The following is an 85,414-nucleotide window of genomic DNA, read 5'->3' on the forward strand; positions in this document are numbered from 1 at the left end:
ATCTACCCGACAGAACAATTCGGTGATAAACTCTATGGTAGTCATGCAGGTTACCTCCAAATGAGTGAAAAAGAGTTTTTGTTGATAATATTGGAGAACCTGCATGGCTCTTTCAATTTAAAAAACTAGCACCAATAGTTAATAAGTACCTTTGACCTCCTAGACCGTCTCGACCTTCGGAATATAAAAAGGCGGTATAGGCTGATAGGTAATACTGCAATCTTTTCCCAGTGTATTTTCCGCTTCCTGGATGGCCTCTTCTATGGAGGTAATGGGCTCAAATCCCAATCGTTGTGCAGCTTCGGAATCTGTAGCTCCGGCTAAAAAAACCCGACTTACATACCGAAGCGCGAAAGCTCCCTGCCCCCATAAAATCAAAGGATGCGCCCCATGATAGGCATAGGCATAGCGATATTTATGGGTAAACTCCGGGCGGTGCGCGTAATCTTCCGAGTAAATATCCCAAACTTCATAAGGATCTTGCAGGTGAGGAAGAACCTCTTCAAATAACTCCTTGTAGGAAGGTTGATGGAGGGGATGAAAAACCCAGGGACACGGATGTGCCAGAATCAAGATACCTCCTTCTCGAACGATCGGTTTATTATGATAAAGCCCAAAGCTATAAGATAAACCTAAATTTCTGACTAAAATGGGGTTAATGGTCGAAAGTTTGGAGTAGTGATCCATCTGATTAGAGAGACCGTAAACTACAACATCGCTTTGGCCTTGAACCGATATAACCTGCTGTTTATCCACTATTTTTAGGGTCTCCTCATGGGTTTTCACAGGATGGCCGGCAAACACGGCTATCAATTCCGAGGGCCTGGCAGTATTAAGTACAGACTCTAGAGTCAGAATCCGTCTTCCTCTTCTGTCCAGCTCCGCATCTACCAGTTTTCCCATCTCCCCTAAAAGCTTCTGGAAAGAAGAACGTTTATGATCCATTACCGACTTACCTGAGGCTCCGGGAAAAGGACGGTGATGGTGGCGAATACTTCGAAAGGAGCTCAGACCCACTACAATAGATTTCCAGCCTCCATTCATAGCCGAATTGGTTATATTTACATAAATAAAAAGATCAGATTCGATGACGGCTCGATTCACTTCCACCTCAAAACCTCGATCGGTTTCACCTAAATAGAGTAAACTTCCCGGATCTTCTGCATCGTGACAGTATAAATGGCTGGGTCCAAAGGCCTGAACAATCTTAGTTCCCAGAATTGTAGCCAATTCCTTCCGTGTCCATTTTCGATGAAGAGCATTGGCACAAATAAGCCGAATATTGTGTTTAGAAACACCTAATTTCTCCAACTCTTCCAGTAGAATCGTGATGGCCATTTCACGGAAATCAGGGGGCTTCATGGGAATCATGGGCATACAGGGGTCATCAAAGGCGATGGTAACCTTAGATCGAGGCCCTACACTCTTGGATAGAGGTTCATGATCGATGGGGGAGGCCAGAGCCTCTCGGATAGCCTGCTCGGGATTCTCCAACGGCGGCAATGGTTCCGGAGGTTGTAAAATTCGGGTACGTTCTGGAAATTCGGCCTCTATCGTGGTATCTCCAAAGGAGACTTCTTTAAGAATTGTACGGGGCATAAAAAACTCCTTTAGTAATTAAATTTGATCTCAAGAAAATTAAGATAGGCTTCCCATGATAAGTAGAGAAACTTTATCCTTTTGTCAAGGATATTAAAAGTGCTCTGTTATTTTAAAATCACTTTCCTCCCCAGATCTCTGTCGAAGAATTTTACAACAGTTCTTTTTTTAAATACTTTTTTAAGTCATGGTTTTTTTAGTGTTTCTCAATCCAACCTATGGGTCCAAGACCGGAATCACTTTCCTATCGTCAAAATTTTTTACGAAATAACTGCCACCCCCCCCTTCATCTTCAGTAACCCTTTAAAGTGTTAAAACCGGTTTCCTACAGATAAGACGGGGTACCAGGAGGTAAATATCTTCCCTGGTATCTTTTTTGCTGGATGTGAGAGATATCATGTGGGAATGGACTCTGTGAGGAGCAGTTCTTAATAGTTACATAACCGGCAGATAGCAGAAACACTCATGGGAAGGAGGAAGTACGATGAGAAAAGTAAATCTTAAAAAGATTGGGATTCTTGCATTATTATGGACGATTTATCTCGGTTTATTTATCGAAAATAGTTGGGCATTAAGTTGGACTTATAGTTATGATCCTTATAACGATGCAACGGGAGGAAATACCTGGGAAGTGTACCGGATAGGATATGCCTTTGATGACCAATGGTTGTATTTCAATATGTGGACTGGTTATCCAACCCCTGCAGGTTACCCAAATTCGCAGCCAACGCCAACGGGTCTTGTAACCTACGGGAATACCACCCTGGAACCCGGTGATTTGTATATTAACGTTAATGGGCAGCATAATACCTCTACGGGAACGGTATATGGACTGGGGCTCACCAATCATAGTGGGGATATGACCAATGACCCAAACGATGATATTTATCTCTGGTTACCTGTTCAACAAGGTCATCTATATAGTAATGCAATTTTTGCCACCGGAACTTATGAAGCTTATCCAAATGCAGGTATCACCGGTACGCCGTACGATGGAGGGCTTGATCCTTTTGGGCATGGGAACAATTATCCTACTTTTATTGCTGGCTATGGAACCGACCTTGGCTCACAGACCCAGAATGGAGTCACCTGGATTCCCTTGGGTACTCGAGATGTAGATTCTTCGGTCAATACAGTTAATAGAACGGTATATGAAGTTAATACCGCTATTAGTTTGGCCAGTTTGGGATTACAAGGCGGTGGATCATTTGAATTCTGGTGGGCACCGGAATGTGGAAATGATGCAGCCCTGATAGCAGGCCAAATCCCAACCCCCGAACCAGCCACCCTGGGCTTATTGACGATCGGCCTTATCGGACTTGGAAGATATGCCGTCCGTCATAAACAGGCCTGATAACTCTTTACCTTCTCCCTTCCTGGGGAGCAGATAAGAAAAGTCTGCTCCCCATTTTATTTGGATCCCCTGGTAAAAGATAGAAAGTTCAAGATTTTCTCCCTTGACAAACTTTGAAAAGCCCATTACTGATGAACATACAGGCAAAAAAACCATGGAGTAGGAAAGATAAAACTTAGTATCTCGGGAGGTAACACGTTATGGATCTTCGCTCTCTTCAAAAACCGCTTAAGGAAAAATATCGCAATGACCCTACTGCCTCGCGAATAACCCTTCGGGCTCAGGGCAGCCAGACCATCACCCCTATTACTTGCTCGGTAGATATCGGAAGAGCTATTTATCAAGCTGAGGCCCACAGCGGAGTTGGAGGCCCCGGTACGGGAGCTTGTTCTGGAGACCTCCTGCTGGGAGCGTTGGCAGCCTGCGCACAGATTACCTGTCAGATGGTTGCTACAGCCATGAGAATACCAACCCGGTGTATCCAGGTTACCGTAGAAGGAGACCTGGATCTTCGGGGTACCTTGGGCATCGCACAGGATGTTCCTGTGGGCTTTGAAAGTATTCGGGTTCGGTTTGATATCGATGCGCCGGAAGCAACGCCAGAGCAACTGAGTAAGTTGCAAGAGAAAACAGAACAATACTGCGTGGTTATGCAAACTTTAACCCGGCCACCAAAGATACAAACGGATTGGATCCCATTGAGATAAGCTTTTTCTGTCCCTATTTTAGTAGAAAAGGAGTCTTACTATGGAAATCAAACCGATCAAAAATGTTTGCATCATAGGCGCGGGATTCATGGGAACACAAATCGGACTTCAATGTGCCATCTACGGTTATCCTGTCTGGTTTGTAGACACTTCTCAGGCAGCCCTTGAACAAGCTTCCCGAAACCATATCCAGGAACTGGAAAACCGGATTGAAAATCAACAGCTTACCCCGGATGAAAAAATGACCATCCTTCGTCGAATCCATTTTACAACCCATATCCAGGAAGGGACTTCCGATGCAGATTTGGTTATCGAAGCAGTCCCAGAACGTTTAGAGATCAAACGGGAAGTATTCAGGCAGCTAGATGAGATCTGCCCCAGCCATACTATTTTAGCAACGAACAGTTCATCTATCCGTATCTCTCTTATCGAAGAGGTTACCCATCGGCAAGATCGCGTACTCAATGCCCATTTCTACCCCCCGGTATGGCAACGTTCAATGGTAGAATTGATGCGGGGTACCTCTACCTCCGATGAGACCATCGAACGGGTACGCCGGTTTGCCTATACTATTCACGTAACGCCCCTTTTGGTCCTCAAAGAGAGTACCGGCTTTCTTTTCAATCGGGTCTGGCGTGCCATTAAAAAAGAAGTTCTGCACCTGGTTGATGAAGGAGTTGCCTCCTATGAAGATGTCGATCGTGCCTGGAGAATCTTTTGGGGAACCCCGCTGGGTCCCTTTGGGATGATGGATATTGTGGGACTTGATGTGGTTCGAGATATCGAAAACATTTACTACAAAGAATCCGGTGATCCTTCCGATGCCCCTCCTAAACTCCTGTTGGACAAAATCGAAAAAGGTGAGTTAGGCGTTAAAACGGGGCGGGGTTTCTATACGTATCCCAACCCGGCCTACCAGGACCCCGCCTGGTTGAAAAACCCGAAAAAACAGCCTGATATCTGACCTTTCCTTTTACATAAATATCTGAAGACCGGAGCGTGAGTATCCCCGTCATACCTGCAAGCCAGACGCTTGTGTTCCGGGAATGCAGACTTGCTTCAGGTTATTACCCATTTGAAATTAGCCCTAAGCTAGGCCCCCCTCGTGCTGAGTCCTTCCCTCAAGCTAAACCCCGTTATGAAGCAATCTGTGCTGGAAGGAATTACCTTGTTTCCCTTGCAATAATATATTTGTTGTAATCCATCTACCCTAAAAAAGAGGTTGTAGAATAAACAGGCGACCTCCGGGTCGCCTTTAAACTTTTTAAGAATGGCTTTTTTACGACATCCTGCTTAAGGGAAAGGCAGATGGAAAGGAAAGTTGAACAAAAATTAAACAATCCTAAAAGGACTTTAATGAGATAGGAGGGCAAAAAAGGCCGTTCTGATCGGGCTGATCCCGGAGTTCTCTCTTAAGCGGAAGGTGGTACGGTCTTTGCTCTCTGAACCTCTACGAGTTCAAAAAATACCCTAGATCAGCATGCGGTGTGAAAAGGATGACAACATTTCTCCCTCAGGAGCGCGGGTATCTTGCCCCCTCACCTTCTCATTTCCTCTCTCCTGAAGCCTCAGAAGAGGAGAGAGCAGGGGCTTCCTGGGGTATACTATAAGTTAACATATAAGCTTATCTAACCCCCTCCAACTCCTCTTCCCTATGAGGGAAGGGGAGAGTGGGGGCCTAGACAATCCTCGAGTTCTCCCTTCCCGACATGGGAAAAGGGTTAGGGAATTAGATGAGAGAAAACCCGCCTCAGAAGGGGAGAGTAGGGATAGGAGTGAGACTCCGTTATACTCCCTGGAGTTGACTTTTAACAGGGTAGCCTCATAGGGGAGATTTACCGATCCGGTTATCCTTCAACAGGGAAATGGCATCGGGTATTAAGTTTTAGGAATCCTGACATATTCTAGATATGGGGCAGGGTCTTATCGTATTTCGATGGGCGAGTCGGATGTATAACAACCCTTGCAACAAAGAAGGCAGCATAGAAAATGAAAGGAGCCGTATCCATGAGAATTGGGAAGAAGCAGTATGGAATCTTGGTGGTTTTACTTCTCTTAATTCCTTTTCCGGCTCTGGCCGGTCCCCCTTTGAAAATCGGGGTAAGCGACTGGCCGGGCTGGGTTGCCTGGTATGTAGCTCAGGAAAAGGGATTCTTTAAAAAATATGGAGTGGACGTCGAGTTGGTCTGGTTTCCTGTCTACAGCGACTCCATCTCTGCACTTTCAGCAGCCAAGTTAGACGCTAATTCCCAAACATGGAACGATACCATGGCTCCTATTGCCCAGGGGGTTGACCTTAAGATCATTCTGGTTAATGATAATTCGGCCGGAAATGATGCTGTTGTGGCCAGGCCCACGATTGGAAGTTTGAAGGAGTTAAAGGGAAAGACCGTTGCACTGGAGCAGTTTACCGTGAGCCATTTGTTACTGTTATATGCGCTCTCTCAAAATGGGATAAACCCCAACGGGGTTCATCTGGTGAATATGACGGTGGGAGATGCGGCTGCAGCCTTCCTGGCCGGGAAGGTAGATGCGGCAACCCTTTGGAATCCCTGGATTATTAAGGTTCAACAGTCAGGAAAGGGGAAAGTTCTATTTACTTCCCAGGAGGCTCCGGGTCTGATTCCCGATTGTCTGGTCGTGCGAACTTCTGTGTTGAAGGAACGGCGGGAAGATTTCATCAAAGTCGTTCGAGCCTGGGGGGATACAGTGGATTTTATTAACCAGGATCCTGCCAAAGCATCAGAGATCATGGCCCCAAAGGTGGATATGAAGCCAGGGGATTATACCCCCTTTCTTAAAGGAACTCGATTCTTCAATCTTCAGGACAACTTGGAGGCCTTCACGGTTTCCTCTTCCATGAAGTCGCTTTATACGAGTGGGGCGTTCATTCAGGATTTCCTTTTAAAGCATAAACTTCTACCCAAGCCCTTTGAAATCCAACAGGCCCTGGATGACTCCCTTATAAAGGAGGTTACCCAAAAGTGAGGATATCCTTAGCTTTCCGAGAGGAGCTTCCCCAGAGGTCTTTTACCGTTATTGCAGGGAGTGTTTTTTTCCTTCTCTTTGCTTTGTGGTGTGGACTTTCCTATGGAAAATGGGTTTCAGAAGTCTTTCTCCCGACCCCCACAGCAGTACTTCGAGCCCTCATCGAGCTTGCTCGCGAGCAGGTCCTTCTTCAAGACATAGGGATCAGTAATTTCCGCATTCTGGTTGGATTTCTACTCGCCGTCGTTATTTCCATTCCTTTGGGAATGTTGGTAGGGAATCTGAAGGTCTTTGAAGCGGCCCTGGAGCCTTTGATCGGCTTTATCAGGTATATGCCGGTTCCGGCTTTCATCCCTTTGATCATGCTCTACGTGGGGATTGGAGAAGAGGCCAAGGTTCTGGTGATCTTCATCGGGGTTGTGGTCCAGATGATCATCATGGTGGCGGATGTGACCAAACAGGTCTCTGCAGATCTCCTCAAAGCAGCTCTCAGCCTGGGAGCGAAACCGGATGAAATTTTTATGAAGGTAATCTGGAAGGCCTCACTTCCTGGAATATTCGATGTCTTGCGGGTGAACCTGGGTTGGGCCTGGACCTATCTGGTGGTTGCAGAGCTGGTGGCGGCCAATGAGGGTTTAGGATTCAGGATCCTCAAAGCCCAGCGGTTTTTAAAGACGGATATTATCTTTCTGTACATTTTCGTTATTGGTCTATTAGGCGTTATCTTTGATATTCTCTTTAAAATGCTCCACAAAAGGCTCTTTCCTTGGGCCCAGGAAAGGCTAAGAGGATAATGGGAGAAGAAATTCTTAAAATTGACAAGGTTACCAAGGTCTTTCGCGCTCATGTGGGAGAAATCGTTGCGCTGGAGGAAGTAAGCTTTTCTGTCCTGGAAGGTGAGTTTGTTTGTCTGGTAGGACCCTCAGGGTGTGGAAAAAGCACACTGTTATCCATTGTGGCAGGGTTAGAATTTCCTACCGGTGGGGAAATTCTCCTCGGCGGGCAACGGATCACAGGACCCGGCATAGACCGGGGGATGGTTTTCCAGAAGGATTGCCTGTTTCCGTGGTTATCGGTTTCTGACAACGTTCGTTTTGGGTTGAACCTTCGGGCTAACCGGAACAGCTTATCTTTCTGTCGCATGCAAAGCCTGTTGGATCGTTGCGATTATTTGTTGGAGGTAGTCGGGTTGTCCCGATTTAAAGATGCTTATCCCAAAGAGCTATCGGGTGGAATGCGGCAGCGGGCAGCCCTTGCCCGGGCCCTGGCCAATCAACCTAAGGTACTTCTCATGGATGAACCTTTTGGAGCCCTCGACGCCCAGACCCGAGAGGAGATGCAGGAGCTCTTACTAAAGGTCTGTGAACGACAGGGGACTACGGTCCTCTTCGTCACCCATGATGTTGAAGAAGCGGTATTTCTGGCCGATCGGGTTTTGGTCATGCAGGCCCATCCGGGCAAGATCGTCGGGGAGATTCCCGTTCCCCTCCCCAGACCACGGAATCTGGAAATGACGTTGGAAGCTTCCTTTCATGCCATCCGGGGAGAAGTCCTCAGGCTCCTTTATCATCGCACCCGTAGAGTGTTATCGGAGGAGTTACTCTATAAAATTGCTTAATGTTACTTCTTCGGTGCCTTCTATAAGACGAACCTGGAAAATTTGCTGGAAGAACGGAGGATCACTCACCTGATTTTTACCGGGGTAACTACGGAAGTCTGTGTTCACTCCACGCTACGCGAGGCAGTGGATCGTAGATTTTATTGTCTTCTTTTGGAAGATTGTTGGGTAGCCTATGACATGGCGTTACACCAGGCTGCAGCACATCTGATAGAAAGCGAAGGGGGAATCTTTGGATGGGTCAGTACGGCCAGAGAATTCCTTAAAGCCATAACTTTGTTAGAAAAATAAGATTTTTGCATTTTCATTATCTCAGGAGGAGGACAAGCATGAAAAATAACCGTTCCAATGAGAAGTCCCATTCAACCGGATTTCAGGGAAAGAAGGCCGCAGAGAAGGAAAAACAACTCTCAACAAGGCGATATCAGGAATGGATTGATCAGGCTCTTGCCTTTGGACTTCCAGCAGCAGAGAGTGTTCAGGATAGAACCATATCCTGCTTTGCCAGAAGAGATCTTCCTCCCTTTGCAGGGATTAATACCTTTCTTAAGGCCCCCTATCTGGAGGATGTCCGAAAAGTTTCAGGTCATGATGTCGGGATTATCGGGGTCCCTCTAGATACGGGAACGACCTACCGAAGTGGAACCCGGTTTGGCCCTCAAGCCATCCGTCGCATCTCGGCACTCTATCTCACATACAGTTTTGAACTTGGCGTAGACCTTCGAGAACAACTCGACCTGGTGGATTTAGGTGACGTTTTTGTTATCCCCGGAAACCTGGAAAAAAGCTTTGATCAAATCACCAAGGCAGTTTCCTTTGTCTCCGGAAATGGGGTTTTCCCGGTTGTATTGGGAGGAGATCATTCCATCGGATTTGCTACAGTTCGAGGGATTGCCCAGCATGTGGAGGGTAATGTAGGAATCATCCATTTTGACCGTCATATCGACACGGAAGAAAAGGACATGGATGAACGGATGCACACCTGTCCCTGGTTCCACGCTACCCAGCTCCCCAATGTCAAACCCCAAAATCTGGTCCAGATCGGAATCGGAGGCTGGCAGGTGAGGCGGGGAGGAATCCAGGTGGCCCGAGAGCGGGGTACTACCATCCTTACAGTCCAGGATGTAGAAGAGCTTGGGATTGAAAGGGCAGCCGAGATCGCCCTGGAGATAGCCTGGAAAGGCGCTAAGGCGGTTTATCTGAGCTTCGATATCGACTCCATTGATCCGGCCTATGCTCCAGGAACCGGCTGGCCGGAGCCGGGCGGATTTACTCCCCGGGAAGCCTCAAAACTCTTAACCCTCATTGCCCAAGAGGGACTATGCGGTATGGAAGTCGTGGAGGTCTCTCCTCCTTATGATGTCTCCGATTTGACAGCCCTAATGGCCCTTCGGGTCATCTGTGATACCCTGGGAACCCTGGTTGATAAAGGTTATCTCCCCAAAAGACGTGGAAGCTGAAAAGAAAAACGGGAGGAAGAAGAGAACGCATCGCTTTTTTTGAATCATCTCTCGGGCTTGCCTTCAAGTTTTTCCCAGGGTGGTCTCAGGGCTATCTCTGTCCAGACCTCCCTGGAAAACTCGACTTTGGCGGATGTCGGCGGCATCAATTCGCATCAGCTCTTCCTTTGAAATACAACCCCCTTGCTGGATAATGCGGTTTGCATGGCGCAGCTTGATCCGGTCAATGGCATTGCGCACACTGCGGGCATTGGCAAAGTGCGGCTGTTGAATACGTAATTGTAAATATTCGGCAAAGGCTTGTCGGGATTCCTCATCAAAGGTATACATCTGCTGGCGCAGCATCAACTCTGCAATGGCCATTAATTCCTCCAAAGAGTAATCAGGGAAGTCTATATGATGGGCAATACGTGAGTGAAAGCCTGGATTAGACTGGAAAAACGTGGCCATTCGCTCCTTGTAACCTGCCAGAATAACCACTAACTCATTGCGTTGATTCTCCATGACCTGCAACAGCATTTCGATGGCCTCTTGACCGTAGTCCCGCTCATTTTCGGGACGATATAAGTAATACGCTTCATCGATGAACAATACACCCCCCATGGCCCTCTTGAGCACTTCCTTGGTCTTAGGGGCTGTATGACCCACATATTGCCCTACCAAATCATCTCGAGTAGCTACGACCAGATGGCCCCTGGGTACGTAACCCAGATGGTGTAAAATCTTCGCCATTCGAAGGGCCACCGTGGTTTTGCCGGTGCCCGGACGTCCGGTGAAGGACATGTGTAGAGTGGGACGTTCTGTGGACAGGCCTTGCTGTTCCCGTAATCGGGCTACCAAGAGCAAAGCCGCAATCTCCCGAATACGGGTCTTAACCGGCTTTAACCCAATCAACTCCCGATCCAGATCATCGAGGATTTGTTGAATAGAAGACTTCTGATAAGCAGCATCGATATCCACCCAGCTTATTTCCGCTCCCTTAGGCTGGTCTTGCCTGGAAGTTACTGTTAAAGGGGTTTGTTCCATAAATTTGAAAGATACAAAACTATAGAGGCCCAGAACCCAGGCGGGATTTAAAGAAACAATTTTTGGCTTAAGAATCCGGTGATTTCTGCGTCTCTATCCTTAACCTTCTCTCTATCCATTCGCCATGAAAAAGGCGTATATATTTTGACTCATTGGCTATAAAAACATGGCAAAAGTTCATAGAAGTGACCTTTTATTTTACCCCTGTCTCCCCATACGGGCCAGATTAAGGGGCCCCCTAGCTGGTCCTTCCCCTGGGAAACAGGGGAGGGAACTTCGCTTCCAAGTTCCTTCCCCTGCAAAGCGGGGGAAGGTTGGTAGTATCCTGTTACCTTAATTTTGGCCTCATAGTACTGCTTTCACTCCCCGACTCCCCTCTCCCGCAGCGTGGGAGAGGGGCCGGGGGTGAGGGCCACTTAAACATTAAGCAAAATTAAAGTAACAAAGTAGTAGGTTAAACGTCTCATTTGACATTAAGGGGGCCCTCTCAGGTCTCTCACTCTTATCCTGGCGCGTAGACTCCGTCCCCCTCCTTTCTGGAGCAGGTTTTTTCTTACCTAACCCCTTACTCCTCTACGCGGGACGGGGTGGGAGGTGGCGAAAGGAGCAGGCATTACAAATACCGCTGACCTGCAGGTTTGTCCGTAGCATATGCCCGAAGGGTATATTTAATCTGACGATCGGCATATTCCATCCGTTCCACGTGGAAACCCGGTTCCTTTTCAGGTCGGTTAACGAGGAAACTTAAAGCAATCGTCTGCCGTCCCAGGGTGCGATCGTAGCCGTTTACGCGGATGTAATAGTTTGGGAAAGCGTTACGGCACGCCTTGATTTCCTCCATAACCCCTGCAGCATCCTTCAAATCAAACATGGGCAATCCCCACATCTCCCAATAAATGTTACGAGGATGCGGATCGTCGGTATATTCTATGGAAACAGGCCAGTCATGATCCAGACAGTACTGGACCTGGGCCCTGATTTCTTCATCGGTTAAATCGGGTAGATAAGAAAAAGTCCCCTGGGTTAAACGCATAATTTACCTCCTTATATCAATTCCCGACGAAAATTAGCCATTAACTCTCCCCCTTCACCCTTCGACTTTCTTCAAAGTGGAACAGAGAAAGGTCATTCAGGGCATGGTATACTTCAATGGCTATCCATCCATCAGGATAAATAGGTTCTTTTCACTAAACGGTAAAAGTGGGAAGGACGTCCGGGGTATCCGTCGAGTCAAAGTTAAAGGTGACATCCTTCCAGATCTCCAGGGCCTTGCGCAAGGCCGGGGACCAGCGAGCGGCCTTGGCCAGTATTTCCGGTCCTTCCCGAAGGTAATCCCGTCCCTCATTCCGGGCCTGGATCATTGCCTCCAGGGCGACGCGATTGGCCGTAGCTCCCTGGGCAATACCATCGGGATGACCGATGGTTCCTCCTCCAAATTGTAAGACCACATCTTCCCCCAGATAGTGTAAGAGTTGATGCATCTGACCGGCATGGATACCACCGGAGGCTACCGGCATTACACCGGGCAGGGAAGCCCAATCCTGCTCAAAATACAGTCCGCGTAAAGGATTGGCTTCTAATTTGTTCCCACGTAAGGTATCGTAATAACCCTGCACAGCGTGGGGATCTCCTTCCAGCTTGCCCACCACAGTCCCCGCATGGAGGTGATCTACTCCTGCCAGGCGCATCCATTTGGCAATTACACGAAAGCTGACCCCATGGGTTTTCTGGCGGGTATAGGTGCTATGGCCGGCACGGTGCAAGTGTAAAAGTATCCCATTTTTACGTGCCCATCGGGACATGGACTGGATAGCTGTATAGCCAACAACCAGGTCAATCATAATGATGATACTGCCTAATTCTTTAGCAAACTCGGCCCGTTCATACATGTCTTCCATGGTTCCGGCCGTGACATTAAGGTAGTGTCCTTTAATCTCCCCGGTGGCTGCTGAAGCACGATTTACTGCCTCCATACAAAACAGAAAACGATCCCTCCAGCGCATGAAGGGCTGACTGTTGATGTTTTCATCATCCTTGGTGAAATCCAATCCCCCCCGTAGTGCCTCATACACCACACGGCCATAGTTGCGAGCCGAGAGTCCTAGCTTGGGCTTTACCGTCGCACCCAATAATGGACGGCCATATTTATTTAAATATTCCCGCTCCATCACAATACCATGAGGTGGACCCTGGAAGGTCTTGGTATAATGGGGGGGAATACGCATATCTTCCAGGCGTAGCGATTTGAGGGCTTTAAAACCAAATACGTTGCCGATGATGGAGGCAGCCAGGTTGGCAATGGAACCCTCTTCGAATAAATCCAGATCGTAAGCAATATAGGCAATATACTGAGGGGTACCGGGTACAGGATCAACCCGATAGCATTTCGCCTGATAATGCTCGTAGGTGGTCAGGCGATCGGTCCAGACCACCGTCCAGGTAGCAGTTGAGGACTCACCGGCAACTGACGCCGCCGCTTCAATGGGGTCAACACCGTCTTGTGGGACCACGCGAAAAGCACATAAAATATCGGTATCTTTAGGTATATAATGGGGATCATAGTAACCCATCTCTGCATAGGGTGTAACCCCGGCGGACCATCGATCTTTTTCCTTCACATCATCCTTTGTCAAAATCATGGGAATCCTCCTTAGATTACCAACAGGGAGGCACGGTGAATTTTTCCGGTTTCCGTGTCCCGAAATTTTTCTGTCGGAGTGCCTGGGGGGTCGAGGGGTTCATGTTTTTACCCCCTTTTTCCTCCCCTTTCCCCATACGCGCCAGGATAAAGCTTAACCGAACCTCCTGTGGGAAGCTGGCTTGGAGATCTACCGATTCCCTTCTCCCATAGCGTGGGAGAGGAATCAGGGACGAGGGAAAGAAGAATCTGTTATCCGTATAAGAGTAAAAGCTATCCACAGGCCGCCCCGTCGCGGCTAACCTTCTTACCCTGGTACCTATGCTCCCTCTCCCCCCCCCTCCTTTCAAGGGTATCTTTTCCTGACCTAACCCCCTTCCCGTGTCGGGAAGGGGGAAACTTGGGATAGCTTATGTCCCAACTCTCCCCTTCCTTTGCAGAGAAGGGAAATCGGAAGGATTAGATCCAAAAAATACCCTTGAAAGCCTTCCCCTCTCCTGAAGCCTCAGGAGAGGAGGAAGAGGGTGAGGTACGGTCAAGATGTCTGCACTCCAGATTTATTTTTCGCATTGACACTAAAATAAGTCAGTTTTATTTTAAAATAAATTTAATTATTTTTAACTTTTCAATAAGAAATTATTATGAATTTGACCTTTCGCCAATTAGAAACTTTCCAGGCCGTTGCCAGGCATCTGAGCTTTACCCGAGCTGCGCAGGAACTTTTCTTGACCCAACCCGCAGTGTCCATTCAAATAAAGCAGTTAGAGGAACAGCTTGGATTACCTCTGTTTGATCACATTGGAAAGCGGATTTATCTTACCCAGGCAGGACAGGAATTATATGCCTACAATCGGAAGATTTTAGACCTGTTGAAGGAGATGGAGATGGTAATGGGCGAGCTAAAAGGTCTGAAAAGGGGAAAGTTGGCGCTTTCCGGTGTCACCACCACCGAGTACTTACTCCCTTCCCTGTTGGGTATTTTTCGTCAGATCTATCCTGACATCCAGGTGTCCCTGGAAGTTACCAATCGGGCCCGTGTGCTTCAGCGATTTGCAAATAACGAGATAGATCTGGCCGTTATGGGCCAACCTCCTGAAGAATTGAACTTGACAGGAGAACCCTTCCTCCCTAATCAATTACTCCTGGTAGCCTCTCCTTCCCATCCTTTAACAAGGGAAAAACAGATACCCTTATCTCGATTGGCTTCAGAAACCTTTTTAGTAAGGGAACCAGGCTCAGGAACCCGAATGGCACTGGAAAGGCTTTTCAAAGAGGCCGGGTTATCCCTTCGTATCGGATTAGAACTTGGGAGTAACGAAGCCATCAAACAGGCTATTCAAGCAGGTCTGGGGTTGGGAGTTCTCTCGGTTTATGCCTTGTCTTTGGAATTGATGGGAGGAAAATTAGTCGCCTTGAATGCAGAAGGGTTTCCCCTTCAACGCTACTGGTACCTGGTTTATCTGGCCGAAAAACGACTATCTCCGGCAGCCCGTGCTTTTAAAGAATTTCTACAAACCCAGGCTGCCCGGGAATTATTACAAAGTCGGGCAAGACTATACCGGGCCTACCTGGAACCAAGGTCGGTAAAAAAATCCCTTCCTCTGAGTCGGCGGGAACAGGAGGTTGTTCAGGGGATCGCCGAAGGCTATACAGAACGGGAAATCGCAAAACGGTTAAGAATTAGCCCAAAGACCGTAACTACCTATCGCGCCCGGGTAATGAAGAAGCTTCATCTTTCCCACCGCTCCCAACTGGTCCAATATGCCCTTCAAACCGGACTGCTGGCCCCATCGTGGCAACCAAACGTTCTGGAACCTCCGGAACTCTCCCGAGGATAAGAGAAATCAGATTTATCCTCCTCCTGCCTTTAGAAGGAAACCGACCAGTTTATCCATCATTGCTTTTAAAGAATTGGGACATTATGGTCTCACTCCCTCCAAATTCGATAAGTTTAAAGAAAAGAAAGATTTAAAACAGTCCAGGATTTTAAACCTAAGACCTATCTGTCCCACTTCTCTCTAAGTTTTGAGACACTTTTATCCCATATCCCTTCGTCTGATACGTTCCTCAATCCTCTCCCTTCAAGGATATAAACTATTTATTTTCTTATAGTTAAGGTATTTTTAACAAAAATGACTTCTTCCCGGAAACCCTTGGAATGAAACTTGCCCCTGGCATATTTCATCGTGGCTCAGTTTCTTAGGGAATTCCTAACAACCTTTTTAAGGGGGGTGAATCCTATGGAAGGCAGGCGTATTATCATGGTGGGAATTGCTGGGGACAGTGCCTCTGGCAAGGCCACTTTCGGAGATGGAATTCAACAAATTCTGGGAAGTGAAAATGTCACCACCATTAGTTTAGATAATTACCATTCTATGGATCGGCTGGAGCGAAGGAAAAAGGGAGTGACCCCTTTAGATCCCCGTTGTAATCACATGCGCCTTATTGCAGAACATGCCAAGAAACTCAAACAAGGTGAATCCATTCAGCGGCCTACCTATAATCATCGTAATGGAACTTTTGGTCCACCTAAGGAGGTGATACCTAAATGTGTAGTTGTGATGACGGGGTTGCTTCCTTTCATGGAGGAAGAGATGCGATCCTTATTCGATTTCAAGGTCTTTTTGGACCCCCATGAAGAACTGAAGTTGAAATGGAAAATGGACCGGGATACGGCGAAACGAGGATACACAGCCCATCAACTTAATGCAGAAGTTCAGGCTCGAAAACGGGATTTTGAACGGTTTGTGAAGCCTCAAAAAAGCTATGCCGATTTAGTTATTCGATTTTATCCGGCCATGTCCCTTCTGGAACAGAGACCGGTCACCAATGCCATGGTGATTCAAAAACGAACCGTGCAGGGAGGTTCTGCTCAGAACCTGGCCTGGCTTTGTAATGAGATAAAAGGAATCGAGGTACATAACGATGTGGATCCCCTGGTTCTGGAAGTCTCTGAACAGGTAGAGGGGAGAGGAGTCCAGATGATCCAGGAACAGATCATCAACGGAACCGTCCTTCTGGATCATCCCCATGAATCAGACTGGTGGACTCAGGGAGAGGAGAAGACAGGGTTGCAAATGTGTCAGTTACTGGTTAGCTGGTTGATTCTGTCCCAGATTCCCGATTTTGATGAAGTAGCTTTGGACAGGTCCAAAAAATGGATTCCCAAAGAGCTGGTAGAAGTCAATTCTTAATAATCGGTTAATTCCTTACACTTCCTTGTCCGTTGTTTTTGAGCCATCCTCTCCGGCCATTAACCAGGGACAATGAAGGATTCAAGGGGGGTTGAAGATGGAAATTTATCTGGACACCGCAAACTTAAAAGAAATCCAGGAAGTTGCTGCCCTGGGAATTATCTCGGGAATTACTACCAATCCCACCCTGGTAGCCAAAGAAGGCAAAGGAGTGAATTTTGAGACCCGCATTAAAGAGATTGCCGAGATCATCCCGGGACCTATCAGTGCTGAGGTAGTGTCCACCGAAGCAACCGGGATGCTTCGGGAAGCTTATGCCATGGCCAAATGGTCTTCCCAGGTAGTTATTAAGATCCCCATGATTCCCGAGGGCCTTAAAGCAGTTAAAATTCTCTCCCAGGATGGGATTAAAACCAATATGACGTTGATTTTTTCCACCAATCAGGCGCTACTTGCTGCCCGAGCCGGTGCAACCTATGTCAGCTCTTTCATTGGTCGGATGGATGATATCTCCCATGATGGGATGAGGGTGATTCGAGAAATCCGGGAAGTCTGGAATCGTCACTCTATCCAGGCCCGGATTATTGCTGCCAGCATCCGCCATCCCATCCACCTGGTGGAAGCTGCCAGGGCCGGAGCCCATATTGCTACGGTACCTTATAAAATCCTTATGCAGGCCCTGAAACATCCTCTAACAGACATAGGGTTAGAGCGGTTTCTGGCCGACTGGAAATCGTTAACTTCCTAGAGGAATTTAAAAAGCAGGAATCAATTGAATATCTGGTCAAGCAAGGGGGTTTTGGGTTTACAGAAGAGATTACAGATCTTACACTTGCACTCCCCACTAAAAGTAGGGGTACGCAACGCCGTGCCCCTCTATAGAATTTAACCCAAGTTTATGGGTTTGTTTCCAGGATTAGGTTCTGCAACATTTTACTCAATTCCTCGATTTGATAGGGTTTAGTGATAACTCCTCTAAACCCATAGTGTTGGTATTCGGACATGACGGGATCGTTGGAATATCCGCTGGATACAATGGCTTTAATCCCGGGATCCAAATCGGTTAATCTTTTCATGGTTTCCTTACCTCCCATGCCCCCCGGTATTGTCAGATCCAGAATTACCACATGAAAGGGTCGGTCGGAGTCCTTAGCACGCCGATAAAGCTCTATGGCTTCAACGCCATCTCTGGCGGCTTCTACCTCATAACCCATCTGTTTTAACATTTGGCCGACTGCTTCTCGGATCATCTCTTCATCATCCATAATGAGAACCCTTCCTTTGCTTACTTTTATTTGATCCTTTAGGTCTTGTTTAATCTGATCTTCCTGGGTCAGGGTTTCTTTTTTAGATGCCGGGAGGTAAATATAAAAGGTAGTTCCTACACCTACTTTAGATTCTACCCCGATATAACCTGCATGTTTTTTGATAATGGAATAGGTAGTTGCAAGTCCCAATCCACTTCCTTTGGGTTTGGTTGTAAAGTAGGGATCAAAAATTTTAGGCAGGTGTTCCTCAGGAATACCTATCCCCTTATCTATTATGGATAACTTGATATACCTTCCGACTGGAAGGGGAAGGTCTTTACCCCTTTCTGAATCGATGATCTTATTTTCCGCCCGTATCTGAATCGTTCCGCCTCCTGGCATGGCTTGTTGAGCGTTGAGGACCAGGTTATGGATAACCTGGCTCATCTGACCTTCATCAACCTCGACGGGCCAGAGGTCTTCTGTTATGGAAAATTCACATCGGACATTAGATCCTCTTAAAGCAAAGTTAGCCGAGTCCTTTATCAATTCTACGATAGAAGCCGTTTTCTTAATGGGTGCCCCACCTTTGGAAAAGGTCAGTAATTGCTGGGTCAGGTCTTTCGCCCGTAAGGAAGCTTTTTCTGCTTCGATCAATCTTCTAAACAGGTCACTCTCCGGTTTTGTTTCCATCTTGGCCAGGGAAATATTCAACAAAATGGCCGTTAGAATGTTATTAAAATCATGGGCGATCCCTCCGGCAAGGATCCCGATCGATTCCAATTTTTGTGTCTTGAGGAGTTCTCCTTCCAATTTTCGTCGTTCGGTAATATCCCGAAAGACCAGCACTACGCCAATAATCTTACCATCTTTACCCCGGATCGGAGCCCCACTACTGGAAATAACTCTTTCCATTCCTCCCCGGGTGATAAGAGCGGTATGACTGGCAAGCCCAACAATCCCATTTGTTTTTAGCACCTTCGCCACGATATTCTCACAGCGTTCCCGGGTCCTTTCATAGACGATGTGGAAGACTTCATCCAGAGGCTTGCCTAAAGCTTCTTCTTGGGTCCAGCCGGTAAGCGCTTCTGCAACTTGATTGAGTAAAACTATTTTCCCTTCCGTATCGGTGGTAATGACGCCATCTCCAATGGAACGTAGGGTTACGGTCAGACGCTCTTTTTCTGCAGCCAGGACTTCTTCGGTCTTTTTGCGCTGGGTAATATCCCGAACCACCACGCATAAAACTTCCCTTTTATTATAGGAGATAAGATCGGCACTGGACTCTACATATACCAGGGATCCATCCTTACGACGGTAAAGCCGCTCTCCGGCGAAATAGTGTTTTTCAGCCAAAATATGCTGGATATTACGATCAATGCTTTCCCGGTCGTGCGCAATAAAATCATAAAGGGTAAGGTCAAGCATTTCCGCAGCGGTATATCCCAACAAATTTTGAAAGGCGGCATTAGATTCCAAAACGCGTTTAGTTTGAACGTCACAGAGCACGATCCCCTCTGTGATTTGTTCAACTACTGCACGATAGCGCTCTTCACTTTGACCGAGGGCCTCTTCAGCTCGCTTGCGTTCCATCAATTCCTGCTGCACGGCTGCATATAATCGAGCATTATCCACGGCAATGGAAGCTAACTCAGCGAATCGGCTCAAGATCATAATTTCATTATCTCCGAATTTCCGGCCCTCTTCCAGATAGGCAAGCCCTATGACCCCTATAACCTGGGAGCCAGATTTAAGGGGTATTCCCACCATGGCATGGAAAACATCAAGACGGGGATCCGGCAAGCGATGGGGCCAGGTTTGATAGTCCTCAACCATCACTATCTGGCCGGTTTGGAGAACTTTCCCGCCTAATCCTTCATCGGATTTCCGTCGCTGTCCGATGAACGGGCTAAAAGCTCCTATTCCTACCTTTCCCACCGTCTCGGTCTCTCCCGGCTCGATCAAACGGATAAATCCGTGGGAAGTACCAACCAAGGCCCCGGCCCGTACAACAATGGCCTGGAGTAAATCATCCAATTCCAGACGATTCATCAATGCCAGAGTCGTTTCGTGGAGCGCCGTCAAATATTCATTCTGCTGGCGGAGTTTCTCTTCTACCTGCTTACGTTCCGTGATATCCCTGGCAAAAACAATGACACCGACGATATCGCCTTTTTCATCCCGGTAGGGAATTTTATCGGTTTGAAGCCATCGCTTCTCTCCAGAGGCGGTTTGCAGTTGCTCGATGATTCCGAATTTCGGTCTTCCAGAATTTAGCACTTCTAAATCGTCTTTATAATATTGAGTGGCTTCCTCCGGGTAGAGTTCATAGGCAGACTTTCCTTCTATCTCCTTTACAGGTAAGCCTGTGGATTCGGCAGCCGGTTTATTGATCCGTAAGATTCGATTTTCTTTATCCTTATACCAAATCATCGCAGGTACCGAATCGAATATAATCTGTTGTTCTTCCTGTTGCTTTCTTAACGTCTCCTCTACACGCTTGCGCTCGGCCAGTTCTTGTTGAACGGCCGTATAAAGTCGGGCATTATCCAGGGCAATGGAAGCCAGCTCGGCAAACCGACCTAATAAGGTAATTTCGTCCTCCCCAAATTGCCGCCCCTCTTCCAGATGACCCAAACCGATTACCCCTACCACTTGTGAGCCGGATTTGAGAGGTACTCCAAGAGCGGCGCGGAAAATATTGAATTTAGGCTCGGATAGACGATCCGGCCAGTTACGGTAATCATTAACGGCTAAAGGTTGACCGGTTTGCCAAACTTTTCCAATCACACCTTCCCCCGGCTTTAGTTGATAACCCAGGAACTTGCTGTGATCAACCCCCACACTGACCTGGATCGTTATTTTATCCTCTCCAGGCCTGGCCAGAGCAATAAATCCTTGGGGTGTACCTATTAAGGCTGCTGCTCGCGCGATAATAGACTCAAGTAAATCGTTTAACTCCAGCCGATTCATTAACGCCAGGGTGGTCTCGTGAAGGGCTGTTAAGTATTCATTCTGCTGGCGTAACTTCTCCTCAGCCCTTTTACGTTCGGCAATCTGTTCCTTCAGGATGGCATTGGCTCTTGAAAGCTCGGCAGTTCGCTCTTCAACCCGAAGTTCCAACTCGTCATAGGCTTTTCTTAATGCCTCCTCGACATGCTTACGTTGGGTGATGTCCTTCATAAAGCAATAATGACCCTTAAACTGTCCATTCCGATCCATGTTGCTGATCAGGGTAAGTTCTTTATAAAAAACAGAACCATCTTTACGTAAACCTTTGGCTTCAACCTTCACCTTACCTTCTTTCAACATGATTTTGTGGGCATCGAACATTTTTTCAAGGTCATCAGGATGTACCGTTTTTCGCCACTCCAGACCGATCATTTCTTCAGGTTGATAGCCGGTAATGCTGGCATAGGCTTTATTGACACTTACATAGCGCCCCTGGGTATCCAGTCGGGAAATTCCTTCCACGGCATTTTCAAGGACCGTATTCATTTCGTGGAGTATCTCCTCAGTCTGCTTGCGTTCGGCTAACTCCATTTGGGCCAAGGTATATAAGTGCACATTATCTAAAGCAATGGAAGCCAGTTGGGCAAGCCAACACAATACCGTAATCTCGTTATCTTCAAATTTTCGACCCTTTTCAAGATGGGTCAGACCGATCACACCCCGAACCTTCGACCCGGATTTAAGGGGTACGGCTACCGCTGCATGGAAAATGTCCAAACGGGAGTCTGGAAGACGACCTGACCAGGTACAATAATCTTCCACCCCCAAAGGCTGCCCGGTTTGCCAGACCTTCCCGGCTAATCCTTCCCCGGGCTTCAAACGAGAAACGATAAATTCGCTACAAGCTCCTACCCCTACTTTTCCTACCATTTCAGCTTCTCCAGGTTCAACCAGGAAAATATATCCGTGTGAAGTACCTACCAGCACCCCAGCCCGTGTAACAATAGTTTCGAGTAAATCCGTTAACTCTAACCGATTCATTAACGCCAGGGCCGTTTCATGGAGCACGGTTAGATGTGCATTCTGCTGGCGTAGCTTCTCCTCAACTCGTGTACGATGGGTTTCCGCTGCCTCCAGTTCTTTGATCCGTTGACGCAGTTCCCTTAATTCGCTTATGAGTTGTTCCCTGGTTTTATCCTCGTCTTGCATCTTTTTCACCCCCTTCCTTCCTTAAAGGGCGGTCTCTCACAGAATGAAAATATGATCTAAAACAAGGAGGTTATAAAGAGAAACTGCCCAGCCTTTAAATTTTTTAATATCATGTCCGTAGAGTCTCAAAATGTCAAAATAAAATTATTGGGGAAGGGTTTTTTCTTTACTCTGAGGTAAGATAGAAGGATGGTTTCCCACGCTTTTGCTTTCAAAAATAAATGGGCCGTAAGGTTTGGTCCTTGCCATTTTCACCACCTCAGGAAATGGCCTTACCTTTTTCCGTCTTTTGATTTTGGACCGTTCGTCCTGAGCCTGGTCTAGGGGCAAATTCCCGGTCGGAGGCCGAGAGTCGTCCTTGGAAAACTCAGGGCGAACGGGAGAAGGGATCTGTAAATTCTCTACCTCCAAAAATACCCTTTTAAGCCTGCGGAGGGTTAGGGGACGTTTAAATAGAAAAAGGCTCCCCTACTAAACCGATACAGATACTTCTCAAAGGAGTCCAAGGAACCTCCCAGGAAGGATAGGAGGTAAGGGGAAACTCTCCTTATCCCCAATTTGACAGAGGATATCTTTTGATAACGTCTGCTTCTCTTCTTATACGGTCTGTCCAGAACACTTGACCCGGTCGTTGAAAGAGATCCCGCAGGTGATTTCGATCAAAATTATCCAACTGATCCTGGGTTTCAAGATAAATATCCATGGCATATCGGAGCAACTTGCCTCCATGTCGACCCAATACCACATAAGGAGCTACCTGCGTTTCTCGATTCCTTTGGGTAAGTATGGCCAATACAGCCCAGGGGTTTTTGTCATCTTCATCTTTGGATACCCTCTCCCGGGCAACCGTAATCAAGACCTCTAATGCCCGGGCTTCAAAGGCAGCCCAGTCTTCATTTACCCGTTTGGTAGCCGCTGTGCCGTATTTGCTTAGTGATCTAACAATTTGAAGAAGTAGGGCCTTAAGTTCTTTCAACAAATCATCGGCCTGGGCTATCTTTGTTTTATCAAAAAATCCGTTCTGTTCTTCCTTCCGGATATCAATGGATAGTAAGGGATCTGTCCCGATCTCGACGTATCGCTTAAATAACCCCGGGAATTGGACATTTCCAAGAACATTGTTGCTGGTACCCAGATTAAATTGCCTCTTGGCCTCTCGATTTAAAAAATCAACGTCAGATTGAAGCTGATCTAGATCCTTTGCCAGATCTTTAAGCTCTACTTCTACTTTACTCCACAAGATTCGTGGATCTGCAACAGGGAGTCTTTGTTCCAGCGATCCTTCTTGTAATCCGTAATACAGGTTTAAAACCCCTAATACATCGGTTTTATCTTCATTACCTACCCTACGCTGACTCATTCCGGCCAGCAAAAGATTCACCACGGAGAACAGACTTACCGCCTGGTTTGCTTCTTCAATACTGATGGGGGATTCAATACTGAATCTGGCATCATCTAACCGGTCCAGGAAGTCTTTGACAACATTCAAGGAGAAATCAATTCCGTCGGTCTTGATTCCTGAGATAACGGCTACGTTTCGAGCTGCTAGATATTGATTGCCCTGGATACGCACCGTATAAATCCCTGCCGGGAGATTCACAAGGATATAATCCCCATTTGCTTCCGTTTTTGTTGATCCGATAATCTGCTCTTGGGCATCTACGACCTCTACCACAGCCTGTGCCACGGGCATACCCTTTTCATTGGTTACGTGACCTGCTATTGAACCGGTCTGTGCAACCGGAGCTGCTTCCAGTTTGAAGTTGATCCGAGGAGTATCCTGCCCCTCCTTTACCTCAACTTCCATCCCTCCAGGACTTTTAAATCCTGCGGCCTGAACGTTAACCGTATATTTTCCAGGAGCTAGGTTGGGAATAGCATACTTACCGTTGACATCTGTCAATACCTCGGCGGATGCAGCTCCTGCAACATCCTTTGCGCTTACCTTAGCCTTCTCAATCCCTTTACCGCTTGTATCTAGGACTTGACCTGAAATCGAACCTGGCATTTTACATACCCTCCTTTTCGGGTAACTCCCCTAACGCCTTCCACGCCAGGAGTGTCTCCCAGGTAAAATTAAGTTTTTGAGTTTCAAGTTTTTGGATCATCTCCTCCGTAACTCCCCCTTTCCACAACAACTTACAGGCAATTTTGAATCCAGGCTTTTCTCCCTTGTCTATTCGGATAAGAAATTGTAAACTCTCGTTTTCCGATTTTGTTAGAAGAAAACCCAAAGGTAAAGAAGCAACCCCGAGTTCCGTTAACAGGGAAAGTCTCCCCCCTATGCTCTCCCATCTAGAACTCGGGTAATACTGGATCTTTGAAAGACCAAACTGGGTAACCTCTGAATCGATAAAAGTGACTTCTCCCTGGGCGGTAGACTGAAGTTCTAACTTTACCTCCGACGGAGTTCTCGCTTCGGTTGGACGGACTTCCGGCAAAGCGTGATCTTCCAGGGACCTGTAGTTAGCGGAAATAAGAGTTTGACAGGAGAGGCTGGAGATGGGGAAATCTAACAGGACTTCTTTTTCAATTAAAGTAAAAAGCAACTCCGGGCTCTGGAAACGGTCTTCACCGTTCAATTTCTTTTTAAGCGGCTCTAAAAGGATTGTACTTACTTCGGAATCCGCACCTAAGCGTTCAATACCCTGTCGAACCCGTAATCTCCACGGTATTCGCCCAGAGGGTGGCTTTTCGGAGAGGGAATTTTCTATCCCTTCCCGGACCATAACACCTTCTGTTGCGGATGCCGAAGAATCTTTTTCTTTTAAAGGTGTTTCCGGTTCTTCAAAACTCTTATCCTTCTCTGATTCCTTTGTAATCTCCCGGTCCCGGGATTCAGTTTCCCCATTCGGCACTTCTTTTGAGACTTCGGTCTGCTCCGTAGGAAGAAGACTGAGGATTCGAAAAGTTTCTTCTCCCTCCATTGGTTTGATCAGTCTGGCGATGGGAATTAAATTTTCTCTGGATTCCGGCAAGGTTGCACGTAACAGGACCGAGCAATTATCCCATATCAGGGTAAATTGTCCTTCAACCTGACCTCCTTCAACCTGATCATATTTGATACAGACATACTGAGAATCTTCTTGGGGCTTGAAAACCACTTCCACATCCTTGGGTTCGTCACAAACGATGCGATTCCTCTGGAAATCAAAAGCCAGTCCCGGTTGAACGGTAATGGTATGGGCATCCCTGGGTAGGACCTTAAAACCGTAGTAAACTTTTCCAAGTCCCAAAATTTCCCGGATATCCTGGAGAGCCGAGTGGAAAGACCCCTGTAGATGGTCCATATGTTCCGTTGTAATCCGCAAACCGTCAAAAACCCGAATTTGTCTTGGTTTCATAATAAACTTTCATAACCCTTTGGGTCACCATATCCTATGAAGATAGAAGATAAAGCGACCTTAGACTTTGACCTCTCGTAAGAAACTCATTCATTTCCAATAAAATTCCCGGCTTTGCCCTAACGGTGATATTCTTGAATTATATTGGCAAGGCTTAAGGTTCCCCGGGCATGGGATTTAACCTTAAGGTCCACTTGTTGGAGGTTATAGGTTTCGATATCAAAAGAAATGGTTTGTGCTCCGGGTTTAGGATCAATCCGTTGCCACCTCTGGGTCCCTTCAATACCGATTTCGATCGCTGCTGTTTGGTTGTCGATTCCAGGGAGATAAACCAATCGGAGCAATGCCGTACAGGCTGGATCAGACAGACCCCGTAGGGGTTTCCAGAGACGTCCGCCCCGATTAACAAGGATTTGCTGAAGATAACCCGTCTGGGTTTGAAGGGCCAGTCGAACCTTCCCCTGGATTCCTTTGATGACTATCCAATAGGGGGTTTGGGCTTTTAAGTCCACAGGGGCTTGAAAGCCGGTGAAAATCCATTCCGGGTCTCCATTCTTTCCGGTAGGGACCAGGGTCTGTTTCGACTTTGCTAAGGGGGCTTCTAGGGAAGGAAATCCATTTGTGTCGTTTTGAATAGCGACGTACAATTCTGCCCCGGCGTTCATTTGAAAAAGCCCGGTCACTCCTACTCCCTGCATAGAGGTTTCCAACATAAATCGTTGGGCCACGGAATAGTCTCCACTTACCGTGGCAAACTCTTTCCCATCATGATTCTCAACGTTTCCAAGTAGCCTTTCCGAACCGAATTCACCACCGATGTCCATCTCTATCTTTCTGATTCTGTGACCCATGGGATCGGATATGGGATCTAGAAGGATTTTCTCACTCATTCCATAACTCAAGGGCAGGTTTCGGTCAAATCGAATGGTGTCATCTAAGGGATTCTTCCAGGTTTGGGTCTGTAACAGGGAATAATCCAGACCGGCCCTGTTAATATTGATTTTGACCTTCCCAGGGGTATCCGATTTGATAAGGAACCGAAGGATAACCTGACCGTTCTCAGGTTGTATTTTATCTAGATAGGCATTGACTTGTTTTGCAAAATCAGGCAGGGTGTATTGATCGTTGACCAGTCCACCTGCGAAGGTCCAGAATACTTCTCCCTGATCCAATCTCAGTGAAACATTTCTGGGACGTGTAGGCATGTCGATTTCCAACCGATAAGTCTCCTTTTGGCCTTCATCCTTTTTTACACCCACGGTTGTTTGTTCTGGTCTTACCGGAGAGGTATCTTCGGTGACTTGAAGGGTGGCACCGATTTTTTTAACATTGGCATTGACAGGCAAATCCGATAGCGGAACGAGAACTTCGGTTTCTTCTCCGGGTTTTAAGGGAACAAAATCCTTCTCTAAACCCAGGATGGCTTCAACAGAAAGCTTATCGGGGCGAAAGAGATACGCTTCCTGAAAGGCCAGGCCCCGTTCACCTTTAATCCCTACATTTATTAAATGGGGAGGTTTAAATTCCATAACCTCTCATCTTAACCTTTGTGCGGCAGTTTTGGGAATCTTATATCCCTGATAGCTGACCAGTTCTCCCAAAATGGATTGGAGGACTTCCTCTGCCTTTACGACATCCTGATGTTCCACGGCCACAAGAATCAAATAAGGGGGTTCCAGCGGGGTCCCGGGAGGTGGATACTGCCAGACAATACGGCGATTTTCCAGGAGGTCTTTGTCGGTGGTATGGGGCATATTTTCTATACGTACCTCCTCCTCCAGTTCTGGATCATTTAAGATGGCAATGGAAACGATATGATCCATCACCTCCAATTTGTTACGATCCATGTTAAACGCTTCGGCGAAATCTTGTTTAGTCGTGTCGGTCCAGTCTTTGGCCAGCTCATTGAGGACTTCTCCGACTTTAACCTTACGTTCCAAATAATTCATCAGACCACCCGCCGCCATATTTTTGTTTATAATCGTATTAATGGCCTCCATCACAGTGGCCGGGTTTGCCATGTTAAGATGTTCAATGGCCCCTCGGGCCAATTGGGTTGTTGTCTTGGGTAAGAGAAGTGGCGGCAGAAACGGTAACAGAATATCCGGCCTGACAAAGGTTGCCGCGGGTAATTTTGTAGCAACCGCCGTTGCCAAAGGTTGAGTTGAAGAGAGAGCTTCTTTAGCAGGTTGGGTTAAGAGTTCTGGAATAAAAGCTGTAGTTACCGGACTCCCGGCAGTTACCCCGGTCAAAGGTTGGGTCGGTTGTGGAATTACCCGGGTCGTTTCAAACGATTTTGGAGAAGACAGGGTCATGGCTGTAGCAGGCTGGCTCCCTAACCTTCCTTCCCCTTTTGAATTCTTAAAACTATTAAGATTCGCACTAATGGCCATTTTATAACTCCTTTCTACTTTTTTTATTTTGAAAGTACCTGTTTAGCTTCGACCAGAGAAAGCCCGATCAGTTGGGAAGTATTCATAGGAGTCATCGGAAAGGTAATATCTCCCAGGATCGCGCGTAATCTTTCTGAAGCTTCCCGGTAGGTTAATCCTAATAGATTGGGGGCAAAACGACGGGTTTCAACCGCTTCGGTCAAGATGATGATAACCCTTCGCTCTCCCGGTATCACCGGCATAACCTGAAGGACCTTGCGGTTATCCAACGCCGTGTCATGAGGGTTTTCTATCTCCGTGCCGAAGACGGTTAAGACTTTGTAGATCCCATACTGCTGAGAGATTAATGCCAATCTGGCCTCCTCAAAACTGCGACCAAAAAGGGTACTGGAAAGCAAAAACATATCATAAAGGATTTTAAGACTTTGGGATAACTTCTTGAAATCATCGGCTTTAATTCGATCTCCCGGGGATGGGAACGGGAGGTCTTGAAAAGGATTACTTCCGGGCGCCCCCGGTAGGGGTGCCAGAGGTTCCATTCCCTCACCCCCTCGCTCCTTCTCTCCTAAGCCGGGAGAGGGGGAAGGAGGGTAAGGGGATGTAGCCCCTACAGGGGTTTCAGTCGGGGATTTCAAGGGTGCTTCGCCTGGGCCGGGCTTCAAAAAAGTTACGCCGGTACTTACCGATTGGACGGTTTTTAATTTTTCGATGCCAATCTTAAATTTTTCATCGGGCATGGAATGACCTCCAGGATTTAATGACGATTAGGACGTTGTATCTAACGGTACAAACGCATCGGCTTTTTGGTTCTGTAATCGGGTAGCATGGATTTCTACTCCTTCACCTTCCGTTATAGTCGGATCGCGAAGAATACTCTCTCCTAAAATCCAGGTATCCCTGGCCGTATCTACAAAGGCACGAATCCCTGCTGCTTTAAAGCGAGGTAAAATACTTCCTATACGGCTCACAGGATTCATTGCCGGCCATATCAAACGGGACGTTTGACCTACCATTTGAATCGTATCCTGGGTAGACGTGGAGGTTTGACTTTGCTTCCGGGGAATATGTGCCGGTAATATCAGCTTAAAGGAACAGGGAATTCGCTCATCCCAGGCCATACCCAGGATACCACTTGCGGGAAAGTCGAAAACACAGGCATCAAAATGGAAATCTTCATCATAAATTCCGATGGGTTCTGGATTTGTTACGTACACCGAAAAATCGTAAGGACTCCCATCGTAGGTCCCTTCGGCTACTTTGAAATACCATTCTGATCGACCTAAAGGCATGGTAAGGGGAGGTTTTTTGTTTTGGAAAGGACCTGAGACTAGGTTTTCAAGATTGCCATCAAAGGGATCTACAGAATCAACCTGCTCCTGAACAAAATCTACGCCGTTCCATCGGCCAAAGTTAAAATTTCCTCCCTTAAAGTAAACAAGCCATTGATCCACCGATCGATTATCCAGCAGAGCTCCCTGGGATTCATCGATGACCAGGGTTTTCCCATGGGGAATGATGCCGTTAAATAAGATTCCTTCTTCTGTGGTAGGACAGAAGACACTGGGCAAAACGGTACGATCGCCGATCCCCTGGAGAACCAGTTTTATTGGGGAAACTTCAACATTTTTATTTTCAATGGCCCACGTGTTCAAGGGCCAGCGTTCAACCGGTTCTACTTTCTTGCGGCAAAATGGATTTTCATACAGATAGATTCGTTCCCGGGGTTTTTCAGGGAGGTGGGAGAACTCAATTATCGCTTTGTGGGAGTACAACTCTTTATCGATATGCTTAATAAGCGGATCACCTGGACGCTCAGGGATCAGGGTTGCGTTCAAGAAGATGGCCACACTCTCCATCACCGCCCCGGGTGTTCCCAGGCCTGTCAGGTGGACCCTGGCAATTCGCTGTACCCGTTCCCGCATCAAATCTAATTTTTGACTGTACTCTAGAGTTCTATCAGTCAAGATATCCTCGAAATGAAACGCGGTAAGATTCAAGGTGGCGGCAAGCCGGATGATATCCTCTGCCTGTTCAGCCACCTTTATACGATGGGCCCGCTGGATACGAAAAAGCTGGGTATCAGCTTCTTCCAAAGGTTGGGCTAACCACCGTACTACTTCATAAAGCAACTTTGTGCGATCGGTGGCTCTATAGAATGCCGGAAAAAAACTCAGAATACGATCAGACCTGGCCATCTAATACCCCCCATATTTTTATGTTTGGTTCTCGTAATTCGGGAACCTGGTATTCTTCTAAAGAGACTTCTTCGGTGTTATTGAGCAATCGTCCGGTTTCCTCATACTCGGCATTTAATACAACGGCATTGCTGGCGATAAGCTGCAGGTGGGGTGCAACGGTTTCAAGGGCGGCGCTGATTTCCGTTTTTATATCTGTTTTCAGCAATTTGCCCCGGGCTGCTACGAGCACTCGATTGATGGCATCGGTTATAGCCGTACGAAGCGATTGAGTTACCTCGGCCCGCTGATCCCGGCGCCTGGATTCCAGTTGTACCAACACTTCGATGAATACCGTTTCATCCATCAACCCTACAAAGACATGGTAAACCTCGGTTTTTGCTTTGCGGCCGTCGGTTGCAAGATTAGATTTATAAAACTCCTTACCGGATGCTGCACCAACCAGCAACACAGCATCCAGTACCTCCTCAGATTGGACAATCCGACCCAGGAGCTTGTTATAGATCAGATCAGCACCCATAGGAAGGGTTTCTATGTAATCCACCACCTGCGCACGAACGGCATCCTCAATGCTTTCTTTTTGAGCCACTGAAAGGTTTCGTTCTGCTAATCTCAGGAGAACCTCAACCTGTAGGGGGAGAAGCCCTTCCGGCATTTGACGGAGGGTTTCCTGGGGTAGATGAATCGCGGCTCGGGGATCTCCTTTTTCCTTAAAATGAGCAGTTACTTCTTCTCGTGGAATGGGTTTTTGCCCGGCTTCAGCCCGTTGGGTACTTTCAGATTTCGTGCGGGTCGGTAAGTTATGCACCACGCGTACCCCGGCGGCTCTGGAGTTGAAAATGGCCTCTTCGACCCGTCTCACCAGGTCTGCATCTTCTATGGATCCTAATCCCAGCTTGACTTCTACAAAACCCGGTACTTCGGGTCGTTCTAGTATCTGGATATTACTTTCTGTAATTTCAGGTAATTCCTCAATAAGATGATACTTAATGGCATCCAGGGTTGCTTTTCCGGCCCGTTCCAGAGTTCCTTTGATACGTCTTCGGAATTCTTCATCGGTTTCTTTAGCTGCGGCAAAAAAAGTGGCTTCTTCATTAATAACCGATTCGATTCCAAAGATCGGCCGATTGATGTTTTTAATCGTACCTGCTTCGACTCGGCCAGTTGGACCTTCTACCTGGGCCCGGATCGGTACAATTACTGAGAGCTGGTCTTTGCGCAACGTACGCTTATCGGTGGTTTCAAAATTCAAACCCAGATCGGTGGAAACCAGAGTACCTGCCGGAATGGTAATGTCACCCGGTGCCGGAGTACTTCGTTTAAAAAGAACTTCACCGCCGGCAAACTTGGCATCTTTACGGGTTAAACCGAGTAAGGCAGCCACATGATCCAGGGAAATACCCGTGGCCAGATCCACGAAGGGCGACCGATAAATCAACTCCATTTGTTTATGCAAAACGGCAAATTCCCGCGCAAAAGCTTCGGCCAGCGTGGTGGTCACACTACCTGGATTTCGATCCGTCAGTCTTCTTTGACCTTCTTCAAGATAGTAATTAACATAGAAAAAGCTATGATCATCAGGTAATTTTCCATCGGACTTCCAGATGAGGGCTTCCTGGTCCTGGTTGTAAATATAATCAATACCCCTTTCAAAGAGGGCAAAGGCCTCATGGCGTTGTCCAAATACCTTGATGCTGGCCGGTATGACACCAGGAGAAGCCAGGCCGTAAGGCTCTTCGGTTCCAATGAACTGATGTTCCTCCCGCACCATACCACCTGTAAGAGCGGTCAACAGGTCATCTACAAATTGTTCGTAGGGTTGCGCAACAAAAGTCATTACAGAGGTCCTTCAAATAAAAAGGGAATCACCAGACTCAAGGGATCTGGAAACCCCTTCATTTGGACGGTGATATAAATATCCACCTTATCCCGATTCTCACGCCCCTGGCTCGGTCTCACATCGATCCTTTGAATCGCTTCAAGCCTCGGCTCCTGCTTTAAGCATTCCAACACGTAAAGTTTAATCAAATTTCGGTTACCTTCTGTGTTTGGTTCCCCTATCAGCTCATGATGCCGTGAGCCGTAATTGGGATGACCTAACCCGGCCAGTTCACCCCGTTCTGTTTTGAGCCGAAGAATCAAGCTCTGGATCAGATTCGCCTTTCCGTTGACCATCCTCAGGTCCATTGTACGGGGAGCAACCTCCTCACGAAGTTTTGCCTGCAGGTCTACCCGTGAATAGGGACCGGCAAACACCCGACCTTCTTCATCGGCTATAAAACCCAAATCGAAATCTTGACCCAAAAAAATTTCATCGGCCATGGTACTTTTCTGCCCCCACCCCTCTCCGGACGCGGGGACAAGATTCTCCGTGTCCCCCAGTCTCCGCGTCCGGGGAGGGGGGCCGAGAATTACCCAAAACTAACTTTATAAGAGAGTTGTGCGAAATGATAGCTCGCCCCAACAATTCACGAACGAGTATTTCGCGCTACCTCATACGGTCCCTTTAACAGGCGTAGTAATTATTGACAGTACTAAGTTACGAATTAGGTAGCTTTACTAAAATTGAGATCCATTTTTTCGACGGTATAAGTTATAGCAGTATCAGACGGATCCTTGACGGTGATACTCTTGAGTATGTCCTCTTCGTGATCCTTCAAATACTCCAAAATCCCGCGTGCTATAGCGGCGAATAACAATCGCCGATCCTCTGAGCCGGCAGCGGGTAGCGGGGTTCCTTTAACCACCTGCCATTCATTCTTAAAGGCTGCTTCTATAGCTTCCGTCATATGGGTAGCTTCCAGTGCCATCTTGATCTCCTTGATCTGTCAACCTGTTTTAACCTGTGTAGACAACAGGGCAGGGGTTGCCGGTGGAAGAGGCGGTACGGGGGGGGCCGGCGTCACCGGAAAGACCCCCAGGGCCAGTTCTCCCGGGTGTACGTGGGTTTGATAGAGCTGTACCAGTTGATTCAGGTACTGCAATAACTGATCGCCAAATACCAGGGGATGCATAGCATTTTCCACCAACTCGATTTGAGGTGCCTCGACTACGACCTTTATCTTCCCCTGGACTTTAATCTGCCCCTGCTGTACCTTAATCTCTATCAGATTGTTACCGTTCTGATCGGTTAACAGGATATTTTGGTTGTTAGAATCCAGGATGATATCCCCGTTATGGTTCACCGTGAGTTTGGTTTTTCCCATTTCCAGTTGGAGCTTATCGTCATCGAGTAAGATTTTGTTACCTTTGGGAAATTCCAGGTATGTTCGGCGAATTCCTGATTCAGCCGGGTCAGGGCAAATATAAACGAACTCATGGGGTTTCGCCTCGGGAGGATGGTCTTTATCGTTGTAAATACGCCCCGTGATAACGGCTGTATGAATATCCCCGTATAAAAACTGAACTAAGACCAGATCCTCCTTGTTGGGAATGGCAACAGCCCCTATTCTTTGAGTACTGACCGGTACCCGTTTCAGTTCCAGACCGGAATCCCGCAATCGAACGTCGCATTGATAGTTATTTTTATCCGAAGCACTTTCATGGGAATAAACCCGGGTCACGATCCCCCATTCTGCCGTTTTGAAACCTCGTAATTGGTCACGAACAATAGCCTGTATTAAACTGATCAAATCGCTCATTATAATCCTAAAGCTCCTGCCAGCTTTCCGGCTAACTGGTTCAGAAGATTGCCGGCCTTTTCGGCCCCACCCTGTCCTGTAAAGCCGATGAAAGTCAGGTAACCCTGTTGTTTATTGAAAACGTGACCTACAGAAATAACCTTGAAAAGTCCGTTCAATTCTGGCTTCTGGGCATTTTTGATTTCGATGGCATCGGCTAACTTCACCTTGGGGTTTCCGAGAATTTTCATCTGTCCCCAGGTAGAATAATCTTTAATAGCACCGAACTTAGAAGTAGCCAGACGATCTGCTGCATCTTTTGTTCTGATGGTTCCGTCTTGAAGGCTCAATGTCCTTTTGCCCTGACCGACTTCACTTTGAAAAGGCGATAAATCCTTTGCAATCCAATGCCAGGTATCTGCTCCTTGCTGACTGGCCGGACTCTCTCCATAGACCAGAATAGGATCACCGGCCACCGGGTAATGGGAGATCCGGAGGTCGAGGATATCAATACCGAAGTAGAACGTGTGATCGGGGTTCGACTTGTTAAACTTTTTCAGGGTCAGTTTATTATCTGTATCAAAGTAGGCATCCAGTCCATCGCGCATGGCCAGTTCGCAAATATGTTTCAGAAGGTTCTTCGATTCGTGAGCTATGAAGTAGGGATAAGAGCTACCCGTTTCGATTTCACCGGTTTCTACTTCAGCCTGGCGGGAGAGGTTTTCAACGATCTGGCGCAGGGTTTGATTTTCATAGACCTGGTTGATACGGGTACTGGCCAATTTCTGTTTACCGGTTGTACCCACGATTTTTGTTTGACCAAAAGACGATTCAATGGATTGCACATCGGCCGTCATGACTTTACCGGAGCGGTCACCGGCGGTTAACTCGACGGTGAGCCGATCACCCTGTTTGATTGCTTTGCCACGTACCTGTATAGAGAAGGATTCTTCCTTCTCCTCATTGCCAAAGCCGAGAGCGCTGGCGGCTGCGCTTACTGCCTGTTCTAATAAACCAGGTTGTGGCGCTGGCGGTGCATAGATTGAGATGCGACAGGTATCAGCAGGTAAATTCGTCGAATGGTTGAGTTCCAGCGTAATGAATTCGGTACGCAGATCGTCCTGTGAATTTACCATCCAATCCCCGATAGAAAGTTTGTAATGAACTTTATACATGGCTTTCTCCGTGCGTTTCGAGTTTCAGTCTAAGCTTACAGACCGGATCATGGTGGCAGAGGAGGCACCGGTGGCAGCACACCGGGCTTCTGCACGTCCCAGAACTGGATGTACTTCCCCAGTTCCGGTGCAAGGGCCTCCGTCTGGCCTCCCACGTTTGTCACCAGGAGTCGTATGTTGTTCTTCTCCAGGATAGCGGCAATTTCCTTCTGCGCTTCGATGGGCATCGGTTGGCCGGGTGGAACGCGGGCCAGAACTTTCTCGATATCGTTAGCGGCGCGCTCCATCCGATCAGCCGCCTCGATGAAATCCGGGGGTACATCGGCGAATCGTTTGGCGAGTAACCGGAATTCACGAACATCTTCACGCAGGTTGGTGACGAGGTTTCGTGTCAGAGCGGAGACATCCTTGAGCAGTTTCCGAACAAACGATTTATTATCCAGGATCCCAAGCATCTTATCGGACCGTCGCAACGCGATGAGATCGATACCTTTACGGGTTACAAAGCGGTCCGGTGCCTTCAGCAGGTCAAACTCCGGCCCTAATTGAAAGGCCAGGTCCATCTCACCGGACAGACCGCGAAATTCCCCCATACGGCGGCTGACATATCTCTCGAACGGTGATTTCACCGGGGGACGACCCCTGGGGCGGAACTTCATGTCGACCCAAAGCCTGTATAGCATATTCTCGCCACCATTGACGAGCCGATCCTTCAGGAACAGGCTATCCTGGATGGTTTTTGCGAGATCTTCCAGCTCCTTGCGGCGAGCTGCACTATCCTGGATCCAGGCCTTCAATTCCTCCAGCTCGTTCTTCAATGCCCTGACACGATCGGCTGCTCGTGCTTTCTCCTCCGGTGTGGAGAAGCGGCTGCGGGCACGCTTGCTGTACTCCTTGATACGCTGCTCAATCTCACGGCGGCGAATCCGTGCGGCGTCCTGATACTTCTTCAGGCCGCTCATGCGTTTGGCAATATCATCGGGAGCTATACGCTCCGCGGCCTGCGTTGCACGCAATTTGAACTCGTCATTAAGGGCATCCAAGGCCTTCTCTACATTTTTCAACTCCGCCTCGGTCGCACCCTCGTTTGCCAATCGTTCCAGAAACCGTGCTTTACGCTTGGCGTAGGCATCCTCGGCCAGCTCAGTAACCACACTGCGGAAGGTCCCACGCTCGGCTTTCACCGCAGCATCTACGGCTTCACGCATCGGTGTGTCGAATTTCTGTTGATAGAAGGCAACATCCCGATTGAACAGGTCATAGACCTGTTCATTCACCCCGGGCGGAGGGTCTGGAGGAGCTTTCGTGGTAGGTGGTGGTGAAGGGGGAATTTCGCCCCCGGAGGGCGGGGCCTTCCGGGGTGGCTCTGCGGGCGGCTTGATCTGGGGTTTGGGGGTCTTTGGCCCCTCCGCGAGGCGCTTGAGTACAGTGGCTTCACCGTTCTCTACGTCGCGGATCACAGCCTCTATGGCTTTTGCCTCGTACTTTAATTCACGCCCCAGGTCGTCCAGGGCGGCTAACATGGTATCCACCTTTGCCACGTCACCACCTGCATGGCGATAGATCGCACCGAACGCCTTTTCATTTTTAACAATGGCCTTTGTCCATTCAGGACGGGATGCCAGTTGCTTGAAGAACTCAGATGTGGTGTAGGCTTTTGCGCCGGTCAGGGCCTCTTCTGACAGTGCCTTCACAGCCTCTGCGAACCGTGTTCCTTCACCCTCGGGGAGTGCTTCCATGACGGTCAGCAACTCTCGCTCGGAAAGACGTGCTGAGGAGCGCAACCGGGCAAAAGCCTTCTCGATTGCTTCGGTGGCCGCACCTCCACCCTTGCGGATCAAAACGGCCATCGCCTCAACCTCCTGTCGTGCTCTGACCAATGTTTTCGCTGCGCCTGCGTCTTTTGCCAGTAGTTGCTCGAACGTCTGTGCCCCTTCGGCCTCAGCCTTAGTCAGTGCAGACTCTGTGGCCCGCAGATCCTCTACAGGCAGGTGGGATAGGGCACGAGCAGCCTCTTCTTCGGCAGCGATCAAGCGGCTCTCCCGGCTAAGGACACGACTAAAGACGCGGAAAAACTCCACCCCTCGTTCGGTCAGGGTCAACTTTTCGGCAAGAACTGCAATCGAAGCCGCTTCGATGCCAATACGTGCCAGATTGAAAGCCGCTTTAATCTCTCCAACACCGATGAATAGAGAAAGAACCTCCCAAAGGATGGTCCACTTCACACGCCGTAGTACGTCTTCGGTGACACCGAGCTCCTTTGCAGCCCGGTAACCATCCCGGAATCCTTCACGCAACCCCTCAAACAACCCCTTGAGCGTTTGCCGTGCCTTATCCCGCTCGGCACGGGCCCGCGTCAGCCAGGCCGGTTCGCCCTCCTTCTTGTCCGGTAGAGGGATACGGGCCAGATCGATGGTAATCGCCAGCTTCATGAGCTGTCCGACCGCGTCGATGAGTTGCTGTGGGTTCGTGATGAGATGGAACAGGTCCTTGATGGCATTGGGGACAAATCGAACCAGACTGAGCGCGCCCTGTCTCAGATCCTCCAGATAGTCAGGGGTAAAGAGCAGGCCCGTTGGCCCCCAACTAAGCCGTGAAACCGCACCCAGGATCTTCTTTGGCTCCTTCGAATCTGTCCCGAGGGTGCCGAGTTGTAGGATTTCCAGGAAGAATTCCAGGTTGAACTCCTGGGGTGGCAGCTCCTTGGCTAACTTCTTTCCCAGCATGGTCAGCAAACTCCAGAGGTTGGAATCCAGGTTGCGAACCAGCTTGGCCATCTTCTCCTTGCCCAACTTGTCCCGAATTCTGTCCAGTTCCACCTTACTTTCCACGGCCTTCAGAATCTCGAAGATGGCCTTATCCAGTTTTTCGTCACCCAGAATGCCAAAGCGCTCGATCAGGAACTCCAGATACTTGAACCGCTTCTCTGCACCCACGAGATCAAAGGCATTGTGGTCCAGAGCGAGCAGGAGAGCTTCCGTACGGTCTTCATCGGTTACCAAGGCAGTATCAATGGGTGGGAAGACCGTTGCCACGATTCGGTCTTTGAGCTGCGGATCCATGGGTAGCGCGCCGGATGGATCCATTCCTTCCTCGCGGAGCTGCCGGAATAGCTCGGTTTCCACAAATCCTACCCTGGGCCAGAAGAACAGATCATCAGCCGTACCGATAATCCGCAAGATGCCTGCCAGGTCCGTCTTCTTATCGGTCAGAAGTAATTGCCAGTACCGCACTCTGACCTCTTTGAATTGAAAGGTTCCCGTCGCATCAACGGCCGGCTGCCCTTCTAACTCAGCACTAGAAAACGGCTTCTTCTGTGCTCCGGGTAAAGGTGGAGTCACGTAATACTGCCAGGTTGGAATCACATAATACCGTGGCGGGCCATGTTTGAATCGCTGCCCCGACGAGTAAAGGGGGCTTTCGATAACCGCGAATGATTGCGGGCCGAAAAGTGCCTTACCCCATTGAATGGCCCGCGTCAATTGGTAGGCGATAACATATCTGCTTCCCTCTGGATCTCCTGCGATCCAGCTCCAGTCAGGTAGAATTATCAGCGTCTGATCGCTAAGGCCGCTGGCTCCGGAAATCACCTGATCCTGATTCGGTTCATCCTCCCAATGAATGAATGGCCAACCGGTACCATAAAGATCCGCCTCCTCCGGTGGAGTTTCCAAATCACTTAGTTCCTCCCCGGCGATGATCTCAAGGGGAGGAAAGACCAGTCCCGAATCATCCGCCGGGGGAGCTACTCCAATTCCAGGCGATGGAATGACCGGTACCGGTGGTGTAGAGGAGATATCCTGAGTGCCGGTCTCGGAGATAAGGTCCAATATGCCGGAACCGCGCACGATCTGCGCCGCTACTTCCCTGAACAGCGGTTCATCGACTGCGTTCTCTTTGGGCGGTGGCAGGGCATCGTCTTCTTCTACCGTATCGCCCCTGACAGCCTCCACCTGCTCACCAGTCATATCGGGCAGACCGGGGGGGGCCGCGTAGGCGGCTTGCTTTTCCCGGACGTTCAGTACCGGCTGGCTCTGATCTTCGAAAGTGTTGCCCATATTCACGATAAAGTAGAATTCAGAATCGCCGGCTACGTCATCGAGATACGCAGCTTTCCACCAGGTAACGAGGTAATACAGATCGGTTTCAAGGGGATCGTTGAGAATCAATAAGTAATCAGCATAATCTGTTGGGTTCTGTTCGACAAAGCGTGTAACGGCATCCTCCAGGGTGTCTGTTGGGCCCAGTATCCATGTCCGGTTGATACGGTGTTCGATCTGAGGAAACGGTTCAGCAGAAGGAGAAGCGCCTGAGCCGAGAATTGAGACCACCCGATCATCCGAGCCACCGGTCAGGAGGAAATCCTCCTCCAGGATATCGAAACGAATTGGCGTGTTTGCATCCGGTAATAGCTCGCTATCCTGTACCATCACAACCAGCTCTACCGTCTCCATGGAGTCCAGCCTACGGTCCCCGACAGGGGTCAAACCCTGGGCCCAGAAGGCCTTCACTCCTTCGGTCTGCGGACCTGCGTAGCTACAGAGATGACATTGATATAGTTTGCCTCTTAATGCCATTTCTCGATCCTCACACCGGAATAGCCGCAATCATTCCATTAAATGCCGTTTCAGTCCGTTTCAGCCCTGTCGCCAACTCACCACGTAGCTGATTTAGCCGATCTGTCAACGGCTGAAGGATAACCCCTATGTCAACGGCTTCCAACACTTTCTGAATGCTCTCAAACGTGGCCTGAAGCGGCTCCTTGAAGGTAGACGGATCAAATTCGGCAACAATTTCTTTCGATAACTTGAAGGGTTCGTTTAACTCACTTAACAGTTGAGAAGGCTGTAAGGCAGCCACCAACCCCTTTACCTCGTCTACCAGATTTTGTAGTTGGACGATAATCGGTCCCGGGTCCAGGCCGACGATGATCGTTTTCACTTCGTCTGCAGCACCGCTCAGCTCATTAAGGATTAACTGTAAATCAAGGCCGTCCAGTCGTTGGAATAACCCGTTGAGTACCTCTTGCACCTGATGGGTAAGCGCCTGGGGGTCAAGCGAAAAGAGGGCTGTTTTCAACCGCTCAAAAGAGACTTTAATCTGCTCCTGCAAAATACGCGGATCAAAGTTCCGTAACTGCTGCTTGATAGCATCGTAGAGTTGATGGATCTCGGTAGTCAGGTTTAAGGGATTGGCTAATCGAAACACACGTCGGATGGAATCGGGAGAGACGTTCTCTTTAGCCCATATCGGAATCAGCGATTCCAGTTTTTCTCTTATCTCGGTGTTGTATCGGTTGATCAGATCCATCGACGGCTCAAGATGTGCCAGCGTGTTGATTTGTACCTGGGCGTGTTGCAGATCGTTCACGGCCTGCGTGATGGCAGCATTGCGCAACGGATTTAAGTCTTCTACAGAGGCAGACAATGAAACGTGTACCGGGCCACCATGGGCTTCAAAGGAAGCATGCATCGAATCGTAGGGTCCTTTAAGCGATGCGAGCAGTCCCCCCACGTTCAGTTGTTGGAGTAGACCGTTCACCGTGGTGGCCTTTTCTCTCACGACCTGAAAAACTCGCTTTGGATCAAAGGCATCCACGGCGCTGCGCAGAACGGCAAAGATCTCTGAGATTAATCCCACGTGATCCGATGTGAGATTGGCCAGAGGTGCGGCCAGCACATTGAAGATATCTGTGAGCGGTTTTAGCAGGATAGCCGGATCAAAGTTATCCAGTGCAGCCATGATTTTGTCGAATGCTCCCACCAAGGGGTTGAGCAGGCGATCCGGAGAAATCTTATCCAGTGCTCCTTTCACCTGATTAATTACCTCGCTCAATTTAGCTGAGAGCCCGGTGACGTCAATTTTTCGAACCTGGGCCTTGATATCGTCTATCGCTTCTCGCAGTGGGCGAATCAGTTCTACAGGTGAGATCTTATCCCATGCACCAGCCAGTTGGGCGTGTAGATCGATCAAAGGTTTAAGGAGCATGGCGGGTGAGACCCTGTCCAGTTCTTGTTGAGCACGCGTGTACCATTCATCCAGCGGTTTGAGCAACACTTCCAATTTGAGCGTATCCAGATGAGAAATAATCGGGGCAAACAGGTTGTCCAGCGGCTTAAGTAGCACCTCCGGTGCAAGCTGACCAAAACGTTGGAGGACACTCTCCACGCTGGTCTCGATTTCACCCAGGGCTTTTTTTGGAATCTCCAGCAACTTGTCGAACTCTGCCATCAGCGCATCGGTGATTTGAACTGAAAAGTCAATCTTTACCATCACTTCCACCGAGACCTTCAGGGCACCGATGGTAAATTCGTTCAATGATGAAACATCAATCTTCTTCAGCGTATCGCGCATCTCGTTGATCTGGGCGACAACAGGATCAACAATCGGATCGAAATCAATACTTCCCAGCGAACTCAGCATCCCTTCCAACTTCTGGCGTACCGCTTCGACCGTACCCGCCACGTCCAGGCTCTGAAGCTGATCATTGATGCCTTGCAGCATTCCTTGAAGTTGTGTTTTGACCTTCTCAATCTCACCTTTGACGGCATTTAGACCATCACGCACCTGCTGTAATGCCTGCCCGACGGTGTTTTTGAATTGATCAACTAAAGGCCGGATCGTCTCCTGCAGGGTTTGTTTTACACCGTTAAGGAAGTCTTCGATCTGTTGCTGAATGTGAAAGCGAAAGTTACCCTGTTCGTCGTAGCTTCCAAGCGTTGAAGCCATGGATCTCAGGGTATCCTTGATTTGCGTAAAGACAGCACGGATCGAGGCAATGGCTTCGAACAGTGCCCCGTCGAGCGCATCTAAAACAGATTGAAGCTGTTTTTGCAGGTCGGTCAGCTTCCCTGTCCATTGACTCAGATCGAATTTTCCAATCACTCCGTTGATTTGATCGAAAATCCCTTCGATCTTCTGTCGGATGAGATCCAGATCGAGTCCGCGGATTGCTTCTTCAATGTGCCCAATGGCTTGGGTAAATTTATCGCGGATGTTGCCCAGGTCAATGATCTCGATCTGCAGGAAGTTCTCGAATTGTTGTTGCAGGGCATGTGAAAGCCCATCGGCAGTGGCAATAGGTTGATCGAGGAAACGGCGCAGGGTCATAGTAATGGAAGCCAGGGCATCGACCAGTTGTTGAAAGCTGGCCCGCACAGAAGCAAAATGAGTCGTATTGGTGAAGTTGCCTTGCTCGAACTCGGTACGGACCCGGTCCATGGCGTTGATCAGATCGGCTTTAAGGGTGTTAATTGTCGATAGCTTTTCGGTCGAGATCGCCGCATCGAGATTACCCGAAATGACCAGGGCCAGGTTCTCGCCCGGCAAGATCAGCCGCACCAAATCGGTAACTTTCTCACGTAGATAGGCCAACAAACGATTTTCGAGTGTGCCGGGGTCACCCCGGAGGAGCGGTTGAATCTCCTCATATAACCTTTGAACGTTCTCGCTCCATTGCCTGATCTGGCCGAATTCGCCGGAGATAAACTCACCTTTGATCTGTGTCATTCGATCGGCTGCTTCGGTGATCAATTCCCGCGCACTGGGTGGAATAAGTGACGCAATATTTTGGAGCCCCTGGAGACCGGTCAGCAGTTGTCCAGAAAGATTGTCTGCGGAAAGGTTTCTGAGGCTTTCCAGCCTGGCATTAAGGGGTTGAATTAAGGAAGGTGGATCCGGAAAGGCGTTCACCGCCTGCCGGAATTGGGCTGATGCTCCTCCGGTCACTGCGTCGGTGTTGACCGAAACCCGGGCAGAAAAATTCTGATCCAGTTTTATTGCCAGAGACGCCGACAAATGGGATGGATTGATCTTCTCTAAAAGTTTCAACACCCCGGCGACTCCTGTTCCTGCGGCTTCATCTCCCAGCACGGGAGCCAGAATATTTGTTAATTGTTCTTGCGTGGGTAGCTGTTGTAAAAGTCCCATAAAGCTTTTCCCGATTCTATGGGCCAAACAAATTACGTAGATCGGTGACAACGGTATCCAGGCCCGTAGTAGCCGCTTTTATCCCATCCAATGCCTGACGTAAAGGCTGGGTGGGATCTCCAAAGTTAGGGATGGAGGACAAAGTATCTATGGCATTCATGGCCGTATCTACTAAATTCATGGCATCCTCCAAAATTCCGGTGTCCAGCAAATTTGTTGCAGGAGGCTCCGGCGGCTTAACATATTTTCGTAATTTGATCAGATACCGGAAGCTATCCGGGCTCCCTGAAACCTCCACAACCTCCAGATCTTCGATGATCACCTCGGTGATATCGGTTGCGGTGTTGATATCGGCCACGAAGGTTGTTGGTTCACCTTTATTGAAAATCTCTCGAATTCCATTCAAAAAAGTATCCCGAGCCTCATCCCCGTGTCTGGTACCGACGATCACAATGGCGTTGGGTACGGTTCCCATATCCTGGAAATAATTCCCCGCCAGACCCGGAACCCGATGCTCCACCAGCGCCCGGCTTTCCGAGGATTCGATGTACTCAATACCCTCCAGGGCAAAAGATCCCAGCATAGGTTTGATTTTCATGTGATATCAATCCCGTGTTGTAAAGCCTGTTCCCGCAAGATATGGACGATTTTTTCGGACAGATCCCTAAGGGACCCCATCTCCTTACCCTCCGAAGCCTCTACATCGATATTGAAAATGTTTTGAATCTCCACTTTCTCCGACGAATTGATAGGTGTTATCTTCTGAATCCGTTGGGAAGAATCAGACCCCCCCTGACCGGAGACAAAGGCGTGAAGCCTTTGAGCAATCTGTTGTCCGGTCATTTCAGGCCAGGACCGAGATGCCAGAGTACGGCCCGACAAGGTTGAAAAAGAGGTTTGATTCCTTCTTCCTCCTTCCTCTGAAGGTTTAAGTATTTCGGGTCGAGATGCTGATTCTAAGGCGTTACGCCATAAAGTTGGAGATAAAATTCCATTCCCCCCTTGATCCTTTTCAACCCTGGTCGATTGATTTAAATCCCCTTCCGGAATCCGAACCCCCTGGTTTAGCTGCCGGTATTCCCCAAGCTTCTTAACCAACAGAGAGGTAACTGGTTGTCCCTGTCGATTACGCCTTCTAAAGACGACATCCCTTTGCTCTTTCCATGTTTGCTTGGGATTTAACCGGGATGCGGGGAAAACCGATTTCCGACTTTGGAATGGAGCTTTCCATAAATCCAACGGATCAGAGGACTTTTTCGCTAAAACCGGGCTTAAAGAGAGCTTTTCTCTTTCCAGATCAACAGAAGAATTATCCTGAGAAGCAAATCTCCATCTATCCAGAGTAGCTGTCTCCATGACCTTTTCAGATTGTTCCGGGTATTGAAGTAACTGTCGTAAACGCCCGCTCATTAAGGTCAAAACGCCACCTTCCAGGACATCTCTGGGAACCTGGGTCTGTAAAACACAGATAGCATCCATAGCTTTTAAAAAGGTACCCAGCGGTTTAGTTTTTAGACAGAGCTCGGAACGTAACCTTGAAGGACCCGTAGCTTTTACTAAAAATCTGGTAATACCGGTTCTCATCAAAATGGAGAAGTCTTTTTAGCCTGATTGAGCAATTCCAGGTAACTGATAATTTGCCCAACCGTCATTTCCTTCACCTGTTGGGGGGTCCAATTAAATTCCTTTGCCAGCACAAAGAAGGCTTGTACGATGGGAGACTCAGTTATTTCTCGCATTTCATCTTCAGTTGTACTCAGGCCACTGATATGGTTGATGCGATCAACGAGAAAGCGGACCAGTCCACTATGCAGGTCTGCAATTTCATTTTGTTTAAGTTTAGGCTCTACGACGGCCCTCTGAATCATAAGCACGGAGGTCAAGACTTCATCCTCTTTGGCGGCTTTGGCGATGAGTTGAACATCCTTTACGGTAAGGGGTCGAAGCCTGATCTTTTTTCTGGGTTCACCCTCGGGGGGCCTACCGTCTGGCGTAGGATACAGGATTTCGGGTGGAATCTCGATTTCAAAGGTCATTTCTTTGCCGGCTAAAAGTTCTTCGGGGGTAATAAACATAGTTTTTCTCTCCTAGGAAACCTCATGGATTTTGTTTAGATCACCTCTTATGTGGGAACTTCAGTATCCTGGATACTGATGCGTTTGGCTTTGAAAGATAGTTTTTCAAGGACAAAGTCATCTTCCGGTAAGCTAAATTGCCAGGTATCGAACATGACGCCGTAAACCGTTAGAATACTATTTCCTGCATCTCCTGGGGGCATTAAATTGTCGAGGATAATTTTCATATTGAAACTGGGGATCCTAAAACCGGTAGTTTCTTCATTTTCAGCATATGGGCCCAACATTAATTTTAGAAGCGCGCCGTTAATAAAAGCCCGCTCGACCGTTCCCTCGATGATAATATTGCCTGCCCTTAACTCCTTGGGAGCCCGAGAACCCAGTTCGTGAAAAAATTTAACTTCCGTTGAAATTTGGATGGATACGTTGGTCACCCGACCTACAAGCCCGTCTTCACCCAGGTAACCGGTAAAGACACCCGTATCCAGGCCATCTGGATCACTCAACGTCAAAACCCCATCGGTACCATAAAAAGCATGGGTATTAAACATGGTAACCTCCTCAGCTTAAGTTCATGATAACGCGGATCACGTCAATACTGAAGGTAGGATTGAGATCCATAACCACCAGCACTTCTCCTCGAATCTCCATGGCGCGATCTGCCGAGACGGTAAGTTTGTATCCGGTCAGAAATTCCCGGAGGATCAAATCCGATAGAAAGCTATCAAGGGTGGTGCGCAGGTTTTCCCTCACCCGCCTGTTGTTTAACTTGCCAATATATTGGTTTGCACCCAGGCGGGTACCTTCTTTAACGTAGTCCACGATCCGACGCAGGGTAATTTGTTTAAATGCTTCGTCATCGGTGGTAATCCCTTTAACGACCCGGATACCCCGCTTTTTCTGTAGGGTAAGCACACGGTTTTGTACCAGCGCCTTCAGCTCACCGTAATTGTACTCCATGGCCAGATCCTCAATACCGGCCAGGGTCTTATTGGTCAGGCTGATGTGGGGAGATAAAGAACTCAGCTTACCGGCTACAGCCGCTGCGGCAAAATAGGGGGGCAAATCTACTACCTGGCCGGTTTGAGGATCTTTTTCTCTAAGACCCGGTGCTACCAAAACAATCCGCTTATCGGCAATTTCGTTGGCATTCTCCAGGATCTTTTCCATTTCACTGCTATCGGTTCCAACCACGGCCATACGTTCACGACCCAGATTTTCCGTCTTTTCCACATGACCCAAAATGGCTGCTTTGATATCTGAGAATTTGAGTCCTGCGACCACCACGATTTGTACATTTTGCTCGACCAGGTTATCCAGAGCAGCCTGGAAATGACTTAAGGATACCGTTCCGTTCTCCCCCCCTGAAAAGGCCTCAAATCTTGGGGTTGTCTTGGGCAGGCCATCTCCTTTTGTTTCGACGACCTCTACCAATCTGGAAGGATTCTCTTCATCCTTAAGCCGTTGAGCCAGGTAAGAAATGCTGGGAACGATATAAACTTCCTGAGTATTGCCATATCGTAAGGTAACTTTTCGCAGGCTTTCTTTAGGTACCCAGTAGCTGGCCAGTACCTCTGCCGTTGAGGAGGGCGGGATCGCAAACGTCAGCGTACGATTGGTTGGATTCACCTGAACTACACTGGTAGAAGCCTGGGTTTGCTTAAGCTGATATTTTTTCGCTAATCCCTGCTCCAGGACTACTACACTGCCTATACTCGATTCTGCACCGTTACCACCTTCCGCGGCCTGCGGTTGAAGAATTTTCTGGGCTGAAAGCACAAAAGATCCGTTACTGCGGGCAACCACTTCCTTACTGACGAGTTCCTGGACTTCAGCCTCCTCAATCCGAATCTGTAGTCGATTCCCCCAGGTACCCGGGGTCCTGGCTTTTAAGGTCAGAACCGGAGCATTACTTTCATTGGATATCTGATAGGTTGCTCCCCTGGCTGTTTTTTCGTCCAACACCCGTTGCGCATAAACGGTACGGGCTCCATTATCAAAGAGAAATTTGAGGGCTCGAACTAGGGTGAGATTACTTTCCCCTCCTTTCAGGTCCCATTCCTCTATTTCCCCAAACCTGGCCCGCCCTTCCTCAAAACTACTCAGGTTTTCGATCTTACTACTTCCCATCTCAGCCGTTCCGATAATACCCACGTTTCCCGTAGCAATAGCTCCAATGGTCAGAAGCCCTTCAGCCCGGACCTCGATGTAAGTACCGGGAAGGATAGTTTCCGTAATAACTTCGGCCATAAGGATACCTCTCTAGGTTTTGTTGGTTGACGGTGGAACAGAGTAGGTCAAACGTCCTCGTTTGATAACTAATGACTCCGGGGGATGTTGCCCCATATCCACATCAATTCTCTTAATAAGACCGCTGCTCACTTCCCGACCTTCCTCAGACTCAAATACAAATCTGTAGCCTAAGGGTTGTTTCCAAACAGGGAAGGGTGAGCCAACCGATGGATGATGTAACACGTTTTCCACAGGCTCCAGACGTGCAGGCTGGAGCTTCACGAATCCTTTTTGTTTTAACAAGGCAGGATTGAATTTCAATTTATTTTGAAGTTTTTCGGAAATTTCCTGGACCGAATCCCCGTTGTTGGCCCATATCTCCAGCATCAAGAAGCCCCTGTAGGTCTCTTCCAACACTTCGCCTTTCTCCCCATCTCCGGTACGAATCAAACGCCCGATTCCTGTGCCCTTATAATCTTCAATGGTTAGGGACATGACAACGGCTGGAATCTCGCTGCCGGTGGAAGGTTTCTTCACTCCCAAGCTTCCGGCAGATAACACAGGCTCCGGAGAAGCAGATAAAACTTCCACAAGTCTATCAATTATCCGGTACATCCTCCCGTTAACTCAAATAGACAGGTTTAGGGTTCTAATTCCTTTTTCCCCTGGGTTTTGTCGGTCAGTTCACGTAAAAATACCTTTATTTCTTTCAACCGATTTTTATTCAGTCCGTAGATTTTTGGAGAAGGGAGGATTTCTCGTTTTATCAACCATCCCTTTGAGACCAAAAAATCAAGGACTTCTTGAACGGCTTTTCCATCTATTTTAGCCTGACTTTTTGGAGTCCACCACTTGAGAATCCCTTCCAGGGTATCTTTTGCGTCAGGGTGTTCGGTTAAGTAATGGAGAATTTCTTCAATCAATTTCTGACGAGCCCTGAAAGATTCTTTTTCCTTTGGAGAATTCATATGTGACAGAGAAGCAAATAGAATACCAGGTAAATTTGATTTTTAACCCCTTCATTTATAAGAACTTCTGGCTCCCTCTGAAGGGGATATGGCTTATGAACCCCACCGGTTTTTCGGTTGTTTTTCCAGGAAATCCCCTGGGGTAGAAGAAAAGAGAAATGGAGGTAAATTTACCTCAGAAAGTGAGGGATACTTACCGCAGTTTCTGAATCCAGAAAGGGGGGGTTGAATCAAAGGGATGGGGCTACAGGAAAAGATGGATCCGGTTAAGTTCGAAAGGTATCTCGATGCAGGTTATATTTGTGAAGAAGACGTTGGAAAGTCCGACGTTCTTTTTTAGCCTGTTTGGCTGCCCGGGAGATATTTCCCTTATGGACCATCAAAAGGTGAGTCAGATAAGTCTGCTCGAATTGTCGGATGACCCGAGCTTTGGCTTCCTGGAAGGATTCCCCGGTTGGAGCTTCATTACAATAGGAAAAGGGGAGTTCGATGTCATGGGGTTGGAGAATCAGGGCAGACGTCAGAATGACTGCTCGTTGAATCGTACCTTCCAGTTCTCGGATGTTTCCGGGCCAGGGATAGGTCAGAAGTTTTTGTAAAGCAGCGGGAGAAAAGCAAAGAGACCCTCGACCATATCGTTTTCCATATTGGGCGAGAAAGTGATGGGCCAGCAGGGGAATGTCTTCCATTCGTTCCCGAAGGGGGGGAAGGTGAAGGAAAAGAACATTCAAACGATAGTAAAGATCTTCTCGAAACTGCCTGGTCTGAATCTGCTGCCTCAGATCGGCATTGGTGGCGGCGATGATCCGAACGTCGGCGGTTAAGCTTTTGGAAGTGCCCAGGGGGCGGTACTCTCGATCTTGCAAGAAACGTAACAGTTTAACCTGTGCGGAAACACTCAAACTATCCACCTCATCCAGGAAAAGGGTTCCACCCTCTGCCTCGGCCAGAAGACCCTTCTCTGTCGAAGAGGCATCGGTAAAAGCTCCCTTTACGTGCCCGAAGAGTTCATTTTCAATCAAATGCTCCGGCAGGGCCCCGCAGTTAACCGGGATAAACGGTTTTCCTCGCCTCGGACTTTGATAATGGATCGCCCGGGCTACCAGTTCTTTACCGGTTCCAGTCTCGCCTGAAATCAAAACCATGGCATCGGAGGAAGCAATTCCAGGAATCTTTTCAATCACTTGCAGAAAAGATTTACTTTCACCGATCAAGGTCTCCCGATAAGGTGGTAGATTGATCTCTCCAGCCTGAGAGGTAAAGGAGGTTTTTCTTTTACTTTGAAAAACGCGTTGAACCCGTAAATAAAGGTCTGTTTCATTGAACGGACAGGAAAGAAAATCGTCTAGATTCTCCAGCAGGAGCTGAAACGCAGAGGGGGAAGTGGTTTCTCCGGGACAAAAAAGACCGAAAATAGGAACCGAATTCCAGCTTCTTCTGAGAAACTGGATCATTTCAGCAGAATTCTCCACTAAAGAAGGCCGAAAGAGGATCATATCCAGGGAAAAGGATACCTTCTTAGGTGGAAAACGGGTTGTGGTGTAAATTTGAGGTTTCATAGCAGATAGGGAATTACTTATTTGCTCAACCAGTCGCTTACAAGGATTTATAGAACATCTGTCTGGATCCAGGTCGATGAGTAAAATATGTGAGAAATCCATTTTGCCCTCCTTTTACCTATCCAGGGTATGGATTCTGTCTCGTAATAAAGTAGGACCCTTAAAAATCACCCGGGTGTAATCTTTCCAGACACTCCCCTCGACCTTATTGAGGTCCTACCCCCGGATCTTTGGGTTCCGGGGGATCTGATTCTAGGAACCCTTTCAGAGCTTCTGGGGTTATGGAGTCTAGACTGTTCAATTTTATCCTGTTTCCATACTTTGACCTCCCTTTACCCGGGATGAAGTTTTTGCCTTTTGAGATAACTCAAGCAAGCCTTATACCACTTTTAACAGGGAGAACCTGATCCCTTATCCCTTCCGACGCGGGAAGGGGGAACTTGGGAATGACCTGGGTTCCCACTCCCCCTCCTTTCCCTCGCAGGGAAGGAGAAGTGACGAGGCGTCTGCGCACACAGAGGGTCAAGCTTTTCTGTCTTATTCCGGCGCATATGGAGAAGGGAGAAGGGGACAAGGAATTACAGGAGGGCACTTCCTTTTCCGATAGTCTCTATTATAGAGACAAAAAAATTCAATTTTTGTCCGGGTAACTTATCCTGGGCTTATGACATGTTTCTGCTTTGAAGACAGAATGTTTCTTTAAAAGAGACAAGGATGGCCTTACGATGGTAAGGGCGACCGGCCGGTCACCTCTCTCATCTGTGATTCGTCTTCCCACAGTTTCAGTATCGTATAGCCGTCGGATAAAAGCACGGTAAATTTGTCTCTATACAAGGGTTCAAATCCCAGGTCGGTTGTATAAAACTTGATCCAGGTCTCCAGATCAGTTACCTGGAGTTTAATATAATGTTCTTCATGATTGCTTAGATTCATAGTTTTGCCCTCTAAAATCTAAACAGGAAGATAAATTACAACTATTTTCATATATCTCTATCGCAATGATCATACCAACTGGATTAAAAGGTTTCTTTTCCTATGAAAACCCCATAGAAGGGAGATTTTTACCATTCTTGACCAATAACCGAAGTAAAAGGTTATTTTTTTTATGAAATTTATTTCATAAAGTCTGAATTATTTATCAGTTTTGTATTACTTTTATTCTTCATAAGATCAGTTGATAAGTTTATACTTATCTCAATCTTGTTAAATTACCGAACAAGTTTCAGTGGGGTGACCCGTTTGGAGTAAATAGGATCTTTTAAGGTTAGAATCTCCTTTAACGGTATCGAGTTATCCTTCCAAGCGTTTGGTAATTTCCTTTCTAGGAGTCTATAAAGATGATAAAAGTATAAACAAAAGGGTCTTTAACAGCTAAAACTGTCTAATAGTATCGGCAAGGCCATCCAGAGTTGGAAACAGAGATGAAAAATTTTATAGCTACGTTTCTTATTGACACCGGCAGGAGTCAAGATACAATAAAGGTATTTTTACAGTTAATCTCCCGGAGAGGTCGAGAGGGGAGGAAAGGGATAGAATTTCCTGGGAGTTTTTAAATGTTCGGACAGCTTTAAAATAAAACCGATTAAAGGAGGACGGAGATGAAGATCTCGATGTTTCATCTGATGCCGTATCGGGATCTCCCGGTCGATTTTGAACGGCGGTATCATTCCGTATGGGTGGATCCCCCCTGGTGGGAGCTGGCAGATGCCCAAAAGGTTGGGCAGTATTACAACTGGACCTTGGATGAGTTGATTTATGCCGCTCAGGCTGGTCTGGATGGGATTTGCGTCAATGAGCATCATCAGAACGCCTATGGTTTTATGGCCAGTCCCAATTTAATGGGTTCGGTGCTGGCCCGGGCCACCCATAGTATGGATGTAGCCATTGTACAGATGGGATCGACCCTTCCCACCACGATCCCCCCCATTCGCATTGCAGAAGAATATGGTATGTTAGATTGTATCAGTGGAGGCCGTTTAGTGGCCGGGATGCCCCTGGGTACCTCCATGGATGCTAATCTCTGCTATGGGATTTCTCCCATGGAACAACGGGAGCGTTATTATGAAGCCCATGATCTTATTCTAAAGGCCTGGCAAGCCAAAGAAATTTTTGCCTGGAATGGCAAGTATTACCAACTCCCCATGGTGAATCTTTGGCCCCGTCCCATTCAACAACCCCATCCGCCCATCTGGGTACCGGGTCTTGGGAGTCTGAGTACCTGGGATTTCGTTACCCGACAGGATTATTGCTATTGTTACCTGAGCTACTACGGCAGTAAACTGAGTCAACGGATCATGGATGGATTCTGGGAATTTGTCGAAGTCCGGGGACTTGAGCCTAATCCTTATCGGGCAGGATTTCTGCAACTGGTGGTTGTTTCCGAGACAGATGCCCGGGCTGAGGCCGAATACTTTCCCCACATTCGCTACTTCTACAACAAATGTCTCCATATTGCGCCGGAATTCTACCTGGCGCCGGGTTATCTGGATTACCGTAGTCTGGAAAATTCCCTCAAGAAGGGTTTTATAAAAACTCAGCGGGAGATTAGAGAGAAGATTCATCATTGGCAGTATAAAGATTTTGTAGAAAACGGATTGGTCATTGGAGGTAGTCCGATTTCTGTACGGGAACAGTTGGAAGAGGCGATCCGGAATCTCCGGGTTGGTAACCTAATGGTCTTATTACATATCGGTTCTATGCCCCATGATCTGACCTTGAAGAACATAGAACTCTTTAGTAAAGAGGTTTTCCCCCATCTGCAGGATCTCTGGGACGATCAATGGGAGAACAAGTGGTGGCCGGTTCAACTGCGTAAGAGGCGCCAACCTGTGGGTGGAGCCTCCAATAGTAAAATATCTTTTTAAAGGAAAAATCAAGATGATAACGGTGAAAGAACAAACTGTGAAGGTGTGGGGGGATCAGATTCAATCCCGGATTAAAATGGCAGGGGAGGGATCTCCCCTGGTTTTCTTGCATAATGCCTACGGCCTGGTTTGGGACCCATTCCTGGATAGCCTGGCTCAACATTATACGGTCTATGCACCTGAACATCCCGGGACAACACCGGGTAACTCCGAGGCCATTCGATTTTTAGATAACCTTTGGGATCTGGTGCTATATTATTATGAACTCTTTGACCAACTCGGCTTGCAAGCCCCGGCCGTTGTAGGGCATTCTTTCGGAGGTATGGTGGCTGCTGAGGTGGCCGCCACCAACCCGGATCGGGTGAGCCATTTAGTGTTAATCAGCCCCATAGGGTTATGGCGCGACGATACGCCGGTTAAGAATTGGATGTCCATGGCACCTGAAGCGGTGGCCAGAGCCGTCTTCTATGATCCTGAAGGACCCTTGGCAACCCGATTTCTGTCCGTGCCGGACGATCCCCAGGCCCAGGTAGAGGTCCAGATTCAGAGGATTTGGACGTTGGGTTGTACAGGTAAGTTTGTCTGGCCTATTCCAGATAAAGGACTTAAGAAGCGTCTGCATCGTATCCATGCACCTACTCTCATCATCTGGGGCCAACAGGATGGGCTGGTATCCCCCGTCTATGCTCGGGAATTTGCCCATTATATTGCCCATGCCCGGGTAGAGATCCTGGATAAGGCAGCTCACATGCCTCACCTCGAGCAGCTTACAACCGTTTCCCATCTGATACGAGATTTCTTACAAAGATAGGAGGAGAAAGTCCAAAGGATATTACCTCGTAAAGTTAATCTGGATAAATCCTTAAAAGCTCCGTCAAGAACTGATTGTTTAGGGTAGGTCCAACGTCTCGTTTGACTCCCCCAGAAGCGATCTGGGTTAGATTTGTTCCGAACCAGTCGTACTCCTCGTGGAGCTTTCTCTCATAGGGTTGGAGAACTGTTTTGCTACAGGCAGATTCCCCCTAGCGGGGTTTTTAAGGTACATTGAAACTAACCTTACAAGGTATTATTACCTTGTAAGGTTAAATTTAAATAGTTATTCCACCCTCACCCCCAACCCCCTCTCCCGAAGCCTCGGGAGAGGGGGTTCACCTGGAGCCGGCCCGGAGATCTTCCCGCTTCCTTCTCCGACAGCGTGGGAGAGGGGCCGGGGTGAGGGGGAAGAGGAGTAACCGGAGTTAACTTTACAAAGTGCTACCTTATAGGAAAGGTTTGAATCTATAAGAAAGGAGAAAAAACTATGACCTCTGCAACGATCTATAGAGATACTCTGGACTATTTTAATACTTATCCAGAAACGAAAATCATACCCCTGGATCCGAGACTTAAAGCGGCATTGGATGCCGAGCCATCGGTTTCGTTGCTTTGTCAGCTACCGGTTGCCGAATTTCGTGCAGCCCGAGAGAAGATGATGCTGGCGAGGCCGCGACTCAATGAACCGGTGGCAAAGGTTGAAAATCGAACGATTCCAGGTCCAGTCGGGGAGATTCCCATTCGAATCTATACCCCTCAGGGTCAAGGGCCCTTCCCGGTTGTAATTTTTGCCCATGGAGGAGGTTGGGTCGTTGGCAATCTGGAAACCCATGATGATATCTGTCGCTCCTTATGTTATCGATCCAGAAGTATGATCCTTGCGGTAGATTACCGAAGGGCTCCTGAGGCCAGATTCCCTATTGCTCTGGAAGAAACTTACGCCGCCCTGCGATGGGTAGCCGAACATGCTGGTGAAATAGGTGGGGATGCTAAACGACTCGCCGTTGCCGGGGATAGTGCCGGCGGTAATCTGGCTGCTGCGGTGGCTTTGTACTCGCGGGATCAGGGTGGGCCCAGACTTTCCCTACAGGTTTTGATCTATCCGGTGGTCAACTATGGGTTTGATACGGCATCCTATTATCAAAACGCCGAAGGTTATGGCCTCACACGGGATGTGATGATCTACTTCTGGAACAGCTATCTGTCAAGTCCTACAGATGCCGACAATCCCTATGCTTCGCCACTCCGAGCCAAGGATCTGAGTGGATTACCCCCTGCCCTGATTCTCACGGCCCAATACGATGTACTTAGAGACGAGGGCGAGGCCTATGCCGCTCGTCTCAAACAAGCTGGTGTGTCTGTCCGTCTCACCCGCTATCTTGAAATGAACCATGGTTTTATCGGACTTGGTGCCGTATTGGAGCAGTCCCGGCGAGGACTTCAAGAGATCGGTGAGGCCCTACAATCGGCCTTCCGTTGAGGGGGACTTTGGGAAAAGAGGGACGCGGAGATGCGGAGACGCGGGGACACGGAGACAAGGAGGGATCGGACTACCTGGGGGAAGGTCGCTTGTTGTGGCAAGACCACCGAGCGTAATATTTCCTGTGGTACCGGTGGTCGTACCATGCGCCGGAAAACTGCTTGTAATATCGGTGGTGGTACCACCTGGAATAACCCGATTAACTGTTGCAGTCCCCCCTAGCGTAATGGTACCGGTCGTTCCAGTTGTTGTACCACCGGCTGGAAAACTACTGGTTATACCCGTCATGGTGCTGTCGGTGGGAACCCCGCCCGTTATCCCTGGAATATTCCCCCCAGGGCTAATACTGGGTATCCCGGTAGTTGTGTTACCCGGTGTACCTCCGTGGATGATATCTATTGTTGCACTTGCCGGATCGGTGCCTCTGGGTGTTCGAGTTATTATCTTGTCCAGGATAAGATCCCCCTTTACACTCGCAATAGTATTTTCTACGGTCCTGTTGCCGGTTGCACTACCGGGACTACTTCTAACTGGGCTTTCCATCACGTTGGGATGACTGTCTCGTGTGATAATCCCTACTCTTCTCGTATCCTGTGCGATCCCATGGGTACATGCTGTAGGGATTATCAAAGCCAGTATCACAATCCACCATTTCTTCATAAGAAGGCGATTCTCCCTTTTTAAGTTTGGAATTATAAAGATTTATTCTTTAAGAGGCTCTATCTTATTTCATAATAGCTCCTTATTCAAAAAGGAGCTACTTTTTCTTCAGCCAGGGGTTTCCGGTTAAGATTGATTCCAGGGCCTATGTGATTAAATCTTCTGGCAGAGGGATTCGGCTGATTCTTGAGTTTACCTGTCAGGGCTTTAAATTGGCCCTTACATGGGATGTTTGAATTCCAGAATAAATTTTGTTTGAGTCGGGTCTGAGAGAATGAAAGGACCTTTCTCCTAAAAACAGGAATATAAAAGTCACTGTACCACCCCGTAAAAGTCATTTCTTACCTTTTGGTTTGAAAATATTCCCTATAGGAATCATCTTTATCGATAAGGGGAAGAATTATGCCCATGAATCATTCAGTTACACAAGTAATTATGCAGAAGACTTGCTCAGGATGCCGGATGATGGGTTTCGCTATGAGCTAGTCAGGGGAGAACTCATAAAAATAGTACCGCCGGGAGGCGAACGCGGAAGCGTTGTCATGAATATTGGGAGTGCTTTCCATCAATTTGTGAAAACGAATAACCTGAAGATAGTTTATGCAGCAGAAACAGGCTTTCAGTTAGAGCGTAATCCTGATACCGTTCAAGTGCCAGATACCGCTTTTATTTGTCGAGAACGTGCGGAAAAGATAGGAAGAGTTACGGGATATATACCAGGAGATCCTGATCTAGCTATAGAAATTATTTTTCCTAGTGACACTTATAGCGGAAGTCGAAGATAAAGTCTTTAAGTGGCTGGATAGGGGCACACGAATGGTTATTGTAGTCAATCCTCGCAAGCAAGCAGTCAAGATCTATCGCTCACGAACTGATATTCTTGTGCTAACCGAAAATGACATCCTTGACAGCGGTGATGGAGTACCGGGATGGACGATACCGGTAAGGGAAATATTTGCATAACAACCTGGCTTATGAAAGTAACTCCTCACTTGAGCCAGCTGGAGGCTCCTCTACGTTATTTTGAAACGTTTTTAAAATAACTCTTGAAGTTAGCTATGAGAAAGATAAAAACTTTTATTTTTAAGCAACTGTGTAACGGAAAAATAAGCTGTAATCCAGAGGTTTTAGAAGCGGTTTTGGAAATTGCCGTAGAGATAGCGCGGGAAGGAAGGGAAGGTAGAAGAATTGGGACTATCTTTACCGTAGGAGATGAAAAAGAAGTCTTGGCCCGATCCAGGACTTTGATTCTGGATCCTCTTTTGGGGCATCCCAATGAAGTCAAAAGAGTAGATAATCCGGACATGCGTGAAACAATTAAAGAGCTGGCGCAACTGGATGGAGGATTTGTCATATCGGGAGATGGCGTGGTTTTATCGGCAACCCGATATTTTAACGCAACTTCTACAGGACTGGATCTTCCTTTAGGTTTGGGAGGTCGGCATGTTGCAGCAGCTTCGATCTCTAAAGAAACCAAAGCTATTGCCATTGCGGTTTCAGAAAGTTCTGTGGTTCGAATCTTTAAAAATGGAAGCCTTGTTGCGGAAATTCTTCCTGAACTCTGGTTACTCAGTAAGTATGATATTCACTTAAAACCTCCCTATACGGAAAAAACCGTTCAAGGTATGGCCATTATCACTAAAGAAGAGGCCTGATTTTTCCTGTTTTCTTCTATTTTATTGAAAAGGATAAGGTTAGCCCAAATAGCAGCTCTTACGGTTTATGTGGTGTTTCAATCACTCTAAAGAGAGTCTAAGGTCATACCGTTGGCCCATCCCCGGCAATGGTCGTTCGGTGCATAATTCTTCGATACTTTCGCCCGTCCCAGGGTCGACCTCGGTGCAGGCAACAACGGTTATCCCACATGACGAGATCTTTGGGTCGCCAGGTGTGAGTATAAACAAATTGGGGTTGGGTGGACCACTCCAGGAGTTCTTTCAACAGAGCCCGCCCTTTCTCCACTGGCCAACCTACAATATGTGAAGCATGGGAGCCGATGAAGAGGGCTTTTTTACCTGTCTCCGGAAGCGTACGCACCAGGATCTGGGGGACCGGAGGGAGTTCGTCTCTGAGAGCCTGGGTTATCAAATGGGGAGCAACCTGACCCCGTGAATAGCTATAATCGTGTATGGCTATGAGACCCTCCAACAGGGCCTTTTTCTCATCGGGTAAGGCTTCGTAGGCCGCCCGGGTGCTGGCGTACTCTGTTTCGCCTCCCTGGGGTGGAACTTCCCGACCTGAGAGTATGGAAGCCTTAGCGGGTATTCTTTTGAACGAACTATCTGAATGCCAGAGCATATTACCGGAGAGATAAATCATCTGATCGGAATTTGGTGGTATGATTTCACCTTTCTCATTTACGTTGGAGAGGACAATGACCGGACCCCCTCCCCCGCTATAAGGATTGCTTTTGACACTGGACTCGAGAGGTCCGAATCGTCGACTGAAAGCAATCTGTTGCTCATCGTTAAGGTCTTGATCTCGAAAGACCAATACGGAGTATTCATAAAAGGCATCTTGTATTTGTTTAAAAATATCCTCCTCCAAAGGCTTTCGGAGATCAATTCCAAGAATCTCTGCGGCAAAACAACTGCCCAGTTTGTTAAGAATGATACCCATGATAGCTTCCTCCTCAGGTTAATGTCGTAAAGGAAAAATTCCCCATAAAGTAAAATTATTTTTAACGTCGCAATAAGAGACAGGTGGTAGTACCATGTGCATAGAGTTTACCGTTGGAATCCGTCAGGCGCCCTTCGGCAGTGGCCGTTGTCGTACCCAGATGAATCACCATTCCTTCACAGCGGATGAGTCCGGTGGTTGCAGTCAGTGGGCGCACATAATTAATCTTAATTTCTAACGTGGTAGATCCTACCCCAACCGGTAACCGGGAATATATCGCGGATGCCATGGCGGAATCCAGCAAGGTGGCTGCAAAACCTCCGTGTACATTACCAACGGGATTATAGTGGTACTCGGCAGGTTCGGCTTCAAAAACAACCCTTCCTTCGCTTACTTCCACCAGTCGTCCATTCATTAAAGAGAGGATGGGGGCTGCCGGTAGTTCACCATCTTTTATCCTTTTTAAGTGTTCAAGACCTCCCAAACTACGTCCAATTTCTGCGGTTATGAGTGGATCTTGCCAGGTAAAGGTTTGTTGTCGCGTAGGATAATTCATAAGTCTTTCTTGGCTCATCAGGTATCCATTCCCAATCTTCTCCACTTTTCTATCCAAAATCAGAAAAACTCTGGACTCCTTTTTGGAGAGGGTTTCTTGATCAGAAACCCTCTAGAAACTTCTAATGTGTTGGATCATTGGGGAGAAATTGAGGAGGTTTGCGATATTTGGTTGCCTGCTCAAAGGCATATGCGATTTTGATGAGGGTAGGTTCACTCCAGGCCCCACCCATGAAGGAAATACCTACAGGAACACCAAAAATATAGCCAGCAGGTACCGAAATATGGGGATATCCTGCTACGGCTGCAACGGAGGGAGCCCAATGTAGCGTTGCCCAGGGTGGTATCAGGTGATCTCCCAGAACCAGGTCAATGGGCATAACAGGCCCCAGCGTAGGTGCCACAATCACATCCACATTGTATTTTTTCAAGGTGGCGTCCAACCCCTCATCGGCAGCCAGTCGATGACATTCTTTAACGGCTTCCTGATAGGCCGGGTCTGTTAAGGGTCCTCCTTTCTCCTCGGCGAGTTTAAAAAATTCCTGTTCAAAATAAGGCATCTCCTTGTCTTTGTTTCTTTCATTGAAGTCAATGAGGTCCTTCAGCGTCTGGGGACCCGTGGACGAACGTTCCTGGAGATACTTGGCCAGATCGGCCTTTAATTCATATAAAAATATGGTTACTTCACATCCACCGAATTTTCCTGCCGTTTCGATGTTAGCTGGATCTACAATAATAGCTCCCTGTTTTTTCATCACTTCAAGGCTTTGGTTGATGAGAGCATCAACTTTTTCGTGATAGCCAAAATAGTTTCGAGCCACCCCAATTCGAGCTCCCTTCAAGCCGTTGGGATCCAGGAATTGGGTATAGTCTGTGTAGGATTTTCCCTTAGAGGCTTCGGTTACAGGATCCCGGGGATCCACGCCGGTCAGTGCTCCAAGAACAATTGCTGCGTCGGCTACGGTTCGTGTCATAGGCCCGACGACATCCTGACTGTGGGCCCCAGGGATAACCCCAGATCGACCAACCAGACCCATGGTCGGTTTGATTCCCACAATGGAGTTTGCAGAGGCCGGACAAACAATCGATCCATCCGTTTCAGTTCCAATGGCTGCCGCGACCAGATTTGCTGCTACAGCCGCTCCGGATCCTGAACTGGAGCCACAAGGATTTCGGGTCAAAATATAGGGATTCTTGGTTTGACCCCCCCGGGCACTCCAGCCACTTGAAGCCCGGGTTGATCGAAAATAGGCCCACTCACTCATGTTGGCTTTCCCTAATATAATGGCTCCCGCTTCACGGAGTTTTTGGGCAACATAGGAGTCCTGCTTTACAGGAATATCGACCAGTGCATAGGAACCCGCTGTAGTATGCAATTTGTCGGCCGTTTCGATGTTGTCTTTGAGAAGTATGGGAATTCCATGTAACGGACCACGAACTTTACCCTCACGACGCTCCTGGTCCAGTTGATCCGCTATGGCCAAAGCATCGGGATTAACCTCTATAACTGAACGGAGGCGGGGTCCATTTTGATCGATCTCCTCAATACGCTTTAGATACATTTCAACGATGGAACGGGCGGTATATTTACCCGTCTTCATTCCTTCCTGTAACTGAGCAATGGTCACTTCTTCCAGTTCAAAGGCTTGAGGGACTGGGGAGAAGAAAATGACAAAAACAAGTCCCATTACAATTCCTGAGAGAGGACAGGATAGCAAATCCCCAGGTCTGATTCTAAGATAATAAAACCACCTTTTAGTATTATAACTCATACTTTCCCTCCTTCTGTCTGAAAAGTTTTCTAAAACAAGCATCCTCCCTTTCCTCTTTGTTCCAGGCTATTTGGGAGAAGTCCAGAGAACTCAGCCCGTTTGCAGTACTTACTGAGCCGGTCAAGGAGGCTGTGGACGGGGAGGTAGGGCGAAAATGCCATCTCATGGATTGTTTACCTATACGAGATAGTATTTCACTTTACGCTCGTTGGGTCTGCTCCCTTACGATGGTAGCTCAGGTCCGGGCCATAATCATAAGTTAATTACTCACTGTAAATCTCTTTTTTACTCTACCCATCCTCCCTTGTCAAGGGAAAAGGTTCTTGTAGTAACTGTAACCATTTAGTAGGGGTCACTTTTTCTGTCTGAACACCCCCCTGGCCCCCTCCAGGGGGGTGTTTCTTTTTCTACCTAAAGTCAAACGAGACGTTTAACCTACTAAATTGATACGGATACTCCTCGAGATGATGGATCAAAAATTGTAGTTCTTCATGGGATATGGTATCTATATATGTATGAGTTTCTTTATCGTATAACTCTATCATAACCGTATTTCCTTTCTCTACTCTATTTCTTGAACCTGCCCAAAAGCAGGACGAAATGGTATTTTACTCTACAACAGGGATAAGGAACCCGGGTTTTCTGCTTCTGTTTGGGTCTTTGAGATAGTTTCTAAGTTACCCATAATTCCCTATCCAGACTTCGATATTGGATGGCTTCCGAGATATGTTCTGCTCTTATCTCCTCACACCCTTCCAGGTCTGCAATCGTTCGGGATACTTTTAAAATCCGACTATAAGCTCGGGCGCTTAATCCCAGTTTTGTAATCGCACTTTCCAACAACCGATTGGGGGCATCCCCAATCTGGCAGTACTTTTTAAGGTGTTGGGTGGTCATATGGGCATTGCAGTAGATTTTGTCTTTCTTGTATCGGGTCTGTTGAATCTGTCGGGCCCTTTTAACGCGCTCTTTGATCACTTCAGAGGTTTCCCCGGAGCTCTGGGAGGCCAATTCTTTATATTTGACGGTGGGGACTTCAATATGGATATCGATTCGATCCAATAGAGGGCCTGAGATCTTAGACATGTAGCGTTGGATCAGGGTTGGGGTACAGGAACATTCCCTGGCAGGGTCCGTATAAAATCCACAGGGACAGGGATTCATGGAGGCCGCCAGCATGAAGCGGGAGGGATAGGTAATGGAGATGGCAGCTCGAGAAATAGTCACCAGACCGTCTTCAAGGGGTTGTCGGAGTACTTCCAAAACATTTCGTTTAAATTCTGGGAGCTCATCCAGAAAAAGAACTCCATTGTGGGCCAGGGAGATCTCGCCAGGACGGGGAGGAACGCTCCCTCCAACCAGAGCTACATCGGAAATGGAGTGGTGAGGGCTCCGGAAAGGCCGGGTCGCGATAAGGGCCTTTTTATCCGGCAACAGACCGGCTACACTATGAATCTTAGTGGTTTCCAGAGCCTCTTCGAAATTCAAGGGGGGTAGAATCGTGGGAATTCTCTTGGCTAGCATCGTTTTCCCTGAGCCCGGAGGACCTATCATCAAGATATTATGCCCCCCTGCAGCAGCCACTTCTAAGGCTCGCTTGGCATGTTCCTGGCCTTTAACGTCGGAAAAATCCAGTTCATAACGGGAAGATTCCTGAAATACTTTATCCAGATCTACCTTGAGCGGCTCTATAAGGAGTTGACCGTTGATAAACTGGAGGGTCTGGGCTAAAGTTTTTACCGGATAGACCTGAATACCTTCAACAACAGCGGCTTCACTTGCGTTTGCTTCGGGCAAAAGAATACCACCCAGTCTTTTGTCCCTTGCAGCTAAAGTCATGGGAAGGATTCCCGGAACAGGTCTCAAACTTCCATCCAGGGAAAGTTCTCCTACCAGGAGAAGATCTTTTAACTTGTCAGGATTAACAAATCCCATGCAGCTTAACAATCCTATGGCAATGGGTAAGTCAAAGGCAGACCCCTCTTTCCGAATATCTGCCGGAGCCAGATTGACAATGATCCGATTGACCGGAAAAGCAAATCCACAGTTCGTGATGGCCGCTTTAACCCGTTCCCGACTTTCCCGAACAGCTCCGTCAGGTAATCCTACAATGGTAAAGCTTGCCAATCCCAGGCTTAAATCAACTTCTACTTCCACCAGATATCCATCGATTCCCATAACGGCACTGCTCAAAACCTTAGACAGCATAAGTCTCCCCCCAAATAAAAAGGATTTATTTAAAAGTCGATTACCCTCGGCAAGTCATCCGGTATAACCAGGAAACTTTTCCCTACAAGCTCGTCCTGAACCTTGAGCTTATCGAATCGTTTCACGGAAAAATTAATCCTCAACTTTACCATCTTCTAAAAATTTGGGTTATAGGTCAAGTTCTTTTATACAAAAAGGTATCCGTATCAATTTAGTAGGTGGAAAAAGAACCCTCCCTCATCCTCCCTCCCCTCCCTTATCTTTACCCACATTTTTCGATTTGGGAGGATGGGCTCAAAACGGTTAGTAGGTCAACCATCCCGGTTGACCCACCTTGCAAAAAGAGGAATCTTTCCCTCACGAAGGAGATTCAATGCATTTCGCTACTCAAGGGCCACTTAAAAGTTAAGCCAAACTAAGTAAACAAAGTAATAATTCCATAGAGTTTCTTACCCGATATGCAATTTTTCCCGGTGAAAGGGACAGGGAATTAAAAAACTTGACAAATTTATAAAAACAGAATTATAAAGTAAACTAACCCAATTTGGGTTACTTTGAGTAAGAGCATGATACCTTACCTTCTCAATGGATTTGGGACGTGGAGAAAGCATTTCCGGAATCTCGGAGAGAGGATAAGGAAAGATAGTTAGTAGAAATGATAAAGCAAGCCTTGATCGCAATCCTTTTATTTATGGGCTTTATTCTTACTCCATCCCTTATTAATGAAGTTCCTGCCCAGCAATCTGACAGTCGGGTGACCCAGGGTTTCCTCATCAATCCGGTTCCTCTGGTTAATATAAAAGGAAAAAATCTTGCTTTAGTGGGTTTAGGTAGTTATATTGTCAATGCCCAGGCAGGTTGTAATGATTGTCACACCTGTCCCTCTTATACGCCGGGGCATAATCCCTTCAGCGGTGGAGATGGCCAATACAATGCTTTTAACTATCTCGCCGGAGGGGTACCCTTTGGGCCTTTCATCGTATCTGCGAATATTACTCCAGACTCAACCGGGAAACCGGCCGGTCTGACCTTCAATCAGTTCAAGCAAGCCTTACGTACAGGTCAGGATCCAATGGCTCCCGGTAACATACTCCAGGTGATGCCCTGGCCGGTATTCCGTCATATGACGGATCAGGATCTTCGGGCTATTTATGAATACTTGAGCGCTATTCCCCATGCAGAACCGGGAACCTGCTCCGGGCCCGGAGAATAGAGGTTTATTTAGATCGACTATTAAGTTGGGAGTCTGACTGAGAAGCAGGCCCCGAACCGTTTACTATTCAAGAAAAAAGGGAGGCTCTGTTGGATACTTCCAGGTTACGTAGGGAGTACAGGTTGGACCGCCTCAATGAACAGGATTTAGATCCCGATCCCTTTAAACAGTTTAGTAAGTGGTTTCAGCAAGCTCTGGAGGCCCAACTCCTTTTACCCGATGCCATGACGCTGGCCACCGCAACCCGGGAGGGTAAGCCTTCGGCAAGAATTGTTTTACTGAGAGGTTTTGATGAGCGCGGTTTTGTTTTTTATACCAATTATGAAAGCCAGAAGGGTCAGGAGCTTGCAGAAAACCCTTATGCCGCTCTGGTTTTTTACTGGGCCGAACTGGAGCGGCAAGTCCGTATTACGGGTCAGGTTCAAAAGGTTACGCGGGAAGAGTCTGAAAATTATTTTCGAAGTCGCCCCCTGGAAAGTCGTCTAAGCGCGTGGGCTTCGAGACAAAGTCAGGTTATCCCCAGTCGAGAGGTTTTAGAAAGTAAAGTAGAGCAACTGCGGGCGGAGTTTCCAAATGGAAATATCCCGCTCCCCCCCGATTGGGGGGGATTTCGCTTAGTTCCTCAAACGATAGAGTTCTGGCAGGGACGCCCCAATCGCTTACACGATCGATTCCGCTACACCCGTCAACCGGATAATAGCTGGTTGATTGAACGGCTGGCGCCCTAACCTTTCCTAAAGAAAGGAGAGTATTATGGCACGGATATTAATTATTGCAACCAGTGGTTCAGAAGATCCTACCCGTGCGGGTATGGCATTTTTGTTCGCCAAAGGTGCGGTAGAAGGTGGACACAGACCGGAAGTGGTACTGGCAGGTGATGGAAGCGTCCTGGCGAAGAAAGTGGTTGCCGAAAGTATTGTCCCTGTGGGGCTACCACCCCTTAAGGATTTGATTCAATTTGCCCTGGATAATAAAATACCGGTTTATACGTGAGGAGCCTGTGGAAAGGCCCGTGGGGTTACCGATGAAGATTTAAAGTGGTTAAACGCAACATGGGTAACACCGAAAGATACCCTGCAACTTTCTGTAGATGTAGATCGGGTTATAACTTTATAAAAAGGGTTTTAGAGTTCTACAAAATGAAAACCCGTCCGGGATTACAGGTTTAGGAAAACTCAGGATAAACCCCCTGAGAGAGTCTGGAAGAAGTTTAAATTCGGATGAACCGGGATCGGTTGCCTATAAGGCTCCCACTGCTTCTAAGGCCCGTCGAACTTCCTCCCGTGCCTCTCCCCTCAAAGGGACCTGCGGTGGGAGTGGATCCCCTACTGGAAATCCTTGAAGTTCCAGTCCTGCCTTGATGCAGGCGGCCAGAGAATACCTGGTAAATACCTGATTGATCCGCCACAGCTCCCGTTGCAGGGTCATGGCTTCCTCCCACTTCTTTGCCCTGGCCAGCTCGTAAAGTCGAACACTCTGAGAAGGAATCAAGCAAGCAGGTCCCGCCATCCAACCGACTCCCCCGATCAACATCACACAAAGGGGAATATGGGCCGAAGAACTAAATATCCGGATTCGATCCCCTACCAAGTTCAAAATGGAAAGGAGCCGACCGGTATCCCCGGAAGCATCTTTGAGATAACGGATATTGGGTACCTTCATCAATTGCTCAAGGACCCGTAATGTCAGGTCGCCTCTCTGAAAATTCGGATTTGTATAAAGAACCAGGGGACAGGATACAGCCTGTGCAATTTCGGTAAAATAGTTTATTACCCCTGATTCTGGAATCGGGAAATAAGTTTCTAAAATGGCCAGAATGCCATTAACTCCCAGGGCCTCCAATTCACGGGCCTGTCGGACGGCTTCTGCCGTTGCTGTGGACGCTACTCCGGCTATGACAGGTACCCGACCTGCGTTCGCCTCCAAAACAACCTCAACAACATGCTGTTTTTGGGACCAGTTCAGATAAGCGAATTCCCCTGTACTACCCAGTGGCGTAAGACCCTGTACACCGGAACGTACTAAATGATCGACTAAACGGGCTAATACCTCACTTTTGATATTTCCTTGACTATCAACAGGAGTTACCAGATAAGGAAAAACTCCATGAAAGTTTACTTCAGCCATGTTTTCAGTTTAAAACCCCACCAAAAATAACCAGGGATTTCTCTCCTACACTGTTTACTTAGTTTTGGCTTAACTTTTAAGTGGCTCTCACCCCCGGCCCCTCTCCCACGCTGCGGGAGAGGGGAGTTGGGGAGTGAAAGCTGCCCTATGAGGCCAAAATTAAGTAAACAGGGTACTACTGCCCTTTTTGCGGCTTTTTTCAATTTTTTATTTTTATTACCCCAAAAATGATAACCCCTATTCAAAACCAGGTCAAGGAAATAAACCAGGTTTATAGCCATAACGGGAATAACATCTCGCTAAGTTAGGTCCTTCGGACCCTCCTGGGTATCAAGTTAAAGATTAAACCTGGGGTCTAGACGTCTCCTTGGCCCCTATAGCTACCAGGGAAGGAACTTCGCTCCACAGTTTCTTCCCCAAACTCCTCCCTCCCACGTCGGGAAGGGGTACTTTTCCCCTTCTTAGCTTGATGTATAGGTTCCTAATCCCTATCCGCACCGGCATAAAGATTGAAAGTCCTCATTTGAAGTCCTTACACAAAATTGATCCAGATTTACCGGTTCTCCTTGACAAGACTTTTATCCTGGTTTTAACCTGGAATAGAAGACTCATATTCCTATAACCTTTAAGTCTAGAACCAGGGGACCTGGAGAGCTCTATTATGAATATTTTGCTGGCAGGCTTGTTCCTGGGATTTGGAGTTATTTTTAATCTTGCCTGTTGGGTCGATTCGGAATCTTCAAAAACGGTTAAAGACTCTGTGGAGAAAGCGCAGACCGATCAGGAAAATGAAATGAAAATCCTTCAAACTTTTAAAGGTGCTTTTAGTGGGGTGACTCAGGCTAAAAATTTGGTGATCAACAAAAAAGAAGACTGGGAAAATTTATGGAAGGAGGTCCATAGCCTGACGATTCCCCCACCTCCGCTACCGGATATAGATTTTACCAAGAATACGGTCCTTGCTGCCTTCATGGGACAGAAAGCTACAGGAGGCTATGCCATTTCCATCTCGAAGGTTATTAAAAAAGATAAAGAAATTCTGGTTTATCTGGAAAGCAAAGAACCCCCGCGAGATGCCATGACGATTCAATCCCTGACGGCTCCGTATTATATGGTGGTAGTTCCTAAGATTGAAGATGAGAAAATGATTCAATGGCAAGAAGCTCCCAAAACCGGGGACCATAAGCCACAATAGAGAAAATCAAAGAAGAAGATGGGGGATAGAAGATCGAGGATAAAAGCTAAACAAAGCCTTCCCTCTCTTCAATCTTCTATCCTTCAGGATTTTTGGATCTATTTCTTCTCTCGGAGAATCCTGCGCAATGTTTTTCCCGAAGCGCTTCGTGGAATTTGATCCACAAATTCAACCACACGGGGAATTTTATAAGAAGCTATTCTCTCCCGACAAAACTGGATGATTTCTTCTGGGGATAGTTTCTCTCCTTCTTTAGGTACAATAAAGGCTTTGACCAATTCCCCTTTAACTTCATCTTTGATTCCAACTACTGCTGCATCGCGAACTTTTGGGTGCTTGTGGAGTACCTCTTCCACTTCCCGGGGATATACCTTAAACCCACCAAAGTTAATCATATCTTTGGTTCGATCGACAATATATACATAACCATCTTTATCCATGGTTACGATATCCCCGGTGTGAAACCAGCCCTCTTCGTCAATTACGGCTCGGGTTGCTTCAGGTTTATTCAGGTACCCTTTCATGACGGCAGTTCCCCGGCATAAAAGTTCTCCCGGTTCTCCCAATGGGACGTCTTCACCCTTTTCATTGACGACTCGGAATTCAGTATCCCCCATGGCATAGCCGCAGGAACCGGGTCGGGTTTTTGTATAAGGAGCGGTGGTAATAACCGGAGAAACTTCGGTTAGTCCATAAGCCTCGGCGTATTCGATGTGATACTCTTCTTTCAGTGTACGGATCAGTTCTACGGGCATAGGGGCCGCTGCTGAAAGAACAAACCGAAGGGAGCTGATATCCCGTTTTTTCATATCCGGGCTCTTACACAGATAATTATACATGGTGGGGACTCCCTGGAAAATCGTGGGTCGATATTTTTCTATGTCTGCCAGGACTTTCTCCGTTATGAATCTTGGTTCAATAACCACGGTGCCTCCGGCATACAGCATGGCCAGGACTCCGTTTATAAGTCCCCAACAATGAAAAAGAGGAGCGGCCACCATCAATCGATCGTCAGGTTGATAATGGATCTTGGCAAAATTTTCTGCATTGTCCCAGATGTTCAGATGCGTCAGCATAACTCCTTTAGGAAATCCGGTGGTTCCAGACGTATATAAAAGATTGGCTACATCTCCCCGGTCACAATCCAGGGGTTTAAATTCCTTGGAATTTTTAGAGAGCCAGGTATCAAAAGCTAAAAATCCCTGAGTTTCAGACGTCCCGGTGATCAAAACCTGTTCTAGAGCGGGAAGATGATCCTGGATTTGGTGGAGAGTTGGAATATTATCGGGGTGGGTTACCATCACTTTTGCCGTAGCATCCTTTAAAATATAGCTGATTTCATCGGCCTTTAAAAGTACGTTTATAACATTGGCAACCATGCCTGCCTTCATACTTCCCAGGTAACTAATCACGAGTTCAGGACTGCTGGGCAGGTCAATGGCAACCGTATCACCTTTTTTTAAACCGAAATTCACGAGACCGTTGGCGACCTGGTTAGTCCAGTCTTCTAACTGAAGATAGCTTATCTCACGGCCCTCAAAAATTAGAGCAGGCTTATCAGGCTGCTCCTGTACCCATTTTTCAAAAATGGCTCCTACATTCACTTTGGGTTCCCTCCTTTTTTATTTAATCTTTTTTAGAGAGATAATCCTATAGCTACCATAATTATAATACCTTTGGTAAGACCCGGAGGTAGGGATAGAGATCATCTTGACTCCTTACAGATAAACGCTTTCTCCTGGCTTTGGAACAAGCAGTTTGAAAGGTTCCTGTTGAAAATCTTTTAAAAAGTCCCAGACCTTTTTTTTGAAATCTCGTTGGATATGGATCAGGCAATAAGTTTTGATATTTTGCTCTTTGACCATTTCTAGGAGTTCCCGGATGGAAGCATGGAGATAAACTACGCGTTCCCATGAGAAGGATTCATGGATCAGGAAATCACAATTTTTAAAAAGGGCTTTGGTGGCTTCTGAAAAACTTCCATCCCCGCTATAACAGACGGTTTTTCCTTGATAAGAGATTCGGATTGAGTAATTGGTGACGGAGTGGATACTTTGGGCAAATGACAACTCCAGCTCTCGGAATCGGATTTGTTCTCCTGCGTGGACATCTATAAATTCCAGGGGGAATTCTAACCGTGATATTAAAGTGGGATAGCCTATTTCCATCAATTTGTGAACATACTCTTGAGTGCCTGCATGCCCTATGATGGTTAAAGGAAGGGATCGCTTAGTTTCCCACATTCGGGTTAAGACAGCCGGTAGACCAAAGGCGTGATCGGCATGGTGGTGGCTGAGAAAAATACCGTGAAGGAAATCGGGATCTGTACTCTGTTTCCAGATTTGATGGGGAATACTGTACCCACAATCCATCAAAAGCCGGGTTTGTCCGGTATCACAGAGTATGGAAGTATTGGGAAGCTCTTCATCGAAGGCTTCTCCGGTGCCAAGGAAAGTGAGTTTAAGATTTGAAGGCATGGGAAAAGGCTCTAAGGGATACGCCATGCATAACCTGGTGCTTTGGGTATTGTATGCATGGCGCTAGGGAATAACAGGCAAAATAATATGGGATGGATGTGCTGCATCATGGTAGATGGTATTCTCGGCGATTACGGTTTTTCCATTGGACCATAACGGATCTCCGGTGTTTGGATTTATATCAAATCGCGGATAATTGCTACTGGAGATATCCAGCCGGATACAATGCCCTGCTTTAAAAAGATTACTGGTTGGATAAAGAATTAAAGTAAAGAGGTAAATCTCGCCGGGTTTCATCAATTCCGCTTTTTCTCGGGAGTTTCGATAACGGGCTCGAAGAATGGTATCGGTCAGGTTCATATCATATCCTTCCGGGTAGTCTTCGTTGGGTGGATGAACATCGATGAGTTTAGCCGTAAAGTCCGTATCCAGGGCGGAGGAAGAGGCCCATAGTTTAACCGTGATAGGTCCTGTAACCTCCAGATCTCTCTCTAAAGGAGGAGTTTGATACACCAAAACATCGTGCCGGGAAGCCAGGGGGAGGTAAGGGGGTTTGCAGCCAAAGAATTGAGGATGTTCTTTCTGATGGAAAGCTCCCGGGATTCCGATGATATCGATTTCTCGTTGCTCTATGGGGATTTCCCGTGCACCTTCCGGTCGAGGCATCAATCCTGCCAGGGAAGACATATTCCCTCCGATGGTTGGAACCGGATTTTTAGGATCGTACAGGTAACTATCCGGGGGATCTTCTGGGGGTGGTTTCTGGGTACTCAAGCGACCGCCGCTGTGAAGATAATACTCGGTATAACGGGTCCGGGCCAGGGGCCATTCATACTCATAGCGCCAATGACCTCCGTGGTTCATCCGCCCTTGTCCATTTTTTCTTCCATCTCCGCCGCCCATGACAAAGATTTTTATAGGCGGCTCGTCCAGGATCCCGGTGGGGATTCCTTTCAACCACTGATCAAACCACTTGAGACGCAAAGCATTATAATCAATGATGGCTTCAGGTCCAAAATCTACATCCCCGGCGTAGCTCAGGCCTAAAGTTTTCCATCCATGCGTCCAGGGGCCCATGATGAGCTTGATCGGCTGCTTCTTGATCTTCGATAAGCCGACAAAATTGTCTAAGGTCGATCGGGTATAGGAGTCATACCAGCCACCCGAATAATAGGTAGGGACATCAGCGTGTTGCTCGTAATGCGCTTCGATATTAAAACCCTCTCCTTTCCAAAATTCATCGTAATCTCCATGGGTAATAAGGTCAAAAACCCATTTTTCGTAGTCAGGGATAAATTTAAGGGGAGAGCAACCTTTTTTGAGGGGGGTTCGGGTAAGCCACTCCCGCATATTTACTTGAGCCAGAGCCTTCCCAATGACGGGATTTTCCAGGGCTTCTTTACTTTTAGGTCCTTGAAAACCTAGGGCCCAGCATAAAAATCTCATTTCGAAAGCTCCCATGTGCCTTACAGAACTGGTATGGGCGTTGGATCCGCCTTGATTGATAAACATGGCTCTAAGATGGGGTGGATTAAGGGCAGCCAGAGAACTTTGTGCCCATGCCATATAGGAGGTTCCAATAGTCCCCACAGATCCATTACACCAGGGTTGCCGGGCAATCCATTCAACTGTATCGTATCCATCCGGGCCTTCGTTTTTAAGAAAATAAAAAGTTCCTTCGGATTTATACCGCCCTCGAACATCTTGAATCACTACCACATAACCTCGACTGGCATAATATTCCCCATTCATCTTAACCCGCTCCGGGTCACTTTTATCGTAGGGGGTTCTTTCCAAAATGGCCGGAAATTTTTCCGGTACAGGCTCTCCATTCCGGGCCGGTCGATAAATATCGGTTGCCAGCCGCACCCCATCTCGCATAGGGACCAGGATATTCTTGATCACTACCACATCATACTCCGCAGGACGAGGATTTTCCATTAACAAAAACTGTAATACGTAATACGTAAAAAGGAAACCATCTCCTCATTTACCTATTACGTATAACCTTTTACATCCTTCTCAAGTAAGCTGAAAGAAAAATAATGATGGCTCCTAAGATTATATTTACCATTAGCCACCTGGGTCGATTCTTTTGAATATTGGAAAAGGCCGGTATTGGGAGGGTTAGCATAAGGGAAATAGTAAATAAGGATATAGCCAGAAGAATTTTGAGGGAAAGGATTCCTGTGTACCAACTGGAAAAAGGGGGATTGGTACTGGATATATTATAAACCCCGGAGATTAAGATGAGTCCTATACAGGTCCAGATGATGGCGTTGAACCGACTTGAAATCTTACCCACTAAAACAGGAACCTGGGAACGGTCCAGGACTTTTAAAGAAGGGATTAAAAATAAACGTAAAAAGATAACCCCCCCTAAGGCGATTACGGCCGATGTAATATGCACCCATTGCATGAACGTAGACATCTAAGTATTTCTCCTAATGACAGCCGCAGTTACCGCATCCTCCCCCTGAGCAACTCCCAACTGATTCCGATGAGGTTGAGGTTGAGAAGGAGCCAGTGCTTTTCATTCCAAATACGGAAAACCTTCTGATCACTTCTTTACTTCCACAATTCGGGCACTGGACCTCTGTAAGGTTAGGGTTGCGAATTAATTTTTCAAATCTATCCTTGCAAATAGCACAATCATATTCGTAGATAGGCATAACTTATAAACTTCCTCCTTATTTCCTGCTTTGAATTCGTTGTAGCAAGATTTGTCTGGATGCATTTCGGACAACCTGTGGAATAGCCCTGCTTTTCTGTAAAAAATCCAGATCTTTTTTATTCAGCCGATTTAAATAATTTAGGGATATATCCACCGGTGTCTTAGGATTTTTAATCAGCCTGACCAGAATGTTATAGTTATTTACCCATTCTTTCCTGGCAGCTATAGCCCTCAAAACATCTTCGGAGACTTCCCGCATCCCGGCGATGACTTCAATTTCGGATTCGGTAATTTTGGGATTTTCTAATACCGTCAAAGCAACATCCCGGTCGGTATCCCGGATTAAAATTCTCCGTTCGGCTATCCCTCCTTTCCGCGCCAGTTGGATGCGCTGTCCCACATTCATTTTCTTGATTTGATCCTGAAGAGAAAGGTTTTCCTCTTCTCTTTCCTCAACGGGTTCTTCTACTTCAGCCGTTTTTTTTTGATCTGCCTGTTGATCCTGGAGAAATTTCAGAATCTCTTGTTCGGGGACTAAAGCGGGTAACCGTCGCATAACGAAAGCGACCAGTTCCGGAGTTAACCGAAGAGTTCGAGGATCTAGAGAGTCTGCATTTTTGGAAATAACCTGTAAAATCTGCTTGTTTGCTTCAGCCAGTCGTTCCAATTGCTTGATAATCTGCTCGTTGATCCGCTTCATGAAATCAGATACGATATTAAAATTTATCTCCAAAAGTTGTCCCACACAATCGGAAAGGGTAGGTTCAGATGGAATTTGTTTGATAGAGTCGGCTACTGAGGCTTCTCCAACTTTTTGCGAGGCCGTTTCCACCGACTTTTCAGCTCCCACTCTTTTAAGCAAATCTCTGGCCAGTTGTTCCCGGAGGGGAGCCGGCGTGGCCGGATTCTGAGCGATCAGCTTCATCAGATTGACCTGACTGCTTCCGAAGATTTTAACAAATCGCTCCAGTAACTCAGGTCGGACATTGGGGTCTGCAGCAATAGCCTCGATAATCGATCCCGGCAGCAGTTTTGCAATATGCTCCAGGGTAGTGGCTGAAACAGATGGATTTTTAAGAAGGGCCTGCTGAACGGCGGTACTGGTTTCAAAAATCCGGCTGAGGTAATCTAAGAACTGTGCATCAATCTCCGGGTCCTCTGCAATCATTACCACCTCGTGTTCTGGAAGGGCACTTAAAAGCATCCGGACCATTTCCCTGAACTCCCTATCAGGTCCCATGGCTAATTGGATTAGCACTTTCAAAGTCACTCCGAGATTTGCAGCCAGATCGTTGAGAGGGTTAGAAACCTTCATTTTGTTTTTATGTTCTTGGGATTGCATGGACATGGGATACGTTTTCTTTTACCCTATTCCAGAACGTTGGAAGCAGGCTTGTTTTTAACAGCTCCCGATAACGAAGTGATTCTAGGAAGCGTCACACCCGTAACTACTTCACCTCTCTTACCCAGAGGAGGTAACTTTTGATTATCTAGCTTAAGCTCTAATCCCCCCGCATTACCTGCACTGATGGCAAATTTTTCTCTGGCATACCAGGTCCTTGTCGTAGGGGGTTCTAAAATTCCTTCAAATACCTTTTCGTTGTCTGCATAGATGCGTACCCAGGCTTTTTCGATAAAGGTGATTTCCAGGCTGTGTTCTTTACCTTCACTGGTCGGAGATTTTTCTGTCGGGGTCATATTTACATTCTTTTCACCGGCAGCCGTAGGGGAACCAACTGCTCCGGCAGAATTACCGACCATATTGAGATAAGTACCTGTACCCTTTTCATTGTTTTGGGTATTCAGGGAGGCATTTTTTTCTCGGCTATTCTCATCGGTAGTTTGAGCAGAACTACCCGTCGGCCTGGCATCCTTAAAAGAAGGAGTCGTACCGGCTTGAAGGCTTTCCATAGAGGTATTCCTCGAAGAGGCTCTTATAGAGTCATGGGATCTGGCCAAGACAGCCTCTTCTTTAAGGGGAGCTTCATTTTTTTGGGACAGTTGGGTTTGTTGAGAGGATGAAGAGGGGTTTGGAGGACTACCCAACGCTAATTCTAATATGGAATGATCGGCCTCAGGTTGGTTTTTGACAGTCAGATCTTGATTTTTGCCGGGTAGTTCGTGTTTCTTAAACCCTTCTCTTATGAGGGACCGCTTGGAGTTAAAAAGAGAAAAAAAAGGAATAGATCCCTTTACCTGAAACGAATAACCCAGAATTAAGATTAGCAAGGGAACTAATACTGCTATAAATATCGAGAAAGCTTTGGTGCCTTTTTTTGAGGAAGGAGAGGTCTGAAGGAAAGGAGGCTGTGGATCTTTGGATAAGGAGTTTACAAATTGATCAAAGTTAAACACCGTCTCCTCGGGATTCAAACCGATAAACTTTGCGTAGGATTTCAGAAAACCTCGGACAAAAGTTGCAGCCGGAAGAGATTTTAGATCATCCTCTTCAATAGCTTTCAAATAACGTAAATTCACCTTTGTATAATCGGCAACCTCCTCCAGCGTAATCCCTCTCAATTCTCGTTCTTCTTTTAAAAGTTTTCCAAAAGATTTCATCTTTTACTGATCCCTTAACTGGATGGGAGGTTTATCTGGATGTTATACAGATCGTTTAGATCTCCCTGTTAGCTTTTACCATCCGTATCTTTGTTAAGGTACTCTTTGTTGAGAAGGTAAAAACCTAAGGCATTCAGGCCTAATATTTGAGAGTATCCTACTTACATCTTGAGAATCTGTCAAATAAATTTTTCGCTTGGCAACGGTTTTTATGAAAGTTTAGACCCTTAAAAATAAAGAATGCATAGTTGACATCATAATTCAGGGACAAGGATTTCACTTGACCTGATAGAGGCGTTAGCCTATAATATACCCTTAGCTGGTATCAGTAAGCCTTTAGAAGATCGGAGGGATCTATGAAAGAAGAAGAGTTATTAAGTTTTGACTTACAACAAAAACTCCTGCATATTGCCTGGGAAACTCTATCGATTTATCTCATTCATAAAAAAGTGCCGGAGATCGTGGTTACAGAGCCAGAATTACAGATGAAAAAAGGGGTTTTTGTGACTCTTAAAAAAGGGGATCTCTTGCGTGGATGTATAGGTGATATCGATGGAAAGCGTAGTTTATGGCAATCGGCTCAGGAAATAGTTATTGCCGCCGCTACAAGGGATCCCAGATTTCCTCCGCTGACTGAAGAGGAACTAAAGGATATTCATATAGAAATTTCCGTGTTATCTCCGTTTGAAAAAATTTCAGATCCGACCTGCATTCGAATAGGCCAACATGGGATTCTCGTCAAAAAAAGTCCTTTTAGTGGATTACTTCTTCCACAAGTCGCCGTGGAACAGGGATGGGATACTCTGACTTTCTTAGAACATGCTTGTAAAAAAGCCTGGTTGCCAGGAGATGCCTGGAAGGATCCTGAAACGGAAATTTATGTCTTTACCGCTCAGGTTTTTGGTGCAAAACCAACTTTGGATAGTCGATATTCCCTTTCACATTCTACTTCAGAATGATCGATATTCATTCCCACATTTTACCTAATTTAGATGATGGAGCTAAAAACATAGAACAGGCCCTCCAACTGTGTCGAATGGCGGAGCGGGATGGGGTTAAGACCATGGTGGCAACTCCTCATATGCTGGATGGTCAATTCTCCTTCGGTCCTGAAACCATCCTTCTGAGATTTGCCGAATTGACCAGTTTTTTAAAGAAGGCCAAAATAAATTTAGAAATTTTACCCGGTGCGGAGATTCATATCACCCCGAATCTGGCGCAAAAAATCATCCACCGGGAAGTGTTAACGCTTAACCATACAGGTCGATATATTCTTCTGGAACTACCTTTTCAAAGAATCCCTCCCCAAACAAAAGAAGTAATCTTTGATCTTCTGCTTAATCGGATAACTCCTATTATTGTCCATCCTGAAAGAATTGCCGAAGTTCAAGAAGATCCCAACACATTGTACGATTTTATTTCTCTAGGCGCTTTATCTCAGATAACGGCTTCCAGTCTTACCGGCAGGTTTGGATCGAAGGCGAAAAAATGTGCCATCCGCCTGATTGAACAGAACCTGACCCATATAATTGCCTCCGATACCCATTCCCCCGATTTAAGACCTCCTGGACTGACCGAAGCAGTTAAAATAGTGGGTAAAATAATCGGCCAGGAAGCAGCCTGGAATATGGTGAGCCTATTTCCAGAGAAAATCCTGAAGGGAGAGCCCTTGGATCATTTACCTGAACCTACCCGAAGTAAATCAAGTTCTTTTTGGTTTTTTCGTTGAATAAACCAGAGAATCCTTAAACCCTCCTGGATCATAGAAAAATCTTATATCAAAGGTTCTGGCTAAATAGAAATTTTCTATTTGCCTTATAGAGGGTTTTACTATTAGGTTAAATACAGGAAGATCTTAAATCTAGGATTTTTACCTTCAGGATGTCCCCTTAAAGGATTCAAAAGGTAGAGGGGTTAACCGGCTAGGGGATACCTTAAAGGAATTATGAGCAAGAAAGACCGATGGGAATTGACAAAAACCGTTGAGTGCGGGGGTTGAGCTGCGAAATTAAGCCCAACGGTGTTGGGCCACGCACTGGCAGGACTAAGCAGACCGGCCGATGAAAATCTTCTGGTGGGTATTGAAACAGCCGATGATGCAGGGGTCTATAAATTGACCTCAGATCTGGCTTTGGTTCAGACGGTGGATTTTATTACGCCCATCGTAGACGACCCCTATCTTTTTGGCCAGATTGCCGCAGCCAATTCCATCAGCGATATCTATGCCATGGGTGGAAGGCCCCTGACGGTCATGAATATTTTATGCTTCCCGGTTTATAAACTGGATTCTAAAGCCTTAGACCTGATTTTAGAAGGTGGTCAGGATAAAGCCATGGAGGCCGGTGCAGTGCTTGTGGGAGGTCATACGGTCGACGATGATCAACTGAAATATGGGATGTCGGTGACCGGGATTGTGCACCCTGAAAAGGTTCTACGCAACTCTACGGCAAAATTAGGAGATAAGCTTATTTTGACAAAGCCTCTAGGAACCGGGATTATTTCCACTGCAATTAAGAAACGGAAGGCTTCTTTACAGGCCGAAGAGGAAATCTGCCGCAGTATGACCCAACTTAATAAAATCGCTGCAGAAGAGATGCAAAACTTCACCGTTCATGCCTGTACCGATATCACCGGTTTCGGTCTTATAGGCCACGGTTGGGAGATGGCTAAAGGGAGCGGCCTGGGCCTGAAAATTCGGGCTTCCCAGGTTCCTATCTTCGAAGAAGCCCTTCCCCTTGCTAAAAAAGGCATACTAACCCGTGGGGATAGAACCAATCGGGAATATGTTCAAGGTAACTATACCATCGATGAATCCATCTCAAAGGAAGTGGTTCACGTTCTGTTTGATCCCCAGACCTCCGGAGGTCTTCTGATTTCCATCTCTCCAGACCAGGCCGATGCGCTTCTGAAAAAGCTCTGGGAGCGTGGAATTACCGCTGCCCGAATTATCGGAGAGGTTATCCATGAAGCCGGACGGATTGTAGTAGTCCCATAGACATAAAGGGCAGTAAACGTCCAGGGATAGTTAATAAAGAGACGGTAAGCTGCCCCTTATCTTCTCACTCCCTCCCATACCATTCCATAAAAAAAGTACCGCCGGGTTCTTTCCTCATAGATATCGAAAAAAGATTTTCCCTCCTTTTTCAATTGAGAGATGTGGGGAAAAATTTTTTCCAACTCGTGGTAGGTAAAAATTCTACGTTTCCAGGCCCTGAGAAACACCTCAAAATGTTGACTCAAGTCTTGGAGCACCTGGGGATTCGCAAGGGAGTGATAAAACAAATACAGGCGATTTCCTGGATTCAACCTTTCGGAGGCTTGAAAAATCAACTTTCGCAAAAGCTCTGCCCCATCAAAACCTCCCTGGTAGGCTATAGAAAAAGTACCCGGGTTGGAAACCGGTTTTTGGGGTAAATTACTCAAGATTACATCAATGGACTCCGTTTTTGGAATGCTTTGTAAAAGATCTCCCTGGAAAAACAGAACGTCTGCCCGGTTTAACTTTACATTCTCCCGGGCATATTTTAAGCACTTTTCATCTATATCCGTAGCCAGAACTCTTCTGGCCCCTAATCGATAACATAAGATGGATAAAAAACCGGTTCCACATCCTACCTCGCAAACCACCTGACCCTGGATCTTTTCTCGATCCTGGATCAAAACCCTGGCAATGGAAAAAGTTGCATGGTCGGCCCCTAACCCCAGCCGATCATCTCCCTGCTCCAGAATAGGTTCCAGACTCTCCAAAATGATTTCCCGCGGTCTCGGTCCTCCATAAACGAGGGAACTTTCCACAAAATCAGTGTGCTGGACGGCTCCTTCTGTATGGATATTTAACGATAACGTGCTCTGAAGGGTTTTTAAATAAACTGAAAAATCCCTCATCTGATCCTTTTAAAATAATACCCCAGGCGGTCCCTGCTTTATACCACATTTCAATACCGACCTGGTATAATATAATACCCCAAGGATAGCCTCCTGGCAATTATGCAGTATTTTCATAATGAAGTGGTGTGGTATGACCTTTTAGGGTAAAATTGAAATAAAGAGTTGATATATGATTTTATCAATGTACTTTATGTTTAAGCAGTCTTCTTTAAGAATTACATTTTTCGAATTCAAGGGGTAAATAAACCCGAATATTAAATTTACAATACCGTAAAAGCAATCCAGATAGATAAAGGTTGCAGGCTTTCGGGTAAATTTTACGGTAATGTGAGATTTTTTACTCTGAGGATCTCTTATGAGTAATTCTTTACCCCATGTTGTTATTATTGGTGGCGGATTTGGTGGGCTTTATGCTGCTCGAGAGTTACGTCGTGCACCCGTACGAGTGACCGTAATTGACCGTCACAACCACCATCTTTTTCAGCCTTTACTATACGAGGTAGCGACGGCTGCTCTTTCTCCGGGTGAGATTGCCGAACCGATTCGCCATATTCTGCGTCGTCAGCATAATACCTGTGTACGGCTGGCAGAAGTCATCGGGATAGATGTGGCTGCACGTCGGGTAAAGCTCTCCAATCATGAGGAGATTCCTTACGATTATCTTATTGTAGCCACCGGTGCTACCCATTCTTATTTTGGTCACAACGAATGGGCTGAGATAGCGCCGGGATTAAAGACCCTTGAGGATGCCATTGAAATTCGGCGTCGCTTCTTATTGGCCTTTGAAAAAGCAGAATGGGAGTCAGACCCAAAGCGACGGCGAGCGCTTCTCACCTTCGTCATCATTGGAGGGGGCCCAACGGGTGTTGAACTTGCCGGTACTATGTCAGAGGTAGCCCGACGCATGTTGGTAAAGGATTTTAAACATCTCGATGCCGACAGTATTCGTGTGATACTCCTGGAAGGTTTACCTCGGGTACTCCCTGCATATCCAGAAAACCTGTCTGAGAGTGCCAAGAAGCAGTTGGAAAAGTTGGGGGTTGAAGTCCGGGTTAATACCAGGGTTACGGGTATCGAACCGGGTGCCGTCCTTATCGGTCAAGAGCGAATTGAAACGGAGAATATATTCTGGGCGGCCGGGGTGGCAGCTTCGCCACTTGGTGCGACTCTGGGTGTTCCCTTAGACAGAAACGGACGGGTGGAGGTAAAAGTTGATCTGTCTATTGAAAATCATCCGGAAGTGTTCGTCATTGGGGATCTTGCGGCCGTTACCGATGCCGAAGGTAAAAAGGTTCCAGGTGTTGCCCCTGCAGCTATCCAGATGGGGCGCCATGCGGCTAAAAATATTCAAGCAGATCTTAAAGGACTCCCTCGGAAACCCTTCATTTATAAAGATAGAGGTAAGCTTGCAACCATTGGCCGTGCGGCTGCCGTTGCCGATCTGGGTCGGTTTCAATTCTCGGGATTGTTTGCCTGGTTGGCCTGGCTCATTGTCCATATTTACTTTCTTATCGGTTTCGATAATCGTCTTCTTGTACTCTTCCAATGGGCCTGGGCCTACCTGGGCTTTAACCGTAGCACAAGACTGATTACCTACTACGAAACTCAGTATGAGCCCTCCCCAAAACCACAAAAAATCATTTAGGGCCTCAGGTAGACCGGATCCGGTCCCTGGCCGGAAGTAGGGGGAGGGGGTGGTCGGCTTTACCCGATATTTTTAGGACAGACCTTTGGTACCTTAAAAACTAGAAGGGAGTGAAGTTTATGGAAGCATTATCCAAAACACCTATCTTACCCCAAGATGAACTAGAAATCCTAATGCAGAAGCATGAGGGACCTTGTATCTCAATTTTTATGCCTGCTTATCGGACGGAGGTCCAGCAGAATACCATTCGATTTAAGAATATGCTTCGGAAGGCCGAGGAACTTCTTAATGCGAGGGGTTGGCGAGAATCCGAAACAAAGGAGCTGTTGGGCCCGGCCCAGGGATTATTGAAGGATAGCTATTTTTGGCAACATCAACGGGATGGCCTGGCGGTATTCTGCTCCTCGGAGCTTTTTCGTTATTACCCTCTCCCAACTCGATTTGAGGAATTGGTAGTCGTTGCAGATCGCTTTCACGTTAAACCGCTCCTTTCGTTATTTAACGGAGATGGACAATTCTATGTCCTTGCCCTCAGCCAAAAAGATGTTCGATTACTTAAGGGTTCTCGCTATAGTGTTACAGAAGTCGATTTAGAGGGAGTACCCAAGAGCCTTGCCGAGGCCCTCCAATATGATGATTACAGCAAGTTAACCCACTTTTATCCAGGTTCCCAGGGCAGGTCCAGTGGTAAGATAACTCCGCTTTCAGGCCATGGAGTTGGCGGGGATGATGATAAGCGGGAGCCCCGGGATGAAATCCGCCGTTATTTTCTCCAGATCGACGCAGGGCTCCATGATCTGCTTCGGGAAGAACGAGCACCACTGGTTTTAGCCGGGGTTGAGTATCTTCTACCCATTTATAGGGAAGTAAGTACCTATCCCCATTTGATGGAGGAAGGTATAACCGGGAATCCAGAAGGATTACATGCAGAAGAACTCCATGAACGGGCCTGGACCCTCGTCCAACCCTATTTTCAGAAGGCTTTCAACGCAGCAGCCGCCCAGTACCGACAATTTGCAGGTACCCCACGCGCTTCCCATGATATTCATGTGATTCTCCCGGCCGCTTATTACGGTCGAGTCGACTTTCTGTTTGTTGCCACAAATGTCCAGCAATGGGGTACCTTTGATCCGAATACCCATACCGTTCAGTTACACTCTAATCCGGAACCCGGCGATGAAGATCTATTGGATTTAGCAGCCGTTCAAACCTTCCTGCACGGAGGAAGGGTATATGCCGTCTCCCGGGAAGAGATCCCCGATGACCACCATCATGGACCCCTGGCTGCCGTATTTCGCTATTAAAGGATTTAAGTCGGACATAGCTCGAAAGGCCGGTCGCCCAGGATCTGGAGAGCCGGCCTTTCGAGCTATAGGGGTTATCTCTTACCCAGAGAAATGTAAATTCCCATCAGGATACAGCTTCCGCCTAAAACTTCTATCCAAGTTGGAACCTCTTTTAATAAAAGATAGGCTAATAGGGAAGCACCGACAGGCTCTCCCAGAATACTTACCGAAACCACAGGGGCCGGGAGATATTTTAAGGACCAGTTAAAGGAAGAATGACCGATAATGGTCGGAATAAGGGCCAGAAGCAGGAATAGAAAATAGGTTTTCAAAGAATATCCCCGTAAAGGAAGGTTAAGCCATACGCTTAGAAAAATTAAGAGGAGTGCAGAAGTTGTGTAGACAAGAAAAATATAAGTTAACAAGGAGAGTTGCTGCCTCAGTTTCCTTCCAAGCAGGAGATAGAAGGCCATCATTCCTGCACCGGCCAGGGCCAGGAAATCACCCCATAACCCGCCTTTTCCTGTAGAGTATCCCCCTGTACTTATCAAGATTCCACCTCCCAGGGTCATAACGATGCCCACAACTAACCGCCGAGAAACCCGCTCTTTCAAAATAAAATGGGAAATTATCCCAACAAAAATAGGACTGGTTGTAACCAATACCACGGATCTGGTGATGGAAGTATATTGTAGGGAGGTAATCCAGAGGGCAAAATGTAACCCTAAGAAAAATCCGGATAATAGAGAGAGAAGAACTTGCTCGAAGGATAACCGGTTTAACTCCTTAAAACGGGTTATAAGGGTAACAGGTAGTAAAATGATAGCGGCCAACCCCATTCGATATCCCGCAATAATTAAAGGAGGAACTTGTGAAGGAGGAATTTGAACAAGTCGAATTAATATGGCTGCAAAGGAAACGCTGACAATTCCCAAAAACAAACTCAGGTAAAGTTTTAATGGTGAGGGCCTCTGTTGCGTCATGGAATACCCTAAGTAAATCGAACAAGTTGATGAAAGTCAAGAAATTTAATAAGATATTCTTTCGTTCTTGACACTCAACAGGAAGTTTGATAGGGTGACCCTCAGATTTGCTTATGAAGGAACAACCGGAAAAAACCCTAAAGATAAAAGAGTTTTTAAAACAAGTTCCTCTTTTTACGGATCTGGAAGATGAGGAGATTGATCTGATCTACCAGGTTTCGCGGATTGTACACTATCCTCCGGACACCCTTATTCTTAGTGAAGATGAACCGGGTAATAGACTCTATGTCATCCTGACCGGAAGGGTCAAAATCGCCCTGTGGGGAGAAGAGGGGCAGGAAATCATTCTTTCAGTTTTAAAACAGGGAGAGTTTTTTGGAGAAATGTCCCTTTTGGATGAAGAACCCCGATCTGCCAATGTGGTTACCCTGGAAGATACCGAAACCATTAGCATCCAACGAAAAGATTTTACCGCTCAGATGAAAAAACACCCCGGGATACTTTTGAAAGTCGCCAGGGAACTTTGTAGAAGGTTACGAAATGCAGATAAAAAGATAGGAGATCTGGCCTTTCTCCAGGTGTATGGACGTGTTGCTCAGCTACTTATGCAACTTGCAAGCTCCCAGGGGATCGTGACCAAATATGGAATCCTCATCCCCAATATGCCAACTCATCGGGAAATAGCAGCCAATTTGGGAAGTTCTCGGGAGGCGGTGTCTCGAGTTTTGAGTGACATGAAAAAAAGAGGTCAAATTTCTACGTCAGGTCGGCAACTCATCCTCCATGAAAAACTCATGGACACTCTGGATTAATCTTTCAACCTATTTCTCCTTTCTTTTACGAGCTTTTAACCCTTCCTTTCTGGCAACAGTTTTGCTGAATAAAAAAACTTATACTCCCTTTACCTTTTTTAAACATCACCTTTTGTCGTCATAAACCCCAGGGGGGGTTGGTGTTGTTGGGTTAACAAAACTTAAGATCAAATTTTTAATTGTTGAGAGAGCTATTTCGTCTAAATTTTAGACATATTTAAAATATATTCTTCTGAAAGCCAGATTTTTACAGATCTGATAGGGACTTTAAACCAAATATCCTGAACCTCACTAAAATAAACCGTTAAACTGGTTTGACAGAAATTGTCCATGGTTAGAAGGAAAATTGTCACTTTTTGATTGTTATTTTTACCTACTTATCCAGTGTGTAGAATTTACTTAAAAAAAATCTATCAATCCAGGCCAATTCTTTTAGGGGTTGTAGGGTTTCTTTTAGGAGTCGTAACAGGGGTAACAGGGTTTTTAAAACCAGACTCGGTAGAAAGATATTCGCTCCCCCATCCCACGATTTCTGTAACGATCTTCATGGTGATTTGCTTCCTCTATGCGCTTATGGCCGGGTTGATTCATGGTCATAGTCGCCTGAAGCAGGTTTCGGCAAAAGTCTTAAAGGCTCAGGAAGAGGAGAGAAGGAGGCTTTCCAGGGAGCTTCATGATGGTATAGGACAATCCATGCTGGCTATTAAATTAAATCTTCAAATGATGGAAGAGAAGGTGAAGAAGGGGATTCCCATCGGGCGAGAGTCCCTGCAAGAGCTTATTCTGGAGATTTCTAATTCCATTGAAGAAATACGGCAGGTAGCTATGGACCTGAGACCTTCCATTTTAGAACACATAGATCTGATCAGTGCCCTGGAATGGTATGGAAAAAAATTTCAGGCAAAGTCAGGTATACAGGTAAAGATCTACGCCGAGGGTCCTATAGAAACTTCTCTTATGGTGAAAGACAATTTGTATCGGATTTATCAAGAAGCCCTTAGTAATATCCTTAAACATGCAAAGGCCAGTTTGGTAGAAACCACCCTTCAAGTCCGGGGGAAGATTTTATCTTTAAAGATTACAGATGATGGGAAAGGTTTTGAGGTGACCCGTTTACCGGGAACCCATCAAGGACTCGGGCTTTCTACGATCCAGGAGCGAACCGAACTTTTAGGGGGGATTTTTAAGGTAATGAGTTCAAAGGGGAAAGGGACGATGCTTTACCTTGAAATACCCTTTACCTAAACTCGTACGTGTTCAGGGGGTACCTTCTATGATTCGTGTTATTGTTGCCGATGATCATACCCTTTTCCGGCAAGGGTTGGTAGAACTACTTCATTCTACCAAGAGTGTGACGGTAATCGGAGAGGCCCGAAATGGCTCAGAAGCCTTAAATTTGATAACCCATATGCAACCTGACGTAGCCATCCTGGACATCTCGATGCCGAATCCCAATGGAATTGAGATTGCCAGGGAAGTCCATCGAGGGAATTTAAACACTAAAATCATCCTTCTCACCATGCACAAAGACCCTATTCTCCTCTCCCAGGCTTTAGACACCTGTGCTTCCGGTTATCTCCTTAAAGATAATACCTTGGAGGATCTGATCTATGCTCTAAAAGCCGTTACTTCCGGGGGAAGGTTTATCAGTCCTTCTTTAGCCGAAAACATTTTAAAAATCCAACAAGCCCCAAATATGACGCTGACCCAACGAGAACGAGAGGTTCTAAAATGGATTGCCTGGGGCTGCTCAAATAAGCAGATAGCTACCAAGCTCTTTATCAGCGTTAAGACCGTTGAGACCCACCGAACGAGAATCATGCAAAAACTTAACCTTCACAATACGGCAGATCTGGTTCGGTATGCTATACAATCAGGGTTGATAGGGTCTTATACTTTGTTCTGGTAATAAAAAGCGATCATTACCAGGTGTGGCCGCGATGAAACCACCCTCTGAGGTGAGAGAAACGGCCTCGTTCCTATCTTCCCATACAAGGGCCTCCCGGAAGTATCCTTGTAACTCTCTTCCCTCACCCCCGGCCCCTCTCCCCTCACCCCTTGTCCTCCTCTCCTGTGTAGGGGCGGGAGGCCTCCCGCCCCTA

General features: G+C 47.1%; 69 protein-coding genes and 1 pseudogene. 28 read left to right on the forward strand and 42 right to left on the reverse strand.

Annotation, left to right across the window (positions count from 1 at the left end; all coding sequences use genetic code 11):
- Nucleotides 1-159: 159 nt before the first annotated feature.
- Complete coding sequence (locus tag VNM22_09425) at nucleotides 160-1,599, reverse strand: lactate racemase domain-containing protein (GenBank protein HWP47368.1); 1,440 nt, start codon at nucleotides 1,597-1,599, stop codon at nucleotides 160-162.
- Between the two features lie 484 nt (nucleotides 1,600-2,083).
- Between VNM22_09425 and VNM22_09430 the strand changes: the two genes are divergently transcribed.
- From VNM22_09430 to speB, 8 genes and pseudogenes are all read left to right on the forward strand, one after another.
- A complete protein-coding gene (locus tag VNM22_09430) occupies nucleotides 2,084-2,953 on the forward strand; it encodes a PEP-CTERM sorting domain-containing protein (GenBank protein ID HWP47369.1) in 870 nt (289 codons plus the stop codon).
- Between the two features lie 200 nt (nucleotides 2,954-3,153).
- Nucleotides 3,154-3,660 carry an OsmC family protein gene (locus tag VNM22_09435; GenBank protein HWP47370.1) on the forward strand — a complete coding sequence of 169 codons (507 nt, stop codon included), beginning with the start codon at nucleotides 3,154-3,156 and terminating at the stop codon, nucleotides 3,658-3,660.
- Nucleotides 3,661-3,700: 40 nt separating this feature from the next.
- Entirely contained in the window at nucleotides 3,701-4,624 is a 924-nt protein-coding gene (locus VNM22_09440) for a 3-hydroxyacyl-CoA dehydrogenase family protein (protein ID HWP47371.1), read from the forward strand.
- Between the two features lie 1,043 nt (nucleotides 4,625-5,667).
- Nucleotides 5,668-6,648, forward strand: coding sequence for an ABC transporter substrate-binding protein (locus tag VNM22_09445; GenBank protein HWP47372.1), 981 nt, complete (start codon nucleotides 5,668-5,670; stop codon nucleotides 6,646-6,648).
- The gene (locus VNM22_09450) at nucleotides 6,645-7,442 is read left to right on the forward strand and encodes an ABC transporter permease (protein HWP47373.1); all 798 of its coding nucleotides are present in this window, start codon (nucleotides 6,645-6,647) and stop codon (nucleotides 7,440-7,442) included. Before VNM22_09445 ends, VNM22_09450 begins: the two co-directional genes overlap by 4 nt.
- On the forward strand, nucleotides 7,442-8,266 hold the full coding sequence (locus VNM22_09455; protein ID HWP47374.1) for an ABC transporter ATP-binding protein: 825 nt from the start codon (nucleotides 7,442-7,444) through the stop codon (nucleotides 8,264-8,266). The genes VNM22_09450 and VNM22_09455 overlap by 1 nt, the downstream gene beginning before the upstream one ends.
- A 21-nt stretch (nucleotides 8,267-8,287) precedes the next feature.
- A pseudogene (locus VNM22_09460) lies at nucleotides 8,288-8,557 on the forward strand (cysteine hydrolase family protein).
- Between the two features lie 38 nt (nucleotides 8,558-8,595).
- Nucleotides 8,596-9,726, forward strand: coding sequence for an agmatinase (gene speB, locus VNM22_09465; GenBank protein ID HWP47375.1), 1,131 nt, complete (start codon nucleotides 8,596-8,598; stop codon nucleotides 9,724-9,726).
- Between the two features lie 63 nt (nucleotides 9,727-9,789).
- Here speB and cbbX read toward each other — a convergent pair whose 3' ends face one another.
- From cbbX to VNM22_09480, 3 genes are all read right to left on the reverse strand, one after another.
- Nucleotides 9,790-10,752: a CbbX protein gene (gene cbbX / locus VNM22_09470; GenBank protein HWP47376.1), complete on the reverse strand. Its 963-nt coding sequence runs from the start codon at nucleotides 10,750-10,752 to the stop codon at nucleotides 9,790-9,792.
- 613 nt (nucleotides 10,753-11,365) lie between these two features.
- Nucleotides 11,366-11,785 carry a ribulose bisphosphate carboxylase small subunit gene (locus VNM22_09475; protein HWP47377.1) on the reverse strand — a complete coding sequence of 140 codons (420 nt, stop codon included), beginning with the start codon at nucleotides 11,783-11,785 and terminating at the stop codon, nucleotides 11,366-11,368.
- Between the two features lie 154 nt (nucleotides 11,786-11,939).
- The gene (locus tag VNM22_09480; GenBank protein ID HWP47378.1) at nucleotides 11,940-13,391 is read right to left on the reverse strand and encodes a form I ribulose bisphosphate carboxylase large subunit; all 1,452 of its coding nucleotides are present in this window, start codon (nucleotides 13,389-13,391) and stop codon (nucleotides 11,940-11,942) included.
- Between the two features lie 640 nt (nucleotides 13,392-14,031).
- Here VNM22_09480 and VNM22_09485 point away from each other — a divergent pair.
- The 3 genes from VNM22_09485 to fsa all read left to right on the forward strand — a co-directional run bounded on the left by VNM22_09485 (nucleotide 14,032) and on the right by fsa (nucleotide 17,332).
- A complete protein-coding gene (locus VNM22_09485; protein ID HWP47379.1) occupies nucleotides 14,032-15,228 on the forward strand; it encodes a LysR substrate-binding domain-containing protein in 1,197 nt (398 codons plus the stop codon).
- Nucleotides 15,229-15,630: 402 nt separating this feature from the next.
- Nucleotides 15,631-16,584 carry a phosphoribulokinase gene (locus VNM22_09490; GenBank protein ID HWP47380.1) on the forward strand — a complete coding sequence of 318 codons (954 nt, stop codon included), beginning with the start codon at nucleotides 15,631-15,633 and terminating at the stop codon, nucleotides 16,582-16,584.
- A 97-nt stretch (nucleotides 16,585-16,681) separates the two neighbouring features.
- Nucleotides 16,682-17,332, forward strand: a complete 651-nt coding sequence (gene fsa / locus VNM22_09495; protein ID HWP47381.1) for a fructose-6-phosphate aldolase — start codon at nucleotides 16,682-16,684, stop codon at nucleotides 17,330-17,332.
- A 148-nt stretch (nucleotides 17,333-17,480) separates the two neighbouring features.
- On the opposite strand, the gene VNM22_09500 is transcribed toward fsa, so the two are convergent.
- From VNM22_09500 to VNM22_09610, 23 genes are all read right to left on the reverse strand, one after another.
- Nucleotides 17,481-21,992: a PAS domain S-box protein gene (locus VNM22_09500; GenBank protein HWP47382.1), complete on the reverse strand. Its 4,512-nt coding sequence runs from the start codon at nucleotides 21,990-21,992 to the stop codon at nucleotides 17,481-17,483.
- Nucleotides 21,993-22,539: 547 nt separating this feature from the next.
- A complete protein-coding gene (locus VNM22_09505; GenBank protein HWP47383.1) occupies nucleotides 22,540-24,000 on the reverse strand; it encodes a carboxypeptidase-like regulatory domain-containing protein in 1,461 nt (486 codons plus the stop codon).
- A 1-nt stretch (nucleotide 24,001) separates the two neighbouring features.
- Nucleotides 24,002-25,336, reverse strand: a complete 1,335-nt coding sequence (locus VNM22_09510; protein HWP47384.1) for a hypothetical protein — start codon at nucleotides 25,334-25,336, stop codon at nucleotides 24,002-24,004.
- A 119-nt stretch (nucleotides 25,337-25,455) separates the two neighbouring features.
- Nucleotides 25,456-26,865 (reverse strand): hypothetical protein, encoded by a 1,410-nt coding sequence (locus VNM22_09515; GenBank protein HWP47385.1) that lies wholly within the window; start codon nucleotides 26,863-26,865, stop codon nucleotides 25,456-25,458.
- A 6-nt stretch (nucleotides 26,866-26,871) separates the two neighbouring features.
- Nucleotides 26,872-27,729 (reverse strand): hypothetical protein, encoded by an 858-nt coding sequence (locus VNM22_09520; protein HWP47386.1) that lies wholly within the window; start codon nucleotides 27,727-27,729, stop codon nucleotides 26,872-26,874.
- 23 nt (nucleotides 27,730-27,752) lie between these two features.
- Complete coding sequence (locus tag VNM22_09525; GenBank protein ID HWP47387.1) at nucleotides 27,753-28,466, reverse strand: hypothetical protein; 714 nt, start codon at nucleotides 28,464-28,466, stop codon at nucleotides 27,753-27,755.
- Between the two features lie 27 nt (nucleotides 28,467-28,493).
- Nucleotides 28,494-29,924 (reverse strand): hypothetical protein, encoded by a 1,431-nt coding sequence (locus VNM22_09530; GenBank protein HWP47388.1) that lies wholly within the window; start codon nucleotides 29,922-29,924, stop codon nucleotides 28,494-28,496.
- Complete coding sequence (locus tag VNM22_09535; protein HWP47389.1) at nucleotides 29,911-31,761, reverse strand: baseplate J/gp47 family protein; 1,851 nt, start codon at nucleotides 31,759-31,761, stop codon at nucleotides 29,911-29,913. The genes VNM22_09530 and VNM22_09535 overlap by 14 nt, the downstream gene beginning before the upstream one ends.
- Nucleotides 31,761-32,246, reverse strand: coding sequence for a GPW/gp25 family protein (locus tag VNM22_09540; protein HWP47390.1), 486 nt, complete (start codon nucleotides 32,244-32,246; stop codon nucleotides 31,761-31,763). Before VNM22_09540 ends, VNM22_09535 begins: the two co-directional genes overlap by 1 nt.
- Nucleotides 32,247-32,470: 224 nt before the next feature.
- On the reverse strand, nucleotides 32,471-32,734 hold the full coding sequence (locus VNM22_09545; protein ID HWP47391.1) for a hypothetical protein: 264 nt from the start codon (nucleotides 32,732-32,734) through the stop codon (nucleotides 32,471-32,473).
- An 18-nt stretch (nucleotides 32,735-32,752) separates the two neighbouring features.
- Nucleotides 32,753-33,565 carry a hypothetical protein gene (locus VNM22_09550; GenBank protein ID HWP47392.1) on the reverse strand — a complete coding sequence of 271 codons (813 nt, stop codon included), beginning with the start codon at nucleotides 33,563-33,565 and terminating at the stop codon, nucleotides 32,753-32,755.
- Complete coding sequence (locus VNM22_09555) at nucleotides 33,565-34,719, reverse strand: hypothetical protein (protein ID HWP47393.1); 1,155 nt, start codon at nucleotides 34,717-34,719, stop codon at nucleotides 33,565-33,567. Before VNM22_09555 ends, VNM22_09550 begins: the two co-directional genes overlap by 1 nt.
- A gap of 47 nt (nucleotides 34,720-34,766) precedes the next feature.
- On the reverse strand, nucleotides 34,767-39,173 hold the full coding sequence (locus tag VNM22_09560) for a hypothetical protein (GenBank protein ID HWP47394.1): 4,407 nt from the start codon (nucleotides 39,171-39,173) through the stop codon (nucleotides 34,767-34,769).
- Between the two features lie 133 nt (nucleotides 39,174-39,306).
- Nucleotides 39,307-42,648 carry a hypothetical protein gene (locus VNM22_09565; GenBank protein ID HWP47395.1) on the reverse strand — a complete coding sequence of 1,114 codons (3,342 nt, stop codon included), beginning with the start codon at nucleotides 42,646-42,648 and terminating at the stop codon, nucleotides 39,307-39,309.
- A gap of 16 nt (nucleotides 42,649-42,664) precedes the next feature.
- Nucleotides 42,665-43,246 (reverse strand): hypothetical protein, encoded by a 582-nt coding sequence (locus VNM22_09570; protein HWP47396.1) that lies wholly within the window; start codon nucleotides 43,244-43,246, stop codon nucleotides 42,665-42,667.
- Nucleotides 43,243-44,232, reverse strand: a complete 990-nt coding sequence (locus VNM22_09575) for a hypothetical protein (GenBank protein HWP47397.1) — start codon at nucleotides 44,230-44,232, stop codon at nucleotides 43,243-43,245. The genes VNM22_09570 and VNM22_09575 overlap by 4 nt, the downstream gene beginning before the upstream one ends.
- Entirely contained in the window at nucleotides 44,232-44,723 is a 492-nt protein-coding gene (locus VNM22_09580; protein ID HWP47398.1) for a hypothetical protein, read from the reverse strand. The genes VNM22_09575 and VNM22_09580 overlap by 1 nt, the downstream gene beginning before the upstream one ends.
- A 47-nt stretch (nucleotides 44,724-44,770) precedes the next feature.
- Nucleotides 44,771-45,274 (reverse strand): hypothetical protein, encoded by a 504-nt coding sequence (locus VNM22_09585; protein ID HWP47399.1) that lies wholly within the window; start codon nucleotides 45,272-45,274, stop codon nucleotides 44,771-44,773.
- A gap of 10 nt (nucleotides 45,275-45,284) precedes the next feature.
- Entirely contained in the window at nucleotides 45,285-46,973 is a 1,689-nt protein-coding gene (locus tag VNM22_09590; protein HWP47400.1) for a phage tail sheath C-terminal domain-containing protein, read from the reverse strand.
- A gap of 12 nt (nucleotides 46,974-46,985) precedes the next feature.
- Nucleotides 46,986-47,570: a hypothetical protein gene (locus VNM22_09595; GenBank protein ID HWP47401.1), complete on the reverse strand. Its 585-nt coding sequence runs from the start codon at nucleotides 47,568-47,570 to the stop codon at nucleotides 46,986-46,988.
- A gap of 26 nt (nucleotides 47,571-47,596) precedes the next feature.
- A complete protein-coding gene (locus VNM22_09600) occupies nucleotides 47,597-47,923 on the reverse strand; it encodes a hypothetical protein (GenBank protein HWP47402.1) in 327 nt (108 codons plus the stop codon).
- Nucleotides 47,924-48,189: 266 nt separating this feature from the next.
- The gene (locus VNM22_09605; protein HWP47403.1) at nucleotides 48,190-49,584 is read right to left on the reverse strand and encodes a sigma-54 dependent transcriptional regulator; all 1,395 of its coding nucleotides are present in this window, start codon (nucleotides 49,582-49,584) and stop codon (nucleotides 48,190-48,192) included.
- A gap of 618 nt (nucleotides 49,585-50,202) precedes the next feature.
- On the reverse strand, nucleotides 50,203-50,415 hold the full coding sequence (locus VNM22_09610) for a VOC family protein (GenBank protein ID HWP47404.1): 213 nt from the start codon (nucleotides 50,413-50,415) through the stop codon (nucleotides 50,203-50,205).
- Nucleotides 50,416-51,080: 665 nt separating this feature from the next.
- Here VNM22_09610 and VNM22_09615 point away from each other — a divergent pair.
- The 3 genes from VNM22_09615 to VNM22_09625 all read left to right on the forward strand — a co-directional run bounded on the left by VNM22_09615 (nucleotide 51,081) and on the right by VNM22_09625 (nucleotide 54,639).
- The gene (locus tag VNM22_09615; GenBank protein HWP47405.1) at nucleotides 51,081-52,346 is read left to right on the forward strand and encodes an LLM class flavin-dependent oxidoreductase; all 1,266 of its coding nucleotides are present in this window, start codon (nucleotides 51,081-51,083) and stop codon (nucleotides 52,344-52,346) included.
- 13 nt (nucleotides 52,347-52,359) lie between these two features.
- On the forward strand, nucleotides 52,360-53,157 hold the full coding sequence (locus tag VNM22_09620; protein HWP47406.1) for an alpha/beta hydrolase: 798 nt from the start codon (nucleotides 52,360-52,362) through the stop codon (nucleotides 53,155-53,157).
- 489 nt (nucleotides 53,158-53,646) lie between these two features.
- Entirely contained in the window at nucleotides 53,647-54,639 is a 993-nt protein-coding gene (locus VNM22_09625) for an alpha/beta hydrolase (protein ID HWP47407.1), read from the forward strand.
- Here VNM22_09625 and VNM22_09630 read toward each other — a convergent pair.
- Complete coding sequence (locus VNM22_09630) at nucleotides 54,619-55,299, reverse strand: hypothetical protein (GenBank protein HWP47408.1); 681 nt, start codon at nucleotides 55,297-55,299, stop codon at nucleotides 54,619-54,621. The genes VNM22_09625 and VNM22_09630 overlap by 21 nt on opposite strands.
- A gap of 446 nt (nucleotides 55,300-55,745) precedes the next feature.
- Here VNM22_09630 and VNM22_09635 point away from each other — a divergent pair, with 446 nt between their 5' ends.
- The gene (locus tag VNM22_09635) at nucleotides 55,746-56,084 is read left to right on the forward strand and encodes a Uma2 family endonuclease (protein HWP47409.1); all 339 of its coding nucleotides are present in this window, start codon (nucleotides 55,746-55,748) and stop codon (nucleotides 56,082-56,084) included.
- Nucleotides 56,085-56,357: 273 nt separating this feature from the next.
- Complete coding sequence (locus VNM22_09640; protein ID HWP47410.1) at nucleotides 56,358-56,954, forward strand: diadenylate cyclase; 597 nt, start codon at nucleotides 56,358-56,360, stop codon at nucleotides 56,952-56,954.
- Between the two features lie 103 nt (nucleotides 56,955-57,057).
- Here the strand turns inward: VNM22_09640 and VNM22_09645 are convergent, their stop codons facing one another.
- The 4 genes from VNM22_09645 to VNM22_09660 all read right to left on the reverse strand — a co-directional run bounded on the left by VNM22_09645 (nucleotide 57,058) and on the right by VNM22_09660 (nucleotide 62,453).
- Nucleotides 57,058-57,918, reverse strand: a complete 861-nt coding sequence (locus VNM22_09645; protein HWP47411.1) for a TauD/TfdA family dioxygenase — start codon at nucleotides 57,916-57,918, stop codon at nucleotides 57,058-57,060.
- A 61-nt stretch (nucleotides 57,919-57,979) separates the two neighbouring features.
- Nucleotides 57,980-58,474: a PaaI family thioesterase gene (locus tag VNM22_09650; protein HWP47412.1), complete on the reverse strand. Its 495-nt coding sequence runs from the start codon at nucleotides 58,472-58,474 to the stop codon at nucleotides 57,980-57,982.
- Nucleotides 58,475-58,595: 121 nt separating this feature from the next.
- A complete protein-coding gene (locus VNM22_09655; GenBank protein HWP47413.1) occupies nucleotides 58,596-60,245 on the reverse strand; it encodes an amidase in 1,650 nt (549 codons plus the stop codon).
- A gap of 672 nt (nucleotides 60,246-60,917) precedes the next feature.
- Complete coding sequence (locus tag VNM22_09660; protein ID HWP47414.1) at nucleotides 60,918-62,453, reverse strand: YifB family Mg chelatase-like AAA ATPase; 1,536 nt, start codon at nucleotides 62,451-62,453, stop codon at nucleotides 60,918-60,920.
- 655 nt (nucleotides 62,454-63,108) lie between these two features.
- On the opposite strand from VNM22_09660, the gene VNM22_09665 reads away from it, so the two are divergent.
- From VNM22_09665 to VNM22_09675, 3 genes are all read left to right on the forward strand, one after another.
- A complete protein-coding gene (locus VNM22_09665) occupies nucleotides 63,109-63,666 on the forward strand; it encodes a hypothetical protein (protein HWP47415.1) in 558 nt (185 codons plus the stop codon).
- A gap of 89 nt (nucleotides 63,667-63,755) precedes the next feature.
- Nucleotides 63,756-64,394 carry a pyridoxamine 5'-phosphate oxidase gene (gene pdxH / locus VNM22_09670; protein ID HWP47416.1) on the forward strand — a complete coding sequence of 213 codons (639 nt, stop codon included), beginning with the start codon at nucleotides 63,756-63,758 and terminating at the stop codon, nucleotides 64,392-64,394.
- A 25-nt stretch (nucleotides 64,395-64,419) separates the two neighbouring features.
- Nucleotides 64,420-64,659 carry a DsrE family protein gene (locus VNM22_09675; GenBank protein HWP47417.1) on the forward strand — a complete coding sequence of 80 codons (240 nt, stop codon included), beginning with the start codon at nucleotides 64,420-64,422 and terminating at the stop codon, nucleotides 64,657-64,659.
- A gap of 246 nt (nucleotides 64,660-64,905) precedes the next feature.
- Here VNM22_09675 and VNM22_09680 read toward each other — a convergent pair whose 3' ends face one another.
- A complete protein-coding gene (locus VNM22_09680) occupies nucleotides 64,906-65,793 on the reverse strand; it encodes a dihydrodipicolinate synthase family protein (GenBank protein HWP47418.1) in 888 nt (295 codons plus the stop codon).
- Nucleotides 65,794-66,454: 661 nt separating this feature from the next.
- On the opposite strand from VNM22_09680, the gene VNM22_09685 reads away from it, so the two are divergent.
- Nucleotides 66,455-66,988, forward strand: a complete 534-nt coding sequence (locus VNM22_09685) for a protease complex subunit PrcB family protein (GenBank protein ID HWP47419.1) — start codon at nucleotides 66,455-66,457, stop codon at nucleotides 66,986-66,988.
- Between the two features lie 98 nt (nucleotides 66,989-67,086).
- On the opposite strand, the gene VNM22_09690 is transcribed toward VNM22_09685, so the two are convergent.
- The 6 genes from VNM22_09690 to VNM22_09715 all read right to left on the reverse strand — a co-directional run bounded on the left by VNM22_09690 (nucleotide 67,087) and on the right by VNM22_09715 (nucleotide 74,698).
- Nucleotides 67,087-68,592: a long-chain fatty acid--CoA ligase gene (locus tag VNM22_09690; protein ID HWP47420.1), complete on the reverse strand. Its 1,506-nt coding sequence runs from the start codon at nucleotides 68,590-68,592 to the stop codon at nucleotides 67,087-67,089.
- A gap of 114 nt (nucleotides 68,593-68,706) precedes the next feature.
- On the reverse strand, nucleotides 68,707-69,465 hold the full coding sequence (locus VNM22_09695) for a ribonuclease Z (protein ID HWP47421.1): 759 nt from the start codon (nucleotides 69,463-69,465) through the stop codon (nucleotides 68,707-68,709).
- Between the two features lie 63 nt (nucleotides 69,466-69,528).
- On the reverse strand, nucleotides 69,529-71,406 hold the full coding sequence (locus tag VNM22_09700) for a CocE/NonD family hydrolase (GenBank protein HWP47422.1): 1,878 nt from the start codon (nucleotides 71,404-71,406) through the stop codon (nucleotides 69,529-69,531).
- A gap of 70 nt (nucleotides 71,407-71,476) precedes the next feature.
- Nucleotides 71,477-71,896, reverse strand: coding sequence for a CopD family protein (locus VNM22_09705; GenBank protein HWP47423.1), 420 nt, complete (start codon nucleotides 71,894-71,896; stop codon nucleotides 71,477-71,479).
- Nucleotides 71,897-72,155: 259 nt separating this feature from the next.
- Complete coding sequence (locus tag VNM22_09710) at nucleotides 72,156-73,487, reverse strand: hypothetical protein (protein ID HWP47424.1); 1,332 nt, start codon at nucleotides 73,485-73,487, stop codon at nucleotides 72,156-72,158.
- A gap of 20 nt (nucleotides 73,488-73,507) precedes the next feature.
- On the reverse strand, nucleotides 73,508-74,698 hold the full coding sequence (locus VNM22_09715) for a RodZ domain-containing protein (protein ID HWP47425.1): 1,191 nt from the start codon (nucleotides 74,696-74,698) through the stop codon (nucleotides 73,508-73,510).
- A 356-nt stretch (nucleotides 74,699-75,054) separates the two neighbouring features.
- Between VNM22_09715 and amrA the strand changes: the two genes are divergently transcribed.
- The 3 genes from amrA to selD all read left to right on the forward strand — a co-directional run bounded on the left by amrA (nucleotide 75,055) and on the right by selD (nucleotide 77,693).
- Nucleotides 75,055-75,657, forward strand: coding sequence for an AmmeMemoRadiSam system protein A (gene amrA / locus VNM22_09720; GenBank protein HWP47426.1), 603 nt, complete (start codon nucleotides 75,055-75,057; stop codon nucleotides 75,655-75,657).
- Nucleotides 75,654-76,427: a CpsB/CapC family capsule biosynthesis tyrosine phosphatase gene (locus tag VNM22_09725; GenBank protein HWP47427.1), complete on the forward strand. Its 774-nt coding sequence runs from the start codon at nucleotides 75,654-75,656 to the stop codon at nucleotides 76,425-76,427. The genes amrA and VNM22_09725 overlap by 4 nt, the downstream gene beginning before the upstream one ends.
- Before the next feature lie 216 nt (nucleotides 76,428-76,643).
- A complete protein-coding gene (gene selD, locus VNM22_09730) occupies nucleotides 76,644-77,693 on the forward strand; it encodes a selenide, water dikinase SelD (protein HWP47428.1) in 1,050 nt (349 codons plus the stop codon).
- Between the two features lie 56 nt (nucleotides 77,694-77,749).
- Here the strand turns inward: selD and VNM22_09735 are convergent, their stop codons facing one another.
- A complete protein-coding gene (locus tag VNM22_09735) occupies nucleotides 77,750-78,583 on the reverse strand; it encodes a 50S ribosomal protein L11 methyltransferase (GenBank protein HWP47429.1) in 834 nt (277 codons plus the stop codon).
- A 358-nt stretch (nucleotides 78,584-78,941) separates the two neighbouring features.
- Here VNM22_09735 and VNM22_09740 point away from each other — a divergent pair, with 358 nt between their 5' ends.
- Both VNM22_09740 and VNM22_09745 read left to right on the forward strand, forming a co-directional pair.
- Nucleotides 78,942-80,231 carry an NAD(P)/FAD-dependent oxidoreductase gene (locus VNM22_09740; GenBank protein ID HWP47430.1) on the forward strand — a complete coding sequence of 430 codons (1,290 nt, stop codon included), beginning with the start codon at nucleotides 78,942-78,944 and terminating at the stop codon, nucleotides 80,229-80,231.
- A gap of 119 nt (nucleotides 80,232-80,350) precedes the next feature.
- Entirely contained in the window at nucleotides 80,351-81,535 is a 1,185-nt protein-coding gene (locus VNM22_09745; GenBank protein HWP47431.1) for a hypothetical protein, read from the forward strand.
- A 74-nt stretch (nucleotides 81,536-81,609) separates the two neighbouring features.
- Here the strand turns inward: VNM22_09745 and VNM22_09750 are convergent, their stop codons facing one another.
- The gene (locus VNM22_09750) at nucleotides 81,610-82,500 is read right to left on the reverse strand and encodes a DMT family transporter (protein ID HWP47432.1); all 891 of its coding nucleotides are present in this window, start codon (nucleotides 82,498-82,500) and stop codon (nucleotides 81,610-81,612) included.
- A 113-nt stretch (nucleotides 82,501-82,613) separates the two neighbouring features.
- Here VNM22_09750 and VNM22_09755 point away from each other — a divergent pair, with 113 nt between their 5' ends.
- Entirely contained in the window at nucleotides 82,614-83,312 is a 699-nt protein-coding gene (locus tag VNM22_09755; protein ID HWP47433.1) for a Crp/Fnr family transcriptional regulator, read from the forward strand.
- Between the two features lie 413 nt (nucleotides 83,313-83,725).
- On the opposite strand, the gene VNM22_09760 is transcribed toward VNM22_09755, so the two are convergent.
- Nucleotides 83,726-83,860, reverse strand: coding sequence for a hypothetical protein (locus tag VNM22_09760; GenBank protein ID HWP47434.1), 135 nt, complete (start codon nucleotides 83,858-83,860; stop codon nucleotides 83,726-83,728).
- On the opposite strand from VNM22_09760, the gene VNM22_09765 reads away from it, so the two are divergent.
- Together VNM22_09765 and VNM22_09770 are read left to right on the forward strand one after the other, a co-directional pair.
- Complete coding sequence (locus tag VNM22_09765; GenBank protein HWP47435.1) at nucleotides 83,859-84,557, forward strand: histidine kinase; 699 nt, start codon at nucleotides 83,859-83,861, stop codon at nucleotides 84,555-84,557. The genes VNM22_09760 and VNM22_09765 overlap by 2 nt on opposite strands.
- 28 nt (nucleotides 84,558-84,585) lie before the next feature.
- Entirely contained in the window at nucleotides 84,586-85,221 is a 636-nt protein-coding gene (locus VNM22_09770) for a response regulator transcription factor (GenBank protein ID HWP47436.1), read from the forward strand.
- The last annotated feature ends 193 nt before the right edge of the window (nucleotides 85,222-85,414 follow it).

It is taken from the genome of Candidatus Limnocylindrales bacterium (genome assembly GCA_035559535.1).
GTDB lineage: Bacteria > Moduliflexota > Moduliflexia > Moduliflexales > JAUQPW01 > JAUQPW01.

What these genes read in the sequence shown, in the direction of transcription:
- VNM22_09625 (HWP47407.1), top strand. Translation starts at nt 53,647, where the DNA reads ATGACCTCTGCAACGATCTATAGAGATACTCTGGACTATTTTAATACT.
- VNM22_09735 (HWP47429.1), bottom strand. Translation starts at nt 78,583, where the DNA reads ATGAGGGATTTTTCAGTTTATTTAAAAACCCTTCAGAGCACGTTATCG.
- VNM22_09580 (HWP47398.1), bottom strand. Translation starts at nt 44,723, where the DNA reads ATGTTTATTACCCCCGAAGAACTTTTAGCCGGCAAAGAAATGACCTTT.
- VNM22_09725 (HWP47427.1), top strand. Translation starts at nt 75,654, where the DNA reads ATGATCGATATTCATTCCCACATTTTACCTAATTTAGATGATGGAGCT.
- VNM22_09525 (HWP47387.1), bottom strand. Translation starts at nt 28,466, where the DNA reads ATGCCCGATGAAAAATTTAAGATTGGCATCGAAAAATTAAAAACCGTC.
- VNM22_09500 (HWP47382.1), bottom strand. Translation starts at nt 21,992, where the DNA reads ATGCAAGACGAGGATAAAACCAGGGAACAACTCATAAGCGAATTAAGG.
- VNM22_09570 (HWP47396.1), bottom strand. Translation starts at nt 43,246, where the DNA reads ATGAAAATCAAACCTATGCTGGGATCTTTTGCCCTGGAGGGTATTGAG.
- VNM22_09600 (HWP47402.1), bottom strand. Translation starts at nt 47,923, where the DNA reads ATGAATTCTCCAAAGGAAAAAGAATCTTTCAGGGCTCGTCAGAAATTG.
- VNM22_09650 (HWP47412.1), bottom strand. Translation starts at nt 58,474, where the DNA reads ATGAATTATCCTACGCGACAACAAACCTTTACCTGGCAAGATCCACTC.
- VNM22_09505 (HWP47383.1), bottom strand. Translation starts at nt 24,000, where the DNA reads ATGCCAGGTTCGATTTCAGGTCAAGTCCTAGATACAAGCGGTAAAGGG.
- VNM22_09545 (HWP47391.1), bottom strand. Translation starts at nt 32,734, where the DNA reads ATGGCACTGGAAGCTACCCATATGACGGAAGCTATAGAAGCAGCCTTT.
- VNM22_09745 (HWP47431.1), top strand. Translation starts at nt 80,351, where the DNA reads ATGGAAGCATTATCCAAAACACCTATCTTACCCCAAGATGAACTAGAA.
- VNM22_09660 (HWP47414.1), bottom strand. Translation starts at nt 62,453, where the DNA reads ATGCTGTCTAAGGTTTTGAGCAGTGCCGTTATGGGAATCGATGGATAT.
- VNM22_09610 (HWP47404.1), bottom strand. Translation starts at nt 50,415, where the DNA reads ATGAATCTAAGCAATCATGAAGAACATTATATTAAACTCCAGGTAACT.
- VNM22_09530 (HWP47388.1), bottom strand. Translation starts at nt 29,924, where the DNA reads ATGGCCAGGTCTGATCGTATTCTGAGTTTTTTTCCGGCATTCTATAGA.
- VNM22_09700 (HWP47422.1), bottom strand. Translation starts at nt 71,406, where the DNA reads ATGGAAAATCCTCGTCCTGCGGAGTATGATGTGGTAGTGATCAAGAAT.
- VNM22_09550 (HWP47392.1), bottom strand. Translation starts at nt 33,565, where the DNA reads ATGAGCGATTTGATCAGTTTAATACAGGCTATTGTTCGTGACCAATTA.
- VNM22_09620 (HWP47406.1), top strand. Translation starts at nt 52,360, where the DNA reads ATGATAACGGTGAAAGAACAAACTGTGAAGGTGTGGGGGGATCAGATT.
- VNM22_09655 (HWP47413.1), bottom strand. Translation starts at nt 60,245, where the DNA reads ATGAGTTATAATACTAAAAGGTGGTTTTATTATCTTAGAATCAGACCT.
- VNM22_09740 (HWP47430.1), top strand. Translation starts at nt 78,942, where the DNA reads ATGAGTAATTCTTTACCCCATGTTGTTATTATTGGTGGCGGATTTGGT.
- VNM22_09425 (HWP47368.1), bottom strand. Translation starts at nt 1,599, where the DNA reads ATGCCCCGTACAATTCTTAAAGAAGTCTCCTTTGGAGATACCACGATA.
- VNM22_09685 (HWP47419.1), top strand. Translation starts at nt 66,455, where the DNA reads ATGAATATTTTGCTGGCAGGCTTGTTCCTGGGATTTGGAGTTATTTTT.
- VNM22_09540 (HWP47390.1), bottom strand. Translation starts at nt 32,246, where the DNA reads ATGGCCGATGAAATTTTTTTGGGTCAAGATTTCGATTTGGGTTTTATA.
- VNM22_09680 (HWP47418.1), bottom strand. Translation starts at nt 65,793, where the DNA reads ATGGCTGAAGTAAACTTTCATGGAGTTTTTCCTTATCTGGTAACTCCT.
- VNM22_09490 (HWP47380.1), top strand. Translation starts at nt 15,631, where the DNA reads ATGGAAGGCAGGCGTATTATCATGGTGGGAATTGCTGGGGACAGTGCC.
- VNM22_09435 (HWP47370.1), top strand. Translation starts at nt 3,154, where the DNA reads ATGGATCTTCGCTCTCTTCAAAAACCGCTTAAGGAAAAATATCGCAAT.
- VNM22_09760 (HWP47434.1), bottom strand. Translation starts at nt 83,860, where the DNA reads ATGAAGATCGTTACAGAAATCGTGGGATGGGGGAGCGAATATCTTTCT.
- VNM22_09755 (HWP47433.1), top strand. Translation starts at nt 82,614, where the DNA reads ATGAAGGAACAACCGGAAAAAACCCTAAAGATAAAAGAGTTTTTAAAA.
- VNM22_09605 (HWP47403.1), bottom strand. Translation starts at nt 49,584, where the DNA reads ATGGATTTCTCACATATTTTACTCATCGACCTGGATCCAGACAGATGT.
- fsa (HWP47381.1), top strand. Translation starts at nt 16,682, where the DNA reads ATGGAAATTTATCTGGACACCGCAAACTTAAAAGAAATCCAGGAAGTT.
- VNM22_09560 (HWP47394.1), bottom strand. Translation starts at nt 39,173, where the DNA reads ATGGAGACGGTAGAGCTGGTTGTGATGGTACAGGATAGCGAGCTATTA.
- VNM22_09575 (HWP47397.1), bottom strand. Translation starts at nt 44,232, where the DNA reads ATGAGAACCGGTATTACCAGATTTTTAGTAAAAGCTACGGGTCCTTCA.
- VNM22_09515 (HWP47385.1), bottom strand. Translation starts at nt 26,865, where the DNA reads ATGGAATTTAAACCTCCCCATTTAATAAATGTAGGGATTAAAGGTGAA.
- VNM22_09475 (HWP47377.1), bottom strand. Translation starts at nt 11,785, where the DNA reads ATGCGTTTAACCCAGGGGACTTTTTCTTATCTACCCGATTTAACCGAT.
- VNM22_09630 (HWP47408.1), bottom strand. Translation starts at nt 55,299, where the DNA reads ATGAAGAAATGGTGGATTGTGATACTGGCTTTGATAATCCCTACAGCA.
- VNM22_09445 (HWP47372.1), top strand. Translation starts at nt 5,668, where the DNA reads ATGAGAATTGGGAAGAAGCAGTATGGAATCTTGGTGGTTTTACTTCTC.
- VNM22_09585 (HWP47399.1), bottom strand. Translation starts at nt 45,274, where the DNA reads ATGTTTAATACCCATGCTTTTTATGGTACCGATGGGGTTTTGACGTTG.
- cbbX (HWP47376.1), bottom strand. Translation starts at nt 10,752, where the DNA reads ATGGAACAAACCCCTTTAACAGTAACTTCCAGGCAAGACCAGCCTAAG.
- VNM22_09665 (HWP47415.1), top strand. Translation starts at nt 63,109, where the DNA reads ATGATAAAGCAAGCCTTGATCGCAATCCTTTTATTTATGGGCTTTATT.
- VNM22_09590 (HWP47400.1), bottom strand. Translation starts at nt 46,973, where the DNA reads ATGGCCGAAGTTATTACGGAAACTATCCTTCCCGGTACTTACATCGAG.
- VNM22_09695 (HWP47421.1), bottom strand. Translation starts at nt 69,465, where the DNA reads ATGCCTTCAAATCTTAAACTCACTTTCCTTGGCACCGGAGAAGCCTTC.
- VNM22_09480 (HWP47378.1), bottom strand. Translation starts at nt 13,391, where the DNA reads ATGATTTTGACAAAGGATGATGTGAAGGAAAAAGATCGATGGTCCGCC.
- VNM22_09770 (HWP47436.1), top strand. Translation starts at nt 84,586, where the DNA reads ATGATTCGTGTTATTGTTGCCGATGATCATACCCTTTTCCGGCAAGGG.
- VNM22_09520 (HWP47386.1), bottom strand. Translation starts at nt 27,729, where the DNA reads ATGGCCATTAGTGCGAATCTTAATAGTTTTAAGAATTCAAAAGGGGAA.
- VNM22_09455 (HWP47374.1), top strand. Translation starts at nt 7,442, where the DNA reads ATGGGAGAAGAAATTCTTAAAATTGACAAGGTTACCAAGGTCTTTCGC.
- VNM22_09485 (HWP47379.1), top strand. Translation starts at nt 14,032, where the DNA reads ATGAATTTGACCTTTCGCCAATTAGAAACTTTCCAGGCCGTTGCCAGG.
- VNM22_09510 (HWP47384.1), bottom strand. Translation starts at nt 25,336, where the DNA reads ATGAAACCAAGACAAATTCGGGTTTTTGACGGTTTGCGGATTACAACG.
- VNM22_09595 (HWP47401.1), bottom strand. Translation starts at nt 47,570, where the DNA reads ATGTACCGGATAATTGATAGACTTGTGGAAGTTTTATCTGCTTCTCCG.
- VNM22_09705 (HWP47423.1), bottom strand. Translation starts at nt 71,896, where the DNA reads ATGTCTACGTTCATGCAATGGGTGCATATTACATCGGCCGTAATCGCC.
- VNM22_09710 (HWP47424.1), bottom strand. Translation starts at nt 73,487, where the DNA reads ATGTCCATGCAATCCCAAGAACATAAAAACAAAATGAAGGTTTCTAAC.
- VNM22_09440 (HWP47371.1), top strand. Translation starts at nt 3,701, where the DNA reads ATGGAAATCAAACCGATCAAAAATGTTTGCATCATAGGCGCGGGATTC.
- VNM22_09715 (HWP47425.1), bottom strand. Translation starts at nt 74,698, where the DNA reads ATGAAATCTTTTGGAAAACTTTTAAAAGAAGAACGAGAATTGAGAGGG.
- VNM22_09675 (HWP47417.1), top strand. Translation starts at nt 64,420, where the DNA reads ATGGCACGGATATTAATTATTGCAACCAGTGGTTCAGAAGATCCTACC.
- VNM22_09555 (HWP47393.1), bottom strand. Translation starts at nt 34,719, where the DNA reads ATGTATAAAGTTCATTACAAACTTTCTATCGGGGATTGGATGGTAAAT.
- VNM22_09640 (HWP47410.1), top strand. Translation starts at nt 56,358, where the DNA reads ATGAGAAAGATAAAAACTTTTATTTTTAAGCAACTGTGTAACGGAAAA.
- VNM22_09430 (HWP47369.1), top strand. Translation starts at nt 2,084, where the DNA reads ATGAGAAAAGTAAATCTTAAAAAGATTGGGATTCTTGCATTATTATGG.
- speB (HWP47375.1), top strand. Translation starts at nt 8,596, where the DNA reads ATGAAAAATAACCGTTCCAATGAGAAGTCCCATTCAACCGGATTTCAG.
- VNM22_09645 (HWP47411.1), bottom strand. Translation starts at nt 57,918, where the DNA reads ATGGGTATCATTCTTAACAAACTGGGCAGTTGTTTTGCCGCAGAGATT.
- VNM22_09765 (HWP47435.1), top strand. Translation starts at nt 83,859, where the DNA reads ATGGTGATTTGCTTCCTCTATGCGCTTATGGCCGGGTTGATTCATGGT.
- VNM22_09615 (HWP47405.1), top strand. Translation starts at nt 51,081, where the DNA reads ATGAAGATCTCGATGTTTCATCTGATGCCGTATCGGGATCTCCCGGTC.
- VNM22_09750 (HWP47432.1), bottom strand. Translation starts at nt 82,500, where the DNA reads ATGACGCAACAGAGGCCCTCACCATTAAAACTTTACCTGAGTTTGTTT.
- VNM22_09535 (HWP47389.1), bottom strand. Translation starts at nt 31,761, where the DNA reads ATGACTTTTGTTGCGCAACCCTACGAACAATTTGTAGATGACCTGTTG.
- VNM22_09565 (HWP47395.1), bottom strand. Translation starts at nt 42,648, where the DNA reads ATGGGACTTTTACAACAGCTACCCACGCAAGAACAATTAACAAATATT.
- amrA (HWP47426.1), top strand. Translation starts at nt 75,055, where the DNA reads ATGAAAGAAGAAGAGTTATTAAGTTTTGACTTACAACAAAAACTCCTG.